Below are 114,523 nucleotides of genomic sequence, written 5' to 3'. Positions count from 1 at the left end.
CTGCGTGGCGGCGTGCAGCACCCACTCCACGCCGGAGAGCTCGGCGCCGAGGCCGGACAGGTCGGGGCAGGCCACGGGGTCGATCAGCGCGGTCCCCGCGCCTTCGCGGCGCAGCTGGACCAGATAGGCGCGCTGGCCGTAGCGGTAGCCGGAGGCGCGCTCCGCGTCGACGGCGACGGGGCCGGAGCCGGCCGCGAAGGCGGCGATCACTTCGGCGAGGGCGGCCTCGTCGGCGATCACCGGTGGAATGCCGTCACGCGGCTCCAGCAAAGGGATCGGCGCCTCCGTAGCAGAAGATCCGTTGTCGTCCGGAGGGGCGCCTCCGGTGGTTCGCGGTGAGTTGTCTGCTGCGGTCTCGTGGGCGTCGGTCACATGTCAAGGGTATCCGTGGATGGACAGCGCCCGCCGATGGAACGTTCCGTCGGCGGGCGCTCGGGGGTCGTAAACCAGTCAGGTCGGCGAAAGGTCCGGTTCACGGTGCGGGGGAGGACGTGGTCGGGGGGCGGCGGCCGGTCCCGTTCACGCCGGCGAACAGTCGAGAGCGAACACAGGGGGCGGTGGGAGGGAACGTACGGGTCAGTGGATGATGCCGGTCCGCAGGGCCACGGCGACCATGCCGGCGCGGTCGCCCGTGCCGAGCTTGCGGGCGATGCGGGCGAGGTGGCTCTTGACGGTCAGCGCGGACAGGCCCATCGACACGCCGATCGCCTTGTTCGACTGGCCCTCCGCGACCAGCCGCAGCACCTCGACCTCGCGGCCGGACAGCTCGCGATAGCCGCCCGGGTGGCTCGGGGCACCCGGGGGGCGTCGGTGCAGGCGGGCGGCGGCCGCGCCGATGGGGGCGGCACCGGGCCGGGTGGGGAGCCCGACGTTGGTGCGGGTGCCGGTGACGACGTAGCCCTTGACGCCGCCCGCGAGGGCGTTGCGCACGGCACCGATGTCGTCGGCGGCGGACAGGGCGAGCCCGTTGGGCCAGCCGGCGGCACGGGTCTCCGACAGGAGGGTGAGGCCGGAGCCGTCGGGCAGGTGGACGTCGGCGACACAGATGTCGCGGGGGTTGCCGATGCGGGGACGAGCCTCCGCGATGGTCGAGGCCTCGATGACATCGCGCACACCGAGCGCCCAGAGGTGGCGGGTGACGGTGGAGCGGACGCGCGGGTCGGCCACGACCACCATGGCGGTCGGCTTGTTCGGGCGGTAGGCGACCAGGCTTGCGGGCTGCTCAAGGAGAACGGACACCAGGCCTCCTGGGTGGGGGACGGGGCCGGCTTGCGGGGGAGAAGCCGGGACGAAACGTGCTTTCAAGGTCACATTCGTCTTCGGCACCGAACCTGTCCGCCTTTAGAGAATGATCACGATTCGGTGATAACAATCCGCGCAATTCGGACATGCGATCGATCATTCGAAGATCGAACGGTTTCGATCTACGTCGCTGAGTGGCCGAACATTTCCGTATCGACAAAGTGACTCGACCAAGTGGGGGACGAGGAGGGGGACACGGGGATGATCGAGTCCGAGAGGGCCTGCCCAGGAGTGATCAGCGCGGCTGCGGCCCGCGCCGCTGCGGCAGCGTGACCACCGAGGCCTCGCCCGGCCCGGCCGGCGGCAGGCCCGCGACCTGGGCGAGCAGATCGCACCAGGAGGCCAGGTGGGCGGCGGTGTCCGGGACGCCGCCCAGGCCCTCACGCGGTGTCCAGGAGGCGCGGATCTCGATCTGCGAGGCCGCCGGACGCGTGGCGAGCCCCCCGAAGTAGTGGGAACTGGCGCGTGTGACGGTGCCGCTCGGCTCGCCGTACGTCAGTCCGCGTGCCTGCAGCGCTCCGGTCAGCCAGGACCAGCAGACCTCGGGCAGCAGCGGATCCGCGGCCATCTCCGCCTCCAGCTCCGCGCGCACCAGCGTCACCAGCCGGAAGGTGCCCTGCCAGGCGTCGTGCCCGGCCGGATCGTGCAGCAGCACCAGCCGGCCGTCGGCCAGGTCCTGATCGCCGTCGACGACCGTGGCCTCCACCGCGTACGCGTGCGGCGCCAGCCGCTGGGGCGCCCGGGTCGGCTCCACCTCGATCTGCGGGCGCAGACGTGCCGCTCGCAGCGCCTCGACGGCGGCCCGGAAGGGCGGCGGTGCCGTCGTGCCCCCGTCCTCGGTGTCCTTCGGTTCGTCCATTCCGCCAGCGCCGTCCGACAGTCGTCCCTGAGCCGCAGCCATGCGGGGAAGATTAAGGGGAACGGGGGCCCGGCGCAGGGCAAGACACCCTCTTGCCCGGCGATGGGGTTGCCGCAGGGGCGGGCGCGGCCGCCTCGGTTCCGGGCCCGTGCGAGACTTGCCGACGTGAGTGCGAACGAGAGCCCCGCGAGCCGGCAGCCGACAGCGACGTCCGAGGCGGTCAAGGATTCAGCCTTCCTGAAGGCGTGCAGGCGCGAGCCCGTGCCGCACACACCGGTGTGGTTCATGCGGCAGGCCGGGCGCTCGCTGCCGGAGTACCGCAAGGTGCGCGAGGGCATTCCGATGCTGGAGTCCTGCATGCGGCCGGAGCTGGTCACCGAGATCACGCTGCAGCCGGTGCGCCGGCACCACGTGGACGCGGCGATCTACTTCAGCGACATCGTCGTCCCACTCAAGGCCATCGGCGTCGACCTCGACATCAAGCCCGGCGTCGGCCCGGTCGTCGAGCGCCCGGTCCGCACCCGCGCGGACCTCGCGCAGCTGCGCGACCTGACCCCCGAGGACGTCTCCTACGTCACCGAGGCCATCGGCCTGCTCACGCGTGAGCTCGGCAGTACCCCGCTCATCGGCTTCGCGGGCGCCCCCTTCACCCTCGCGAGCTACCTGGTGGAGGGCGGCCCGTCCCGCACGTACGAGAACGCCAAGGCGATGATGTACGGCGACCCCGAGCTGTGGGCCGACCTCCTCGACCGCCTCGCCGACATCACGGCCGCGTTCCTCAAGGTGCAGATCGAGGCGGGCGCGAGCGCCGTCCAGCTGTTCGACTCATGGGCCGGCGCGCTCTCCCCGGTCGACTACCGGCGCTCCGTCATGCCGGCCTCGGCGAAGGTGTTCCGGGCCGTGGCGGGGTACGGCGTCCCGCGCATCCACTTCGGCGTCGGCACCGGCGAACTCCTTGGCCTCATGGGCGAGGCGGGCGCGGACGTCGTCGGTGTCGACTGGCGCGTCCCGCTCGACGAGGCGACTCGCCGCGTCGGCCCCGGCAAGGCGCTCCAGGGCAACCTCGACCCGGCGATCCTCTTCGCCCCGCAGCAGGCGGTCGAGGCCAAGACCCGCGAGGTCCTGGACGCGGCCGCCGGACTGGAGGGCCATGTCTTCAACCTCGGCCACGGCGTCATGCCGTCCACCGACCCGGACGCCCTGACCCGGCTCGTGGAGTACGTCCACACGCAGACCGCCCGCTGAGTCTCCACGAGGGTGCCGGCCACCCCATGACGGGCGGGTCGTCGTGCTTGCCGCCCGGCCCCTCGTGTCACCGCATACGGAGGTTCCAGCGTCCGGCCCGGCCGGTGAACTGAACGCAGGTCAGCGGAGGAACGTCGACCCGCCAGAAGGCGAGCGCCGGTGCTGTCAGGGCGTGCAGGACGGCGGCGCGGGCCACCGACGGGTCCGTGACGGCGAGGAGGCGGCCGGTGTCGTCCGGAAGGCCGTCCAGCCACTCGGCGACGCGCCGGCACAGGTCGATGACGGACTCGCCGCTGTGCGGCGCTGCCGCGGGGTCGGTGGTCCAGGCGGCCAACGCCTCCGGCTCGGTGGCGGCCAACTCGTCGAGACTGCGGCCCTGCCACGAACCGAGGTCCAGCTCGCGCAGCGCCATCTCCGTCGTAGCCTGCACGCCGAGGGCGTCGGCGGTCTGTGTGCACCGCCGGGACGGGGCACTGAGACAGAGGTCGGCCGGCGGCAGATGCGCAGCCATGGCCCGGGCCTGCCGCAGTCCGTTCTCGTCCAGCGAACCGCCGCCGTCGATGCGTCCCCGGCGGGCGGCCGGTCCCAGTGCAGGGGTGAGCAGGGTCAGCCGGATCGTCATGCACGCGAGGCTAGCCCTGGTGCGGCGGGTGGTGGGCGCGGGTGCGTGAGGCAGGCCATCTTGGCCGGTTGTCCACGGGCCGGTACCGTCTGCACGGTAAGGACGACGGTGCGTCTGGAAGCCCGGTGAAACTCCGGCACGGTCGCGCCACTGTGTGCCGAACAAGCCGCCCTCCCGGGGGGCGTTGTCGGTGAGTCAGACCCTCGCGCCGTCGTCGCGTGCTCCACCTATCACGGGACGCGTGTTCCCGAAGGAGGCCCGCCATGGCGCAGTCCGCCATCACCCCTGCCCCGCTTGCCCCGCCCACCGTGGCCAAGCTGCCCGTACGCGCGATTCTGCCGTGGGCGGCGTTCTTCGGCCTTCTGATGCTGGTTCTGCTGTACTTCGTCGGTGCCGAGGAAGGCGCCACCTCGCTCCTGTCGGGCGCGGGCGTCCATGAATGGGTGCACGACGGCCGGCACCTGCTCGGCTTCCCCTGCCACTGAGCGGGCGGGGACAGCCCACATGAACTCCGCGATCGTCCGCATGCTGCTCGTCCGCGGCATGCTCGCGGGCCTGGCCGCGGGCCTGCTGGCCTTCGGACTGGCCCGCCTGATCGGCGAGCCGGGCGTCAACGCCGGCATCGCCTACGAGGACGCCCACACGCACGAGCACGAGGCCGAGATCGTCAGCCGGGCCATGCAGTCGACCGCCGGCCTGGCGACCGCGGTACTGGTGTTCGGGACCGCGGTGGGCGGCATCGCCGCGCTGGCCTTCTGCTTCGCCCTGGGGCGGGTCGGCCGTTTCGGCGCACGGGCGACCGCCGCCCTGGTGGCCGGGAGCGCGTTCGTCACGGTCTATCTCGTGCCGTTCCTGAAGTACCCGGCCAACCCGCCCGGCGCCAACGACCCGGACACCATCGGCAAGCGCACCACGCTGTACTTCGGCATGATCGCGCTGGCCGTACTCCTCGGCATCGCAGCGGTGATCCTCGGCCGCCGCCTCGCCGCGCGGTACGGCAACTGGAATGCCACCGTCGCCGCGGGGACCGCCTTCATCGTGGTCGTCTCGGTTGTCATGGCAGTGCTGCCGGCGGTCGACGAAGTGCCCAAGGACTTCCCGGCCGGCACGTTGTGGCAGTTCCGCATGGCCTCCATCGGCATCCAGGCCCTGCTCTGGGCGTCGTTCGGGGTGATCTTCGGGTTCCTGGCCCGGCGTGTGCTGCACCCGCAGGCTGACCGGACAGCCCGAGGCGCCGCTTCAAAGACGCCCACCGTCGTCTGACCGACGTGCGGTTCGGGGGCCCGTGCCGGGGGCGCGACCGGCACGGGCACCTCCATGACGGCTCAGCAGGGCAAGCGCCACCAGCAGAACGCACCCCGCGGCTTCGACGGCGAGGGTCGGCTCGACCAGGTTCGCGTCGAGGGTCTCCTGGAACCCGAAGAGACCGGAGGTGAGGCTCACGATCAGGGCCACCAGTGTGCCGGCCGTGAAGAGCGTGCCCAGCGTCGCGAGGACGGACAGGAGGCGGGTGGGTGTGATCAGCAGCGACATGGCGAGCAGCCCGGCCCCGATCGCGTTGAGCAGGAACAACGGGCCGATCGTGTCCAGGTACCGGTAGCCGTCGTACCAGAGGTGGAGGTGGATCGCGCCCATGGCCACGGCCGTTCCGGCCGCGGCCAGCCGCAGCACGATGAGCGCGACCGTGCGCTCAGTAGCCATTGCCGTCGGTCGTGCGGGTGCCGCCGCCCGGTGAGGCGCTGCCACCGACGGTGAGCTCGGTCTTCATGCCCAGGTCCTTGTGTCCGTCGACAGGACAGTAGACCTCGTACGTGCCGTCCTTCAGCGTGATGGTGAGGCTCGCCGACTCTCCGGGTTCCAGCGTCCGCGTCTTCTCCTCCGTCCCGGCGCCCTCGATCTCCAGGGCGTGGTCGTGGTCTCCGTCGTTCCTGGCGACGAAGGTGTGCTCACCCGCCTTCAGCGTCGCTCGGGACAGCTGCATCTTGAAATCGGTCATCTTGACGTCCACTTGGGTGGTTCCCGGCTTGCCGCTCCGTTCCGGGGTCGACGATGTCGAGCCGGCACCGTCGTCGTTTCCGCCTCCGCACGCCACGAGGATGCCCGCCAGTGCTCCGGCGGCCAGCCCGGGCCCGACGTTCCTGCGCACGAACGTCATGAGCGTCGTCGCCATGTCTCGGCCCTCCGCGAGAAATCGTTCCTGACCAGAGGTACGGGCGGAGCGTGCCCGGGGATTTCCGGAAAGCGGGAGAATGGGGCTGTGATCCCGCGCAGGAACGGGGGAATCCGTTCGGCGAGGTCCGCCGTATCCACTGGTATGCGGAGATTGGCCCTCCCCATCGGGCGGCTCTCGGACGAGGCGCTGCTGGCGGGAATGGCGAGCGGTGCCCCGGAGATCGCCCTCGCGTTCGTCCGCCGGTTCCAGCGCATGGTCTTCGGTATCGCCATCGCTGTCGTCGACGACCCCCAGCTCGCCGAGGACATCGCCCAGCAGACCTTCGAACGGGCTTGGCGTCATGCGCAGGTCTACGACTCCCGGCGCGGATCGGTGAAGACCTGGCTGGGGACCATCACGCACAATCTGGCGGTCGACGCCGTCCGCGCGCGCAACGCCACGCCGGTCTCCCCCGAGGACCTCGACGCTCTGCTCGGCGTCGTGACCCGGACGCCCGAACAGGTGGCCCTGGCCGACGAGACGGCATCCCGGATACGGGCCGCGGTGGCCGGCCTGCCGCGCGAGCAGGCGCGTGCCGTGGTCATGGCCGGGATCTACGGAATGACCGCACGGCAGATCTCCGAGTCCGAGGGGATCCCCCTGGGCACGGCGAAGACACGGATCAGGGCGGCGATGGGGAAGCTGCGGACGGTTCTGGGACCCGAGCGAGCCGATCATGACTGACAGGGACTGCGCGTGGCTGAGGGGCGTCGCCGACGAGCTGGCGCTGGGTATCCTCCCCGGCCAGCAGCGCGCCGAGGCCATCGCCCATCTGGACCGCTGCCCCGCCTGCCGGGAGCACGTCGGGCAACTGACGGTCGTCGCGGACGGACTGCTCTCTCTCCTGCCGGACAGCGAGCCGCCCGTCGGCTTCGAGACACGGGTGACGCACGGCCTGCGTCTGAGCCGGCCGGCGCGACGGCGGCGACCACGGGCCCGTGTGGCGGTCGCGGCCGCCACCGCGATCGCCCTCGGGTTCGGCTTCGGCGGCTGGGCCGTCGGTACGGCCATCGAGGGAGCGTCGGCTCCCTCCTCGCGGAGTTCGCAGCCCCCCGGCTCGAAGCACGGCCTGCTCGCAGCGTCTCTGCTGGCCCTCGACCACCGCCCGGTAGGCCGGATCTTCGCCTATACCGGATCTCCGGGCTGGGTCTACATGTCGGTCGACCTCGGCCGGGATTGGTCCGGATCCGACTCCTTGGCCGCAGGCTCGCGCGATGGATACCCGGAGGCCGGAAAGGTCAGCTGCCGGCTGGAGCGTACGGACGGCACGTCGGTGCACATCGGGGAGTTCGCCCTCGACGACGCCGGGCGGGGGTACTGGGGAGCCCCCACGCGAGTCGACCCGGACACGGTGTCCGGTGCCCGGCTGCTGGACGCGGACGGCTCCGTCCTGGCCACGGCCCACTTCGACGCACGGCTGAACCGGTGACCGCGGCCCCGGCCCTGTCACCAGCCCGTCCGTGCACGCCTCCCGAACAGCACACCGCGTGGTTCGGGTGGTGGCGGGGTGCCGGGGCGCAGCGGCCAGGCGATCAGCATCCCGGCGAGGAAGCCGACGATGTGTGCCGCGTACGCCACGGTGCCCGCGGCGGAGACGCCCTCGCCGGACGAGTACACCGCCTGCAGCACGAACCAGAGTCCCAGCACGATCCAGGCCGGCAGCCTCAGCGGCAGGAAGATCAGGAACGGTACGAGGACCCACACGCGGGCCTTGGGGTACAGCACCAGGTAGGCGCCCAGCACACCGGCGATCGCCCCCGAGGCGCCGATCAGCGGTTCGCCGGAGTCGGCGTTGAGCAGCGCGAAACCGTAGGACGCCGCGTATCCGCAGACGGCGTAGAAGAGCAGGAAGCGGATGTGCCCCATCCGGTCCTCGATGTTGTTGCCGAAGATCCACAGGAAGAGCATGTTGCCCAGCAGGTGCAGCCAGCTGCCGTGCAGGAACATCGCCGTGAGGACACTCAGTTCCGGCGACTTGTCGTAGTCCGGCGGGCCGACCACGCAGCCCGGCCCCTGCGGGCCCATGCCGATGTCGCCCGTGGGCACCACCTGCGGCATCTGATGGTGGATCAACTCCCGGGGCACCACGGCGTACTGGTCCAGGAACGCCTGCAGATGGCAGAGCTGGGCCAGGCTGCTGTCCCCCGCCACGGAGCCGGCCAGGCCGGGCATGAACAGGAACACGAGGACGTTGGCGGCGAGCAGCGCGTACGTCACCCAAGGGGTGCGGCGCACGGGGTTCACGTCATGGACCGGGATGACCACGAGGGACTAGTGCCCCCGATACGGCCGGCGAATCGGTGAACGCGGCCGACCGGACGCGCGTATGTCTCGGCAACCGTCCGCGGCACGGGGAAGGCGGGTCGCGGGGACGACGTGAGGAACAGGCGATGAACGACCGAGTTACTCCTCCGATGCACGCCACGCCGGACGGCGAGGCGGAGCTCTCCCTGGTGGTGAGGCTGCCGTGGGAGGACGTGGCCAGGCTCGGCCAGGAGGCCGGACGGCTGGCCTCGCAGATGCAGCGTCCCGTGACTCTCGATGAGGCGGTGAGCCACCGGTTGCGGTCCACGCGGAGTGCCGCGCACGCGCGGCCGGCGGGGGAGCAGCCGCCGGCCGTTGCCGCCGCGTCGGTGTCGTCGTTGCCGTCCCGGCCGCCGGCTGAGCAGGCTCGGCAGGCGATCGACCGGATCAACGGGACTGCGTAGGGACGCGCCGACGGGAGGCGGGTGGCCTGCCGGGGGCGGGCTGTGGGCGGTTGCTCGCGCCCACGCGGCGGGGCCGCACATCGATGCGGCCCCGCGCCCCCTCAGCCCTGCTGCTGTACCGCCTTCGATGCCTTGCGGGCCGCTACCAGTACCGGATCCCAGACCGGCGAGAAAGGTGGCGCGTACCCCAGGTCCAGGGACGTCATCTGCTCCACCGTCATGCCGGCCGTGAGGGCAACCGCCGCGATGTCGACTCGCTTTCCCGCGCCCTCCCTGCCCACGATCTGCACGCCGAGCAGCCGGCCCGTGCGGCGTTCGGCGAGCATCTTCACGGTCATGGGGGAGGCGCCGGGGTAGTAGCCCGCGCGACTGGTGGACTCGATGGTGACCGTGACGTACTGCAGGCCCACACGGCGGGCGTCCTTCTCGCGCAGGCCGGTGCGGGCGATCTCCAGGTCGCAGACCTTGCTGACCGCCGTGCCGACCACCCCAGGGAAGGTGGCGTAGCCGCCGCCGACGTTGGTGCCGATGACCTGGCCGTGCTTGTTGGCGTGCGTGCCGAGCGGGATGTGGCGTTCCTGGCCGGAGACCAGGTCCAGCACCTCCACGCAGTCACCGCCGGCCCAGATGTTCTCGTGGCCGCGCACCCGCATCGCCCGGTCCGTCAGCAGGCCGGAGTGAGCACCCAGCGGGAGGCCGGCGGCCGCGGCGAGCGTCGTCTCCGGGCGTACGCCGATGCCGAGGACGACCACGTCCGCCGGGTACTCGGCGTCCTCCGTGGCCACCGCCCGCACCCGCCCGTCGTCCCCCGTGAGCAGCTTGGTCACCTCGGTGTCGTCGACCATGGCGATGCCCAGGCCCTCCATGGCCTCGTGCACCAGGCGGCCCATGTCCGGGTCGAGTGTGGACATCGGCTCCCGGCCGCGGTTGACGACCGTCACCTCGTAGCCCCGGTTGATGAGCGCCTCGGCCATCTCGACGCCGATGTAGCCCGCGCCGACGACCACCGCACGGCGGCCACGCGTGCGTGCCAGGGAGTCGAGGAGCTCCTGGCCGTCGTCGAGGGTCTGCACGCCGTGGACGCCGGGCGCGTCCACGCCCGGCATGGCGGGGCGGACGGGAACGGCGCCGGTCGCGATCACCAGTTTGTCGTACGACGTCCAGGACTCGGCGCCGGCATCGACGTCACGCGCGCGTACCCGCCCCCGACCGACGTCGATCTCGACGACCTCGGTGCGCATGCGCAGGTCGATGTCCCGCGCGCGGTGCTCCTCGGGCGTGCGGGCGATCAGCCGGTCCCGCTCGGGGACGTCACCGCCCACCCAGTAGGGGATGCCGCAGGCCGAGAAGGAGGTGAAGTGGCCTCGTTCGAACGCCACGATCTCCAGCTCGTCGGGGCCCTTCAGACGGCGGGCCTGCGACGCCGCGGACATCCCCGCCGCGTCGCCGCCGATCACGACCAGTCGCTCTCTCGTACCCCGCGCACGGCTCATGCTCATGTGAACACGCTAACGGGACGGGGCACTTCGTTCCTGCTCGCCCTTCCCGCTCGTCACTCACGCCCGCCGGGCTGCTCCCCGCGCGTGGGCTCGGGCGCCGGCCGGGCCGTCGGCAGCGGGCCCAGCGCGGTCGTCGCGGGCGCCGGGGCCGGGCGGCGCGGCAGCCGGGGGCGTACGACCCGCAGCCACAGCAGCACGAGCAGCGCCGTCACCGCCGCGAACGGCAGGACCGCGCCGAACGCCACCGCCAGCCAGCGCAGCATCGTCACGAACGCGTCCCAGCCGCCCGCCAGCGCGTCCACGAAGCCGGGCTCGTCGTCCTCGGCGGCCTTCGGTACCGGCGTCTCGGACAGAGAGAGGGTGATGGTGGCCAGGCCGGTGCGGTCCTTCAGGGACGCCTGCTGAGCCAGCAGGGCCTCCAAGTCGGCCTGGCGGGAGCTCAGTTCGCCCTCCAGGGTCACCACATCGCTGAGCTTGGTGGCCTGGTCCATCAGCTCCCGGATCCGGGCGACGCTGGCACGCTGCGACTTGATGCGGCTCTCCACGTCCACGACCTGGTCGGTGACGTCCTGCGCCTTGGCGTTGCGGTCCAGGAGTTTGCCCGTGCCCTCCAGGTCGGCGAGGACCTGTTCGTACTTCTCGACGGGCACCCGCAGCACCACCCGGGTGTCCTCGTGGCCCTCCTCGTCCCGGGTGGTGGTCTCGTTGCCGATGTAGCCGCCCGCGTTCTCGGTGCTGGCGCGGGCCGCGTCGAGGGCCTTCGGGACGTCCTTGACCTGCACGGTCAGCGATGCCGTGCGGATGATGTGGCTCGCGGTGACCTTCGGCGCCGCCGACGCCTTGGTGCCGCCCGCCCCACTGCCGGGGGCGCCCTCCTTCGCGTCCGCCTGCGAGGCGGCGGCGTTGCTGTCGCCCGCGCCGCTGCCACCGGAGTCGTCGGCCGCGCTGCAGCCGGTGAGTGCGAGGGCGGCGGCCAGCAGGAGGCCGGCCAGGGCGTGAGCGGGTCGAACGGGTCGAACGGGTCGTACGGAACGACGTGCGCGCATGTGGGAGTCCCCCCGGGTCGTGACGACTGACGTTCCTTCGACGCCGGCGCGGCCGCGGACGTTGGGGCGGAACGGTTCCGATGCGGTCACGGTCAGGACTCGTGACGGACACCGGGGCCGGGGCGGGACTGTCAGTGGGATCTGAGAGGCTGTGGACATGTGGGCAAGGGAGATCCGTGCGGGCACGGGGCATGTCGTCGTCATCGGGGCCGGCATCGCGGGACTGGCCGCCGCTCACCGGCTGCTGCAGCGCGGTGCGCGGGTGACCGTGCTGGAGGCCTCCGACCGCGTCGGCGGCAAGCTGCTGCCCGGCCGGATCGCGGGTGCGCGTGTCGACCTGGGCGCCGAGTCGATGCTGGCCCGGCGCCCCGAGGCCGTCGCCCTCGCCCGTGAGGTGGGCCTCACCGACCGCCTCCAGCCGCCGGCCACCGCTACCGCCTCGCTGTGGACCCGCGGCGCCCTGCGCCCCATGCCCAAGGGCCACGTCATGGGCGTCCCCGGCACCGCATCGGCCCTCTCCGGCGTCCTGTCCGAGGAGGGCCTGAAGCGCATCGAGCGCGACGCCGACCTGCCCCGCACCGAGGTCGGCGACGACGTGGCGGTGGGGGAGTACGTGGCGGCGCGCCTCGGCCGCGAGGTCGTCGACCGCCTGGTGGAGCCGCTGCTCGGCGGGGTGTACGCGGGCGACGCGTACCGCATCTCGATGCGCCTGGCGGTCCCGCAGCTGTTCCAGGCGGCGCGGACGCACGACTCCCTGCTGGAGGCGGTCCGGGAGATCCAGGCGAAGGCCGTGGCGGGCCGGCAGACCGGGCCGGTGTTCATGGGCATCCAGGGCGGCGTGGGCACCCTGCCGCTCGCGGTCGCGGAGTCGGTGCGCGAGCGGGGCGGCGAGATCCTGACGGGGACGCCGGTGACGGAGCTGCGCAGGACGACCGGCGCGGGCAGCCACGTGGACGCCGGGGCCGAGCGGTCGCACGCGAGGTGGGGCGTCGTCGCCGGAGACCGGGTGCTGTACGCCGACGCCGTCGTCGTCGCCGTCCCCGCACCGGCCGCCGCCGGTCTCCTGCGCACCGAGGCCCCCGAGGCCGCGACCGCGCTCGGCGGCGTCGAGTACGCCTCCATGGCCCTGGTCACCCTCGCCTACCGCCGCGCCGAAACCGCCCTCCCCGAAGGCAGCGGCTTCCTCGTGCCGCCGGTGGACGGCCGCACCATCAAGGCGTCCACGTTCGCCTCCCAGAAGTGGGGCTGGATCGCCGAGGAGAACCCGGATCTCCTCGTCCTGCGCACCTCCGTCGGGCGGTACGGCGAGACGGAGATCCTCCAGCGCGAGGACGCCGGCCTGGTGGACGTCTCCCGGCACGACCTGAAGGAGGCGACCGGCCTCACCGCCACCCCGGTCGAGACCCGCGTCACCCGCTGGACCGACGGCCTGCCCCAGTACCCCGTCGGCCACCACGCGCGCGTGGCCCGCATCCGCGAGCACGTCGGCAGGCTCCCGGGTCTCGCCGTGTGCGGTGCGGCGTACGACGGCGTGGGCATCCCGGCGTGCATCGCGAGCGCCTACGCGGCGGTGGACCAGATCCACGGGGACCTGCGCGGTGTGCAGCAGCTCACCGCCAACCCGGTGCAGAGCCTGCACGGCGGAGCAGGAGAATAAGGACCATGAGTGACGACGCCCCCACCACGGCCTCCAGCACCGCGCCCGAGCGGATCCCCAACAAGGGCAAGCTGGCCAAGGACCTCAACGAGGTCATCCGCTACACGCTCTGGTCCGTCTTCAAGCTGAAGGACGTCCTGCCCGAGGACCGCGCCGGGTACGCCGACGAGGTCCAGGAGCTGTTCGACCAGCTCGCCGCCAAGGACGTGACCGTCCGCGGCACGTACGACGTGTCGGGCCTGCGCGCCGACGCCGACCTCATGATCTGGTGGCACGCCGAGACCAGCGACCAGCTGCAGGAGGCGTACAACCTCTTCCGCCGCACCAAGCTGGGCCGGGCGCTCACGCCGGTCTGGTCGAACATGGCGCTGCACCGCCCCGCCGAGTTCAACCGCTCGCACATCCCGGCGTTCCTCGCCGACGAGACGCCCCGCGACTACGTCAGCGTCTACCCCTTCGTGCGCTCCTACGACTGGTACCTGCTGCCGGACGAGGACCGCCGCCGCATGCTCGCCGACCACGGCAAGATGGCCCGCGGCTACCCGGACGTGCGCGCCAACACGGTCGCCTCGTTCTCCCTCGGCGACTACGAGTGGATCCTCGCCTTCGAGGCCGACGAGCTGTACCGCATCGTCGACCTCATGCGCCACCTGCGCGCCTCGGAGGCCCGGATGCACGTCCGCGAAGAGGTGCCGTTCTTCACCGGGCGCCGGAAGTCGGTCGCCGAGCTGGTCGCCGGGCTGGCCTGACGGGAGGCGGTGGTCTCGGGTCGGCCGGGGGTTCGGGGGTTGTCCCCCGGCAGGTGCGGTACCGGGCGCCGGAAGTCGGTCGCCGAGCTGGTCGCCGGGCTGGCCTGATCAGTGCGCCGGCCGGGCGGGGTCCGCGGACCGGTCGCCCGTTCCCGCCGGCTTGGGCTCCGGGTGCGGTGCGCAGTCCGCGCGCCGCGTCGGGAGGCGTCCTGCCAGCAGATACGCCTCCAGGTGGCCGTTGACGCAGCGGTTCGGGCCGCCCGCGAGGCCGTGGGTGCCGGCGTCCCGTTCGGTCACCATGACCGAGCCCGACAGCCGGCGGCGCAGTTCCAGGGCGCCGTCGTACGGCGTGGCGGCGTCCCGCTCGGCGGCCAGGATCAGCGTCGGCGGTAGCTCGCCCGGCCCGGTCCGCACGTCGAGGGGCCGCTGCCGGGGCGCCCGCCAGTAGGCGCACGGCAGGTTCATCCACACGTTGTCCCAGGTCTCGAACGGCGCCACGCGCGCCAGACGCGTGTTGTCCCGGTCCCACACCGCCCAGTCCGTCGGCCAGGGCGCGTCGTTGCACTCGACGGCCGTGTAGACCGCGCTCGTGTTCTCCTTCTCGGCCGCCGCCTCCAGAAGCGGGCCCGCCTGCTCGATCAGCGGTTTCGGGTTCCCCTTCAGATACGCCGACAGGGCGGCCGCGCGCCCCGGCCAGTAGTCGTCGTAGTACCCGGCCTGCAGGAACGCCTCCTGCAACTGTCCCGGCCCCACCTTTCCGCCCGCCGGCTCGGCCGCCAGCCGCGCGCTCGCCCGCTCGTAACTGCGCTGCACCTGAGCCGCCGTGTCGCCCAGCCCGTACACGCGGTCGTGCCGGGCGACCCACTCCCGGAAGTCCCGCCAGCGGACCTCGAACGCGGCCGACTGGTCGAGGTTGTTGCGGTACCAGATCTCCCCCGGGGCCGGATCGACCGCCGAGTCGAACACCATCCGGCGCACGTGCCTGGGGAACAGCGTCGCGTACAGCGCCCCGAAGTAGGTGCCGTACGAGGCGCCCATGAACGTCAGCCGTTTCTCGCCGAGCGCGGCGCGCAGCACGTCCAGGTCGCGGGCGTTGTTCAGGGAGGTGTAGTGCCGCAGCGCGGAGCCGCCCCGCTCGGCGCAGCCGCGCGCGTACGCCTTGGCCTGCGCGATGCGCTTCTTCTTGTACGACTCCGAGGGGTGCCTCGGCGCCTGGGTGGGCCCCTTGAAGAAGTGCTTCGGGTCCTGGCACGACAGGGGCGCGGAGCGGCCGACCCCGCGCGGGGCGTAGCCGACGAGGTCGTACGCCGCAGCGATCCGCTTCCACTCGGGCAGCAGGCCGACCATGGGGAAGGCCATGCCGGAGGCGCCCGGACCGCCCGGGTTGTAGACCAGGGCGCCCTGGCGGGGCACCCGGTGCTTGCTGTTCTGCGGGTCCTTGTGCGTGGCCCGTGCCCGGCTGACGGTGAGCTGGATCTGCCGGCCGTCGGGATGCGCGTAGTCGAGCGGGACACTCACCGTGCCGCACCGCACATGGCCCGGCATCTCCTGCCCCTTGGGGCACTTCCCGAATCTGATGCCGGCGGCGGCGGCGCGTTCGGCGGCCACCGCGGTGCCGCGCAGCTCCGCCGCACCGGGGAACTCCGGGGCGCCGCCGGCCGGGGTGGCGGCCAGGGTGGTCAGGAGCAAGGACCCGGCAGCCGAGTAGAGGGCGGCAGCTCGCATCGAGTTTCCCTTCGGTGCACGATGGCGACAAAAGGGATATTTCGTCCGGCTGTGGGGGAAGGCAAGCACCAACCGCCGGTGTCGGCGCCAATGCCCCTGTACGCCCGCGCCCGTCAGCCCTGCCGCTCGTCGTTCTGCTCGCGGTGCGCGAAGGCGGCGCGCAGATCCGGTTCGCCGACGGCGTGGACACCGCGTACGGCGACGGAGGTGAGATACGTACGGTCGTCGCCGGCGCCGGTGGAGCGCCGGACCAGTGCGCCCAGCAGCCGCTGCCCGGCCGGGGAGGCCCAGCGCGAGTACGGGTGGCCCTCGACGCGTGCGATGGCGAGGCAGCTCAGGGTGAGGGCGAGCGGCAGCGCGAACCACAGGGCGACCAGGTGTCGTGGCAGGTCCGGCGGGGCGGGCATCAGCAGCGCGGCCGTCCCCAGCGCGCACACGGCCACCGCGGCGAGCCGCACCTGCCGGACTCCGGCCGCGACACCGCCGCGGTCGCCGTCGGGCACGGCGAGGCCCGCGCTGACGAGCCGGTCGGCGAGGCCGCGCACCGCGTCCGCCGCGGCCGCGGCGGCCCGCACCGGCGCTATCCGGGACTGTCCTCCGGGCCCGATGGCCCCGATGACGGACCGCTCCATGTCGTCCCGTGCGAGCGGGTCGACGACGGTCGCCCAGCCCGTGTGCGCCAGGAGCAGCCGACGCTGACGTGCCATGGACACGAGCGTGAGATCGGCGACCCGCCGTGGCCCGCCGGACAGGAACGCGGCCTCGTACAGCGTCAGTTCACGTCCCCGGCCCGCGGTCACGCCGTGGGAGTCCACGGCCGCCGCGCGTACGGCGGCCAGACACAGCCGGGTACACGCCGTGCCGGCGACGGCCCAGGCCGGCAGCAGAAGAAGGACCCAGAACATGCCGCGTTTCTATGCCAAGGTCCTGACGATTGCCATGCCTTGTTCATCATGCGGACGGAGCGTTGTGGGTATGTGACGTTCCGTTTGTGACGGCAGGTCAGGAGTCACGGAGCTCAGGAGTCACCGGGCTCGGACGGCGGTGGGGCGGTGGCGGCCGGCGGAAGCGGGTAGGTGGGGGACGGCGACGGGCTCACGGGGACGACCACGCCGGGATCGGCCGTGGGGCCGGGCGCGGAGTCCGGCGCCGAGGGAACGTCGGCGGCCATGTCCCGGGCGAGGGCGTCGAAGTCGACGTATCCGGTGGCCTCCAGGACCTTGATGTGGTCCAGCACGGTCGTGTTCGCGTCGTCGGCGAGGTCGCGCACCAGGGAGTTCTGGGTGCTCGCGCGGACCTGGGCGACCACCGAGAACACCCGGCCGTGCGCCAGCCGCAGGATGTTGGCGAACTTGCGGTCGTAGTCGGCGCCCTGTGCCGCGTCCAGGGTCCCGAGCCACTCCTTCTGCTGCTCGCCGGCCTCGTTGGGCAGGGCGACCCCCAGCCGGGACGCCACGTTGCGGACCCGTTGGTCGAGATACGTGTGCCCCTCGACGAGGTGCTGCCCCGCCGTCCGTACGGCCTCGGTGGTGCCCTTCTGCTGCGCCTGCTGACCGGCGGGCAGCTCCCACAGCCCCGCCAGCCGGACCTTTGTGAGGAAGTCCTGGTCGAGTGCGGACAGCGGCCCGTACTCGGTCGACACGGTCTCGGAGCGCAGTACGTCCACTTCCGTGGCCGGCTGGTCGGTGTACGACCAGATCGGGAAGATCAGCGCGGCGAGAGTGGCCGCCAGGCCCGTGATGATGAGCCCGGTGCCGCTGAAGACGCCTCGGCCTTCGATGGGCGGTCGCGGTCGCATGGTGCCTCCTGCTCACGGCACCGCTGGTGCGTTGTCGGGTACGGAGTTGGCATATTACTGCGGAGTTCACGCCAACCCTCTGCTCCGTGTGCGGGCCCCGGCACGCTCGGCTGGTCCGTCAGCGCCGCGACAGCACCCGCCGCGTGGCCCGCGCCAGGCGAACCGCCGGCCGTGCGGACCGCGGCACCGGCCCCGACCGCTCCAGCCACCACTCCCGCAGCTCCCGCCGGGCGCGCGCCTCCTCCGGCCGCCCGGCGAGCAGCAGGTGCTCCGCGAAGTCCAGGGCGTCGCGCCGGTAGCCGCCGGTCATCGGGTGGCCCTGGGCGTAGGCGAGGAAGGCCGGCCGGTATCCCTCCCCGAGAAGCACCGGGAGTTCGGGCGCGACCTTCGCCACGACGCCGGCCCGCTTCCCGGCGAGGGCCCGCGCCTGCACCCCGAGCCGCACCCGGTCGAACCCCTCCGGCGCGGGCGTCCCGGCGACGAGCGCGGACAGCAGCGCCGCCTGGGCGAGGCCCAGCCGCTGACGGGCGGGGTCGGTGGAGGCGGGGTTCTCCCGCACGTCCCGGGAGCCCGCCGCCGGCTCGCCGGACCGGAGCGCCGCACGCGGCGCCCCGCCCTTCGCCACCGCCTCCCGGATCGCCTCCAACTCCCCTTCCAGCTCAGCCGGTTCCGGGAAGTTCTCGTCGCGTTCCAGCAGCACTCCGGGCGGAGAGACCCGGGACGCGAGGTCGGTCAGGATGTCCAGGACCGGCCGCGGGACGGGATGGGCGTGGCTGTCGTGCCAGACGCCGTCGCGTTCGAAGCCGCCCGCGACATGGACGTACGCGATGGCCTCCACGGGGAGTTCGGCGAGCGCCTTGGCCGGGTCCTCGCCACGGTTGACGTGGTTGGTGTGCAGGTTCGCCACGTCGATCAGCAGCCGCACCCCGGTGCGGTCGGCCAGCTCGTACAGGAACTGCCCCTCGGTCATCTCCTCGCCCGGCCACGAGATCAGCGCGGCGATGTTCTCCACGGCGAGCGGCACGGGCAGCGCGTCCTGCGCGATGCGCACGTTCTCGCACAGCACGTCCAGGGCGTCCCGGGTGCGCGGCACCGGCAGCAGGTGGCCCGCCTCCAGGCGCGGGGAGGCGGTCAGCGGCCCACCCGCCCGGACGAACGCGATGTGCTCGGTGACCAGCGGCGAGCCCAGCGCCTGAGCCCGCTCGGCCAGCACGGCCAGCCGGTTGCCGTCCGGCCGTTCCGCGCCGCCCAGGCCCAGCGAGACGCCGTGCGGCACCACGGTCACTCCGCGCTCGCGCAGCCGCCGCAGCGACTCGGGCAGGTGACCGGGGCAGACGTTCTCGGCCACGACCTCGACCCAGTCGATGCCCGGCATGCGCTCCACGGCGTCCGCGATCTCCGGCCGCCACCCGATTCCCGTCCCCAGTCGCTCCATCGTCCCCCTCCTTCACCCGGCCACGCGGCTCACCCGGCCCCGCCGGGGCGTCCCCTCGGACATGACGGGGGTATGGCCCCGGCGCCCGGGACCGAACCCCTTCACGGACACGTTCAGAGCAACATTTGAGGTTCCGGCGCCTGCCGCCGCCCGGCCGGTGCCGAGGGGTACGTGCCGAGCGGCCGACGCGTTCACGGGGCGCTGGCGCGGGCCGTCCTACCGCAGCGCGGGATGGTCCGCGACCACCGTGCAGGATCCCGGCGCGATCTCCGTGAAGCCCGCGTCACGCACCAACGGCAGCCCACTGCCCACGAGTTCACTCCAGTGTCCGGGCTCCGGGGTACGCACGGCCAGCGCAAAGCCCGCGTCCCGCCAGGCGGCGCGCTCCTCGTCGCCGAGTTCCCACCAGGCGAGCTGGGCGGCGTGGCCCGCCTGCGCCATCGCCTTGCCGGCCGACATGCCGAGGTCCGGGTTCATCCAGAGCACCGGCGCGGACAGGTCCGGGTCCACCGGCGGCTCGGGGTCGTCGAGGTCGGTGCCGGAGACCTGGAGCCGGGCCAGGTCCTTCGGCCAGCCGTCCAGCGGAACGGGCGGGTAGACCCGCACCTCCGCGGTCTTGCCGGTGACCGTGATGCCGGGCAGCGCCTGCGCCCGCCGCCACTCGGCGCCGCGGGCCCGCCGCACCACCTTGCGGATCCGCGCGTCCTGCCAGTCCCGCATCGCCCGGGCCCACTCGCCGTCGCCCACGGACCGCTCGTCGCCGAGCATCACGAGCACCGCCCGGGCCGCGGTCTCCAGGGCGTCCGTACGGGCCGGCGGCGCCGCCCGCTCGATCCGCACGACCAGCGGCAGTACGAACTGCGGCGCGAGATCGCGGTCGCCGGGCTCGGCGCGGAAGGGGCTGTCGTTCACAGGCGTGGGATCATTCGTCACGCCCACCAGTGTGCCAACCCCGGGATCGGGGGGATCATCCCGAGCAGGCCGTGCGCTGGGCCTCCTGCCACTCGCAGACCGGGCACAGGGTGATGCCCTTGTACGACTCCGGATACTCCGTCGGCTCCCGGCACAGCACGCACTCCGCGTACGGCGGCCCGTCGGCCCTGGGCGGCCTGGCCGCGTCGATCAGGCAGTAGTCGTCCTCGCTCATGCCTCCAGCGTAGGACGCTCAGCGCCGGGCGCCCGCGGCCCCGATCAGCCCGGACACCTTCACGAACCGGAAGCCCTTGCGGCGCAGCTCGGGCACGATCGTCCGCACGGCCCGCTCGGTCGCCGGGGCGGCGCTGCGGGTGCAGTGCAGAACGACGACCGATCCGGGCCGCACCCCCCGCAGCACCTGCCGGGCCACCGCGTCCGCGTCCGTCGCGAACGCGTCCCCGCTCACCACGTCCCACTGCACGGCGGTGACGCCGGTGGGGGCCAGCGCCTTCAGGGCCCGCCGGTCGTGACAGCCACCGGGGAAGCGGAAGTACGGCATCGGATGCCGCAGACCCACCTTCCGGAACGCGGCGTACGCCCGCTCCACGTCCGCCCGCATCCGGTTCCGGGGCAGGGTCGGCAGGCCGTAGCAGTCGCGGGTGAACGCGTAGTGGCTGTAGGAGTGGTTGGCGACCTCGAAGAGCGGGTCCCGCCCGATGGACCGGGCCTGGGCCGGGTACTCCTCGGCCCACCGCCCCGTTATGAACACCGTGGCCGGCACCTTCAGCTTGCGCAGCGTCGCGATCAGCCCCGGGTTGTCGAATCGCTCGCCCGCGGCCGCCCGCGCCCCCTGGCCGGCGGTCATGTCGGCGTCGAAGGTGAGGGCGACGGCCCTGCCCCGCGTGCGCGGGCCGTGGGTGAAGACGGGGGTGAGGCCCGCCGGGCCGGGGGCGAGGCTGGGAGGTCGGGACGGGATCGACGCGGGGCGGGACGGGGCCGCCGAGGGCGACGCGCGGGGAGCACGCGGTGCCTGGGCCGGGGTGCCGCAGGCGGCGAGGGCGGCGCTCACGACCCAGACGGCGGTGATCCGACGTACCAGAGTGATCACCGTACGACCGTATGACGATCTGTCCGGCCTCAGAGTCAACCCGGCCGTCGAGTCACCCGCCCGGCCGCCGCTCCCGGCCCGTCAGATGTCCCGCCGCTCCAGCGGACGCGTCGCCGGCCCCTGGATCACCTTGCCGTCCGTGTCGAAGCGGGAGCCGTGGCAGGGGCACTCCCAGGCCCGCTCGGCCGCGTTGAAGGAGACCAGGCAGCCGAGGTGGGTGCAGCGCGCGGAGACGGCGTGCAGGGCGCCGTCGTCGTCCCGGTAGACCGCGAGCCGGTGACCGCCCACGCGGACCACGGACCCCTCGCCGGGCGGCAGGGCGTCCACCGGAGGCGCGGGCTTGAGCCGGTCGCCGACGAAGTGGCGGGCGACCTCGGCCTGCGTCCTGAGGAACGACGGGGCCTCGCGCACCGCCGTGCGCAGCCGGCGCGGGTCGTACAGTTCGCTCCACGCGCACTCCTCGCCGGTGATCTGCGCGGTGAGCAGCCGGCCCGCCATGATGCCGCCGGTCATGCCCCAGCCGGCGAAGCCGGTGGCGACGTAGGTGTGGCGGGCACCCGGGTGCAACGGGCCCACCATGGGGACGGTGTCGGTGGGATCGTTGTCCTGCGTGGCCCAGGCGTGGGTGAGGTCGATGCCGGGGAAGTGCTCGGTGGCCCAGCTGGTCAGGTGCTCGAAGCGGTCCCGGGTGTCGCCCGTGCCGGGCGTGAAGTGCTCCCCGGTGATGACGATCAGCCGCCGACCGCCGTCCGTGCCGTGCGGTGCCGTGCGGACCGAGCGGGTGTTCTCGTCCGGTGTGATGTACATGCCGTCCGGGTCCCGCTCGGCTTCGATGGTCCCGGCGACGACCAGCTCGCGTCGCGGGGAGAGCCGGGTGAAGAGCAGCGCCCGGTCGAAGATCGGGTAGTGCGTGGCGACGACGACGTCCCGGGCGGTCACCGTCGGCCCGGCCCCGGTGGACAGCCGGCAGGGCGTGCCCTCGTCCAGGCCGTGGACGGTGGTGTGCTCGAAGATGCGCCCACCGCGGGCGACCAGGTCGTCGGCGAGGGCCAGCAGGTACTTGCGGGGATGGAACTGCGCCTGCCCGGTGACCCGCACCGCGCCCGCCACCGGGAACGGCAGCCCGGTCTCCGTCACGAACGCCGCCGGCAGCCCCGCCTCCTCGGCGGCCGCCGCCTCGGCCCGCAGCTCGTCCACGCGGCCCGCGTCACAGGCGTACGTGTAGGCGCTCCGGCGTTCCCAGTCGCAGTCGATGCCCAGCTCGTCCACGATCGCTGCGGCGTGCTCGATCGCCTCGGACTGCGAGCGGGCGTACAGCCGGGCGCCCTCGGGACCCCGGGTGCGCCGCAGCTTGTCGTAGATCAGGCTGTGCAGGGCGGTGACCTTGGCGGTGGTGTGGCCGGTCACGCCGGCGGCGATCCGCCCGGCCTCCAGCACCGCCACGCTCCGCCCGGCCCGCACCAGCCCCCACGCCGTGCTCAGCCCGGCGATACCGGCGCCGATCACGGCCACGTCGACGTCGAGGTCCTCCTGCAGCGCGGGATGAGGGCCGCCGGGAGCCGTCTGTAGCCAGTACGAGCCGCTGACGTGCGGGTTCTCTGTCATGGGGCCCGAGTACCCCGTCGCACCCGGGCCTCACCGGGCACGGCTATCCGCGCCAGGGACCCGTCACGGCGAACGTCGTCCCGGGCGTGTAGCAGTTCACGTACATCGTCCGGCCGTCGGGGGAGAAGGCGACCCCGGCGAACTCGCCCCACTCCGGTTCCTCGGGGGTGCCGATGTTCTGACGGCCACGGGCCATCGCGTAGACCTCGCCTTTCCGGGTGACGCCGAAGACGTGCTGGGCGCCGTTGCCATCCTCGCAGACCATGAGGCCGCCGCTGGGCGCGAGGCAGATGTTGTCCGGGGACTCGCCCGGCAGCTGGACGTCGGTGTCCGGGCCGAAGACGATCACCAGGGTCAGGCGGCGCGCCGACGGGTCGTACCGCCAGATCTGCCCGTAGTGGTCGGCCGCGGACCCGTCCGCGCTGCGGGCGAAGGACGACACGAAGTACACGCTCCGCCCGCCCCAGTAGCAGCCCTCCAGCTTCTGCGCGTGGGTGATGCCCTTCGGCCCGAAGTCCTGCAGCCGGACGGGGGTCTGGGCGGCCTGCGGGTCCGGTACGTCCACCCACTCGATGCCGTCGAAGCAGGCGCCCGTCTCCTGGATGGTGGAGAGGTCGGGCACGCCGGGAACGCGCATCGCCTGCAGCCGGCCGCCCGCGCGCAGCGAACCGAGGCCGCCCAGCGGCTTCTCGGGCAGGAACCGGTAGAAGAGGCCGAAGGGCTTGAGGAACGCGTCCTCCGTCTCGTAGACCACGCCCCGCCGTGGATCGACGGCGATCGCCTCGTGCTGGAAGCGGCCCATCGCCGTCAGCGGCACGGCCCCGCTGCGGCGCGGGTCGGCCGGGTCGACCTCGAAGATGAAGCCGTGGTCCTTGCTGTACCCGGCGGTGCCGGCCCTGTCCTCGGTCTCCTCGCAGGTCAGCCAGGTCCCCCAAGGGGTGGGGCCGCCCGCGCAGTTGACGGCCGTACCGGCGATGCCGACCCGTTCGGACAGTACGTTGTTGCGTGAGTCCAGCGTCAGGACCGTACAGCCGCCCTTGCCGGCCGGGTCGTACGTGAGGCCCTCGACGGTGGGGACGGGGAGCTTCGCCGTGTTGCGGTTCTCGTGGTTGCGGACCAGGTGGACGCGGCCGTGTCCGCCCGCGAAGGCCGACATTCCGTCGTGGTTGGACGGGACCCTGCCCTCGCCGGAGCGCAACGGGTCGCCCTCCCGGGAGAGCACGGTGTAGCGGAAGCCCTTCGGCAGGTCGAGCAGGCCGTTCGGGTCGGGGACGAGGGGGCCGTATCCGGTGCGCCCCAGGGTCTGCGCGGCGGCGGTGCCCGCGAAGAGTTCGGAGAGGTTTCCGGCGAACGCGATGCCGACGCCCAACGCGCCGGTGCGGGCGAGCATCTGGCGTCGTGTCGTACGGCCGCTGTCGGACACGGTCTCGGTCGTGTTTTCGGGCATGGGCAACCTTCCTGCTGGCGGACAGGAACTGTGACCCCGCCGTGTCTATCACCTGGTGCGGGCCACGGGAACCACGCGCGTAGCGCGCGTCACGGTCAGGCGGTCTGCTCCGGCGGCGCCTGCGGCGCCTTCTCCAGGAAGCGCAGCAGCTCCACCGGGAACGGGAGCACGAGCGTGGAGTTCTTCTCCGCGGCCACCGCGACCACCGTCTGCAGCAGCCGCAGTTGCAGCGCGGCCGGCGTGTCGGACATCTGCTGCGCGGCCTCGGCCAGCTTCTTCGACGCCTGGAGCTCGGCGTCGGCGTTGATGACCCGGGCCCGGCGCTCACGGTCGGCCTCGGCCTGGCGGGCCATGGACCGCTTCATCGTGTCCGGCAGGGACACGTCCTTGATCTCGACCCTGTCCACCTGCACGCCCCAGCCGACGGCCGGGCTGTCGATCATCAGCTCCAGGCCCTGGTTGAGCTTCTCGCGGTTGGACAGCAGGTCGTCCAGGTCGCTCTTGCCGATGATCGACCGCAGGGACGTCTGCGCCATCTGCGAGACCGCGAACTTGTAGTCCTCGACCTTCACGAGCGCGTTGGCCGCGTCGACCACCTTGAAGTACACGACCGCGTCCACCCGCACGGTCACGTTGTCCCGGGTGATGCCCTCCTGGGCCGGCACCGGCATCGTCACGATCTGCATGTTGACCTTGTGCAGCCGGTCCACGAACGGAACGATCACGGTGAACCCGGGCGGCCGCACGTCACCCGCCAGCCGTCCGAGGCGGAAGACCACCCCACGCTCGTACTGCTTGACGACCCGGGCCGCCGCGGCGACGTAGACGACGCCAACGGTTCCGGCGGCGACAACAGCGGTCAGCACTGCCTCAAGCACGATGACGACTCCTTGCCGGCCGTCTTGCACGCTTGTGCGAGTTTTCGCACCTCCTGTAACGATATGCCCGGCCGGACGCTCTGGCGAGCTCCGGCCGGGCAGGGGTGCTTCACACCGGGATCGCTAGGACGCCACGGCCTTCTCCGGTTCCGGAGTGGTGACCTTCACCGGCTCGGTGTCGGGCGCGCTGTGCCGCTCGGCCCAGTTCTCCAGCGCCGTACGGCAGGCGTGGTCCAGGTGGTGCAGCCCGGACAGGTCCAGCTCGACGGGCCGGTCCTGGGGCAGCGCCTCCAGGCTGTCGAGGATCTTCGGCAGCCGCAGGAAGGTCGCGTTGCCCGACAGGTACACCTGGATCGGGCCGGCTCCCTTGTCGATGACATCCAGCTTCAGGTGCGAGGCCTCCCAGGCGGTCTTGATCACGGACAGGGCCAGACCGATGAGCACGCCCTCGAACATGTTCACCGCGACGATCGACACGGCCGTGACCACCAGGATCAGCGCCTCGCCCTTGTGGCTCCGCCACAGTGTCGCGATCTGGCGGAACGGGATCAGCTTCCAGCCCGCGTGCACGAGGATGCCGGCGAGGGCGGGAATCGGGATCAGTGCCAGGGCCCACGGCATCGCGGCGGCGAACAGCAGCAGCCACACGCCGTGCAGCACACGCGACGCCTTGGTCTTCGCGCCCGCGTTGACGTTGGCGGAGCTGCGCACGATCACCGCGGTCATCGGCAGCGCGCCGAGCAGACCGCACACCGTGTTGCCCGCGCCCTGGGCGATCATCTCCTTGTTGTACTCGGTGCGGGGACCGTTGTGCAGACGGTCCACGGCCGCGGCGCTGAACAGGCTCTCCGCCGAGGCGATGAGCGTGAACGCGATGATGGTGCCCCAGATGGCCGGAGTGGCCAGCTCACCGAAGGCCTCGGCGCCGGGCGGCTGGATGACGCCGAGCAGGCCCTCCACCTCGACCGTGGCGACCGGGAGGCCGAAGGCGAGCGTGGCGACCGTGGCCAGCGTCACCGCCGCGAGAGCGCCGGGCACGGCCTGTACCGCCTTCGGCATCTTCTTCCACAGCACGATGACGGCGATGGTGGCCGCGCCGATGGCGAGCGAGGTCAGAGCCTCGGTGCTCTTCAGCGCGTCGGCGAACGCCCCCGGGAGTCCCGCGATCTTGCCGAGTCCGGTCTCCGGGGCCTTCAGGCCCGCCGCCGCGTAGATCTGGCCGGCGATGATCACCAGGCCGATGCCGCAGAGCATGCCCTCGACGACGGCGACGGATATCGCCCGGAACCAGCGGCCCACCTTGAGGAAGCCCATGGCGAGCTGGAGCAGTCCGGCGATCAGCACGATCACGCCCAGCGCGGCCACGCCGAACTCGCTGACGGCCTCGAAGACCAGCACCGTCAGGCCCGCGGCGGGCCCGGACACCTGGAGGCTGCTGCCGGGCATGAGCCCGGTGACGAGGCCACCCACGATGCCGGTGACAAGACCCAGCTCGGCGGGGACGCCGGAGGCGACGGCCACACCGACACAGAGCGGCACGGCGACCAGGAAGACGACGATGGAGGCGGCGAAGTCCTGCCGGAGATAAGGAAACTTGGTCATGGCAGTCATGGCGCGCCTCACAGAGCCTCGAACGTGTCGGTCTCCGCGCGGTGTTCGCGCACGGCCCCGGTGTGCACCTCGTAGTACCAGCCGTGCAGCCGGAGTTGGTCGTTCGCCAGCAGCTTTTCGATGCAGGGGTAGGACCGCAGCCGCAGCAGTTGCGTCAGCACGTGGTGCTGGACGGCCTCGGCGACCGTCGGGTCGGCCTTGTCGGAGCACTTGGGCTCCTCCGCGGCGTGCGCCAGCCAGTCACGCACGGCCGGTACGGCGTCCAGGTCGTCACCGCGCACCACGGCGCCCACGGCACCGCAGTGCGAGTGGCCGCAGACCACGATGTCCTTGACGCCGAGCACCTCCACGGCGTACTCGATGGTGGCCGCCTCGCCGGTGGGGGTGCCGGAGCCGTACGGCGGGACGATGTTGCCCGCGGTGCGCAGCTCGAAGAGCTGGCCGGGGCGGGCGCCGGTGATCAGGGCCGGTACGACCCTGGAGTCGGCGCAGGTGATGAACAGGACCTCGGGGGACTGGCCCTCGGCCAGCTTGGCGAACTCCTCAGGGCGCTGTCCGAACGTGCGGGCGTTGTCGATGAGGGGTTGCATGTGGTGACTCCTCCTGGCGCGCCGGTCGGGGGGCGCGTCGGGCTAATGGGACAGAGGTGGGGGGACTGCTCTGTAGCTCAGCAGCGGAACACCTGTAGAGCGGCCGGTGTGTGATCGGTCGGCCATCTCGATGTGCGCAGATGCGTGGCACCGGGTGCGGCCGGCTCGGGTGCGGTCCAGGCGCACGGCCTCAGGAGCGGGCGTTCGGGCGCCTCGGGCGCGGAGTCGGCGGTGCGGTGCCGGTCGCGGGTGCGCAGGGGGCCGGTCGGGTCCCCTGCGCTTCCGGCATCCCGGCAGTGGACGTGCTCGTCGCGCAGGGACTGGCCGGAGGGCTTGATTCCGGGCTGACCCTTGGCCACGGCATGACGGGCCGTGTGCGCGGATGCGAAGGATGCCGTAGGGGCGAAGAACTGCAGGGCCAGCAGAACGGCGGCGAGGAGCGAAACCACGGTCCGGGCCGTCGTACCTCGGAACATGCGCCCCCCTTCAGGCAGTTCACGCCTCTAGTGCAGACCAACGGTTGGTCAACGGCTGGTCAAGAAACACATTAACCCTGCAAAGTCGTTTGCAGGGTTAACTTAACGTTTCGAGCTGAAGAGAGCCTGAAAACCGTGGATCGGCTGGCGTGAACCGGGCCTTGTGGCGCGGCCGTTGCTGAGGTAATGGGGCCCGTCGGGCGGGCCCGGTGTCAGCGGGACTCGACGAGTCGCTGGGCGTCGCGGGCCAGCGCGGTGAGCCGGGAGATCGCCCGGAAGTACTTCTTGCGGTAGCCGCCCTTCAGCATCTCCTCGCTGAACAGCCGGTCGAAGGGCAGGCCGGAGGCCAGGACCGGCACCTCACGGTCGTAGAGCCGGTCCGCGAGGACGACGAGCCTCAGCGCCGTCGACTGGTCCGGCACGGGGCGCACGTCGGTGAGGCACACCGCCTTCACGCCGTCGGTCAGCGCGCCGTAGCGGCTGGGGTGAACGCGGGCGAGGTGGTCCAGCAGTTGCGGGAAGGCGTCCAGCGTGGCGCCCGGGGTGGCGTGCGCCGCCTTGGTCACCTGCTCGTCGGAGTACGGCGCCGGCGCCTCGGGCAGGCCGCGGTGGCGGTAGTCCTCGCCGTCGATGCGCAGGGTGCGGAAGTGGGCGGACAGGCCCTGGATCTCGCGCAGGAAGTCTGCTGCCGCGAACCGGCCCTCGCCGAGTTTGCCGGGCAGCGTGTTGGAGGTGGCGGCGAGCGCCACGCCCGCGTCCACCAGCTTGCCGAGCAGGGTGGAGACGAGGACGGTGTCGCCGGGGTCGTCGAGCTCGAACTCGTCGATGCACAGCAGGCGGTGGCCGGAGAGGGTCTGGACGGTCTGCTGGAAGCCGAGGGCGCCGACCAGGTTGGTCAGCTCCACGAACGTGCCGAACGCCTTGCGGGCGGGCTCGGCGTCGGTGGCGTGCCAGAGGGAGGCCAGCAGGTGGGTCTTGCCGACGCCGTAGCCGCCGTCGAGGTAGACGCCGCGGGGGCCCGCCGGGGCCTTCGGCGCCCTGCTCCTGCCGAAGCCGAAGAAGCCGCGCCTGCCGGTGCCGGCCTGTGCCCCGCCGAGCCCGGCCGCGAAGCCCTCCAGGACGCGTACCGCCTCCGTCTGGCTGGGCTGGTTCGGGTCCGGGATGTACGTGCTGAAGCGCACCGAGTCGAAGCGCGGCGGCGGCACCATCTCGGCGACCAGCCGCTCGGCGGGGACGTGCGGCTCACGGGCGCACAGGGACAGCGGAGCGGCGTCGGCTATCGAGGTCGGACCGGGGGCGGCGGAGGAGGACGACACGGTTCACCATGCTAGGGCCTGCTCGGTGGGGGTGTGCGGGGCCGCTCGTGGGGGTTCCCTCACATTCCGGGCGCCCGGGGCCCTGTGGTATTCGCCGGGCGGGCCCCGAGCCGTGCCAGACTTCACGGTATGCGACGCCTGTTCCCTGTGACCGACGAGACAGCAGTCAGGACCTTCGACGGGATATCCGGTGAGGAGAGGCGGGGGGGTGCCGGGGCCGGCCTTCGGGCCGCTGCCGCCGGTGCGGCTCCTGGAGCCGGCGGCCCGGGCGGAGCGCACGTTTCCAGCCATGTCGACCGGGAGTGGAGCCTCACCGAGCTGGCCGACGCCTACGCCTATCCCGAGGCCGGTACCGGGCGGCGGGAGCCCTGGCTGCGGGCCAACATGGTGTCCACGCTCGACGGGGCCGCGCAGCACGACAATCGTTCGCAGCCCATCTCCAGCGCGGCCGACATGCGGATCTTCGGCACGCTGCGGGCGCTGGCGGACGTCGTGGTCGTCGGTGCGGAAACGGTACGTCAGGAGGGGTACCGCCCCGCTCGCGCGCGTGCCGAGTTCACGGCGATGCGGGAGGCGGCCGGGCAGGGGCCCGCCCCGGCGATCGCGGTGGTCACCGCCGGCCTGGAGCTGGACTTCTCGCTGCCGCTGTTCACCTCGCCCCTGGTGCCCACGCTCATCCTGACGGGCGCCGCGGCCGCCCCCGACCGCGTCGCCGCCGCCGAGAAGGCGGGTGCCCGGGTGGTGATCGCCGGCGACGGCACCGGCGTGGACCCCGCCCGCGCCGTCCAGGCCCTCGCCGGCCTCGGTCACACCCGGCTGCTGACCGAAGGCGGCCCGCGGCTGCTCGGGCAGATGGTGGCGGCCGGCGTGCTCGACGAGCTCTGTCTGACCGTCTCCCCGATGCTCACCGCGGGTGACGCGCAGCGCATCGCCGGAGGGCCCTCGATCGCGGTTCCGCAGCGGTTCGCGATGGTGTCCCTCCTGGAGGAGGAAGGCTTCCTCTTCAGCAGGTACCGGCGGGCCTGAACGCCGGTACAAAGGCAGGGCAGGTCCCGAATCGGCAGGAATGTACCGTTCCGTTCAGCTTCGGGCGGGCACACTGGATCAGGCAGTACCCGTGCGGTTACGGGGCAGGATGGTTTCCGCAGGGCCTGCACGGCCCTCGAAGGAGAAGGGGCGCGCCTGATGTTCACCAGCGTGTTGATGATCGAGAAGGCCCTGACGTCCGCCGACGTCGAGTTCGTCACCACCCTGCACGGAGACGAGCCGGTCGCCTTCAACGTGCTGCTCCAGCCGCGCGGCGACCAGGCCGATCGCCTGCTGCGGGCCATCGACGACATCGCCCTGGGCGAGATCGACGAGGCGGCCCGGGAGGGCGAGACACCCGAGGGTGAGGAGGCCAAGAGCGAGGGGCAGCGGGCGCTGGAGGTGTCCCTGCGGGCCCTGCACGCCTCCGGCAGCGAGGCCGACGGCCGCCTCGTCGAGGACCATCCGCTGGACGCCCTGAAGTCCCTGGTCGAGGAGGTCGCCGCCGACGAGGTGATCGTGCTGACCGACCCGCACTACGTCGAGGAGTTCTTCCACCGGGACTGGGCGTCGCGGGCTCGGCACAAGGTGGGTGTGCCGGTGCTGAAGCTGTTCTCCCACAGCAAGGCCTGACGGGCGGCGGTTGCGTCGATGATCTTGAACGGTTCGGCATAGGCTGGGCCGCTGAACGTCCGCCGTATCAGTACGCACAGCGTCAGTACGCACTAGGGAGAAACGCATGGCACCCGGCCTTCCCACCGCCATGGACCGACCGCACTTCATCGGCATCGGCGGCGCCGGAATGTCGGGTATCGCGAAGATCCTCGCCCAGCGCGGGGCGAAGGTCGCCGGCAGTGACGCGAAGGAGTCCGCGACCGCCGAGGCCCTGCGCGCGCTGGGGGCGACGGTGCACATCGGGCACGCGGCGGACCACCTCGCCGACGACGCGAGCTGCGTGGTCGTGTCGTCGGCGATCCGCCAGGACAACCCCGAGCTGGCCCGCGCCGCCGAACTGGGCATCCCGGTGGTCCACCGCTCCGACGCGCTGGCCGCCCTGATGGAGGGCCTGCGCCCGATCGCGGTCGCCGGCACCCACGGCAAGACCACCACGACCTCGATGCTGGCGGTGTCCCTGACGGAGCTGGGCCTGCAGCCGTCGTACGCGATCGGCGGTGACCTGGACGCCCCCGGCTCCAACGCGCTGCACGGCGACGGCGAGATCTTCGTCGCCGAGGCGGACGAGTCGGACCGCAGCTTCCACAAGTACACGCCCGAGGTCGCGATCGTCCTCAACGTCGAGCTCGACCACCACGCCAACTACGCCTCGATGGACGAGATCTTCGAGTCCTTCGAGACGTTCGCCGGGAAGATCGTCCCCGGCGGCACACTGGTGATCTCCGCCGACCACGAGGGCGCGCGGGAGCTGACGCGGCGGCTGGCGGGCTCGGTGCGGACGGTGACGTACGGAGAGGCGGAGGACGCCGACGTACGGATCCTGTCCGTGGTCGCGCAGGGCCTGAAGAGCGAGGTGACGGTCCTCCTGGACGGCACGGAGCTCACCTTCACGGTCTCCGTCCCCGGCCGCCACTACGCGAGCAACGCCGTCGCCGCCCTCACGGCGGCCGTGGCGCTGGGCGTCCCGGCCGCGGAGCTGGCCCCCGCGCTGGCCGCGTACACCGGTGTCAAGCGGCGCCTGCAGCTGACGGGCGAGGCGGCCGGAGTCCAGGTCATCGACTCCTACGCCCACCACCCGACGGAGATGACGGCCGACCTCGAGGCGATGCGCGCGGCCGCCGGTGACGCCCGGATCCTGGTCGTCTTCCAGCCGCACCTGTTCTCCCGCACCCAGGAGCTGGGCAAGGAGATGGGGGAGGCCCTCGCCCTGGCGGACGCGTCGGTCGTCCTGGACATCTACCCGGCCCGGGAGGACCCGATCCCCGGCGTGACCAGCGACCTGATCATCGAGGCGGCCCGCGCGGCGGGCGCGGACGTCACGCCGGTCCACGACAAGGCCGAGGTGCCGTCCGTGGTGGCGGGAATGGTGAGGCCGGGCGATCTCGTTCTCACGATGGGCGCGGGCGACGTCACCGACCTCGGCCCGCGCATCCTGGACCGTCTGTCGAAGTGAAGTGAGGGGCTGAAGGCTCATGCCGTACGACGTCGAGAAGCCGGACGAGCAGTGGCGCGCGGAGCTGACCCCGTCGGAGTACGCCGTCCTGCGCGAGGCCGCCACGGAACCCGCCTTCACCGGTGAGTACACCAGCACCAAGACCAAGGGCGTCTACTCCTGCCGCGCCTGCGGCGCCGACCTGTTCACCTCGGACACGAAGTTCGAGTCCCACTGCGGCTGGCCGTCCTTCTACGACCCGAAGGACAGCGACGCGGTGGAGCTCGTGGAGGACCGCTCGTACGGGATGGTGCGCACCGAGGTGCGGTGCGCCCGGTGCGGCTCGCACCTCGGGCACGTCTTCGAGGGCGAGGGATATCCGACGCCGACCGACCAGCGGTACTGCATCAACAGCATCTCCCTGCGGCTGACGGCCGACGAGGGCTGACGCGGGCTCCCGCCCTTTCGGGGCGGCCCGCCCTCGCGGGTACTGTCGTCCCAGTGCGGACGGCACGACGAGGGGGGCGCCGAGCGATGCGGTTTCTGTTCGTCCACGGCACGGGGGTGCGGCGCGAAGGCCACGACCGGCTGTGGGAGCGCGTCCGGTGCCGGCTCCTTGAGCGGTTTCCCGAGGCCTCGGTCGCTTCCTGCTTCTGGGGGGAGGCGTTCGGGGTGCCTCGTGGCGCGGGAGGGCGTGCGGTCCCCGGGGAGCGCCGGACCCGTGCCGCGGGCGACGGGGCGGTGGTTCCGCCGGACCAGGAGGCGGCCGAGTGGGCGCTGCTGCTGGCCGACCCGCTGTGCGAACTGCGGGTGCTCGCCGACACGGGCGGCACCGACGACGGCTTCGGCCCGCCGGGGGTGCGGGCGGCGGGCTCCGAGGTGATGGAGCTGCTGGCCGAGCTCCCCACGGACCCGGGCGAGGGGGACGAACTCGGCGGGCTGCTGCGCGGCACCGGCCTGGCCCGCCACTACCCTCCCGCGCTGGAGACCGTCCGCGCCTCGGACGAGGCGACCCGTGCCGCCGCGAACGCCTTCGAGGAGCCGGCCGCCCGGGAGTTCGCCGTCGCCGCCGCCAGAGCCCTCGTGGCCGAGGCCCTGGCCCGGGCCGGCGCCGACGCGGAGTGCACGGGCGCCGAGCGGGACCGGATGGTCGAGGTGATCACGGCCCGGCTCGGAGGCGACGCGCGGTGGCCCGGCGGCCGGGCGGCGGCGCTGCTCGGGAAGCTCGCCCTGCGCGTCACCACCCAGCCCGCCCTCAATCTGTGGCGGGGGCCGATCACCCAGCAGGCCACCCCTTTCCTCGGGGACATCCTCCGCTACCAGGCCAGAGGGCAGGCCCTGCGCGACCACCTGCACCGCACGATCACCGCCGATGACGGGCCGACCGTGCTGGTCGGACACAGCCTGGGCGGTGTCGCGCTGGTCGATCTGCTCGCCCAGCGCGCCGCGCGCGGAGAGCCCCTTCGGGGCCCGCGGCTCCTCGTCACCGTTGGATCCCAGGCGCCCTTCCTGCACGAACTGGGCGCCCTGGCCGGCCTGGAGCCGGGCGACCCCCTGCCGGACGGCTTCCCCCGCTGGCTCAACATCTTCGACCGTCAGGACATGCTGGCCTTCCTCGCGGAACCGGTCTTCCCCGGCGACCCCAGGGTCACCGACCACGAGGTGAGTAGCCGGCAGCCGTTCCCTCCGTGCCACAGCGCGTACTGGAAGATCGGCGGCGTCTACGACGGGATCGCCCGAGCCGTGGCGGAGGCCGGGTGACCGACCGGAACAGCCTCCTCCCCGCGACCCTGTGCCCGCAGCGGACGTACGCGCTGGTCGTCGGCGTCGAGCAGTACGCGCTCACCGCGCGCTGGAACCTGCGCGGCGCGGCGCGTGACGCGCTGCGGTTCGCCCGGTGGCTCACCGGCCCCGCACAGGTGCCGCCGGACAACGTCCGGCTGTTGCTGTCCCCCCTGGACCCGGAGGGCCTCGACTGGTCGGCAGCCGCGCAGCTCGCCGCCCTGAAGGACCGGTGCCGGCCCGCGACCGAGGAGAACGTGCGCAACGCGCTGTTCCGTGAACTCCCCGAGTGCGACGGCGACATGCTGTGGATCTACTGGGCCGGGCACGGCTTCCTCTCCCCGAAACGCGAGATGATGCTGCCGTGCGCGGACGCCCACCGGGGCGAGATCCGGCACCTCAATCTGGACTCGGCGCTGCACTGGTGGCGCACCGACCTGGTGCGGTGCCGCTTCCCGCTGCAGGCGGCCCTGGTCGACGCATGCCGTGTCGAGGTCCCGCGGGGCAGCGCGTTGAACTTCCCCAGCTTCGACTACGGGGGCGGCAGTCTCCGCACCGGGCGGCGGCAGTTCGAGCTGTACGCCTCCCGCGAGGGCGAGGCGTCGCGGAACGACCCGGAAACGGCGTCGGGCCAGTTCACCGAGGTCCTGCTCGGCGAACTGGCGGACCGGAACCTGCTCGACTGCACAGCCGGCCTCGCGGAGATCGCCCGCCGCGTGCACCTGCGCTTCGAGGATCTGCGGCGGAACAACGGGACCCGGCAGCTCCCGCAGTTCATCAGGGACCGCGACTGGACCGAGAGCTCGTTCCTCGACGACGGCCCGGGGGCCCTCCCGCCGGCCGCCGCCCGGCTCGACCAGCCCGCCTGGGACGGCCTCGGACCGCTGTTCGCGGACCGTTCCCTGCCCCGGCACACCTACGACGCCTACACCTGGGCGTTCAAGGTCACCGGATGCGCGGCTCCCGTGCACACGGGGCTGCCCGGAGAGAGCCTGACCGACATCGCCCTCGACCTCGACGAGCGGCAGGGACACCGGCCGGACACCCCGCTGACCCTGCCGTTCGTACGTTTCCTGGCCGACCGCGCCCGGGCGACCGACCCCGACTGGGCGGCCCGGCTGAGCGACTGGGTGGAGCGCACCCGGCAGCGACTGGGCGCACCGGCCCTGCCACCGCCCCCGTCCCGGGCCCGCAGCACCGTGCTGCACCTGCGGCTGGAGCCCGCCGCCGACGGCGAGGACCTCTATCTGGCCCGCATGTGGCTGCGCCGGGACACGACCACGGCGATCTGGGAGTCGGAGGACCGTCCGCTCACCCTCGACCAGGTGCGCGAGGAGCTGGCCGGCCAACTGAAGCGCACGGCCCACGCGTTCGGCGCCCCCTCCGACCCGGACGCGTACGCCGGCGTCGAACGCGTCGAGTTCCATGTGCCGTTCGAGCTGCTGGACGTCCCCTTCGACCAGTGGCCGATGCCGGTCCGGCGGGGCCGGACCCGCCCCCTCGGTGTGCTGCACCAGGTCGTCGTCCGCTGCCCCGAGGAACGGGACGACTCGCGCGCGGCCTGGCTGCGCAAGTGGAGCTGGGCGCACGCACAGGGCGGCGCCTACCCCGACGCCGTACGCGTGGTGACGGATCATCAGGTGACCGGCGGCCTCGGCGTGGAACTCGGCATCGGACCGGCACCCGCCTGCGTGGTGGCCTCGGGCAGCCGGACGCAGGACGTGCTCGACGCGGCACTGGAGGGCGGGGTGCCGGCGACCGTGTGGTGGCGCGACGGCGGACCGTCGGCGGGAGGCGCCGAGGAGGCGGAACTGGCCGCGCTGCTCGCCCCCGCCGACGACGGCACACCGACGACGAACGTGCTGACCCTGCCCCGTGACCTCCACACCCTGCGCCGCAACCGGGCCTCGGCCCCGGCGGCAGGCGGTACCGGCAGCCGGATGGCACTGCTGTGGGACGATCCCGACCACACGATGGACGTCCGGTCCCTGCACGGCCCGGCGGCAGCGGACCCGTCGCGACCATGAAGGAACCAGGGGGTGCCCCGATGACGGGGACGCAGCAGGACTGGTGGCTCTACCAGGGAGCCGGCGGCACCGAGGAGCGCCGCGAGCGGCTGAAGGCCACGCCCGCGCCGCCGTGGCGCGAGTTCACCGACACGCCCGATCCCTCCTGCCCACCGCCGGCCTGCCAGGGCGAGGCGTGGGAGCGGACCCTGAAGCGCGGCGAGGGTTACGTCCCCGGCAGGGACGAGGTCGATGTCGTCAACACCGCCCTGTACCTGCGCAGGCCCCTCCTCGTCACGGGCAGGCCGGGCGTCGGCAAGTCGACCCTGGCCCACAGCATCGCGGCGGACCTGGGGCTCGGGCCCGTGCTGCACTGGCCGATCACCAGCCGCACGGTCCGGCGCGACGGCCTCTACCTCTACGACGCCATCGGCCGCCTCCAGGAAGCCAACCTGCACCGGGCGCTCACGACCCCGGCCGGCCCGGCGGAACCGCCCGCGGCGGACGCGGAAGCCGCGGACCAGGACGGGGGCGAGCCCTCGTCGATCGCCCGGTTCCTGCGGCTGGGCCCCCTCGGCACCGCCCTGCTGCCCCAGGACCAGCCCAGGGTGCTGCTGATCGACGAGATCGACAAGAGCGACATCGACCTGCCCGGAGACCTGCTCACCCTGTTCGAGGACGGCGGATTCGAGATCCCGGAACTGGCGCGCCTGGCCGCCGACCAGCCGGAGGTGGTCGTCGCCACCGACGACGAGCAGGACCGGTACGTGACGATCCGGCGCGGCCGCGTGCAGTGCCGCTACTTCCCCGTCGTGGTGCTGACGAGCAACGGCGAGCGGGACTTCCCCCCGGCCTTCCTGCGCCGCTGCGTACGCCTCCACCTCCAGGCCCCGGACGCCAAGAAGCTGGCCCGCATCGTCCGCCGTCGGCTCGGCGTCGACGTGGAGCAGTCGACCGAGTACCAGCAGCTGCTGCAGGACTTCATCGACCGCAGGGCCGACGGGGACCTGGCGACGGACCAGCTGCTCAACGCCATCCAGCTCCGGCTCAGCCGGGCCTGGACGAACCCCGGCGACCGTGCGCGGTTCCTCGACACCGTGATGCAGCACCTGACGGGGCCCCCGGCATGAGCGACGAACGGCGTCGAGGCCGCCGGAATCGAGCCGCCGGGTGATCGAGGAGCTGCTGAGCGCGTTCGCCGAGGGAGGCCCGGACGTCGGGGTGGACGAGGTCGCGGACATCCTGTGGCTGGCGGCCCGGGTGGACGCCGCCACCCGCACCCGGCGCACCGAGCCGCCCGCCCCCGAGCCGCTCCCGGCCCCCGGCCCGCGACAGCCCGCAGCGCCCGCCCGCGAACCGGAGGCGCAGCTCTTCACGGCACGGTCCGCGACGACGGCTACGGAACCCGAACAGGACGGCACGCGCTGGGGCGCACCCCTGCGCGTGGCGCGCGCGGCCTCGCTGCACGACCCGCTGGGCCTCATGCGCTCACTGCGGCCCCTGGGCCGGCGGGCCATCGGCGGCCCGGGCGACCGGCTGGACGAGCAGGCGACCGTGGAGCGCAGCGTCGAGCAGCAGCTGCCGTGCCCGGTACTGCTTCCGGCCGAGAGCAGATGGCTGGACCTCGCCCTGGTCGTCGACACCCACCACTCGATGCTGCTGTGGACCGACCTGGTCGACGAACTGCGCCGGGTCCTGACCCGCAGCGGCGTCTTCCGCGACGTACGCACCTGGTACCTGTCCGGCACCACGGACTCAGGGACACCCGGGGTGGCGCACCGGCGCGGCGCGCCACCGCGCAGACCGGCGGAGATCGCCGACCCGTCGGGGCACCGGCTGATCCTCGTGGTCACGGACACCGTGGCCGACGGCTGGCGACAGGGCGCACTGCACGACGTGCTGCGCCACTGGAGCGGACACAACTCGGTGGCCGTCCTCAACGTCCTCCCCGAACGGCTGTGGTCCCGCGCCGCCGTCCGGCCGGTGTCGCTGTCCCTGCGCGCCGACCGTCCGGCCCGGCCCAGCCGGTCCTGGCAGCGTGCCGCCACCCCCCGCACCCGTGCGCGGCGCCGGCGCGGACCCACGCCGACGCCGGGGACGCCGCCCGTGGTGCCGGTGGTCTCCGCGTCCCCCGAGAGCCTGGCGCGACTGGCCCGTCTCGTGGCCGGAGACGGCGGATGGCACCGCCTGGCCTGCCTGCGGCTCGACGCACGGCAGGACGGTGGCACCGGTACGGAGCCGCCCGCCACGGGCGGCGCGCCCGACCCGCTGGCGGCTGTGGAGCGCTTCCGGGCGAACGCTTCTCCCACCGCCCAGCAACTCGCCGCGTACCTGGCGGCGGTGCCGCTGACCCTGCCGGTCATGTCGCTGGTACGGCACTCCCTCCTGCCGGGCTCGGAGCACGGCCACCTCGCCGAGGTGGCCCTCGGCGGGCTGTTCGAGCCGTGGGGTACGACCGTTGCCGACGTCCCGCCCGACGACCTGACGTTCGACTTCCTGCCCGGTGTGCGCGACGCGCTGCTCGGCTCTCAGCTGCGCGGAGACGTGGCCGCCGTGCGGGAGCTGGTCCGGCAGAGCGTCTGGGACCACCTGGACCGTGGCCGGGGTTCCGGCAGGGAGTTCAGTGCGACGCGGGTCGGCCGGGGGGCGTCCGGTCGGCGGCGGGTGGAGGCGGGCGAGGAGTCCTTCGCCGAGCGGCGCGCGCGTGGGACGGCATCCCCGGCCGATACCGCGCCGAGCGGCCTGGCCGGCCGGCTGGTGCGTGTCTCGCCCGTGGTCTCCACGGGCGGCGACGACAACGTCGGCCTCCTGGTGGCACCGCATCTGGTGCTCACTTGCCTGCTGGGCCCGGCCGGTGGCGACCCGGGGTACGTCGTGAGTGTCGGTGGCCGGAACATCTACGCCCGGGCCGTGTGGAGCGAGGGCCGTACGCCGGGTGCCGCCCTGCTCCTCACCCAGGAGACGATCCTCGACGCGGAAGCGCCGGAGCCGCTCCGCTGGGCGTCACCGGATCCCTCCGCACCCGTGCCGGTGGACATCGACGCCTTCTCCGAGGTCGGCGATCCCGTCCGGTTGGGCGGAGAGGCACACCCGGCGGGGAACGTGCTGAAGGTCGGCATCACCGAGCCCCACCCCACGACGGGGTGGCCGCAGCTCGCGGGGGCGCCCCTGTCCAGGGGCGGGGAGTTCAGCGGTGTGATCGTGGGGCGGGAGCGGGCAGGGGCGAGGTTCGTCGCTTTGTCCGCGAGCCGGTTGCTCTGGGACGAGGGATTCCGGCAGGTACTCGAACGGGCCCGCCAGGACACGGCGAGCTCGTTGCGCCTGGCCGTCGAGATCAAGTGGTACGACCGGCAGTCCGGTCCCATCGTCGACCCGGGACGGACGAGTGGCGAAGTGGCGGATCTCTTCGCCGAGTTGATGCAAGACACAGAGGTGGACGGCACCGTCACGCGGGAGGGCGGTCCAGGCAGACCCGATCTGTCCGTGGAACTGGACGCCCCGTCCGCCCTGCCCGGCCTGGGCCGGCTCCTCGCCGCACTGCCCGACAGGCTGGCCGACTACAGCGGCCGGCTGGGTGCGCCGCTGACTCTCGGAATGGCGGTGGACGAGGGGCCGGAGGGGCGGGAGACCGTCGAGGTGCTCCACCACGCGGAGTTCCGCAGACGGCATTACCGGATGCTGGTGGCGGAAGAAGGCCCGCTGCTGCTGGCCCTGTCCCGGCGCGTGCACCTGCGCATGATCGACTCCATGGTCCAGGAGGAGGCCGGATGGGGTCCCCTCTTGGGCAGACCGCTGTCCGACCCCTCCGGCTGGTGGTGCACCGACCGAGCCGCAGACCTCGGACGGGCGCTCACGGAGGCCGCGGACGCGGCACTCCCCTGGAGGCGCTGCGGTGTCGGGACGGGCAGCCGTCGCATCGGCGACGGTTGCGCCGGGCGGGCGCTGCCGGGCGCCGGGCTGTGCCTGGAACATGTTCCGGAGCAGGAGCGGACGCGCTATCTGGCCGCTCTGTCGCCCGGGGCGTGGGTCGACTTCTCCGGTACGACGTTCTCGGCGGCGCTGCTGGCCGAGTTGATGGAGGCGCTCCAGGACCCGGAATCCGGGCTCCACCCGGTCCTCGGGCGGGCGATCTTCGACCGGGCCGTCTTCGGCGAAGGCTGCGACTTCCAGGGTGTCGAATTCGAGGAGGCGCGGTTCGACAGAGCCGTGTTCGAGGGCGACGCCCGTTTCTCGCGGGCCATCTTCTGGGAATCCGCCTCGTTCGATCGTGCGGTCTTCCGAGGCTCGGCCCAGTTCTACAAGACCCGGTTCGCCGCCGAGGCCTCCCTGTGCCACGTGGTGTTCGCAGGGAACGCGCGCTTCACCGAGGCCCGGTTCGAGGACACGGCCTCCTTCGACCACAGCCACTTCCGGGCTACGGCGGCGTGGACGCGCACGCGCTTCCAAGGGGCGGTCTCCCTCGCCCACACGGTGTTCGAGGATCTGGCCGACTTCGAGACAGCGGAGTTCGAAGGGTCGGTCGACACCACGGGAAGACGTCTCGCACGCCGCTCCGAGACCGGTCTCCTCGCCGTCGAACGTCCTGACCAGCCGTCGGACCGCCCGGCCGACCTGCGCACGCTGATCGCCTCGGCTCAGGCCGTGCTCTTCGGCTTCGACGGGACTGTGTGCCGACTGTTCTCCGGTCACAGCCGCGAGTACCTCGCCCGCGAATACGCGGCCTGGCTCCGCGCGCGCGGCCTGGGCGCGCTGCTCCCGGCCGGGGACGTCATCGACCCCTACGCCCTGCCGGACTACGTCTCCCGCAGGCATCCGGGCAGTGATCTGGTGAGGGAACTGCAGGAGCGTCTGACGGCGGAGGAACTGCGCGCCGTGAGCAGCGCCTTTCCCAACGCGTACGCGGACCCTGTGCTCCGGTCCCTGCGGGCGATGGGGATGCGCGTCGCCGTCGCCACGCCCTGCTCGGCGCGGACCGTGCGGGCCTACCTCGAAAGCCGGGGTCTGGCTTCCGTGGTCGAGCACGTCTCCGGTCGCGGCACGACCCCGGAGGCCTCCCTCCTTCCGGATGTGGTCCGGGCCTTGGCCGCCTTGGGGACCTCCCCGGCCCGGGCCCTCATGATCGGCGCCACGCCCGCCGACTTCCGGGCGAGCCGGGAGGCGGGCGTCCCGTTCCTCGGGCTCGCGCACAACGACCGGGCAGAGGCTCAGCTGCGCTCGGAGGGAGCGGACCTGGTCGTCCCCTCCTTGGAGCCCGTCCTGTCCGTGATCCGGGACATCTCGGCCGGCCCGCCCCCGGCCGGCTGAACAGGGTCACGATCGGAGGTCGGTGAATCAACCATCCATGCCTTCTGTTGACTTTAGGCTTGGCCAGCCAGAGGATGTCCGGGGTGACCCACTCCGATCACCCGCCCGCCTCGTCCGCCCTCCCCGTCGACCTGGACGAAGCCGTCCACCGCTGTCTCGTCGCCGGGTTCGACGGCACGACGGGCGTGCCGCACACCCTCAAGCGACTCGTCGACCGCGGCCTGGGCGGGGTCATCCTGTTCACCCGCAACATCCGCGACGCCGAGCAGGTGCGGCGGCTCACCGACGAACTGCGGGCCATCCGGCCGGACCTGCTCGTCGCCATCGACAACGAGGGCGGCGGCATCGGCCACCTGGTGGGCGCGGGCGCCCCGGAGGTGCCCGGCTCCTACGCCCTCGGCGTCGCCGACGACCCCCATCTGACCGCCCGCTGCGCCGACGCGCTCGCCGGGCACCTGGCCACGCTCGGCATCACCGCTTCCTACGCCCCGGTCGCCGACCTCCAGCACACGCCGCGCAACCCCATCGTGCGCACCCGCGCCTTCGGCGCCGACCCCGCGCTCGCCGCCCGCCACCTGCGCGCCTGGATCACCGCCACCGAGGCGCGCGGCATCGCCTCCTGCGCCAAGCACTTCCCCGGCCACGGCGGCACCGAGACCGACAGCCACCACGGCCTCGCGGTCGACCCGCGGCCGCAGGAGGAACTCCGCGCCGACCTGGAACCGTTCCGCGCGGCCGTCGCCGCGGGCGTGCCGATGCTCATGAGCGCCCACGTCGTCTACCCGGCGTACGACCCGAACCGCCCGGCGACGCTGAGCCGCCGCATCCTCGGCGACCTGCTCCGGTACGAGCTCGGCTTCGAGGGCGTCCTGGTCAGCGACGCGCTGGAGATGAAGGCGATCGCCGACGAGTACGGCGAGGCGGCCGGCGCACGTATCGCGCTCGCCGCCGGGGCCGACCAGGTCATCGTCGCCGTACCGGACCTGGAGGTCACGCTGGCCTGCCGGGACGCCGTGTCCGGGGCGCTGCGTTCCGGCGTCCTGACGGTGGACCGCGTGGGAGAGGCGGCGGGGCGGGTGCGGCGGCTCGCCGAGCGGTACGCGACCCCCGCGTCCCACGTCGCCGCGTGGGACGCCGGGGCCGGGCTGGAGGCGGCACGCCGGGCCGTCCGCGGTCGCGCGGTGCCGCCGGCCGTGCGGGGCGCCCATGTCGTGGACCTGTTCCCGCCGCCCCACCCCGCGCTCAACTGGGGCGGTGAGGACCTGCTGACCGAGGTGCGCGCCGTCGACGCCACGGCCACCGGGACCGCGGTCACCGGGGAGCCGGCGGACCCGGCCGCCGTCGTGGCGGCCATCCTGCGTGCGACCGGTGACGCGCCGCTGGTCGTCGCCACCTGTGATGCCGGGCTGCACCCCTGGCAGGAACGGCTGCGCGCAGCCCTGCTCGCCCGGCGGCCGGACGCGGTGCGGGTGGACACCGGGCTGCCGGAGGGCGGCGCCCTGTGCTCCTACGGGCGTGGACGGGCGAACCTGCGGGCGGTTGCGGAGGTGCTCACCGGGCAGGTGCGCGCGGAGAGGTGACGCAGGTCAGGACGGCCGTACGAGTTCCTTGATCCCGCGCGAGGCCAGGTACCCGGCGTCGTCCGCCCGTGCCGCCAGGACCACCGCCGGGCGGGCGCCTTCCGTGCGCAACCGCATCCACGCCTCGAAGAACGCGCCTTGCGGACCCGAGACCGACCGGGTGGCGGGCGTGCAGTCCAGCACCAGGGCGGTGTCACGGGCGTGCGGGGTGGGCGGGTCGGCGCGCAGTTCGGCGACGGTCTCGGCCAGGGCCGTGGCGATCGGCTTGGCGCGGCCCGCCGAGTCGAACAGGCCCAGGGTGTACTCCAGCTCCGGGTAGTCGGCGAGGGCGCGGTCCACATCGTGGGAGCACCACCAGGTCACGCCCCACAACCCCGTGCACCCGGCCGCGTTGAGGACGGTCGCGCGGGCGAACTTGGGGGCGTCGGCCGCCGGGATGTGCGGCTCCGGCGCCCCCGTCTCCTGGACCCAGACGAGCCGGTCCGGGTCCTCGGCGTAGGCCTTGGCGAGCTCCGTGCCGTACTCGGCCAGGTGCAGGACCTGCGGGGAGCGGGGGCCGTAGCGGCGGGCGCAGTCGCCGGAGAACACCCACGGGTGGACGGTGGTCACATCGCCCTTGCGGGCCGAGGCCTCAGGGGTGAAGGGGTGGTCGTCGCCGTACCAGGCGGCGTCGTACGCGGAGTGCGTGGCCAGCTGCCCGTCGCGCAGTCCCTCCCGTGCGGCGGACAGCAGCGTGTCGAGGTAGTGGTCGACCTGCGCCGCCGTCACCGGGTTGTGCTCGACCAGGTTGTTGAGCTCGTTGCCGAGCTGCAGGCCGAGGAGGTTCGGGCGGTCCGCGAGGGCGTGGCCCAGGGTCCGCAGGAGCGCGGCCTGGGCCTCGATGGCCTCCGGGTCCGTGAACACGTTGCGGTGGTGCCAGCTGCGGGTCCACTCCGGGTAGAAGTCGAAGCTCGACAGATGGCCCTGCACGCCGTCCACGAGGACGTCGAGGCCGGCCTCGGCCGCCAGATCGACCAGGTGCGCCAGCTGGTCGACGGCGGCGGTGCGGATCAGGGTGCGGTTGGGCTGGAGCAGCGGCCACAGGTGGAAGACCCGGACGTGGTCGAGGCCGAGCCCGGCGATCTGCGCCAGATCATCGCGGGCGTGCGCCGGGTCGAAGTCGTGCCAGGAGTGGAACCAGCCGCGGCAGGGCGTGTAGTTGACGCCGAAGCGGAGCGTGTGGATGGGGTCCTCCTCGGGGCACGGCAAAGATCGGGGCTTGTCGTGGCCGAATGTATCAACCACCATGGTCCGCGATGAATAGTTCTTTCAACCAGGACTGCGGCCAGGACTGGGGGGACGGCCCCGAGGGCGGCCTCGTGGTCGGGCTCGACGCCGGCGGCACCCGTACCCGCGCCGTCCTCGCCGCCGCCCGGGACGGGCGCTCCCTCGGTGAGGGCGCCGCCGGGCCGGGCAACGCCCTGACCGTCCCGGTGCCGCGGCTCACCGAGCACCTGGCGGAAGCCGTCGCCCAGGCGGTGCCGGAGCCGGCGCGCGGCCGGGTCGTGGCCGTGGCGGGCGGCTTCGCGGGCGCCTCGGGGACCTCGCCGGACGAGCCCGGCAGGCACAACGCCCGGACCGCGCTCACCGCGGCCCTGCGCGGCCTGGGCATCACCACCGAGGCGATCGGGATCAGCAGCGACATCGAGGCGGCCTTCGCCTCCGCCCCCGGCGCCCCGGCCGACGGTCTGGCCCTGGTGGCGGGGACCGGAGCGGTCGCGATGCGCATCTCCGGCCGCCGCTGCGCCCTCACCGTGGACGGCGACGGCTGGCTGCTCGGCGACGACGGCAGCGGGTTCTGGATCGGACGGTCCGCGGTGCGGGCGGCGTTGCGGATGGCGGACGGGCGCGGCGGCCCCACGGTGCTGGCCGGGTCGGTGGCCCGCGCCTTCGAACTGCCGGCCGACGTGCTGCCGCACGCCTCCGGCGACGCGTGGGCCCCGGACCGACGCGAGGAGTACCGCAGGCGGCTGCTGCCCGCCGTCATGGCGCAGCCGCCGATCCGGCTGGCCCGTCTCGCGCCCGTGGTCGCGCAGGCCGCGCGGGACGAGGACCCCGTGGCGGAGGCGATCCTCGACCGGGCCGCGGACCACCTGGCCGAGTCCGTCCGCGCGCTCGCCCCCCGCCCGGGCGAACCGCTGGTCGCCACCGGCGGACTGCTCGGCCCCGACGGACCCCTGACCGCACCCCTGGCCGACCGGCTGCGCCCGCTCGGCCTCAGCGCCGACTGGGTGGCCGACGGCTGCCGGGGGGCCGTGGCGCTCGCCCGGCTCCTGATCGGCCTTTAGGGGTCCTTTCACAGGCAGACACTCACGAAAGGGACCGGCCGCATGCCGACTCCGGAACACGCGGCCGCCCAGGCCGAGCAGACGCCCCCGTGCCGCGGCGGTCACGAGGACGCCCGCCCTCTCTACCGCGACCCCGCCGCCCCCGTCGACGCCCGCGTGAGCGACCTGCTCTCCCGCATGACCCTGCGCGAGAAGGCGGGCCAGCTCAACCAGCGGATGTACGGCTGGGACGCCTACCGCCGCACCCCCGACGGCGGTTTCGAACCGACCGAGGCCCTGTACGCCGAGACCGAGCGCTTCGCCGGGCTCGGCGCCCTCTACGGGCTGCTGCGCGCCGACGCCTGGTCCGGCGTCGACCACACGGGCGGCCCCGGCGCCGAGGACAGCGCGGCCCTCACCGACCTGGTGCAGCGGCATGTGACCGAGCGCAGCAGGCTCGGCATCCCCGTGCTGTTCGTCGAGGAGGTGCCGCACGGCCACATGGCGCTCGACGGCACGGTCCTGCCCGTCAACCTGGCCGTCGGTGCCACCTTCGACCCCGGGCTGTACGAGCGCGCCGCCGCCCACGCCGCCGCCGAACTGCGTGCCCGCGGCGGCCATGTCGCCCTGGTCTCGGCCCTCGACATCGCCCGCGACCCCCGGTGGGGCCGGACCGAGGAGTGCTTCGGGGAGGACCCGTACCTGGCGGCACGGCTCACCGAAGCCCTGGTACGCGGCATGCAGGGCGAGCCCGCGGAACTCTTCGCCGCCGACAAGGCCCCCGTCGTCCTCAAGCACTTCGCCGGACAGGGCGCCACCGTCGGCGGCCGCAACTCCGCCGAGTCCGAGCTCGGCTGGAGGGAACTGCACGAGATCCACCTTCCCGCCGCCCGCGCCGGAATCCGCGCCGGAGCCGCCGCCGTCATGGCCGCCTACAACGAGGTCGACGGCATGCCCTGCTCCGGCAACCGCGCCCTGCTCACCGAACTGCTCAGAGAGCGCTGGGGGTTCGAGGGCCTCGTCATGGCGGACGGCCTGGCGGTGGACCGGCTGGCCCGCATCACCGGCGACAAGGTCTCCGCGGGCGCCCTCGCCCTCAACGCCGGTGTGGACCTGAGCCTGTGGGACGAGGGCTTCACGCATCTGGCGGAGGCGGTCGAGCGGGGCCTGGTGAGCGAGCAGGCCCTCGACGCCGCCGTCGCCCGCGTCCTGCGCCTGAAGTTCCGCCTGGGGCTGTTCGACCGGCCGGGCACCACACCGCCCGCACCGGCCGGAGGCAGGGAGCTCAGCACCGCCCTCGCCCGGGCCGCCGTCACGCTGCTGCGCAACGACGGCGGGACGCTGCCCGTCCGGTCCGGCGTCTCCCGTATCGCCGTACTGGGCCCTCAGTCGGCCACCACCGCCCACCAGTCGGGCGACTACACGGCCCCGCAGCGCCCCGGCACGGGCAGCAGCGTGCTCGACGCGCTGCGCCGGCTCGCCCGGCCCGGTGTCGACATCCGGCACGCCCCTGGCTGCGTCCTCACCGGCGACGACCTCTCCGGCATCCCGGAGGCGGTTGCCGAGGCCGCCGCGTCCGACCTGGCCGTGGTCGTCCTGGGCGGCAGCAGCGCCCGCACACCGGACACCGGCTTCGCCGCCAACGGGGCGGCCCTGACCGCCGTTTCGGAGATGACCTGCGGCGAGGGCGTCGACCTGGCGGGACTGCGGCTCGGCGCCGCGCAGTACGCGTTGCTCGACGCCGTCGTCGCGACCGGTACGCCGACGGCGGTCGTGCTGATCCAGGGCCGCCCGCACGTCGTGCCCGACACGGCGGCCGCGGTGCTCACCGCCTGGTACCCCGGCCCGTGGGGCGGCGAGGCGATCGCCGAGGTGCTGCTCGGGCTCGCCGAACCGGCCGGGCGGCTGCCCGTCTCCGTGCCCCGCTCGGCGGCCCAACTCCCCGTCTACTACAACCACAAGGACACGGAGTACGGCGGATACGTGGACGAGAGCGCCGAGCCGCTGTACTCCTTCGGACACGGGCTGTCGTACACGCGTTTCGAGTTCGGCCCGCCACGTGTGTCGGGGCACGGGATCGAGGTCGACGTCACCAACTCGGGGGACCGGCACGGGCGTACGGTCGTGCAGGTCTATCTGCGACGCCTGGTCACACCGGTCTGGCCGCGCACCCTCGAACTGTGTGCGTTCGAGGGTGTCGCCCTCGCGCCGGGTGAGCGCCGTACGGTCACCCTGACCGTCGGGGCCGAGCTCACCGGCGCCGTCGAGATCCGGGTCGCCGAGTCGGCGCGGGCCGCGCTGAGCGTCGTACCGGTGGTGGTCCACCCGGACGGCGCTCAGAACTTCACGGCCCCCGCCGACACGCCCTTGTAGAACCACCGCTGGGTGATCACGAACAGCACCAGCACCGGGATGACGGAGATCACCGACCCGGCCATGACCATCCGCTGGTCGTAGCCGAACGACGAACTCTGCAGCCGTGACAGGCCCAGCGTCAGCGTCATGTGGTTCTCCGAGCGCAGCACGATCAGCGGCCAGAGGAAGTCGTCCCAGGCGCTGATGAAGGTGTTGATGACGACCACCATGATCGCGCCCCACGCGGACGGCAGGTACAGGTGCCGGAAGCGCTGCCACTCGCCGGCGCCGTCGAGCATCGCCGAGTCCTCGATCTCCCGCGGCACCGCCAGGAACGCCCCGCGCATCAGCAGCACGTTGATGGCACCGACGAACCCGGGCAGCCACACGCCCACCAGGTTGTCGACCAGCCCCAAATCACGGATGCTCAGGAAGAGCGACACCATGATCGACTCGAACGGGAACATCATGGAGGCGGCCAGCACGACCCAGACCGCCTTGCGGCCCTTCCAGCCGGGCTTGGAGAGCATGTAGCCGGCCGTGGTGGAGAACACCAGCTGGCTGGTGATGGACAGGACCACCACGATCAGGCTGTTCCTGATGTACGTGGCCACCGGCACCTGCTCGAAGATCGCCTTGTACGCCCGCAGGGTCGGGTGGTGCGGCAGCAGGGTGGCGTTCGCCCCGAAGACGTCCTCGCTGGTGCTCTTCAGCGACGCCAGGAGCTGCCAGAGCAGCGGTCCGACGGTGATGGCGAGCACGAAGAGCAGCAGCAGATAGCGGACGACGAGTTCGCGGGGGCGGCCGTAGTCCCGCCAGCGGGGCATCAGGCGCCCGCGCTTGTGCACAGCGGTCGTCATGACTCGTCCTCCCTCGTCAGGCGCTGCGCCAGCAGGGTCAGCCCCAGCGTCAGCAGGAACAGCGCCACACTGACCGCCGACCCGTAACCGGCGTTGCCGGTCATCGGGTCCAGGCCGACGTCGCGGATGTAGAAGGGCAGGGTGCGGTCGGCGCCGCCGGGGCCTCCGGTGTAGCTGCCGAGCATGAAGATCTCGGTGAACACCCGCAGCGAGCCGATGCCGGTGAGCGTGCCGACCAGCATCATGGCCTGCCGCACGCCCGGCACGGTGATGTGCCAGAAGCGCCGGATCGCCCCGGCGCCGTCCATGGCCGCCGCCTCGTGCAGCTCGCCCGGCACGTTCCCCAGGGCCGCCAGGTAGAAGACCATGTACCAGCCGAGCCCCTTCCACAGCGTCAGGCCCATCGCGCAGAACAGGATCAGCCACGAGTCGGACAGGAAGGGGATGGCGTGCCGGATCAGATGGGCCTTCTGCAGCCAGGTGTTGACCAGTCCGTCGTCGGCGAGCAGCCACTGCCAGCTCAGACCCACCACCACGCTGGAGGCGAGCACCGGTGTGTAGAAGGCCGACCGGAAGAACCCTATGCCGGGCAGTTTCTTCTCCACCAGGACGGCCAGCATCAGCGGCAGCAGCACCATCAGCGGCACCACGATCAGCGCGTACAGCACGCTGTTGCGGGTCGCCAGCCAGAAGTCGGAGTCGTCCAGCATCCGGGTGTAGTTGGACAGTCCGACGAAGTTCGCGGCGCCGCCGAGCGGCTTGGCGTCGGTGAACGACAGCAGGACGGTGTTGAGGAACGGGAACACGCCGAAGACCGCCGCGCAGATCAGGGCGGGGGCGGTCCACAGCCAGGGCAGCCACCAGCGGCGGTACAGCGCCGCGCCGTTGGCGCCGGGGGCGGGACCGGGCAGTACGGCCCGGGCCAGCCGGCGGATGCGGGACGGGGCCGTGCCCGGCGCGGAGGTGTGCTCCGCACCGGGCACGGACACCGGCTTCACGGTCTGCGTCGCCACGGTCAGCTGCCCTGCTTCAGCAGCTCGTTGGCCTTCTCCTGGGCGTCCTTCACGGCCTGCTCGGGGCTCTTCTTGCCCTGCATGGCCAGCTGCACCTGGCTCACGATGGCGTTCTGCACGGCCGGGGAGAGGTTGGTCTGGTTGGTGTCGGCCGTCTTGAGCTGGTCGGCGACGAGCTTGCGGGCCTGCGAGAAGGGATCGTCACCTTTCACGTTCTGGAAGAACGGGTCTTCCAGCGAGGCCGAGGTGGTCGGGAAGATCACCACGTTGGGGTCCTTGCACCAGGCCGTCTGGTTCTCGGCGTTGGTGAGGAACTCGGCGAACGCCAGCGCCGTGGGGGCGTTCTTGCTGGTCGCGGCGACCGAGATGTACTGCGGGGCACCGGCGGAGGCGCGGCCGAGCGCGTCGTAGGGCTGCTGGCCGACGGCCGTCTTGGCGTAGATCGACGGGCTGTTCTGCTTCACGAACCGCACGAAGCTCGGGTTCGTCGAGCCGTAGGCGACCTTGCCCTGGCTGTAGAGCGTGGAGGGGTCGTTGCTGGAGGACAGCGAGTCCTTCGGCATCGCGCCTTCCTTGTACAGCTTCGCCATCCAGGCGACCCACTGGGTGGTGCGCGGATCGTCGGCGAACACGGCCGACTTGCCGTCCGCCGAGAGGATCTTGATGTTCATCTGGTCGAAGTCGGACGGGATGCGCCAGATCGGGTTGGCCATCGTCGCGTAGAACTTGCCCTTGCCCGCCTTGGCGATCTTCTGGTAGTCGGCGAACAGTCCGAACAACGTCGTCGGCGGCTTCGCCGGGTCGATGCCGGCCTTCTTCAGCAGGTCCTTGTTGTACGTCAGCAGGACGCCGCCGGTGTACCAGGGGAGCGTGGTGTGGATCGCCTTCCCGGAGGCGTCCTTGAAGGTGGCGGACTTCCAGAACGACGGGACGAACGGCTTCGCGACGTCCGGGTCCTTCACGCTCAGGTCGAGCAGGTAGCCGGCCTTGGTGAGGGCGCTCGCTGTCGGGGCGTTGACGTTGATGACGTCCGGCAACGTACAGGCCTGTGCGTCCGCGACGGTGCGCTGGGTGAAGGTGTTGTCGCCGGGGTCGTCGATCCACTTGACCTGGGCGCCGGGGTGGGCCTTCTCGAAGGCCTTGATGACTCCGTTGAAGAACCCGCCGAAGTCCTTCTTCAGGTTGGTGGTCTGGAAGGTGATCTTGCCCTTCACGTCGCCGGAGAGCTTGCCGGACCCGACGTTGGCCTTGTCGACCTTGCAAGCGCCGGCGGTGGCCTCCCCGCCGCCCGAGTCGCCGCCGGAGAGGCCGCAGCCGGCGGCCGTCAGCGACAGGGCGACGAGGCCCACTATGGATCCGGTCAGTCTTCTAGCGCGCATCGCTGCCCTCCTGGTGACCAGCCAGCCGCTGGTTCAATGAACCAAGTTCGACTTGGATTGATGAAAAGGTGGACCAGAATTCATCGGAGGTCAATGGGTTGCCGTGTTGCGTTTCGGTTCCGGCCGTGATCAAAACGCTGATCACGGCGCCGATCAGTGCCGGTGTTCGTGGTCCGGATGGGCGGGGTCGCCGGGATGCTCGTGCCCGGGAGCGTAGACGACACCGGCACGGGCCTGGTCCAGCCAGTCGACGAAGGCCCGCCGCCCCGCTGCCCGCCGCAGCTCCCGCGCGATGGGTTCGCGGACCCGCTCGTACGGCAGGAAGTCCTCCTCCGCCGCGGCGCCGAACGGATCGGCACCGCGCCGCAGCGCGGCAGGTGTGAGAAAGCGGTCCCGGTTGCGGACGTAGTAGTCCCGTGCCGCGTCCTCGGAGACGTCCTGCTCGCCCTCCAGGGCGGCCAGCAGGGCGCGCGCGGCCGGGGAGTGGGCCAGCGTCACCGCGACGATGCTGCCGAGGCCGGCGACGTCCGTCTCGGCCACCGCGAGCACACGGGCCGCCGCCACCTCGTCCCCCGGCTCCAGCCCCCGGTCCGCGCAGGCCCGCCGGGCGAGCTCGTCGGCGACCACCACCTGGGTCGCCCAGCGCCGCCGCTGCCGCTCGGCACGGGCGAGGGCGTCCGGACGGGTCTCCCGGTCACGGGGCGGCACCACCCGAAGCAGGGCGTCCACGCGCTCCCGCGGGACCGCCTCCCCGTGCACCAGGGCCGCGTGATCGGTCCGGGTGGGCCCGGGGGCACTCTGATGTACCGCGGCCGTGTGCTCCGTCAAGGCGTCACCTCCAGGGTGACGGCCTCCGTGTAGGCGACGCACCCGTGCCAGGCGACCTTCGCCATCAGCCAGTACGAGCCCGGTGGCACCGCCGAGCCGTCCACCTCGATCACGCACTCCAGCCGCTCACCAGCGGGCACCGTGAACCCCTGGCAGCCCGGCTGGACGCCCGGCCAGGTGCCCCAGGACGACACGGCCCACAGGGTGCCGCCGACCGGGCCCCCGGTGGTGTTGCACAGGCTCACCGGGACCCGGACCCGCTCGCCCCTGCCCACGGTGACGTGCTCCGTCTCCAGGTGGGTCAGGAGGCTCGGCCCGGCGGTCCCGCCCGGCACGTCGAGGGCGACGACGTCCTCGTAGGTCTGCCCGCCGTACGTCAGCCGGGCCGCGAGCCAGTGCCGGCCGGGCGACGCGTCGGGCGGCGGTGTCACCGTGATCTCGGTGAGGGTGAATCCGCCCGGGCCCAGCGCGTACGGCAGCTCGGCGGGCTCGGCGGACCAGCCCGGCGGCACGTGCAGGCGCACGGTGCCCGACACGGGCGCGTCGGTGAGCTCCGAGCCGACCCGGACGGTGGCGGTGACGGGGCCCGAGGCGGTGAGCGTGGTGGGGGAGAGGTACACGGCCACGGGCATGTTGCCGCGCGGGGCGGGGCCGGAGTTGTGCAGCCAGTAGCGGGTGGGGACGGGTTGTGCCGGCTCGTGGGCGGCCACGCCGGGGGCCGGGCGGGCCTGGGGGCCGGCGGCGGGAGTGGCCAGGACCGTGCCGACCTCGAATCCGGTCAGGCCGATCTCCAGCACGCCCGCGCCGTCCGGTGTCAACGGCTCCCCGGCTCTCTCCAGGACGTCCGCGCGGGCGCCCTCGGTCCACTCCCGTGGCCCGTGCACCCGCGCCCGTACCGGCCGGCCGTTCACCTCGTGCATCCGTACGACGACCCCGCGCCCCGGGTCCGCGGGGGCCACGCTGCCCCGGGCGAGCGGGGAGCCGAGCGGCTTGAGGGCGTCGAGCAGGACCTCGCCGGCGGGCTCCAGCTCCAGCAGGGCCGCCTTGCGGGGCAGCAGCGCGGCCTCGCCGGAGGCGCGCAGCCGGGCGGTGAGCGGGTGGTTGTACTCGTGGCCGCGCGCGGGCAGCCGCAGCCGGCGCCAGTCGCCCTCGCCCGCGACCACGGCGTAGTCGAAGGTGTGGGACCAGCGCTGGAGCTGGAACGCCGAGCCGTCGGGCGCGGTGCGGCGGGGCGGGTCGACCCAGACGCCGGACGGCCAGCCGGTGCAGGAGCGCATCAGGGACATGTAGAGGTCGCCGGAGGCGGTGACCACACAGCCGGGCGTGCCCCGGTTGAGGAGGGCGAAGCTGTGACCGTCCCAGGCGTCGCCGGGCGGCAGGGCCTCGCCGCCGCCGGCCGCCGTGGCCGTGACGGTCGCGTCGTCCAGGTCGGCGATCAGCGCGTCGACCGCCTTCGCGTCGTCCTCGGCGTGGGCGCCCGCCACCACCAGCAGCGGCAGCCGTTCGAGGTCCCGCAGGTCGGCCCCCGGCACCCACTCCTCGCGCAGTGAGGCGCGCGGCGCGACCCACACGGCCGCCACGCCCCGCCCGTCCAGCTGGCGCCGGAACTCCCGCCCCGCGGCCGGGTCCCAGCTCAGCGCCTCGGCGACCACGGCGTTGCGGTCGGGGCCGCCGACGGCGATACGGATGTCGGGGAGGTTGGAGTCGACCTCCAGATCGCCGTAGCGGGGGCCGTCGGCGAGGGTCGAGGTGGCGGTGACGCCGACGCGGACGAGGGCCGCCGCGAGCGCGGTGCCCAGCTCACCGGCGTCGTCCCAGGAGGCGTACACCAGCTCGGCGACGCCGATCGACCGGTGGCCGAGGAACCGGCCCGTGTCGTCGTGGACCGCTACCCGCGCGGTGGAGCCCAGCCCGAACCACGTGTTCGCCGGGTTGTCCAGCGTCCACGGGAACTGCTCGCTGTCCACCTCCACGAACCCGAACCCGCGGCCGATCACGGCGTCGGCCACCTCGTGCACCGGCAGCCCGCCCTGCACCGAGGACGGCCAGCGGACCCGGATGAGCCGGTCGGCGCCGTCGTAGCCGTCGATGGTGGTGGAGACGTCGAGCCGGTCGACGCCCTGGAGGAGGGTGAGCCGCTGGGTGTAGCGGAAGACCCCGAGGTCGGCGGTGACGGTGATGCGGGAGCCGGCCCCGGACCGCTCGACACGTACCTCGGCGGTCACGTCCCGGCCGCGGGCGACGGTGGTGCCGGTCGGGGTGAGGTGCCAGGGGCCCTCGCCGAAGCGCGGGTGCCTCGGGTACTCCTCCTGGACGACGAGTTCGTTGCCGATGTCACCGGGGCGCAGCAGCTCGCGGCCGTCCTCGGTGAGCGCGCGCAGACTGCTGACGCCGCCGCCGCGCGCGGGGTCGACCGTCACCTCGTAGAACTCGTTGCGGATGGTGGTGCCCTCGGCCGGCGTCCACCCGGAGGCGGTCCCTTCGGCGAGCGGCAGGGCCCTGAGCCCCATGCCGGGCACCTGGGGCACGACCACGCGCAGCGTGCCGTCCTCGCGCACGGCGGGCAGCGGCAGTCCCGTGTCGTCGAGGGGGAGGAGGCCCGGGTCCTCGACGGTGAGCACGTCCTGCCGCTGCCAGGTCGTGGAGTTGAGGACGACGAGGTCGGGGGAGTCGCCGGGGAAGGGGGTGACGTGGTCGGCGAGGGCCTGGGTGGCGTCGGCGTGCACGGTCTCGGCGAGGTCGTACAGCTCCCGCCAGCCCGTCATCAGGTCGATGTAGACCTGGTCGGACTCGGAGCCGGTGATGGCGTCGTGGTGGGCGCCGTAGATCAGCTGCCGCCAGGCCTTGTCGAGCGCCGCGTCCGGATAGGGGTGCCCGGTGACGAGGGAGGCGAGCGTCGCCCAGGCCTCGGCGTCGGCGAGCAGCGCCTCGCCGTACCGCTGGGCCTGCTTGGTGTCGATGTAGGAGACGTCCTTGCCGGTGTAGACCGGGTTCATGTCCCGCGTCTGCGGCGAGGCCTTGCGGCCTTCCGCGTCGAGCTGTGCGCGTACGGCGGCGAAGAAGTCGCGCGGGACCGCGCTGATGAAGCGGGGCCAGACGTACCGGGCGTTCCAGTCCCGGTGGATGTCCATCACCCAGCGGCACGGCGGCGCGTAGTCCCCGCCGACCGGGAGCAGCACGTTGCGGGTGAGCGCGACCTGCTTCAGCCCCTTGAACAGCTTGAACGCCGCCGCCTCGGCCTCCGGCAGGGTCGGCGCGTTGTCGATCGCCCAGCCCGCGCCGTAGTGGTTGACCATGTACGCGGTCAGCAGCCCGCGTCCGGAGGGGGCGATCCAGCTGAACTCGGCCGGGAACTGCATCCGGTTGGGGTCCCTCGGCTCCTCGCCGAACACGGACAGGGTCGGCCCCCACTGGTGGAACGGCCCGCGCGCCCACGAACTGGACGTGACCCCCGCGTCCGCCATCAGCCCCGGGAACTGCGGATCGTGCCCGAAGGCGTCCAGCTGCCACGCCGTCTCGGGCGACGCCCCGATGATCCCGCGCTGGAAGCCGTCGCCGTACAGCGCGTTGCGTACGGTCGCCTCGGCGCCGGTGAGGTTGGTGTTGGGCTCGTTGTAGGTGCCGCCCATGATCTCGACACGGCCGGTGCGGATCAGCTGGCGCAGGAAGGCGCGCTCTTCCGGGAAGGCGTCCCAGTACGGCTTGAGGTAGTCGACCTCCGCCAGCACGAAGGTGTACGCCGGGTCGCGGCGGGCCAGGTCGCAGTGGGCGCGGACGAGGCTCATGCCGGACTGGCCGCGCGAGTCGAAGGTGCGGGCCGGCAGACCCGTCGTGGCGGGGTCGTCGGCGACGTCCCAGGTCTCGGTGTAGGCGGCCTGGGTGTTCCACCAGACGGGGTCGTAGTGGAAGTGGCTGACCATGAACATGGTCCAGCCGGGCTCGGCCACCGTGAACTCGGCGGTGTGACGGGCCGTGTGCTCCCCGTCGACGGCGGTGACCGTGATCTCGCGCCGGTCACCCGGGGCGAGGCCGTCGGTCGTCACGGGTATCTCGGCACGCACGGTGCCGTCGTCGCCCACGGTGGCGAACGTCTCCCCGGCGCCGCGGATGCCCGGGCCCTCGGCGGAGAGGTGGACCGTCCGGCCGGGGAGATGGCTGATCTCGGCGGCCACCACCTGGTGCGGATGCTCGGCGGTACCGACGAAGAGCTCGGTCGACTCGACAGAGGTGACGCGCATGGGGCTCCTACCGGAGTGCTCGGGGGGAGCCCCATCCTGGCACCGGCGGTTGGTTCAAACAACCATCTTCATGTATCGCTGGTGGTTCATCCATGCAATCCCGGCCGTGCTCACCGGCTGCGGCGGGACTTCACCGCGTGCTGCCTGGCGATGTGGTCGGTCAGCGCCAGCGAGGCGCTCGCACGCTGGTAGGACAGCTGGGCGACCCGGACGTAGAGGCAGTCGATGAGGACCAGGACGGAGTGCCGGGCGCCGATGATGCCGGTGGGGAAGCTGGTCTCGGAGGTGGAGGAGATCAGCCGGATGTCCGCGGCCTTGGCGAGCGGGGAGCGCGGGTCGGCGGTGAGCGCGATGGTGGTGGCTCCGCGCTGCTTGGCCAGCTCGAAGGGTTCGATGGTCTCGCGGGTGGCCCCGGAGTGCGAGATGCCGATGGCGACGTCCGCCGGGGTGAGCAGGGCGGCCGAGGTGGCCGCGGCGTGCACCTCGGTCCAGCCGCGCACCGCGCAGCCGATCCGGAACAGCCTGGTCTCGGTCTCCTGCGCCACGGCTCCGCTGCCGCCGACGCCGTAGACGTCGATACGGCGGGCCCGGGCCATGGCCTGGGCGGCGCGCTCGATCGCGTCGAGGTCTATCCGGTCGATGGTCTGCTGCACCGCGCGCAGATCGGCGGTGCCGACGACCTGTACGACCCGCTCCAGGCTGTCGTCGGGGGAGATGTCCGGGCCGATCTCGGCGGTGCCCCAGTCGGAGACCTCGCCGCGGCCGCGTTCCTGGGCCAGCTCGATCAGCAGGTGCTGGTAGGAGTCGAGCCCTATGGCCCGGCAGAATCGGGTCACCGTCGCCTGCGAGGTCCCGGTGCGGCGGCCCAGTTCGGCGGCCGAGCAGTGGGTGACGGCGGCCGGATCCTCCAGGATCAGCTCGCCGACCTTGCGCAGGGAACCGGCCAGCCGGGGCAGCTCGGTGCGGATCAGAGCGGTGACGTCTGTCGGGGGCATGCAAAGAAGGTACCAGCCACCGTTACGTCCACAGATTGAATACCAGGACCGTCATGTGATTGAGTGATTCACAGAATAGACGTGTGAGGTGGTTCAATCCACCAGTGGGGAGTGCCGCGTGTCCGTCGAGTCTGTGAGCGCCCAGGAGTTCGCGCACGAGAGCCTGTCCGTCCTGCGTCACGTCACCGAGTCCGGCCGCGACGAGGTGGCGCGTGCCGCCGAGCTGATCGCCGACTGTGTGCGGTCGGACGGTGTCGTCCAGGCCTTCGGCACCGGGCACTCCCAGGCGATCGTCCTCGAACTCGCGGGCCGAGCCGGGGGTTTGGTGCCCACCAACCGCCTCAGCATCGCCGATCTCGTCCTGTACGGCGGTGATTCCCCCGCCGTCCTCGACGACCCGCTGCTGGAGCGCAAGCCCGGTGTCGCCGAGCGGATCTACGAACTCGCCGCACCGCGCCCCCAGGACCTCTTCGTCGTCATCTCCAACTCCGGCGTCAACAACGTGATCGTGGAGATGGCCCTGCACGCCAAGGCGCACGGCCACCGCATCCTGGCCATCACCTCGCTCACCCACACCCGTGCCGTGCCGGCCGGTCATCCCAGCGGCAAGAAGCTCGCCGACCTGGCCGACGTCGTCCTCGACAACGCGGCGCCGCGCGGTGACGCCCTGCTCCAACTCCCCGGCGGCGGCTCCGTGTGCGCCCTGTCCACGCTCACCGGTGTGATGCTGGCGCAGATGACGGTCGCCGAAGCCGCCGCGCAGCTCCTCGCCTCCGGCGAACGGCCGCCCGTGTACGTCTCGGCCAATGTGCCCGGCGGGTTCGAGAGCAACCTGGAGCTGGAGAAGCGGTATGCCGGACGGATCCGGCGGACCGCCTCCTGACTGTCATGTGACCGGGGCGGCGATCCTGTCCATTTTGTGATGTGCGTCACAAGGATTAGGGTGGGTCGCTTGGAGGCCCCCCTCGATCGGCGAGTCGAACGGCGGCTCGCGACCGGGCCGCCTCCGGGTGAGGGAAGTGATCCCGTTGTCCGTCTCCTGGGACGGCATCGGCGGTCTCGTCGATGCCCACGAACGTTTTCTGGCCGGGGCTCCTGTCGGCCCGGAGCTCCGAGGGCCGGTGCTCGACTCCTGGAAGCGGTGCCGGTACGCAGGGCTCGAACCGCACCGCGTCGAGGTGCCGTACACCTCCGACCTGGCGCTGGACGACCGGTTCCTGCGCGCGGCCGACCCCGTTCTGGAGGACCTCACCGCCTCGCTCGCCGAGCTGAGCATGACGGTCGTGCTCTGCGATGCCCAAGGCCGCATGGTCCGGCGGCTGGGCGGTGACCGACAGCTGCGCGCACGCCTCGACGAGGTACGGTTCGCCCCCGGATTCGACGCTTCCGAGCAGGCCGTGGGCACCAACGGCGTCGGCACCGCGCTGGCCGAGCGCGGCCCCGTCTACGTCGCCGGCCGTGAGCACTTCGCCGACTGCCTGCAGCCGTTCGCCTGCGCGGGCGCGCCCGTCCGCGATCCGCTGAGCGGGCGCATCGAGGCCGTCCTGGACCTCACCTGCCTGCGCGGCGATGGCGACCCCGCGATGCTGCGGCTGGTCCGCCGGGCCGCCCGCGACATCGAGGCACGGATGCTGGAGCAGGCGACCGCACGGGAACGGGCGCTGCTCGTCGCGTACCGGCGCTCCGGCGGTGACGCGGCCGGCTCGCCTCCGCAGCCCGGGCGCCCGGGCCACGGGACCGGCCCGAACGGCGGCGACCTCGGGCGGATCGAGCTGGCGGTACTGCGGGAGAAGGCCGAGGAACTCATCGCCTCCCCGCACCTGACCCTCGACGAGGTCGCCCTGCCCGGGGGCCGGACGGCGCTTCTGCTGCGCCGCCCGGTCACGGGAGCGGCGGGTGAGACAGGCGTGGCCGTCGAGGCCCGGGTCCTCGGCGGCCCGCGCCTGCAACAGGCCGGACCGGCCGTGCCGGTCACGCAGACCGGGCCGACGACGGCGACCGGGCCGACGGCCGGCCGGTCGGTGACGGTTCCGTCCGCACCGCTGACCCGACGGCCGGTGACAATTCGGCCCGTGACGGGGGCAGTTGAGCCGACGTCCGCTTCGCCCGTGCCGGGGGCTGCCGAGTCCGAGACGGCCCCGTCCGCTCCGGAAGCCGCCAGGACGATGTCCGCTCCGTCCGAGCCGGGGACCGCCCCGCCCGCGACCGCCCCGCACCCCGCCGCCATGCGCACCGTCGTTCCGGTGCCGTCGGCCGCGGAGCCCGAGCCCATCGGTCCGGAACCCTGGGCAGCCGGCGGCGCCGAGAGCAGGCTGCTGCTCGTCGGCGAGCCCGGCGTCGGCAGGCTCGCCGTCATGGCCCGCAGGCGGCTGGAGCTGTTGCACGACGCCGGCGTGCGGATCGGTACCACCCTGGACGTCACCCGTACCGCGGAGGAACTGGCGGAGGTGACCGTCCCCCGGTTCGCCGACTTCGCCGCCGTGGACCTGCCCCATGCCGTGCTGCACGGTGAGGAGCCCGAGCCGCAGGCCGCCGACACCCCGCTGCGCCGGGTCGCGCTGGGCGCCGTACACGAGGAGTCCCATCTGCAGCGGGCCGGCGAGACGGTCCGGTACACCCCGTCCGCCCCGCAGGGCCGCAGCCTGGAGAGCAAGCAGTGCGTGCTCGAACCCGTGCTGGCCGAGGCGCGCGGCTGGATCGCCCAGGATCCCGACCAGTGCGGGCGGGTGCTCGCGGCCGGCGTCCACTCCTTGATCACGGTGCCGCTGCGGGCCCGCGGCACGACCCTCGGCGTGGTGAGCTTCTACCGCTCCGAGAAGCCCGCCCCCTTCGAGGACGACGACCTGGCCCTGGCCCAGGAACTGGTCGGCCGCGCCGCGATCTGCATCGACAACGCCCGCCGCTACACGCGCGAGCACAACACCGCCCTCGCCCTGCAGCGCAGTCTGCTGCCCCGGGGCCGCCCCGAGCAGAGCGCCGTCGAGGTCGCCTACCGCTACCTGCCCGCGCAGGCCGGGGTGGGCGGCGACTGGTTCGACGTGATCCCGCTGTCCGGCGCCCGGGTGGCGCTGGTCGTCGGCGATGTCGTCGGCCACGGTCTGCACGCCGCCGCCACCATGGGCCGGCTGCGCACCGCCGTCCACAACTTCTGCTCCCTCGACCTCCCCCCGGAGGACCTGCTCACCCACCTCGACGACCTGGTCGGACGGCTCGACCGGGGCGAGGGCTGGGCGGCGGAGAACAGCCCGGACTCCGGCATCGTCGGAGCCACCTGCCTCTACGCCGTCTACGACCCGGTGTCCCGGCGCTGCACCCTCACCCGCGCCGGGCACCCCTTCCCCGCGGTCGTCGCACCCGACGGAACGGTGGAGTTCGTCGACCTGCCCTCCGGGCCGCCGCTCGGACTCGGCGGGATGCCCTTCGAAACGGTGGAGCTGGAGCTGGCCGAGGGCAGCCAGCTGGTGCTGTACACCGACGGTCTGATCGAGGACCGGCACCGGGACATGGACTCCGGCCTGGACCGGTTGCGCGCCGTCCTGGCCTGCCCCGGCCGGTCGCCGGAGGAGAGCTGCGAGGCACTCCTCGACGCGCTGCTGCCGAACCGGCCGAGCGACGACGTGGCCCTGCTCGTCGCCCGTACCCACGCGCTGGGGTCCGACCGGGTCGCCCAGTGGGACCTGCCCAGCGATCCGGCGGTCGTCTCCCGCGCGCGTGCGGCGGTCACCGAGCAGCTGGCCGACTGGGGCCTGGACGAGCTGGCCTTCACCACCGAACTGGTCGTCAGCGAACTGGTCACCAACGCCATCCGGCACGCCACCGGACCGGTCGAGCTACGACTGCTCCGCGACCGCGCCCTGATCTGCGAAGTGTGCGACGGCAGCAGCACCTCCCCGCGCCTGCGCCGCGCCCGCACCCTGGACGAGGGCGGCCGTGGCCTGTTCCTCGTCGCCCAGCTCACCGATCGCTGGGGGACCCGGTACACACCCGACGGCAAGGTGATCTGGACCCAGCAGCCGCTGCCGTGAGGTCTGGCCCCCGCCCTCGCCCCTCTTGTCACCTCGGCCGACTTCCTGGAGTCCCTGCCGGACCGCTGCTGAAGCGTCAGGCGACCGCCGGCTGTCCGGCCGGGACGGGGACCAGTCGGGCCGGCCGCGCGGCTCCCGGCCGTGACCCAACCCGGCGGGGCAGGGGGCGTGGGTCGTGCGTGATCTCAGCCGGTGCGGGAGAGCAGGTGCGGTGCGTGGGTGGCGACCGCTTCCATCAGCTGCTTCTTCGACGGGTTCACCATCGCCCGGCCGGCCACGGTCACGGTCGGCACGGTCTCGTTCCCGTCCGCGACCGAGCGGACGAACGCCGCCTCCGGGTCCCGCCAGATGTTCACCTTGGTGTACCGCAGCCGAGTGAAGAGCAGCCGGAACCGCAGCTTCATGCAGAACGCGCACAGGGGCCGCCAGTACACGACCACGCCGTCCCGGTCCTCGGCCATCGTTCTCCCCCTAGGTCTCCCGCCGTGCCGCCGTGCAAGCGTAGACGAGCCACCTCGCGGGAAGGGCGCTACGTCGCCACCGCCCCCGCCACCGGAAGGCCCGGGGTGCGGAAGACCCGTCGCCCGGCGTCCACGGCGAACACCTCGCACCCCTCGCGCGCGGCGGCCCACTCGATGCCCTCGGCGCCCAGTGCGAACGCGGCGGTGGCGACCGCGTCCGCCACGGTCAGGGACGCGGCCACGACCGTCATGCTGAGCAGCCCGGTCGAGGGGCGCCCGGTGCGTCCGTCGATGATGTGGTCGCCGCGCTCGTAGCGCGCGGAGGTGGCGACCGCCCCGTCGGTGACCTCCAGCACGGTGCACAGCCGGTCGGCGTGGTCGGGGTGCCGTACGCCCACGCGCCAGGGCCCGCCGACGGCGACCACGTCACCACCGGCGTTCAGGCAGAACCGCCGGGCCCCGGCCGCCGTCAGCAGCTCCGCCGCCCGCTGCACCGACCAGCCCTTCACGACCGCGCACGGGTCCAGCCCCCGCCCCGGCAGCCGCACGTCGAACGCGCCGCCCGTCGCTACCCGGTACTCCTCGCACAGGCCGAGGACCTCCCGCAGCTCGGCGCTGGGGTCGGTCACCTCCCCGCGGTCGAACCGGGACACCTCACTGCCGGGCTTGAAGGGGCTGAACCGCGCGTCGACCTTGCGCAGCCAGGCGAACACCGCGTCCGCGGCCTCCTCGGGCACGTCCTCGTCGTCCACCCGCAGCGAGACCGGGAACCCCATCACGTGCTCGACGCGCCGCACCTCAGGAGCCCTTCGCGTCGAGCGCGGCCTGCAGCGATTCCCGGTAGCCGTCGCTGGTGATCGTCGCGCCGGACACGGTGTCGATGTCGGCGCTCTGCGCCCGCAGCGTCTCCTGGATCAGCTTCGGCACGGCGGCCTCGGTCTGCGGGTGGTTCGGCTGCTGGAGCATCCGTACGGCGGTGATCTTGTCGCCGTCGAAGGTCACCTCGACCTGGACGGGGCCCTTCTCGGTGTCGACGGTGGTGCCGGCGACGACCCGGCCCGATGTGCCCGACGAGGACGACGAGGACGACGAGGACGACGAGGACGACGCGGACGGCGTCGAGGCGGACTCGGCGGCCCCGGTCGTCGACGTCGTCGTGTCCGTCGACGGTGTGTAGCGCCAGACCGGGATCAGGCCCGCGATCGACAGGACCAGGACAGGCAGTGCTCGTTTCACGGTGCTCACCTCATCCCGCCAGGCTGAAACGCTCGAAGTGGATCTGCGGCCTGGGCACGTTCAGCTCCCGCAGACTGCCCAGCACCGCGTTCATCATCGGCGGCGGACCGCACAGGAAGACGTCCCGGTCGGCGATGTCGGGCACCCATCGTGCCAGCTCGCTGGGCGCCAGCTTGTCGGGGACGGGCGGCCCGCTCACCAGGTGCAGTTCCGCGCCCTTGGCGATCGCCAGCTCCCGCAGCTCGTCGTAGAGGACGGCGTCGCGGTCGGTGGCCACACGGTAGAGGACCACGGCGTGGCCGTGCAGCTCCTCCAGCAGTGCCCGGATCGGGGTGACCCCGACGCCGCCCGCGATGAGCAGGGCGTCCGGGCGGGTGCGGTGCAGGGCGGTGAAGGCGCCGTAGGGACCCTCGGCGAACACGCGCGTGCCGGCCTTGAGGTGCCGCAGGGCGGCGGTGCCGTCACCGGCGGTCTTGGCGGTGAGCCGGAGCTGGGTGCCGTCGGGCGCCATCGACAGGGAGAACGGGTTGGCCTGCCACCAGCGGTCGCGGGTCAGGAACCGCCACAGGAAGAACTGGCCGGCCCGTGCGGGCAACCGGTCGAGGTCGCGGCCCGTGACGTAGATCGAGACGACGTTGTCGTTCTCCGGGACGACCGCCGAGACACGGAGCCGGTGCCGCAGGTTCCGCCACAGCGGAAGGACGAGCCGGCCCACGAAGACGGAGGCGAGGGACACGCCCCACAGCGCGTTCCAGTACGCCTTGGCCGCGGACGACGAGGCGAAGGTCGTCCCGACCGCGACCTGGTGGGTGAAGGCCAGAATCACGGCGACGTAGGCGTACAGATGGATGAAGTGCCACGTCTCGTACGCCAGGCGGCGCCGGGCGTAGCGGGCGGATACGGCACCGACCACGAGGATGATCGCCAGCGCGACGACCGCGCGCAGGACGCCCTCGGTGGTCTCGGCGAGGTCGACCAGCTGGTTCACCGGGTCCATGGAGGAGGCCTGGGCGTAACCGAAGGTGATGAACACGGCGTGCGCGAGCAGGGCCCACAGCACACCGAAGCCGACCCAGCGGTGCCAGGACGTCAGCCGGTCCATGCCGATGCGGCGGTCGAACCACGGCAGCCGGGCCACCAGCAGCAGCTGGAAGGCCATGAGCAGAGCGCCGTAGAGTCCGGCGAGCCGGCCCAGCACGATCAGGGCGTTCGAGGCGAACCCCGCCCGCGCGAAGAAGTAGGTCACCACGGCCGCGTTCGCGGCCAGTACGGCGTACAGGCCCGTGCGGGCCACCACCCGGGGCCGTATCGCCGTGGCGGGCGCGGGGGGTGATTGGACGGTCGTCACGGACAGCAGCTCCTTGATCGGGTCAGGGTCGGTCGAAGCTTCGCTGGCGGCGGCTGTCGTTATCCTGTCGGCCAACTTTCAAGTACTTATCGATCCGGCCGCGGGGGGCGGCCCCGGGTGGAGTGGGGAGCCGCGTGCCGCACTATGAGCGGGTGGAAAAAGTACGACTCCTCGTGGTGGACGACGACCCGCCGATCGCCGACCTGGTCGCCACGGTCGCCCGCTACGAGGGCTGGGAGGCGGTCACCGCGAACTCCGGCGAGGAGGCGCTGCGGCTGGCCGGCGAGTTCGACCCGGACATCGTGGTGCTGGACCTGATGCTCCCGGACATCGACGGCTTCGGCGTGCTCGACCGGCTGCGGCGCTCCGGAACCATGGTGCCCGTGGTCTTCCTCACCGCGCGCGACGGGGTCGCCGATCGGGTGGCGGGACTGACCCGGGGCGGTGACGACTACCTGGTCAAGCCCTTCGCGGTGGAGGAGCTCATGGCCCGGCTGCGCACGGTGCTGCGGCGCAGCGCCGGCCCCGGCTTCCAGCGGTCGGTGCTGCGGGTGGCGGACCTGACGATGGACGAGGACACGCGTGAGGTGCGGCGCGGCGAGCGGCTGCTGAACCTCACCCCGACCGAGTACGAGGTGCTGCGCTACCTGATGCGCAAGTCGCCGACCGTGCTCACCAAGGCGCAGATCCTGGACCACGTGTGGGAGTACGGCTTCGGCGGCCGCTCCAACGTCGTCGAGCTGGTCGTCAGCCGGCTGCGCCGCAAGCTCGACGAGCCCGAGCTGATCCAGACCGTGCGCGGCTTCGGGTATGTGATCCGGCAGGCGGCTCAGTGATCGGCCGGCTCAGGCGGAGCTACCGCGGCATGCGCCTGGGCACCCGGCTGGCACTGGGCCTGGGCGCCCTCGCGCTGGTCGTGTTCGCCGTCGTCGGCACGGCCCTGACGACGTACATGCGGGACTACCTGTCGGCCCAGCTCGACACGCAGCTGGCCCAGGCCCAGATCGCACAGTCCAAGAGCATCGCGGACTACGGCACGCTCTCCGGGAAGAAGTACTACAGCTGGTTCTACGCCGTGTACGACGTCTCGGACGGCACGCCCCGGCTGCGCAGACCCGAGGACCCCGCCGACCTGCCGAAGGACGTCGACGACTTCACCGCCCTGGCCCGGGCGCAGACCGCCGCGCACTCGGAGCTGCTGCGCACCGAGCACCTCAGGGGCGCGGGCCTGTACAGGCTGCGGGCCTGCGAGGTCGAGCCCGGGGTGGTCCTGGTGAGCGCCGCCCCCATGGAGGACATCGGGGACACCGTCAGCCAGCTGATCACGATCCAGGTCGTGACCTTCGTCCTCGCGCTGCTGGCCCTGGTGATCTTCGGCCGCAGGATGCTGCAGCGCGGACTGAAACCGCTGAACGACATGGCGCACACCGCGCACGGCATCGCCTCGCACGACCTGACCGAGTCGGAGGCGCGGCTGCCGCTGCGGGCCGACGGCCGGGACGGCGGCCCGGAGGTGGAGGAACTCCGCACGGCGTTCAACAGGATGCTGGAGCACATCGACGACTCGCTCGCGGTGCGCGCGGAGGCCGAGCAGCGGCTCCGCAGGTTCGTCGCGGACGCCTCCCATGAACTGCGCACCCCGCTGATGTCGGTGCGGGGCTACGCCGACCTGTTCCAGTACGCGGCCGCCAACGCCCCCGAGGAACGGGACAGGCACCTGGCGCGGCTGCGTGCCGAGGCCGCCCGGATGGGGGCCCTCCTGGACGACCTGCTGCTGCTCGCCCGCCTCGACGCCGCCGAGGTGGAGGCACCGCTGCGCCCGGAGGACGCGGACCTGGTGGGCCTCGTGCAGCAGGCCGCCGACGCCTTCCGGGCCGCCCGCCCGGACCACCCGCTGACGGTGACGGCCGGTCCCGAGGCCGTGAAGCTGCGCCTGGACCCGCAACGCATCCGGCAGGTGCTGGACAACCTCCTGACCAACGCGGCCGTGCACACCCCGCCCGGCACCCACGTCGCGATGACGGTCCATGTCACGTCCGGCACGGCCCAGGTCCGGGTCGCCGACGCGGGCCCCGGTGTCCCGCCCGCCGACCGGGAGCGGGTCTTCGACCGCTTCTACCGCGTCGACAAGGCCCGCAGCCGCGACCGCGGCGGCAGCGGGCTCGGCCTGTCGGTGGCGAACGACCTCGTGCGCGCGCACGGCGGCCGGATCGACCTGGCCAGCGAGCCGGGGGCGACGGTCTTCACGGTGACGCTGCCCCTCGGGGGGCGGGAGAGCTGACCGGCCCCTGCGGGGCGCACGCGCAGCCGCCGGTCAATGCGTCCGTCGCCGCGTGACAGTCGACGGGCCGGCTGAGGACGTCGGTGTTGTCCGCCCACTGGTCCACGCCTCCCACCAGCGGCAGCCGGCGCAGTTCCGGTTCCACGACGGTCCGGGCCAGCGCGTGGGCGAAGCGCTCGGCGCGCAGGACCAGGAAGGGGCGTGAGTGGTAGGGCCGGCGCTTCGGGTCCACCGGGTCGATGAGCCCCGAGGCGTTCTGCAGCCGGGCGACGGCCTCGTAGGCGTCGCCGAGATGCCGTTCCCGGGCCGCGTGGTCCGTCGCGGCCAGGGCCCCGCGCAGCGAAGGAGCGAGCGCCCCGGCCGCCGGCAGCCGGGCGAAGGCACTGCCGAGCCACTTGCTGTACGGGGCGTACCGGCGCTCCAGCAGCAGGCACAGCCGCATCAGGTCCCGCACCAGACGGGCGGCCACCACCGCCGAGCCGATGTCGTCACCGACTTCCGCGCACCGGCCGACGAACGCCTCCTCCTGCGAGATCCGCTGCCACTGGCAGGCCAGCAGATACCGCCACACCTGCTCCGGATACCACTCCAGCCCGCGCCGCACCTCGGTCAGCGTGCCGAGCCCGTCGTGGAAGACGGCACCACCCGTGGTCTCGGCGAGCCGTTGCTGCGGCATGGCCAGCCACTCCCGCACCGTGGGCCGGGCGGTGGCCGCACGCAGGCCCAGCTGCCGGTGCAGCCATCCGGCCGGCTCCAGCACGTCGACGCGGTGGTCGACCGGGCCGTCCGTCCGCTCCATCACACCGGACGCGTCCAGCGGATCGTCGCTCTCCCGGAAGTGGGTGGGCCAGCCACGGACCTGCTTCGGCAGCCGCTGCGCCAGGCTCCGGCGGATGTCCTCGCCGTGCCGGGCATGGTCATCGGGCGTGAGGAAGAGCTGCAGCCTCGGCCCCCACTCGTGATCGGCGGACCGTGCCGTGTCGAAGCCGAGCACCTCGGAGCCGCTTCCCACCCGGGCGGCCGTGTACCGCAACCCCGCGAAGTGCTCACGAAGGATCGGCCGGACCGCCTCCTCGTACAGGACCCTGGACAACTCGATACCGGGCAGGAACCCGTCGCCGGAGACGCTCATACCGCCACTGTGGCCGACCGTGCCGATCCGGGGCCAAGCGTTTTTCGCACCAGGCCGTCAGAAGAACAGGCTCACCACCTGGCCGACGGTCATGACCAGCCCGAGCAGCAGGATCGGCACCCCGAAGACGACGATGCCGGCCGTCCTCCAGACCAGCGTCCGCGCCGCCAGTGTGCAGACGGCCTGGTCCGGGTCTTCCGGGTCGTAGACGACCTCGATGCGCTGTGGGTCACCGCCGATCCCCGGCGCCGCGTAGTCGGCCAGGATCTTGTGCGTGCCGCCCTCCAGGTCGGAGTACTGGAAGTACTTCTTCTGACCACCGCCGTGGGCGAACCGTGCCACGACCGCGATCCCCCGCTTCCTCAGCACCCACCGCCGGCGAGCCGCCACAGCCCCCATACCGACCAGAAGCAGGCCGAGGGCGAGCGGCCCCACCCCGGCCGCCCACATGATCGCCCGGCCCATATGACCTGTCAGGGCCAGCCCGGCCATACCCGCGACGTAGACCGCCAGCACGCCGAGAACCTCGATGCGTGTGCGCCGCTTCCTGCGCCGGCCGGCCTCCGAGCCGCCCGTCGGCAGCACGTCGACCAGGGGCGCGCCGCCCTGCGGTGGTCCCGTCTCCGGTCGTGCCCGGTTGATCACCTCGACGAGCCGGGACGCCGCTGCGGCATCCCGGCCCTCCACCACGAACACCGGACCCGGCACACCGTCAGCTCCCCACAGCGCCACCTCGACCGATCGGCCGCCGCGACCCGCCACCCGGGCCTCTTCGACGGCCGCGATCGCTATCCGCCGACGCACTCCCCGCCGGTGCAGCCATACGGCCCCGGCGTCGAGCCACAGGCTCTCGCCCCGCCCGCGGAGCGTGAGCGACGGCATCAAAGGCGGCGGCGACGGCTCGGAGCGACGGGCCATGACGACCTCTTTCCTGCAGATTCCTGCAAAGATTCCTGCAGATTCCTGCAGACGGGTGAGCGGTGGGGCGCCGTCATTCTCTCCGCCGCCCTGGGCTTCTGATCCGGTGAACGAGCCCTTCGGCCGTCAAAATCCCCGCAACACAAGAGGTCTAGACTCTCCCCGCAACGGCCCGCGCGGCCCTGGCCGAAAGCTTCCGCCAACCCGAAGGGTGTTCGGCGTCTTGATACGGATCGAATCAGTCACCAAGCGGTACCCGGACGGCACGGTCGCCGTCGACCGGCTCTCGCTGGAGATACCCGACCGCTCGATCACCGTCCTCGTCGGGCCGTCGGGCTGCGGAAAGACGACGACCCTGCGCATGATCAACAGGATGGTCGAGCCGAGCGAGGGCACCATCCTCCTCGACGGCGAGGACATACAGCGCCGACCGGTCCACACGCTGCGCCGGTCCATGGGGTACGTCATCCAGAACGCCGGCCTCTTCCAGCACCGCACGATCGTCGACAACATCGCCACCGTGCCCCGCATGCTCGGCTGGGGCAAGCAGCGGGCCCGGGACCGGGCGGCGGAGCTCATGGAGCGGGTGGGGCTCGACGCCTCGCTCGCCAAGCGCTACCCCTACCAGCTGTCCGGTGGCCAGCAGCAGCGCGTCGGCGTGGCGCGGGCGCTCGCCGCGGATCCGCCGGTGCTGCTCATGGACGAGCCCTTCTCCGCCGTCGACCCCGTGGTGCGCAAGGGCCTGCAGGACGAACTCCTCCGCATCCAGGACGAGTTGGGCAAGACCATCGTGTTCGTCACGCACGACATCGACGAGGCCATCAAGCTCGGCACGATGGTCGCCGTGATGCGCACCGGCGGTCGGCTCGCCCAGTTCGCGCCGCCCGCCGAGCTGCTGTCCGACCCGGCGGACGCCTTCGTCGAGGACTTCCTCGGCGCCGACCGCGGCATCCGGCGGCTGTCCTTCTTCCCCTCCGCCGGCCTGGACCTGACGACGGATCCGGTCGTCACCGTCGACGCCACCGCCGAGCAACTCGCCGTGCCCGACGTCCCCTACCTCCTGGTCACCGACGCGGACGGCAGACCCCTCGGCTGGAGCGAACCGCGGGACCTGACCGCCGGAGACATCAGGACCGAGCGACTGCTCTCCTACGGGCGCCCGTTCGTGCCCGGCACCGACTCGCTGCGGGCCGCACTCGACGGCGCCGTGCTGTCTCCCACCGGCTGGGCCGTCGCCGTGGACACCGACGGCCGGGTGACCGGTGTCGTCTCGCAGCAGGTCATCGGCGAGGCGATCCGCAGCGCCCACGCCGCGGGACGCACGGAGGCCGAGGTCGCCGGATGAACGGTTTCTTCCACGACTTCTTCGACATCCCGAGCGACCTCCAGCACAGCTACACCGGCCTGATCGGGCTGCATCTGCGCGAGGCCCTGCTGCCGGTCCTGGCCGGCCTGCTGCTCGCGCTGCCGCTCGCCCAGCTGTGCGTGCGCTTCCGCTGGCTGTACCCGCCCGTGCTCGGTGCGACGACCGTGCTGTACGCCATCCCGTCGCTGGCCTTCTTCGTCGTCCTCATCGACTACACCGGCCAGACCGAGCTCACCGTTATGATCCCCCTGGCCGTGTACAGCCTGGTGGTGCTGGTTCCGGCGATCGTCGACGGCGTCCGCTCGGTGCCGCAGGAGACGCTGGCCGCGGCCCAGGCCATGGGCTTCGGGCCGGTACGGCGGTACGCGCAGGTGCAGTTGCCGATCGCCGTGCCCGCGATCGTCGCCGGGCTCCGGGTGGCCACCGCGTCGAGCATCTCACTGGTCAGCGTCGGCGCCCTCATCGGCAACCAGGGCGCCCTCGGCAACCTGCTGGCGGCCGCCCAGAAGTACGACCGGCCCGAGCTGGCCGTCAACTCCGTGATCACGACGGCCGTCCTGGCCATCCTGTGCGACGCCGCACTGGTCCTGGTCCGCGTCCTGCTGACGCCGTGGATGCCACGCGGTACGCGCACCCGCCCGAAGCCCGCCGCGCGGCAGGACATGCCCGAACCGGAGGAGGTGATCGGGTGAACGTACTGAACTTCGTGAACGCCTTCTTCAGCGACGGCGCCCACTGGCACGGCTACGACGGCATCCCCCAGCGCCTGCTGGAACACGTCCAGTACTCAACTCTGGCGCTGGCCCTCGCCGCCGCGATCGGCCTGCCCGTCGGCCTGATCACCGGGCACACCGGGCGGGGCGGCAACGCGCTCGCCTTCATCGCCACCGCGGCCCGCGCACTGCCCAGCTTCGGTCTGCTGGTGCTGATCGTGATCCTGATGGGCTTCACCCTGCTGCCGGTGATGATCCCGCTGGTCGTCCTCGCCGTCCCGCCGATCCTGGTGACCACCTATGAGGCGGTGCGCTCCGTCGACCCCTCCCCGGTGGACGCCGCCCGGGGCATGGGCATGCGCGAGACGCGGATCCTGTTCCAGGTCGAACTGCCGGTCGCCCTGCCGCTGATCCTCAGCGGTCTGCGCTCGGCGGCCATCCAGATCGTCTCGACGGCCACCATCGCGGCGTACGTCAGCCTCGGCGGCCTCGGCCGGTACATCGTGGACGGGCTCTACCAGCGTGACTACGAGAAGGTGGTCGGCGGCGCCACCCTGGTGGCCGTGCTGGCGCTGGTCACGCTCGCGGTGTTCTGGGCCGCGGGACGGCTGGCGGTGTCCCCCGGGGTGCGCAGGCGCTGACGACCACGCGCACTCCTGCAAGAAACCGTAACCAGGCCGTGGTTGACGGACCGAGAAGCGGCTGGATTGGATCGGTGGATGACTTCTACCGCGAAGAGCAGCTGGTCCAGGACGAGGCACACCGGCGCGGCGGCTGTCGCGCTCACCGCCGCGGCGGCCCTGCTCGCGGGCTGCTCCTCCTCCGACGACACCTCCGACAACCCGCTGGCCGGAGAGAAGGCGAAGGCCGGCACCGTGGTCGTCGGCTCCAACAACTTCGCCGAGAGCACCCTGCTGGCCGACATCTACGGCGAGGCGCTCAGAGCCAAGGGCGTCAAGGTCACCTACAAGCACAACATCGGCAGCCGGGAGACGACCTACGGCCTGATGAAGAACGGCACCGTCACCGTGCTGCCGGAGTACAACGGGGCGCTGCTGGCCTACCTCGACGCCAAGGCCACGCCGAAGACGGTCGAGGAGACCACGTCCGCCCTCAAGGGCAAGCTGGACCCGAAGCTGACGCTGCTTCAGCCGTCGTCCGCGGAGGACAAGGACTCGGTCACCGTCAACGCGGCCACCGCGAAGAAGTACAAGCTCACCTCCGAGTCGAGCATCGGCGACCTCAAGGACATCGCCAAGGACCTGGTCATCGGCGGCGGGCCGGAGTTCCAGACCCGGCACCAGGGTCTGGTGGGTCTGAAGTCGGTGTACGGCGTGGAGTTCAAGTCCTTCAAGGCGCTGGACGCGGGCGGACCGCTCACCCAGGAGGCGCTGAAGAAGAACACCGTGCAGGCCGCGGACATCTTCACCACCGACCCGACCATCACCAAGGAGAAGTTCGTCGTCCTCAAGGACCCGAAGAACCTCTTCGGCTTCCAGAACGTGCAGCCCCTGGTCTACAAGAGCGGCCTGGACCAGAAGGGCGTCGACGCCCTGAACGCCGTCTCCGCCAAGCTCGACACGGCCACGCTGCTGGACCTGGACGCCCAGGTGCAGCTGGAGAAGAAGGACCCGCTGGACGTCGCGAAGGCCTGGCTGAAGTCGGCCGGCCTGGACTGAGACCGCGACCGGCCGCGGCACCTCGTGGCCGCCGGACGTACCGGCCCGTCCCCCGTGCGGGCCCGTACATCCGGCGCGACCCGGACGGCACAGTGAAAGGACCCCTTACCGTGGTGTCGGGCCCGCAGCAGCATGACGACGCATGGGGAACATGGGGGAGCTGTCGCCGTACGACGCCACAGACGCTGCCGGGTTCGTCGCGTCGATGCGGCAGCTGAAGGAGCGGGCGCGGCTGACCTATCGCGAACTGGAGGAGCGGGCCGCCGCCAACGGTGACGTGCTGGCGCGCAGCACCCTGGCCGACATCCTGCGGCGGACGAACCTGCCGCGGCCCGAGGTGCTGGCCGCGTTCGTCCGCGCCTGTGGGGACGGGCAGCGGCTCGGCGCCTGGCTGGACGCCAGGGACCGGATCGCCGCGGGGGCCGCCGCCGTGCCCGGCCTGGTGCTCGGCCCCGACCCCGAGATCGGCTCACCGGCCGGCGAACCCGCGGACGCGCGGCCCCGCCGGACCAGGGGCCGCGCGTACGCGATGGGCGCAGCCGTCACGGTCCCGCTGCTCGCCCTGACCGCCTGGGTACTCCTCCCCGGCGGTCCCGGCGCACCGCCCGCCGCCTCTCCCGCCGACGGCTGGGTCACCATCCGCCCGGCCCGCACCCCGGAGCTCTGCCTGACCGACGGACGCGACCGCGACGGCGCCTACGGCAGTGCCGTGGCCGTGCAGCTGAGCTGCGCCCGGGCCACCGTGCCGCGCACCTATCTCGAACCGGCCGGCGAGGGCCTGTACCGCATCCAGTGGCACCACCCCGAGGAGGGCAAGGGGTGCCTGACGGTCATGACCGGCGGCCCGGTCAAGGGCATGCTCGAGGAACGCTGCACCGGAGCCGCCGACCAGCGGTTCCTCGTCCGGGCGGGCTGACCGGGCGTCAGTAACCGACGTGGAAGGTCGCGTCCTGGCGGTCGGTGGCCGTGGAGACGGGGTCGATGCGCAGGGCGAAGTCGAAGTGGCGTATGTAGCGGGTCGGGTTGTTGTACGAGCGGAACGACGACCAGGAGGAGTCGGCGAGCCCCGCGGTCCGGTAGAAGGTCGCGTCCGCGGCGAACGTCGACGTGCCGTCGTTGACGTCCAGCCGCAGCGCGTAGTTGTAGTGCCGCAGGTACCGGGTCGGGAAGTTGACCGACTGGAAGGAGACGCCGGAGGAGTCCGCGAGCCCCGGCACCAGCTTCCACTGGGAGTCGGTGTACGGGTCGAAGGGGTACGCGTCGATCCGGCCGGCGTAGTTGCTGTGCCGGACGTAACGGGCCGGATGGTTGTAGGACTTGAGCCGGTTCCAGGCGGGGGCACCCCACTTGGCGACGAGGTTGTCGTACTGGGCGGCGGTGATCGGCTGGATGCCGCAGTGCTTGGAGTTGAGCGGCTGGGTGTAGCGGCGCTGGTCGAGCGCCGTCCAGGTGCCGGACGACAGGTCGGTGCTCTGCCAGGCGTAGAAGACGCCGTTGGGGGTGTAGGTGTCGCCCCACAGGTACCAGGTGCCGGACGTCAGGGACTTCACCACGGTCGGGGCCTCCGTGCCGCCGTGCGCGGCAGGCTGGCTGAAGGGTGTGAAGCTGCCGGGGTTCAGGGAGGTGGATCTGGCGCCGACCAGGGTCTGGTCCTTCTTGAAGTAGAGGTAGTTGACGCCGTTCACCCCGACGGTGAGGTTGCCGTCGATGACGTCGTAGCCGGGGTCGAAGAACACCTGGGGGCTCTCGGTCGTCCGGAAGTCGGTGGTGTAGCTCACCATGATCACGTTGTGGCCGCTGCTGTTGACCGACGAGTAGAGGATGCCGTACTTGCCGCGCCCGGCGTCCCAGAAGGCCTCCGGCGCCCAGCTGTGGGTGCCGATCATGTCGTGCAGCTTCAGCAGCCGGTAGCCGGTGAAGGAACGCAGGTCGGCCGAGTCCCAGACGTGGATGTAGACGCTGTTCCGGGTCCAGTCGGTGCCCTTCAGATCCGTCGCCAGCACGACGAAGCTGCCGTCCTGCTTGCGCAGGACGAACGGGTCGCGCAGCCCCCCGGCGCCCCCGGTCGGGGTGACCACCGGGTTGTTCTGGTTCAGGGGCATCCACTCCAGGCCGTCGGTGCTGACCGCGAGATGCAGGCCGTAGTCGGTGCCCAGCCCGTTCGGCGACTCGGTGAAGTAGCACATGACGTACGCCGAGTCGGCGGCGTGGGCGGATCCGGCGCCGAGGGCCAGAGCGCCGGTCGCGGCCAGCGGAACGGTCGCGGCCATGCCGAGGAAGAGACGGCGGGAGGGGAGGGGACTGGCGTTCATATGCTCTCCAGTGGGTGGGCGTTTGCGGGATGCCCTGCGATCGACATTTCGAACATGGTCCGGTAAGTCGATCAGAAGGTAGGGATGTGACGCATGCGCGTCAATCACACGGTCGGGCTTGGCTGAATCGTGACCATCCGGGCTCCGCGGCGGAGGTGACGGTCAGCCCCGGATCGCGGAGGCGATCAACTGGTCGATCAGGGCGATGAGTACGTCCCGGGACGACTTCCGCTCCCGCGCGTCACACAGCAGCACCTGCACGTCCTCCGGAAGCGCCAGCGCCTCCCGGATGTCCTCCGGTGGGTACGGATGCTCCCCGAAGAAGCCGTTGACGCCGACGACGAACGGAATACCGCGCCGCTCGAAGAAGTCGATGGCGGCGAAGCTCGACTCAGGTCTGCGGACGTCCACGAGGACCACCGCGCCCAGGGCGCCGACGGCCAGGTCGTTCCACATGAACCAGAACCGCTGCTGCCCGGGCGTCCCGAACAAATACAGCACCAGGCTCCGGCTGATGGTGATCCGGCCGAAGTCCAGGGCCACGGTCGTGGCCCGCTTCTCCTCGATGCCGGCCAGGTCGTCGACGTCCAGGCCCGCCGCGGTCAGCGGTTCCTCGGTGCGCAGCGGGACGATCTCGCTGACCGACCCGACCATGGTCGTCTTGCCCACGCCGAAGCCTCCGGCGATCAGGATCTTGACCGTGTCGGGTGCCGTCGGCGCCTGGGGCGTGGGGTCAGAGCCGGCCAAGGCCGTCCCTCACTTTCTGCAGCAGGTCCAGGTCCGGGGTGGTGCGGGTGACGGGACGCGGCGGATGCGCGGTGATCCGGCCCGCCTCCAGCAGATCGCAGAGCATGATCACGACCACGCTGACCGGAAGGTCGAGCCGGGCGGCCACCTCCGCCACGGCGACCGGCTCGGCGCACAACCGCAGGATCCGCAGATGCTCCGGCTGCGGCCGCGCCGCCCGTTCCGGCGGCGGATCCACCGCGGTCACCGTCGTGATGAGGGTGAAGCAGGCGCGGCTGGGCCGGGTGCGTCCGCCGATCAGGGTGAACGGCCGCACGAGCCGGCCCCCCGCGTCGCCTCCGCTCACTTCAGTCGCCGGGGCCGAGCGTGGGACCGACCGTCCCCCGCGGTGCCGCGCTGAGGTGCTCGCCGATCTTCTTCACCAGCATGTTCATCTGGTACGCCACCACACCGACGTCCGCGTTCGGGCCGGTGAGCACGACGAGGTGCGCGCCGGGGCCCGCGGAGGTCAGGATCAGGTAGCTGTTGGCCATCTCGATCAGCGCCTGGCGCACCGGGCCGCCGCGGAAGTCCATGCTGACGCCCTTGCTGAGGCTCATCAGACCGGACGCGGTCGCCGCCAGCCGCTCGGCGTCGTCGCGCAGGAAGCCCGTGGACTTGCTGACGACCAGTCCGTCCTCGGAGAGCACGACGGCCTGGTTGACGTCGGCGACCCGGTCCACGAGTCCGGTGAGCAGCTGGTCCAGCTGGGTGTGCGTGGCGGGGATGGGGCGTGTCATGGGTGTGTCCTTCGTCAGCGGTCGGCGTGGGGAGCGGAGGAGAGGGGGGTGTCTGCCGCGGGAACCTCCTCCGGTGCGGCCGGGTCCTCGGGGTCGGTGTCGCGCGCCCGGAGCGTGCCGCGCTGGAAGCCGGCGAGGGAGGAGGCGGCGCGTTCCGCGGTGAACTCCTCGTGGGAGCCGTCCTCCTCGGCGGACGGGGACTCCTCGCGCAGCTCGGCGGCCAGGCTGGTCTGCGGCACCCGGCGCGGCAGCGGGGCGAGCCCGTCCCGCCGGGCCTCCAGCGCGGGGGCGGGCGTACTGCGCGCCGCGACGAGGGCGGGCCGAGCCTCGCGGACGGCGGCCTCGGTACCCTCGACGGCCGTCTCCTCGGGCGTGGCGGCGTCCGGGATCTCCCGCACCACGACGTCGTGCGGGATCAGCACGATCGCCGTCGTCCCGCCGTACGGCGAGGCGCGCAGCGTCACGGTGATGCCGTGCCGGTGGGCCAGCTGGGCGATCACGAACATGCCGAGCCGGAGGTCGTCGGCCAGCGCCACCACGTCGAACTTCGGGGGCACCGCCAACTGCGCGTTGAACGAGGCGTAATCCTCCTCCGACATGCCGAGACCGCGGTCCTCGACCTCGATGGCCAGCCCCTTGGCGACCATCGTGGCCCGCACGTCGACCGGGCTCGGGGCGGGGGAGTACGCGGTGGCGTTGTCGATGAGCTCGGCCAGCAGGTGGATCACGTCCGCCACCGCGGGCGGCGCCAGGTACACCTCCTCGTCGGTGTGCACCTCCACCCGCTGGTACTCGGCGACCTCGCCGACGGCGCTGCGCAGGATGTCGATCAGCGCGACCGGCTCCCGCCAGCTGCGCCGGGGCTGCTCCCCGCTGATGATGACGAGGTTCTCCTCGTACCGGCGCAACTGACTTGCGGTGGAGTCCAGTTCGTACAGGCCCTTGAGGACGTCGGGGTCGCTGTGCTCGCGTTCCAGTGCGTCGAGCCTGGTCAGCTGCATGTTGACAAGGTTCTGGCTCTGCCGGGCGATGCCCAGGATCACCTTCTGGAAGCCGCGCCGGGTGTCGGCGAGCTCCACCGCGGTGTGCACGGCGGTGCGCTGGGCCGTGTTGAACGCCCGGGCGACCTGACCGAGTTCGTCCCGGCCGTAGTCCAGCGGCGGGGTCGCGGACTCCACGTCCACCGTCTCGCCCCGCTCCAGCTTGGCGACCACGTCGGGCAGCCGCTCCTGCGCCAGGCTGAGGGTGGCCATCCTCAGGCCGCGCAGCCGCCGGGACAGCGAGCGGGTGATCCGCCAGGACATCCCGACGCACACCAGCAGGGCGATCAGGCCGCCGGCGCTCAGGGAGGCGGCCGTGACCAGCAGCCGGTGGGCCTTGTCGGCGCTGCGGGTGAGCAGTTCCGTCGTCTGCTGCCGGATCAGGCCCTGATACTGCCGGGAGAGCGTGTCGATGGCCGCGGTCCACCGCTTCTGCGCGTCGGGCAGGGACACCTTCCCGTCGCCCGCCTTCAGCCGGGCCGAGAGCACCTGGTCCTCGATGGACTGGAGGGTCTGCCACTCGGGGCTCTGCAGGATCCGCTCCGTCTGCGTCTTCGCGTTGCCGGTCAGCTGGGGGACGATCTGGTCCTCGACCAGCCAGCGGCGCGAGTCGACCAGCTGCGCGAACCGGACCCAGGTTTTGTCGTCCAGGTGCCCGGACGGCCAGGCCAGGGTGAGCTGCGCGTCCTCCTGGGAGACCAGCTCCGCCGCGTGCTCCAGCGCGACCAGCGGACCGGCCTGCGAGGTGAGGTCACCGTCGTCGACCTGCGAGAGCTCCTGGAAGGCGTGGATCTGGTCGTCGATGATCGACGTGTACTGGTCCAGGGCCTGCTCGGGAGTGATGTCCGTGGGGTTGTCCACCTGGTCCCGGTAGTACTCCAGGCTGCCCAGCGACCCGAGGACCGAGTACAGCCGGTCGGAGATACGGTCGGGCGCCTTCTGGATCGCCTCGGACTGGCCGACCAGTTTGGCGACCGCCACATCCGTTTTCTTCCGCTGCGCGTCCAGCGCGGCCCGGGAGCCGCGCGGCGAGGCCAGCCACGCGGCCGACAGGCTGCGCTCGGCCTGCAGGGCGAGCGTCGCGTCCGTGCCCATCGCGCCGGTCGACCTGCTCAGCTCCGTCTGCGCGCGCAGCCGCAGGCCCTCCGAGAACATCTGGATCGTCGTCACACCCCACATGGCGGTGAGGGTGACGCTGGGGACCAGCGCCAGGAGGATCAGCGAGAGACGTATGGAGCCGAGACGGCGGCGCCGGGCACCTGTCCGAGGAGACATCGTGGTCCTAGGCGATCAACGGGGCGGCGGGGGAGCGGGAAACGGGAGCGGTGAGCGGGGGACGGGCGCGGCGGGGGTGGGAGCCTGTCCGGTACGGCACAAGGGGTGAGCAGGATGTTATCCGTACAAGTGGCTGCACGCGCCACCGGTGGCCCCATCCTTGGCGACTCCCTCACACGAAGTTTCCGGTCAGCGCGTTCCGTTGGCGGCGAGCGCCGCGACCTTGTCGACGTTCGTCCTGGTGACGAAGGCGGGGCCGGTGAGCACCGGAGCCACGCCACCACCGCTGATGTTGCCGTTGGTCCGGTACAGCCAGAGCGCGTCGACCGCGAGATAGCCCTGCAGGTACGGCTGCTGGTCCACCGCGAACTGCACGTTGCCGCTCTTGACGGCGGCGGCCACGTCCTTGTTGAGGTCGAAGGTGGCGACGTGTGCCTTGCTGCCCGCCTCCTTCACCGCCTTGACCGCGCTGAGCGAGAACTGCGCGCCCAGGGTGACGACTTCGTCGATGGTCGGGTCCTGCCGCAGTTCCGTGACGATCGAGGCGTTCACCTTGTCCAGGTCGGTGCCCTCCACATAGAGGTTCTCGGTGTCGCCGCCGAAGGTCTTCTTCACCCCGGCGCAGCGCGCCTCCAGGGCGACGTTGCCGCGCTCGTGGATCACGCACAGGGCGTGCTTGGCCTTGAGGCCGTTCAGCTTCTCGCCGACGGCCCGGCCCGCGACGCTCTCGTCCTGCCCGAAGTACTCCAGGAGCCCCGTCGACCGCCAGGCGCCGATACCGGAGTTGAGACCGACCACGGGAATGCCCGCCGCTCTGGCCTCGGCGACCGGACCCCTCATCGCCTGCGGCTTGGCCAGGGTCACCGCGATGCCGTCGACCTTCTCACGGACGGCGTCCCGCACCAGCTCGGCCTGCCCCGCCGGGTCGGAGTCGTTCGCGTAGGACAGGTCGATGCCGTCCTTGGCGGCCGCCGCCTCGGCGCCCTTCCTCACCAGGTCCCAGAAGGCGTCGCCCTTGCCGCCGTGGGTGACCAGAGCGACCGTCGTCCGGCCGTCGCCTGCCTTGCCCGCCGCGGACGCGTCGTCGCCGGAGCCGGAGCAGCCGGCCGCGAGCAGGCAGACGGCGGCCGTCAGGGCCGCGACGCGGGCGAATCCGGGGGAACGGAGAGGCGGGGGAGGAGTCTTCATCGCGGTGCGGCACCTCGCTGTGCGGCCGAGCAAGCGGAACGGGGCGAGGCAGGCCGGAGCCGCGGAAGCAGGTGCTCCGACCGGGTAACTCTCGCTGGCCCGGAGCAAACCCTGTGTGACCGCCGGTAGTCAAGTGAACAACCACCTTGCGTGAGTTGTTGCTGCCACATCGTGATCCTCTTGGGCCCGAGGCGCCGCCTAGACTGGTCGGACCGTACGACAGGGCCCTGACCAGGACCGGGAGGACGACGACGGTGACGGCAGCCGGCAGGGGCATCGAGGACCCGTCCGCCGACGTGCTCGGCCAGGCGGCCGCTGCCTTCGGCCTGCTGGGCTCCCCCGCCAGGCTGCACATCATGTGGGCGCTGGCCCAGGGCGAGAGCGACGTGACCGGACTCGCCCAGCGGGTCGGTGGCGCGCTGCCCGCGGTCAGTCAGCACCTGACCAAGCTGAAGCTCGCCGGGCTGGTCCGCGCCCGCCGTGAGGGCCGCCGCCAGGTGTACTTCGTCGACGACCCGGACATCGTGGACGTGGTACGGCTGATGATGGGCCGGCTCACCGAACGCGCCGGACCGGCCCGCCGCCTCCACGGCCTCTGACGCCACCGACGGCACGGCACCGCGGGCGCCGCACCGGCTGGAGGCCAGCCTGCGCGGCCTCCTCGGTCCCTCACCGCCGTGCTGCCCTGCCTCGGCTCCGGGCCCGCGGCAGGCACGGGAGATCCCTGTCGCCGAACTGGTGCCCGGGGGCGTGGTCCGGCTCCGGCCCGGTGACATGACATCGCCGCACGCCGCGTACGACGTCCTGCCGGCCGTCGTCCTCAGCCTGTACGTGCTCGTCCTGGTGGCCATCGGGGTTCCGTCAGCCGTACGTCAGGTTCGAGCAGGGGTTCTCGTCGGCGGAGCGGGCGCCGTTCGCGATCTCGCTGGGCACGGCGGTGGGCGTCGGTGACGCAGCGGCCGCGGGCGTGTTCGCGTACGCCTGCCCCAGCACGACGTTGACGGCGGTCCCCGTCACCCGCTCCAGCCGGGCGCCGGGGAAGACCTCCGCGACGGTCCTGGCCTGCGTCTCCAGGCCGGGGCCGTACTCGACGAGGGTGGTGGTGTGGTCCTGCGCGGCTGCCGTCGCCGTGCCGGTGACCGTGAAGCCGTCCGAGGTGAGCGTGGCGGCGGCGCGGGCGGCCAGGCCGGTGACGGTGGTGCCGTTGTAGACGGTCACGTCGATGCCCGCGCCGGAGACGTGTGTGGGGGAGGCGCCGGCCGTAGGCCCCTTCTTCTTGCCGCCGGCGTTCTTGCCGTCGATCGTGCGGTCGGCCCTGAGCGCGGCCCACAGGGCGTCGGCGTCCGGCTGCACGATCGCGACGCGCGATCCCTCGTACCGCCAGGGGAGCGTGACGAACTTCGTGTCGTGCAGGTCGATGTCCTTCAGCGACATCGCGAAGGAGATGAGCTTGCCGGCGGAGCCGAGCCCGGGGTCGACGGTCATCGACTTCGTGGCGGCCTCGGCGAGCGGCAGCAGCCTGGCCGGGGTCAGACCGTTGCTCTTGACCTTCTTCAACAGGTCGGCCACGAAGGCCTGCTGGCGCTTGATGCGGCCGATGTCGGAGCCGTCGCCGATGCCGTGCCGGATGCGCACGTAGTCCAGCGCCCGCTGCCCGGAGACGGTCTGCACACCCTTCCTGAACAGCAGCTTGCCGGGGGTGGTGAGGTGCGGGTTCAGATCGTTCTCGTACACGTCCTGCGGCAGGCACACCTTGACCCCGCCGACCACCTCGGTGAGGCGGGCGAAGCCCTTGAAGTCGACGACCACGGTGTGGTCGACGCGCAGCCCGGTGAGCTTCTCGACCGTGTTCTGGGTGCAGGCGGGGTTGCCCTTGGCGGTCTGGCCCACGGAGTAGGCCGCGTTGAACATCGTGTCGGTCTGCGTCTTCGTCCAGCTGCCGTCGGGGAGCCTGCAGGGCGGGATGGTGACCAGGGTGTCGCGGGGGATGGAGACCGCGAGGGCATGTCTGTGGTCGGCGTATATGTGCAGCAGGAACGTGGTGTCGGAGCGGCCTATGTCGTCCTTGTCGCCGCCGCCGAGGGCAGCGTTGCCGCCGGTGCGGGCGTCGGAGCCGATGACCAGGACGTTCTCGCCCTGGGAGACGCCGGCCGCCGGGCGGTCGCCGGATATGCCGCCCGAGTCGAACGTGTTGATGTTGCCGTTCAGCTTCAGGTAGATCCAGCCGGCTCCGGCGGCCGCCGTCACCAGCAGCGTCAGGCAGACCACGAGCGTGACGCGCAGACCGCGACGGCGGCGGCGCCTGCGGTCCCGGCCGGCGGTCCGGTGACCGCGGTGTCCACCGCCGCCGCGATGGCTCCGGTGTCTCGGGGGAGCTGCGCTCCGGCTGCTGGTGACGGTCATCGGCGCCTTCTTGTGTCTTCCCCAGGGTTGTACAGTTGCGCAAGCTGGCAACTGTCGTGTTGCGGACGAGTGACGGCAGTGTCCTCGGCCTACGTAAGAGAGACGCAAGGAAAGAGAGGGTGCGGCCATGCTGCGCAACGGACTGGAGCCCTAGGCCGTGTCCGCAAAGTCCCGCCTGCCCCGCGACGCCTGGCACGCCCTCTCGCCGCACCGGGCGAAGTCCCAAGTACGTCCAGTACGAGGGCCTCCGCCCGGCACGCCGAGAGCACGCACCAGACGCCGCGGGGCCCGCCCTCCGGGCGGACGACGGGACTTTGCGGACACGACCTAGCACCTGCTGATCGTGGCGCTCGTCGTCATCGTGCTCTTCGGCTCGAAGAAGCTCCCCGACACCGCGCGGGCGCTCGGCAGGTCGATGCGCATCCTCAAGAGCGAGGCGCGGGCGATGAAGACCGAGAACGAGGGTCAGCCGCCTGCGGCGTGAGCCGGGACCGACCGCATCGGACACCGAGTTCGGCAGCGAGCCCAGCGCCGGCGGTGAGCCGCCGGCCGGCCCGCTCGGTGAGGCGCGCCCCCGTCGCCGAGGAGGGCCCCGCCCGTGGCGTCAGCCGACCCGCTGGGCCAGCACCTGTCCCGGCCAGGAACCGGACAGGAAGCGGTGGGTCGGTGTAAAACCGTTGCGCTCGTAGTACGCGACCAGGGCACCTCCGCCGCCCGCCCAGCAGTCGACCCGCAGGAGTTCCACGCCGGCCCGCCGGGTCTCCTCGGCGGCATGGGCCAGCAGCGCCGCGCCGATGCCCAGACCGGCGTACCGTCGGTCGGAGACCAGCAGCCGCACATACCGCTCGGGTTCCCCGGCCGGCGCGATCGGCAGCTGCGGGCTGGGCCCGGAGTCCAGCACCAGGGCCCCGACCGGCATCCCGTCCGACTCCGCGATGTACGGGGCGTTCTCGGTCGTGTACCGCTCGACCCGCTCCACCCCGCCCGGCCTCTGCGAATACGGTGTCGTGCCCCACTGCTCGGTGTTGCCGCGCTCGTTCATCCAGGCCACCGCGGAGTCGAGCATCTCCAGGATGACCGGCGCGTCGGCCGGGCTGCCCGGTCTGATCCGTATGTCCGGCGCGGTGTCGTTCACGGCGGAAGCCTAGTGCCGTTTCCCTGCGGCCCCCACCCGAAAGAAGCGGCTCGTCAGCAGATCTGACGAGCCGTCATGGTGCAGTGCCGCTCTTTTCAGGCGGTTCCGCCGAGCTGGTGCCCCACGGGCCCTTTGGCGGCCTCCGCGTCCCGGGCCTCCTTCCTGCGCTGCCGGCGGCTGCGGCGGGGCTCCTGGTCCGGCAGCCAGCCGAAGGCGAGGCAGCTGCCGATGGCCCCGAGGAGGAGGCCTACGAGGAAGCCGCCGAGGTTGGAGGTGAGCCAGGTGCCCAGGGAGAGGAGGATGCCGAGGATGGAGTAGAAGAGGCGCTGGGCGGGGTTGAACAGGATCAGCAGGCCGCAGATCAGCATCAGGGTGGGCAGGAGGTAGCCCGCCAGACCCTGCATGCCGATGTGCAGGATGACCGGAAGCGGCGCCTTCATGGTCAGCAGGATCTCCGCGCCGCCCAGGAAGAGCAGCACCCCGCCCGCGAAGGGCCGCCGTCCCCTCCACTCCCGGAACCCGCTCACTGCGGGCAGCCCTTGTCCCCGAACCTCATGTGCAGGTCGGGAAGCTTGAAGATGGCAGCGGTGGCGGCGTAGTTGTGCTGGTACAGGTCGGTGATGACGACCCTGTCCGCCTGCTGGCCGTAGACGCCCTTGGGACCCTTCTGCTCGACCTTGTCGAAGGTGCTGGAGTCGCGGCCGATCTCGATGTTGTTGAACGTGGCGTTGCCGCCCTTGATCTCGTCGGAGTCGATGGCCAGGTTCTTCACGGTCACCGGCGTGTCCCCGCCGCCGGCGGTGAGGACGAGCTGGATGCCGCCGAGGTCGACGCTCTGGCAGAGGTTGGTCAGCTTTCCGTTCTTCACGACCGAGGTGACGACGAGGACCTGGCCGCCGGTGTCGCCCTGGTTGGGGCTGTCCGGGATCATCTCGTCCAGCGAGCCGTACTGCGCGAAGCCCTTCCCGTCGAGCTTGTCGGCGGTGACCACGAACGGCATGCCGGAGATCGCGAACTGCACGCCCAGCGCCCCCTGCGCGGTGAGGATCGCGAGGGCGGCGGTGACCGCGGCGGCCGGCACCGCCATCACCGCGGCCCGGCGGGCCCGTACCCGCCCGCGTCTTGCGGGACCCTCGGAGGTTTCGGGTACGGAGGCGCTCTCCGGGCTGTCAGGGGTGTTGCCGGAGGACGGAGTGACGTCCGAGGACGAGGCCATGTCTGCTCCCAGGGCATAGTCAATGCAAGTCGGGCTTCAACGGCGCGTTGTCCTGGCGCGGACAGCGGCTGGTGCGCACCGCTCCTCGCAACTCCCGGCGATTGCAAGGGCTTTCTCGTTACGCACCAGTAGCCGTTCCAGGAAGTTACCGTGGGTTACACTCGGCGGTCAAGCAAGTTGTGCGTAAAGAGTGCCGATTATGTGTCCGCTGTGAGTACTGGCGGCCCGGAACGGTCGGCGAAGGTGCAGCCGACGCACAACTTTCCGGCAACAGCCCTGCGACTCCTTGACGTTGACGGATCCTCAGGTCTACAACTCTCCCAGTTTCAATCACCCGGATCCGTGGCGCCGGATCCGTTTCCGCGGCACTGCCCGCGTTCCCGGACCGCCCGTCCCGTATGGGCATGTCACCGCCCGTCCCCGTACGGGCGCATCATCACCCGAGTCCGACCTTCACAGCACCGGCACGGTCACTTCCCGCTCGGCCGGTGCCGCGCCACCCCCACCCGGTTCGGCCGGAGATCCCGCACGGGACCTTCGGCCGGTCACCGGCCTGCCGCTGCCGGCCCGTCACGTACGGAGAAGGCGTCACGGGCCGGCAACGGCGGACGCCGACTCGCGTCCCCCACCCTCACCCCTTCGAAAGAGGTACCCCCCATGCGTACTCGCACCCTCGTCACCCTCGCCGCCGCCGTCGCCGGGCTGTCGCTCCCGGCCGCCGTCCCCGCCTCCGCGGCCGACACCCCCGTCCTCACCACCGGGTCCGCCGGTGGCACGCCCGTCGCGGCCGGCGACACCCTCACCGCCTCGCTGGCCGCCGGCACCACCGCCACCCTCTACTCCAGCGCCACCGGCACCAGCGGCGTCTCCTGCGCGGCCTCTCAGTTCACCGCCGGCGTCACCGCCAACCCCACCGCGCCCGGCACGGCCACCGAGTCGCTCACCGCCCACTCCTTCGGCAGCTGTTCCGCGAACGTCGTCGGCGTGCTCGGCGTCACCGGCATCACGGTCAACAACCTGCCGTACACCACGACCGTGACCTCCGAAGGCACCGTCACGGTGACCCCGGCGAGCGGCGCGCCCATCCAGACGACGGTCGTCCTGCGCACCCTGCTGGGCAGCATCACCTGCGTCTACCAGGCACCCGGCCTGACCGGTAAGGCGAGCAACGACGACAACAGCATCACCTTCACCAACCAGGAGTTCTCGAAGGTCTCCGGCTCGTCCCTCTGCTTCGCCAAGGGCTACTTCACCGCCAAGTACGCCCCGGTGACCGACGGGACCGCTCCGGTCTTCGTCAACTGAGCCGCTCAGGCATCGCGTTCAGCGCCGGCGCAGGCGCAGGACCAGGGCGGCGCCGCCGGTGAGAACCAGCGCCGCGACCGCGCCGCCCGCCAGCAGCGGGGCCGACGGACCGTGACCGGCGCCGGTGGTGGAGGCCACCGGCGTGCTGTCGGGTGCGGTGCTCCGGTCCTGCCCCGCGGTGGTCGCCGGGGCCGGCGCAGAGGGCGCCGTCGTCGGCGCCGTCGTCCTTGCGGAGGCGGACGGCCTGCTCTTGGCCGGGCTCTTCGTCGCGGGAGGCGGAGCCGACGCCTTCGCCTCCGGGAACACCACGTCCGAGCACGAGTAGTACGTGTCCGGCGTACTGCTGTTCTGCCAGACGGTGAACAGCACATGGCGCCCCGTCCGGTCGGACGGCAGCGTCGCCCTGACGCGGTACGCCCCGTCCGTCAGGGCCGGGTCCTTGACCTCGGCGAAGGGTTGCTCCGGCAGGTCGGACCAGGTCAGCGGTTTCGCCGGGTCGTAGCCGGGCTTGGTGAGGTACATCCGGAACGTGCCGGTGTGCGGGATCGTCGAGACGTACCTCATCGTCAGCGCCGCGCCCGGGGCCAGCCGGGTCGACGGCCAGTCGGAGCGGGCCACGTCGAGGCCCTTGTAGGCGGGCAGGCCCCCGCTGCACAACTTGCCGTCCGGGATCGTCTGCCGGTCCCTGCCGTTGACGTTCGCGACCCTCAGGTTGTCCCAGGCCGTGAAGGGCGCGCCGTTCGCGGCGACGGCGGCGCGGCAGGCGGCGGAGCGGGCCGCCGCACCCCCGTCGGGGGAGCAGCCGTACACCCGGCTGACCGGATCCGTCGGTGCGCCGTGCGCCTGGGCCGGTGCCGCCGCCCACAGGATCGGCAGCAGAGGGCTGAGGGCGGTGGCCGCGAGGGCGGCGCGGCGGTGTGCGGTCATCCGGGGCATCCGGAACGTCTCCTCGGCCGGTGCGGGATTCGGTCTGCTCCCGTGCAGTACGGGAAGACGGCCCGGCGCGTTCAGCGCCCCGCGCCCCGGACCAAACCGGGCCAACCTCGGTCAACTCCCGTCCCTCAAGGGTGCGTTTCCGGTCCGATCGAGGGTTTCCCCTGTATCCGTATGACCTTCCCTTTGCCTATCGTTCGACCACAGCCGACCCACAGGTAACCCCGAACGGGTCCGCACCCCACGCCTGGCCGGCCATCGCCTCGCTCCTCGATTCACCCCCCGCCGCTTCGACGACGAAGCGAATCGACCGCCGCTCCGCGCTGCCCGGAGTACGGCACGAAAGGCAAGCCTGTGCGAACCTCCCCTTCTTCCGGCTCTTCCGGCTCTTCCGGCTCTTCCAGACGGAAGCTGATATCCGCCGCCGCGGTCTCCGCGGCGCTGCTGACGGCCGCCACCACCACGGCCGCCGTCGCCCAGGACATCCCCTCCCAGGAAGCCGCCGCCGTCCCCACGGCGCAGACCGAGGCCGCCCCCGGCGCCCCCGCCGAGCGCCTGATCGTCGGCTACAAGTCCGGTGCCGCCGAGGCCAAGTCCAACCGGGCCGCCTCCGCCGACGCCGAGGCCAAGGGCAAGGAGGCCGGCGAGAACCTCGACTTCCAGCGCCGCCTCGGCACCGGTGCCGCCCTCGTCGACCTCGGCGAGGACCTCACCAAGGCGGACGTCGCCGACGTGGTCGCCGAGTACCAGGCCGACCCGCAGGTCGCCTACGTCGTACCGGACCGTCTGAACCGGCCGATGGCCACCCCGAACGACACCGAGTACAGCAAGCAGTGGGACCTGTTCGAGACCACCGCGGGCATGCGGGTGCCGGGCGCCTGGGACCTCGCCACCGGCAGCGGCGTCACCGTCGCCGTCATCGACACCGGTTACGTCACCCACTCCGACCTCGGTGCGAACATCGTCGCCGGGTACGACTTCATCTCCGACGCGACCGTCGCCAACGACGGCAACGGACGCGACAGCAACCCGGCCGACCCGGGCGACTGGACCGCCGCCAACGAGTGCGCCCAGGGCGACCCGGCCTCCAGCTCCTCCTGGCACGGCACCCACGTCGCGGGCACCATCGCCGCCGTCACCAACAACAGCAAGGGCGTCGCGGGCATCGCGTACGGCGCGAAGGTCTCCCCGCTGCGCGTCCTCGGCAAGTGCGGGGGCTACGACTCCGACATCATCGACGCCATCACCTGGGCCTCCGGCGGCACCGTCTCCGGTGTCCCCGCCAACACCAACGTCGCCAAGGTCATCAACATGAGCCTCGGCGGCGGCGGCACCTGCTCCACCGCCACCCAGAACGCCATCAACGCCGCCGTGGGCCGCGGCACCACGGTGGTCGTCGCGGCGGGCAACAGCAACGCCAACGCGGCCAACTACTCCCCGGCGAGCTGCAACAACGTCATCAGCGTCGCCGCCACCGACCGGGCCGGCAACCGCTCCTACTACTCCAACTACGGCACGGTCGTGGACATCGCGGCCCCCGGCGGCGAGACCAACAGCACCACCGCCGACGGCATCTACTCCACGCTGAACTCCGGTGCCCAGGGCCCGTCCGGCGAGACGTACAAGTACTACCAGGGCACCAGCATGGCCGCCCCGCACATCGCGGGCCTGGCCGCGCTGATGAAGTCGGCGAACTCCTCGCTCACCCCGGCCCAGATCGAGTCGGCCATCAAGAGCAACTCCCGTGCCCTGCCGGGCACCTGCTCGGGCGGCTGCGGCTCCGGCCTCGCGGACGCCGCCAAGACCGTCCAGGCGGTGAAGGGCGGTACGAGCACGGGGACGACGTACTCCAGCACCACCGCCGTCGCCATCCCGGACAACGGCTCGGCGATCGAGTCCCCCATCGCCGTCAGCGGCCGCAGCGGCAACGCGCCGGCCAGCCTCCAGGTCGGCGTGGACATCACCCACACCTACCGCGGTGACCTGGTCATCGACCTCGTCGCCCCGGACGGTTCGGCGTACCGCCTGAAGTCGGCCTCCTCGGACTCCGCGGACAACGTGAACACGACGTACACGGTGGACGCCTCGTCCGAGACCGCGAACGGCACCTGGAAGCTGCGCGTCCAGGACACGGCCGCCCAGGACACCGGGACGCTCAACAGCTGGAAGCTGACCTTCTGAGCGACCGCGATATTTGACAGGCGGCGGGCCGGACGGTGCGAATGAGCACCGGCCGGCCCGCCGTCATTTTTTGTGTGCGGGCGTAAGATACCGAACAGCCCGTTTCGTTTTGGGTCGGCACGGGCAGCACGATTGACAAGGGCGGCCTGCGGTTCCGTCGGACGGTGAGTTATCGTGTACAGGGGGTTAGAAACAAACAGCACGTCCCGTACATTTTTTGGAGTGGTTCAACCGATGGCGAGGCAGTTACGCGCCGAGCAGACCCGCGCGACGATCATCACGGCCGCCGCTGACCTGTTCGACCGTCACGGCTATGAGTCGACCAGTCTGAGTGACATCGTGGAGCACGCCCAGGTCACCAAGGGTGCGCTGTACTTCCACTTCGCCGCGAAGGAAGACCTCGCGCACGCCATCATGGAACTCCAGTCCAGAGCCGCGCGCCAGTTGGCGAAAGAGGTGGACAGCCGGGGGCACTCCTCACTGGAAGCGCTGATGCGCATCACGTTCGGACTCGCGCGGCTGTCCCTCGAAGGTCCGATCCTGCGAGCCGGCCTCCGGCTCGCCACCGGGGGGATACCCGTGAAGCCGCCGCTGCGGCACCCCTTCACGGAGTGGCTGGAGATCGCCTCAAGCCGACTCCTCGGCGCGGTCAAGGAGTCCGACGTCCACCCGGACATCGATGTCGACGCCATCGCCCACTTCCTCGTCTCCTCCTTCGTCGGCACCCGCGTCGTGGGCCGCACCGTCGAACCCCTCGCCCGGCAGCCCCGCAGACTGGCCGAGATGTGGCACATCCTCGTCCGGGGCCTGGTGCCGGTCACCCGGCGGGCCCGTTATGTGAGCCTGGCGGCACGTCTGGAGAGGGAGACCGGGGGCGCCTGACCCGGTGGGTGCCCGGCGCCGCGTGTGCGCGCCTGCGCCGTGGTGGTGGCGCCGTCATGCGGTGAGGCGCTCGGCGATACGGTGAGGTGCATGTCCGACATCCCGTCCGCGTCCGTGATTCTCGGTGACGAGCCCGGTTCCTTCCCCCACAGCGTGCTGGCCGAGCGGCATCCCGCGATCGTCCGGCAGGTGCGGGAGGCCTTCCCCTACGGACCCGATCAGCACCGCGCGCTCGACGTGCTGCTGGAGAACTGCACCAAGGGCGAGATCGAACCTCTCCCCGCCGACGCGCACGACCGGGACCGCTGGGTGGCCTGGGGGATGGACGAGTACGCCGGCCGCTCCTGGTTCGACGTCCCCTGGCTCTGGTCCGAGAGCTACTTCTACCGCCGGCTCCTCGACGCCGTCGGCTACTTCGGCCCCGGCCCCTGGCAGGGCATCGACCCGTTCCGCCCCTCCAAGCTCGCCGAACTCGACGCCCCGGAGACGGACGAGGAACTCGCCGCACTCGACGGCCTGACCGGCCTGCCCGCCGAGGAACAGGCCACGGCCCTGCTGCACGGCTCCCTCTGGGGCAACCGCGCGGACCTCGGCTTCCGCCTCTCCGCGACCGGCGCCGACACCCCGGCCGACACCCCGCCCCTGGTCGCCGACGACAGCGAGCACCTCTGGTCGCTGCTGCCGCCCACCGGGACCTCCACCCTGTGCCTCATCGCCGACAACGCCGGCCGGGAACTCGTCCCCGACCTCCTCCTCATCGCCCACCTCCTGGCCCACGGCCATGTCCAGCGGGCCGTCCTGCACATCAAGCCCTACCCGTACTACGTCTCCGACGCCACCACCGCCGACGTGGTCGACGCGCTGCGCCGGCTGACCGGCGCCGGGGGAGCGGCCGCCGAGTACGGCCGCCTGCTGTGGTCCGCCCTGGCCGACGGCCGCCTCGCGGTCCGCGCGCACGCCTTCTCCTGCGCCCCGCTGCCGTTCGCGGAGATGCCCGGCGACCTCCGCCAGGAGTTCGCCGCGGCCACGGTCACCCTCGTCAAGGGCGACCTCAACTACCGCCGCCTGGTGGGCGATCGGCGGTGGCCCCCGACGACCCCGTTCCAGGACGTCACCGCCCACTTCCCCGGCCCGGTCGCCGCCCTGCGCACCCTCAAGTCCGACGTGATCACCGGCCTCGACGCCGGCACGGAGGCCGCTCTCGTCGCGGCGGAGGACCAGCGGTGGCGGACCAGCGGCACGCACGCGCTGATCCAGGTGCGGAGCTGACCGAGCGCCGCAAGGCTCACCCCACCCGCACCGGCAGTGACTTGAGCCCGTTGATGAAGTTCGACACCAGCCGCCGGGGCGGCCCGGCGGTGCGCAGGACCGGCAGCGCCCGCAGCGCCTCCCGGTACAGCAGCCGCAGTTGCAGCCGGGCGAAGTGGGCGCCCAGACAGACGTGCGGGCCGTCCCCGAAGGACACGTGCGGGTTCGGTGCACGGGACAGCTCCAGCCGGTCCGGGTCGGCGAAGGACCGTTCGTCGCGGTTGGCGGCGGCGTGGAAGACGACCACCTTCTCGCCGGCCCGGATCCGGCGCCCCGCCAGCTCGGTGTCCTGCGCGGCGGTGCGGCGGAAGGTGAGCACCGGCGGATGCCAGCGCAGCAACTCGTCCACCGCCGCGCCGAGTCCGTGCTGCCCTGCGCGCAGCCGGTCGTACGCCGCCGGATGCTGGGCCAGCGCCAGCAGTCCGCCGGGGGCGGCGCTGCGCACGGTGTCGTTGCCGGCCACCGTGAGCAGGAAGAAGAACATCTCCAGCTCGGCGTCGGCGAGTTCCGGTTCGTGGGCGAGCGTGGTCAGTACGTCGTCGCCGGGGTGCCGTCGCTTGTGCGCGGCCAGCTGCTGTGCGTACGCGAACATGTCCCGCAGCATCGCCGGTGACCGCGGATCGACCGGCCTGCCGGCCGCGTCCCGGACCAGAGGGTCGGCCTCGTCCGGGTCCTGGTAGCCGATGACCCGCCGCGTCCAGCCGAGCAACAGCCCGCGGTCGCTCACGGGTACTCCGAGCAGGTCCGTGAGGTTGAGCAGGGCGTAGTCGTCGGTCACCGCGGTGACCAGATCGACGGTGCCGTCCGCCGCGCGGGCCGCACTCACGGCCCGTGCGAACAGCGTACGGGCGCGCTCCTCGGCGACCGCCGCGAAACGGTCGACGCGCCCCGGCGTGAACGCCCGGCTGACCAGCCGCCGCAACCTGCCGTGTCCCGGCGGATCCTGGTTGAGCATCATGCGCCGGATGAACGGCAGGTCCTCCGGATCCGGGTCTCGGATCTGGGTGGCTCCGACGTACGACGAATACGTCGCCGCGTCCTTCAGTACGCGCACCACGTCCGCGTGCCGGGTCACCGCCCAGAATCCGGGCCCGGCCGGCCAGCCCAGCACCTCGGGCTCGTCCTGCCAGGCCACGGGGTGGTGGTCGCGCAGGACCCGGTAGGCGTCGTACGGCACCCCGGTGGCGTACCGGCGCGGATCGAACACGTCGGGAACCGGCACAGCCTCCTCCCGCAGCGTCACACCCGCTCGCCCTCGTCGGTCTTCCCGGCCTCGTCCGCGCGTAGGAAGTCCTCCACCGCCCTGATGAGCTCCAGTGGCGTCTCGTCCATCGCGTAGTGGCCGGCGCAGGGCAGCTCGTGCAGGGCGGCGCGCGGGTACCAGGTCATCCATGTGCCGCGCAGCAGGTCCGCGGAGAGGGCCGGGTCGAGCGCCCCGGCCACGGCGAGCGCGGGCACGGTCGCCCCCTCGACCCGGTCGTGGAAGTCCTCTCCGGCCCAGGAGTCCAGCCAGGCACGGAAGGCCTTGTGGTCACTGCACTCCAGCGAGCGCGCCACCATCCGGTCCAGCCACGCGTCCGGACGGCACCCGCCGGTGGTGATGTCGATGATGGCGCGCCGGTTCTCCGGCCGGTGCGCCGCGTCCGCGAACAACTGCCACTGCTCCGGCGGCAGCGCGAGGCCCGAGGCGGGCACGGGGGACACCCCGACGATCCGCCGCAACCGGTGCGGGGCCCGGGCCAGCAGCTGCTGCGCGACCGCCCCGCCCATCGAATGCCCCACCACCGAGAACCGGTCCCAGCCGAGCCGGTCCGCCAGCTCCACCAGATCCAGCGCCGCCTCCGCGGTGGTGTACGTGCCGACGGCATCCTTGGCCTGCCCGTAACCGCGCAGGTCCACCAGCGCGTAGGTGAAGGCCGCGCGGTCGAGGTCCGGCAGCACGGCCGCGTACGCGGTCCGGTCGGCGAACCAGCCGTGCACGGCGAACACCTTGTGGGCACCGTCGCCGTGCAGCTCATGGGGGAGCGTGAAGGAGGTCATGGGCACCACCGTGACGGGGGAGCGGGGCTCCGGCAAGAGCACGTGAGAGTGATCGTGCGCGGGGCGAGCCGCGGAGGCGGGCCGCCGCTGCCCCGGCCGCTCACACCACCCGCACGTCCTGCCACACCGGCCGATGGCCCGCCGCCGGTACCGTCGTCCCGTCCCCGACCGGCGAGGGGAGCGGATAGCCGGACCCGGGCCGGACAGATCCCGCATTCACCCTTGGTTCACGCGATGGTGTGATCATGTCCCGCGCCGCGGATGCCGCCGGAGGGCCACGGGTAGGGCCCGGCCATGACGCAGCAGCCCTTCGAACTCCCGCACTTCTACATGCCGCATCCCGCGCGGCTGAACCCGCACGTGGACGAGGCCCGCGCCCATTCGACGGCGTGGGCGCGCGAGATGGGCATGCTGGAGGGCTCCGGGATCTGGGAGCAGGCCGACCTCGACGCGCACGACTACGGCCTGCTGTGCGCCTACACCCACCCCGACTGCGACGGACCCGCCCTCTCCCTCATCACCGACTGGTACGTGTGGGTCTTCTTCTTCGACGACCATTTCCTGGACATGTACAAGCGCACCCAGGACCGGGCCGCCGGCAAGGCCCACCTGGACCGGCTCCCGCTGTTCATGCCGCTCGACCTGGGCACCCCCGTGCCGGAGCCGGAGAACCCGGTCGAGGCCGGTCTCGCCGACCTGTGGGCGCGGACGGTGCCGTCGATGTCGGCCGACTGGCGCCGCCGCTTCGCCGTCGCCACCGAGCATCTGCTCAACGAGTCCCTGTGGGAGTTGTCCAACATCAACGAGGGGCGGATCGCCAACCCCGTCGAGTACATCGAGATGCGCCGCAAGGTGGGCGGCGCCCCCTGGTCGGCCGGGCTCGTGGAGTACGCGACCGCCGAAGTGCCCGCCACCGTCGCCGGGTCGAGGCCGCTGAGGGTGCTGATGGAGACGTTCTCCGACGCGGTGCACCTGCGCAACGACCTGTTCTCCTACCAGCGGGAGGTCGAGGACGAGGGCGAGCTCAGCAACGGCGTGCTCGTCCTGGAGACCTTCTTCGGCTGCACCACCCAGGAGGCCGCCGACACCGTCAACGACGTCCTCACCTCCCGGCTCCACCAGTTCGAGCACACCGCGTTCACCGAAGTGCCCGCGCTCGCCCTGGAGAAGGGCCTCACCCCGGCCGACGTCGCGGCGGTCGCGGCGTACGCGAAGGGCCTGCAGGACTGGCAGTCCGGCGGCCACGAGTGGCACCTGCGCTCCAGCCGGTACATGAACGAGGGCGCCCTCGACGGACGCCGACCGGGCCTCGGCATGTCCGCCGTCGATGTGCGTGCCCTGCTCGCAGACGCCGGCGCCGAGCGGCTGCGCGCCTACACGCACGTGCCGTTCCAGAAGGTCGGCCCCTCGCGACTCCCCGACTTCCCCATGCCGTTCGAGCTCAGCCTCAACCCGGACCTCGACGGGGCACGCCGGCGCCTCGTCCCCTGGGCGCACCGCATGGGGATCCTCAGCGAGGGCGTCTGGGACGAGGACAAGCTCGCCGCCTTCGACCTGCCCCTGTGCTCGGCGGGCCTGGACCCCGACGCGACGCCCGACACCCTCGACCTCAGCGCCCACTGGCTCACCTGGGGCACCTACGCCGACGACTACTACCCCTTGGTGTTCGGTCACCGCCGCGACCTGGCAGCGGCGAAGCTGTGCACCGAACGCCTCTCGGCCTGCATGCCGCTCGACGGCGAGGCGCTGCCCGCACCGGTCAACGCCATGGAACGCGGCCTGATCGACCTGTGGACGCGTACGACCCCGGAGATGACCCCCGAGGCGCGGCGCGGCCTGAAGGATGCCGTGAACACGATGACGGAGAGCTGGCTGTGGGAGCTGTCCAACCAGCTCCAGAACCGCGTCCCCGACCCGGTCGACTATCTGGAGATGCGCCGCGAGACCTTCGGCGCCGCGCTCACCGTCAACCTGTGCCGGATGGGACACGGCCCGGCCGTCCCGCCCGAGGTCTACCGCAGCGGCCCCGTCCGCTCCCTGGAGAACGCCGCGATCGACTACGCGTGCCTGCTCAACGACGTCTTCTCGTACCAGAAGGAGATCGAGTACGAGGGCGAGATCCACAACGCCATCCTGGTCGTCCAGAACTTCTTCGGCTGCGACTACCCGGCCGCGCTCGGCGTCGTCCACGATCTGATGACCCAGCGCATGCAGCAGTTCGAACATGTGGCCGCACACGAACTCCCCGTGCTCTACGACGACTTCCAGTTGTCCGAGGAGGCGCGTGCGGCCATGCGCGGCTATGTGACGGACCTGCAGCACTATGTGGCCGGCATCCTCAACTGGCACCGGAACGTGCTCCGGTACAAGCCCGAGTACCTGGCGCGGCGCTCCCACGGTTTCCTCCCGGACCGACCGCCCGCCGTGCCCCTGCCCGGGCGCGCGGCCCTGTCCGTGTTCGGCTGACGCCCCGGGCCCGCCCCGAAGGGCTACCCGCCCTTGACCGCAGGTCAGTCTCACCCGTTCGTGGCTCGTCGGGCGGTGGCGCGGGGGGTAGGCACCAGGCGGAGGCGATCATGGAACACACTGCGTTGCGTCCCAAGCCGATGCCCGGCCGGGAGCCCGGATCCGGCACCCCCTCGGACCCCGCCCGGCGTCCGCACGCCGCGCACCGGCGCGGACGACGGCTCACGACCCTGCTGTTCGGCCTGTTCGTCGGGACGGTCCTGGTCCTCGCGGGGGCAGGCCTCGGCGCGGTGGGCGTCACGGCGGTTGGTATGAGCCGGCTCGCCGAACTGCACCGGCAGGAGGGGCGGGACCCGGCTCCGGGCGGCCCCTCCGCCGGCGCCGCCCCGTCCCGGCCGACCCCGTCACCGGCTCCCGCGGGTGCGACCCTCGGCGTGGAGGTCGTGGACGCGGAGAAGGCGGGCGCGCTGGTCGTGGGTGTCCACGTTCCCGGCCCCGGGTACGCGGCGGGTCTGGTCCGGGGCGACGTACTCCTCACTTTCGGCTCGACCCGTATCGACACGGCCGCCGACCTCGCACGGGCTGTCTCCCGGGCCCGCCCGGGAGCCGCCGTCAAACTGACGGTGCTGCACCGAAGCGGTGGCTACCAGCGGTTGTCGGCCGTTCCGGGCGTCGTCACGTGACCGTCCGGAAGTGGCTCGTGAGCCGGCCCCCGTCGTCCAGCACATGGAAGGCCAGTCCCACCGGAGCCTCCCGGTCCGCGACCTGCTCGCCCTCCCAGGGCAGCCGCAGCGTCCACGTCACACCGGGGCCGACCACCAGCGGCCGTCCGGCGAACGCGGTGGCGGCGGGCGTGTGCGCGTGCCCCGTGACGAGCCCCGCGATCTCGGGCCGGCGCTCCAGCAGGGCGGCCAGGCGGTCCGGGCGGCGCAGCCGGTACGCGTCAGGCAGCGGGTGGTGCAGTGCCGCCGGCGGGTGGTGGAAGGCGAGCAGGGCGGGGAGGTCGCCGTCGAGTTCGTCGAGGGTCGTCTCGATCCAGTCGTACGTCTCCTCGTCCAGCTCCCCTTCGTCGCTGCCCGGAACGCTGGAGTCGCACATCAGCACGGCACCGTCGTCGAAGACGTGCGCACTGTTGACGGGCCCCTCGGCCGTGGGCCGCCCCAGCAGGCCCTTGCGGTACGGGGCGCGGCTGTCGTGGTTGCCCGGGCAGGTCAGCACCGGGAACGGGGCGTCGCCGTCGCGCAGTCCGAGGATGCGCGCGGCCTCCTCGTACTCCGTCTCCGTGCCGTGGTCCGCGATGTCCCCGGTCACCAGCAGCGCGTCCACGGGCCCCGGCAGCTCCCACAGCCGGTCGCGCACCCGCTCGGCGCGCTCCGTCGCCCGGGCGCTTCCGTCCAGATGCAGATCGCTGATGTGTGCGAGTACGAGCACGGCGTACGCCTCCCGGAAGACCGCGTCCCCTGGCTGATCGTCTAATGGCCGATCGGCATCCAATCATTAGTTCTAATGGTTGGGCAACCGAATGCCGTTAGATGTGCCGCGAGTCGCCGCACAGGGGTGCTCGATCCACCCGGCCACCCTCGAAATGCCCTCGCCAATCGGCTCGCGCCGCCCCCTCCGGCCGGGCAGGATGCTGCCCGTAGTCCACTTCAGCCGCACTGGGAGGCCCGGATGACCGGCACCGCGCCCGCGCCCTTCACCGCCGACGACTACCGGGCCCGTATGGAGCGCGCCGCGCGGGCGGCCGCCGACGCGGGACTGGCGGGACTGCTGGTGGCGCCGGGGCCCGACCTCGTGTGGCTCACCGGCTACACGCCCACGGCGGTCACCGAACGCCTCACGCTGCTGGTCCTCGCCCCGGGCCAGGACCCCGTCCTTGTCGTGCCCACGCTGGAGGCCCCGGACGCCGGGAAGGCGGCCGGCGCACCCGCCCTGACCCTGCGCGACTGGACCGACGGCAAGGACCCCTACGCCGCCACCGCCGCCCTCCTCGACGCCTCGGGACGCTTCGGCGTCAGCGACAACGCCTGGGCGATGCACCTGCTGGGCCTGCAGAAGGCGCTGCCCGGCACCTCCTACGCCTCCCTCACCGAGGCGCTGCCGATGCTGCGCGCCGTCAAGGACGCGGCGGAGCTGGAGCTGCTGGCGGCCGCGGGAGCCGCCGCGGACGAGGTGTTCCAGGAGATCCGGAAGGTGCCCTTCGGCGGGCGCCGCGAGTCCGACGTCGCCGCCGACCTCGCCGGACTGCTGCGGCGGTTCGGGCACTCCCAGGTCGACTTCACCATCGTCGCCTCCGGCCCGAACGGCGCCAATCCGCACCACGAGGTCGGCGACCGCGTCATCCAGCGCGGCGACATGGTCGTCCTCGACTTCGGCGGCCTCAAGGACGGCTACGGCTCCGACACGTCCCGCACCGTCCACGTCGGCGAACCCACCGACGAGGAACGGCGGGTGCACGACATCGTGCGCGAGGCCCAGGAGGCCGGCTTCCGGGCGGTGCGGCCCGGCGCCGCCTGCCAGGACGTCGACCGGGCCGCCCGCGCGGTCATCGCCGACGCCGGATACGGCGAGTACTTCATCCACCGCACCGGGCACGGCATCGGCGTCACCACCCACGAGCCGCCGTACATGATCGAGGGCGAGGAGCAGCCCCTGGTGCCCGGCATGTGCTTCTCCGTCGAACCCGGCATCTATCTGCCCGGCCGATTCGGGGTACGCATCGAGGACATCGTCACGGTCACCGAGGACGGTGGCCGCCGCCTCAACAACACGGCACGCGAGATGGTCATAGTGGACTGAGCGACACCAGGAGCCCCTCAGCACTCACCACCCCCTTCCGGACTGGCGCGACCATGACCCAGGCACCGACACCCACCGCGGACACCGTCCGCCGACTGGTCCGTTCCCTGCTCAAGGAAGGCCCGGGCGGTACGGGCGACAGCTCCGGACCCGACGTCCGGCCCGTCGCCGAGGGCGCCGAGCCCGCCACGTGGTGGGTCGGCACCCGCCACGTGCTGCGCCTCACCCCCGACCGTGACGCCGCCGTGCGCCAGCGCCGCGAGCTGCGCCTGCGCGACCTGGTCCGCCCGCACGTCCCCGTCACGGTGCCGGCGAGCGTGGCCCACGGCGAGTGGGCGCCGGGGCTGGCCTACACGCTGGACACGAAGGTGCCCGGCGGCTCGGGCGAGGAGCACGACGTGTCCGCCGTCGGCGAGGCCGACCTGGCCGGGCTGCTCACCGGGCTGCGTGAGGTGCCGGTCCGCCAGGCCGAGGCCCTCGGCGTGCCGCGCGTCGCACCGCGCTCCCTGGAGGCGCTGCGCCGGGCCGCCGAACGCGCCGCGCGACGGCTCGCCCAGGCCGACGAGTTCGACCCGGCCAGGCTGACCCAGCTCACGCCGCCGGCGACGGTCCAACTCGCCGCGCAGCCCGGATCGGCGGTCCTCGTGCATCACGGCCTCACGGGCGAGCACCTCGTCGTCAGCGCCGACGGCCGGGTGCGCGGCGTCCTCGGCTGGGCCGACGCGGTCGTGGGCGACCCCGCCGAGGACATCGCCGGACTCGCACGCGCCGTCGGTTCCCCCGCCGCCGTTCGCGCCGCCACCCTCGCCGGCTACGGCGCCCGCCCCTGCCTGCGCGGCCTCTGGCTCGCCCGCTGCGACACCGTCATCCACCTCGCCGACGCCCTCACCGGCCGCACCACCGCCCCGCTGCCCCTCCTGCAGACCCGGCTCCGCCGCGCCTGGGAGGCGATCCTCCTCGAACGGGTCACGGAGCTACGGGACGACGAGGAGGACGACGCCCTCTAGCGTGCTCACGCCTGCAGGAGCACCACGCTCGACTCGCCGGGTACGTGCAGGACCCCGTCCGTGCCCGGTGCCTCGACGGGGTCCCAGGCGGCCAGTACGCGCGTGGCGCGGGTGCCCAGCGGGATCGCCGCCGGATGCTCGCCGAGGTTCACGGCCACGCGGACGTCGCCACGCCGGAAGGCGAGCCAGCGTTCCTCCTCGTCGTACGCCACCTTGGTGTCGGCGAGGTCGGGATCGGTGAGGTCCGGCTGCTCGTGCCGCAGGGCGATGAGGTGGCGGTACCAGGCCAGCACGCGCGCGTGGGGCTCCCTCTCGCGCTCCGACCAGTCGAGGCAGGAGCGGTCGCGGGTCGCCGGGTCCTGTGGGTCGGGCACGTCCTCCTCCTTCCAGCCGTGCGCGGCGAACTCCCGCCGCCTGCCGCGCCGTACCGCCTCGGCGAGTTCCGGATCGGTGTGGTCGGTGAAGAACTGCCACGGTGTGCCCGCCGCCCACTCCTCGCCCATGAACAACATCGGCGTGAAGGGCGCCGTCAGGGTCAGGGTCGCCGCGCAGGCCAGCAGACCCGGTGAGACCAGGGCCGACAGACGGTCCCCCTGGGCGCGGTTGCCGACCTGGTCGTGGGTCTGGCTGTACCCCAGGAGCCGGTGCCCGGCCACCCGGTTGCGGTCCAGGGGGCGGCCGTGGCGGCGGCCCCGGAAGCTGGAGTACGTGCCGTCGTGGAAGTAGCCGCCCGTGAGCGTCTTGGCGAGCGCGGCGAGGGGAGCGCGCGCGAAGTCGGCGTAGTAGCCCTGGGACTCGCCGGTGAGCGCGGTGTGCAGGGCGTGGTGGAAGTCGTCGTTCCACTGCGCGTGCACGCCCAGGCCGCCCTCCGCGCGCGGGGTGATGATCCGCGGGTCGTTCAGATCGGACTCGGCGACCAGGAACAGCGGGCGGCCCACCTCGGCGGCCAGGGTGTCCACAGCCGTCGACAGCTCCTCCAGGAAGTGGCACGCGCGCGTGTCGGCCAGCGCGTGCACCGCGTCCAGGCGCAGCCCGTCGATCCGGTAGTCCCGCAGCCACGCCAGCGCGCTGCCCACGAAGTACGCGCGCACCTCGTCGGAGCCGGGCGCGTCCAGGTTCACGGCGGCGCCCCACGGAGTGTGGTGCGTGTCGGTGAAGTACGGGCCGAACACGGGCAGGTAGTTGCCGGACGGACCCAGGTGGTTGTGCACGACGTCGAGGACGACGCCCAGGCCCAGTTCATGGGCCCGGTCGACGAACCGCTTCAGTGCCTCGGGCCCGCCGTACGGCTCGTGCACCGCCCACAGCGAGACCCCCTCGTACCCCCAGCCGTGCGTCCCGGGGAAGGGGCACAGGGGCATCAACTCGACGTGTGTGACGCCCAGTTCCGCAAGGTGCCCGAGCCGCTCGGCGGCCGCGTCGAGGGTGCCCTCAGGCGTGTACGTGCCCACGTGCAGCTCGTACAGGACCGCGCCGGGCAGCGGACGTCCCGTCCACTCGCTGCGCCACTCGTACCGTGCGTGGTCGACGACCGCGCTCAGCCCGTCCGGGCCGTCCGGCTGCCGGCGCGAGCGCGGGTCGGGCCGCACGGGACCGTCGTCCACGGCGAATCCGTACCGCGATCCGTCGTGCGCCTCCGCCTCCCCCCGCCACCATCCCACCCGCTCGGGATCACGCTCCAACGCGCGCGTGACGCCGTCGCACCGGAGCGTCACACGGTCGGCCTGCGGTGCCCACACCTCGAACTGCACGGACGGTTCCCCTTCGTCTGTCACCGTGATGTCGCCCCGTCCATGGTGCTTCAAACGAGATCGATCCGCCGGTGAATCACGCTGTGCGGCGGGGCGTGCTCTTCCTTTTCGCGGCAGGTGTCTTGAGGTACGCGCGCGTGGCGGCTGTTTTCCCGCTTTCTGGACACCCCGGCGCTCCTGACCGACAATCACCTCCGTGACGTCGTCCTTCGAGTTCAACACGTACCCCGCGCGGCTCTCCGACGCGGAGCGCGACCAGGCGCTGAAGGTGCTCCGTGACGGCGTCGCCATGGGCCGGCTGTCACACGACACCTTCATCCGCCGGATGGAGCTGGCGCTCGCCGCCCGCCGCTCCGACGAGCTCGCCGCGCTCACCGCCGACCTGCCCACGGAGAACCGTCTGTCGCGGCTGGTGTTCGGCACCGTCGAGGCGGTCTCCGGCTTCACCGTACGGCTGCGCAGGGCCTGGCAGGCCGAGCGGCTCCCCAAGCTGCTGCTGCCGCACCCCGGTGCCGGGCACCCGCTGCGCATAGGCCGGGACCCCGCCAACGGGCTGCGTCTGAGCCACGAGACGGTCTCCCGCGTACACGCCGAACTCAGCCGCCAGGGCGGCATGTGGGTCCTCAGGGACCTCGGCTCGACCAACGGCACGACGGTCAACGGCCGGCGGGTCATCGGCGCCGCCGTCGTCCGCGAGGGCGACCAGGTCGGCTTCGGCCGGATGACGTTCCGGCTGGCGGCGAACTGAGCCGGACCTTAGCTCTGGCCTGGGTATTACGCCGTGTTGGTTCCGTGGAATGGCTGAAATGCCTATCCGTCTCACGGTGTTGACGTACCCCCGAAGTCGTGACTGACTGTGCGTACACCACGCACTCCGGGTGAACCGACGGCACCGCATTGTGGAGGTGTGCCCTGCCACCACTCCTCCGCTACCCGACCGTCGACGAGCTGGGCGCCCGGGCCGCCGCGCTCGCCGCCCGCCACCCCCGGGACACCCGGCTGCGCCGCGTCGGCACCTCCCGCGCGGGTGCCCCCCTGTGGCTGCTCTCCATCGGTCACGGCAGCCGCCAGGCCCTCGTCGTCGCCGGACCGCACGCCAACGAACCGGTCGGCGGCGCCACCGCCCTGCGGCTGGCCGAACGCGCCCTGGCCGACCCCCGGCTCACCGAGGGCGCCGACGCCACCTGGAACCTGCTGCTGTGCCTCGACCCGGACGGCCTGCGCCGCAACGAGGGCTGGCTCGCGGGCCCGTACACCCTCGGTCACTACGTCCGGAACTTCTTCCGGCCCGGCTTCCTGGAGCAGCCCGAATGGCTGCCCGAGGGCGCGGCAGGCGCCGCCCTGCCGGAGACCCGCGCCCTGCTCGGCCTCCAGGACGAACTGCGGCCCTTCCTCCAGTGCTCGCTGCACGGCGTCGACGTCGGCGGCGGCTTCGTCGAGCTGACCCACGACCTGCCCGGCCTTCCGCAGCGCGTCGCGCACGCAGCGGCCCGCCTCGGCATCCCCCGCGAGCTCGGTGCGTACGACGCCCTGTACTGGCCCGTCCTGGGGCCCGCCGTCTACCGGATCCCGCCGCCGCGCCCGGGCGACCTGGCCGCGGCCATCACCGAGGCCGCCGTCGAGTCGACGTGGTGCCACCCCCGCCGGCACGGCACCGTCACGGCGGTCGTCGAGGCGCCCATGTGGGCGGTGACAGCCGTGGAGGACGGCTCGGCGCCCACGGACCGGGACGCGGTGCTGCGCACCGTGAGCCGCACGCTGCGTCACGACACGGCGGTCCTGCGGCGCATCCTCGCGCGGATCCGGCCGCACCTCGCCGCCGCGCCGGACGCGGCCCACCTTCTCCAGCCGGTCGACGACTACCTGATGGTCTGCCCGGGACTCGCCGACGCGTGGGACCCGGACACCGGCGGTGACGCCGGGCACCCCCTGCCGCCGCTGACCACCGCCCACCTGGTCGCCCTGCGCATCGCCGGGCGGCGGCTGGCGCTGCGGACGGCCGGGCTGCTGCACCAGCTGGTGGCGGGCGCCGGCGACCCGGCCGGCGCGCTGCCGGAGCTGGACCGGCTCGTCGACGAGTGGTGCGCCGACTACCGCGACGGCTGCGCGGCCCGCTGGATACCGGTCGCGCGCCAGGCGGAGTACCAGGCGCGGGTCGTCCTCGCCGTGTTCGATCTGGCCGGGCGGCACGCGTCCGCGTGCTCCCGTTCGGGTGAGCCGGGCTGGGGAAGCCAGGCCGCCGTGCCGATGCATCGGGAATGACGCACACCACCACAGCGAGAGCGGTACGGAGCGGTCTGCTGGCGGCGGCCGCCCTCCTCCTCACCTGCGCCACCCCGGCGCCGGCGACCGCCGATGACGCCCTCGGGGACAACTGGTTCTACCTGACGGTCACCCAGGGCGACGCCAAGTCCGCCGGCGCGCGCAGCGCCCTGCTGCAGTGCGACCCGCCCAAGGGGCACTCCCGCGCGGAGACGGCGTGCGCGGAGCTCGGCGCGGCGGCCGGCGACATCGCCGCCATCCCGCGGAAGGACGGCTACTGCCCGACGATCTACGCCCCGGTCACCGCCCACGCCCGCGGGAAGTGGCGGGGACAGCCGGTGGAGTACCGGCAGACCTTCTCCAACGCGTGCATGATGGCGGCCCGGACGGGATCGGTGTTCGCGCTGGACAGCTGAAGCCGACCGTCGGCACGGCCACGCGCGCGTGCTCCGGTGTGCCTTTCACCCGTCCCTCTCGCGCGCGTGCCGGGCCGCCGCGACGACCGTGCGGGACTGGTGCTCGATCTGGTGCTCCAAAGGCACCCAGCGGGCACGGAAACGCTCCGCGAAAGCATCGCTCCAGGCCGCGACGAGCCGCTCCAGACGCGGCGCCGCGCGGTCGCCGCTCTCCTGCAGGACCCGCAGCAGCATGGCGGCGGCCCGCAGCGGCACCCGGCGGGCGAACGCGTCCACACTGCCGACGTACGCCATCGTGCCGTCGGCGGGCGGCGTGCTCATCAGGTCCGCGGCCAGTCCCGGCACGAGCTCCAGTCCCCAGCGGGCGGCCCGCAACAGCGGACCGTCGACACCCCGCAGCCGCGGCAGCGCGTCCTCCAGCACCCGCTCCACCTGCACCGTGTCGCGCAGCAGCCGGTGCCCCAGCCGGCGTATGGCCGCGGCCGGTGCCGGGTGCGGCGCGGGGTCGTCCACCAGGTCGCTCGCCCACATCGGCACCTCCACGACCGCGGTCACACCGCCGTACCGGTGGGCGTGGTACCAGGTGCTGTGCCGCGCGTCGTCCGGCAGGCTCGGGTAGGCCGGGCCCGCGCCCGGCGCCGGCATCACCCGTACGCCGGGCCCGGACTCGGGCCAGCCCGCGGCGTCCGAGGCGCCCGTCTCCACCGGGATGTGCAACTGCGCCGCGGACTTGGCGAACGGCTCGGCGAGGCCCGGCACGTCCCTGGTCAGCTGCACCCAGCTGCCGCCCACGTCGGTGCCGTGCAGGGACACCTGAAGGTAGGGACGCAGCTCGTCGATGACCTCGGTCAGCGCGCGCGTCTCGGGCGGCAGCCGGTCGGCCGGCAGCATCGCCGGCGCCCACTCCGGCTGCTCCGGCCCGGCGGGCCGGAAGAAACCGAGGTGGAAGTCGAACAGGCTGCGCGGCGCCGGCGTCCTATGCAGACTGGCCCCGTCGGGGTCCGCGCACAGCAGGAAATGCCAGGACGTGTCGGCCCGTAACTCCCGCTCGTGTGCGACCCGTTCGGCCAGTGTCAGGAGGGTCGAGCCGCCGGCCGGCTCATTGGAGTGGGCGCCGGCGACCACCAGCACGGCGCGCCGGGAGCGGCCCACGGTCAGCAGGTGCAGAGGCCTGCCCGCGCGGGAGGCGCCCACCTGCCGCAGGGTGCACACGCCGGGGCGGCGCCCGGCCAGCGCCCGTGCGGACGCCACCAGTTCGGCCCACGTGAGGTAGCGCAGCTCCGGCAGGACACTCACCCCCGTCATATCCACCCGGCCTCGCCCTCCGCAGTACCCCATGGCCGCGGTGAGGTGTCAAGGACATGGCGGAGGCTCCCGGGGGGCGCCCGGAGGCATTTCACCGCCCGGTCCGCTCGCGGGGCGCCGGCGGGCGTTTCGCTCTGTGGTCGCCGTACCGACTACCTGTGGGCTCCCGCGCCCCGGTCGCTCACTGCTGGTGCAGCCCGCGTCCGGCCAGCGTCAGGAACGTCTCGCCGACCGCCTCCGACAGCGTGGGATGCGCATGGATGTGCCGGGCGACGTCCAAGGGCTGCGCGTCCCAGCCGACGATCAGCTGGCTCTCGGCGATCATCTCCGACACGTGCGGGCCCACCAGGTGCACCCCCAGCACCTGACCACCGCCTGCCTCGGCCACGACCTTCACCATGCCGCCCTGCCCGTGCACCAGGCCCTTCGCGACGGCGGTCAGCGGCATGGTGTTGACGTCCACCTCATGCCCACGCGCGCGTGCCTCGGCCTCACTCAGGCCCACGGAGGCGGTCTGCGGCGAGGAGTACGTCACCCGGGGCACGGTCGCGTAGTCGACGGGCGCGGACGGCAGGCCCGCCAGCGTTTCGGCCACCAGCAGTCCCTCCGCGAACGACGCGTGGGCCAGCCCGAGCGACGGCGGCGGCAGCAGGTCGCCCACGACGTGGACGCCGGGCACCGCCGTCCGCAGCCGGTCCCAGTCCGCCGGTGCGACGAAGCCGCGTGGGTCCGTCCGCAGGCCCGCGGCGGCCAGGTCCAGGCCCTCGGTGACCGGGGCGCGGCCGACGGCCACCAGGAGCCGCTCCGCCTCGACCGTACGGGTCTCGCCCCGGGCCGTGCGCACGCGTGCGCGCACGCCGTCGTCGAGCACCTCGGCGTCCAGCAGCCGGGCGCCCGCCTGGACGTCGATGCCGCGCTTCTTCAGACCGCGCGTCAAGTGGCGGCTCACGTCCCCGTCCTCCAGCGGCACGATCCGGTCGGCGGCCTCCACCAGGGTGACCTCCGCGCCCAGGGAGCGGTGGAACGAGGCGTACTCCACGCCGATCGCGCCGCCGCCCAGGACCAGGACGGACGCCGGCAGCCCGGGCGCGAAGAGAGCGTCGTCGCTGGTCACCACCCGCCGCCCGTCCGGCACGAGCCCCGGGAGCGTGCGCGGACGTGAGCCGGTGGCCAGCACGATCCCGCGCCGCGCGGTGTAGTCCTGCACGCCGGAGGCGGACGCGCCGTCGACCCGTACGGAGCGCGCCCCCGTGAGCCGCCCGCTGCCCCGCACGACTCGCACCCCGGCGTGGGCCAGATGCGCCTCCACGCCCCTGTGGTTGCGCGCCACGATGTCGTCCCGGGTGGCGACCAGCGCGGACCAGTCGACGGAGTCCAGCGTGGCCTTGACGCCCCAGCGCTCGCGGGCTTCGGCGATGCCGTCCACGAGTTCGGCGGCGTGCAGCATCGCCTTGCTCGGGATGCAGCCGCGGTGCAGGCAGGTCCCGCCGACCTTGTCGCGTTCGACGAGCACCACGTCGAGCCCCAGGGAGGCGGCGCGCAGGGCGGTGCTGTACCCGCCCGTGCCGCCGCCGATGACGATGACGTCCGGTGTGTTCATGCCCTCCACCCTCCGCCCGCCCCCGCCATGAGTCCAAGGCAACGTTTTTGTGGAACTCATGCACAGTGTTTATGCACCATGCTTGGGGCATGACTCTGCGGCAGATGGAGTACTTCCTGACGGTCGTCGAAGAGGCGTCCTTCACCCGCGCGGCCGACCTCCTGCACGTCTCCCAACCCGCCTTGTCCCACCAGATCAAGGCCCTGGAGCGATCGGTCGGCGGCGCCCTCCTGGAACGCATGGCGCGGGGCGTGCGCCTCACGCCGATGGGGCGCGCGTTCCTGCCGCACGCCGAACTCGCCGTCCGCAGCGCCGCCCAGGCCCGCCGCGCGGCACGTGCCGCCGCCGGGGCCGAGGGCGGCGAACTGCATGTCGCGGCCGTCCACTCCATCGCGGTGGGTGTCCTCCCGGACGTCTTCGCCCGCTGGCGCACCGCCCACCCGGGAGTCGTACTGCACCTCCACGAGTACGCCACGACCGAGGCCCTGGAGGAGGAGGTCGAGCGCGGCGTCGCGGACCTCGCCGTCGGCCCTCCGCCCACCGACTGGCCCGGCACGGTCGTCCCGGTCGGCGAGGAGGAACTCGTCCTCGTCGTGCCCTTCGACGACCGCTTCGCGGGCCGTACGACCGTGACCCTGCCCGAACTCGCCGACCGGCCCTGGATCCGCTGCGCCATGGAACCCGTCGTCCACGGCGAACGCTTCCTCGACTGGGCGTGCGGACGCGCCGGCTTCCGGCCGCGCACCGCCGTGTTCACCGAGCACACCTCGACGGCCGTGCGGATGGCCGCCGCCGGTGTCGGCGTCTGCACCGCGCCCTCGCACATCGTGCGCGGCGCGGTCGGCGAGGACTGCGTGGTCCTCTCGCCCGACCCGCCCTGGAAGCGCGCCCTGACCGTCTTCACCCGGGTACCGCCGACCGGCGCCGCCCAGGCCTTCGTCGACCTCCTGCGCGCGACCTGGCCGCATCCGGTGGCGCCCGACGTCCCCCCGCAGGCGTACGAGGACTGCGGCGCCGCCGGTCCGCCGAGAGCGCCCGACGGGCTCGTCCGCCCCTCTCCGGCTACCCGGCCCGCTCCAGCAGCGCCACCGGCAACCGCTCGAAAAGCTCCGCCACGCGCGCGTGCCCTGTGAACTCGCGCTCCGGCGCCAGTACGTCGGCCCACCGGCCCGGTGGCAGCGGCAGCCGCGTCTCCCGCCAGCCGCCCGCCTCCGCCAGCCGCAGCGACAGCCGTGTCACGGCCGTGAGCACCTCCCCGGAGCGCAGATACGCCAGGCAGTGCGCCGCCGCCGGGCCCTGAGCCGTCAGCGGCGCGTACGTCGCCGAGTCGCCGAAGACCTCGGGCCGCCGCGCGCGCAGCCGCAGCGCCGCCCGGGTCACCGCGCCCTTGTCCCCGGGATCCTCGGACGGGAACGGCACGGGACGCCGGTTGTCGGGGTCCACCAGGGCCAGGTACTCGCCCTCGGTGCCCTGGTAGAGGTCCGGCACGCCCGGCATCGTCAGGTGCACCAGGGCCGTGCCGAGGACGTTCGCCCGGATGTGAGGCGCCAGGGTGCCGCGGAAGGCGGCCACCTGCTCGCCCGGCGCCCCACAGGGCCCCGCCGCGACGAACCGCGCCACCGCCTCCTCGTACGGGGGCTCCTGCTCCGTCCAGCTGGTGTACATCCCCGCCTCGCGCACATGCTTCAGCAAGGCCTGCTGCACGCGCTCCCGCGGCGCCGAGCCGAGCCCGAACACCGTCTGCCAGGCCGCCCACGCCAGCTGCGCGTCCGGCACGCCCTCTCCGGTCCGTGTCACCTCCGCCAGCACGTCCGCCCAGCGCTGCGGACACTCGGTGAGCACCTCCAGCGCCGCCCGCACGTCGGCGCTGCGTTTGGTGTCGTGCGTCGACACCACCGTTCCGGTCGCGGGCCAGTCGCGCTGCACGCGCGTGCAGTAGGCGTGGAACTCCTCCGGCGACACGGCGGGACTGCCCGGGTTCCCGCCCACCTCGGTCGCCGACAGCAGCGGGACATAGCGGTAGAACGCCGTGTCCTCCACCGACTTGGCGCGCAGCGCGGACGCGGTCTGCGCGAACCGGGTACGGAACTCCACGTGCTCGGGCCCGTCACCGGCCCGGCCGAGCACCAGGTCGCGCACGACGTCGACCGCACCGGCCTCCTCCGGCACGACGAACGCCTGCCGGGCCTCGGCCGCCGCCTCCTCGGTGACGACGGAGGCCACGTCGACCGACGGGTAGGGCCGGTAGACCTCCAGCCGGACCAGGAGTTCCTGCAGCGCGGTGCGCAGCGCCCAGGGCGCCCGGTCGCGCAGCGCGGGATCGGGCGAGGTGGCGCACACGCGGTGCGCGACCCGGGTGAGCCGGTCGGTCTCGGTGGCCAGCTCGTGCGTGAGCACCTTGTACGCCGCCCGCCGCACGGTCGCCGCCCAGTCGCCGCCCCGGTCCGTCTGCGGGGCGGCGAAGCGCCGGTACTGCCCGAGGAGTTCCCCGAGCCCCGCCGGGTCCGTGAACAGGCCGTCGACGTGCCGCAGGGCGTCGTAGCCGGTGGTGCCCGCGACGGGCCAGGAGGCCGGCAGGTGCTCGCCGTCCGACAGGATCTTCTCCACGACCGTCCAGCGACCGCCGGAGGCCTCGTGCAGCCGCAGAAGGTAGGCGTCGGGGTCGGCGAGCCCGTCGGGGTGGTCGATGCGCAGCCCGTCGATCACGCCCTCGTGCAGCAGCTGCAGGATCTTGGCGTGCGTGGCCTCGAACACCTCGGGGTCCTCGACGCGCACCCCGATCAGCTCCGAGATGCTGAAGAAGCGCCGGTAGTTCAGCTCGGTCCGGGCCAGCCGCCACCACACCGGGCGGTACCACTGCGCGTCCAGGAGCTGCGGCAGCGGCAGGTCCTCGGTGCCCTCGCGCAACGGGAACGCGTGGTCGTAGTAGCGCAGGACGTCGCCGTCGACCCGCAGCTCGCCGATCACCTCGCCCAGCGGACCGCCGAGCACCGGCAGCAGCACCTGGCCGCCCTGCGCCTCCCAGTCGATGTCGAACCACCGCGCGTACGGCGACTTCGGGCCCTCCCGCAGCACCTCCCACAGGGCGCGGTTGTGGCGCGGGGACATCGCCATGTGGTTCGGCACGATGTCGGCCACCAGGCCGAGCCCGTGCTCCCGCGCGGTGCGCGCCAGCGCCCGCAGCCCCTCCTCGCCGCCCAGCTCCTCCCGCACGCGCGCGTGGTCCACGACGTCGTATCCGTGCAGCGAGCCCGGCACGGCCTCCAGGACGGGGGACAGGTGGAGGTGCGAGACACCGAGCGAGGCCAGGTACGGCACGGCCGCCGTGGCGGCCCCGAACGGGAAGCCGGGCTGCAACTGCAGCCGGTACGTGGCCGTGGGCACCACCGGGTCAGATCGCTCAGCTGTCATGGATGGGTACGTACCCGCCCCGCCGTCTTTCGTGTCATCGGCCCCTGAACGGGCGTACGCGCGCGTGCCCGGCTTCGTACGATGCGGCGCCCCCGGCCCCCGCCCTCACACGGGCCGCTGCAGCACCGTAAGGCTCCGGTCCACCAGCGTCAGCCTGTCCCCGGCCTGCACCTTCGGGCCCGTGCCCGGGGGCACTCCGTCCGGGCGGGCGGTGTCGACCACCACCTGCCACTGCCGGCCGTGGTTGACCGGCACCACGAAGTCCAACGGCTTGGGCGAGGCGTTGAACATCAGCAGGAACGAGTCGTCGGTGATGCGTTCCCCGCGCGAGCCCGGCTCCGAGATCGCGTTGCCGTTGAGGAACACCGTCAGCGCCGACGCCTGTGCCGAGTTCCAGTCCCGCTGGGTCATCTCCCGGCCCTCAGGAGTGAACCAGGCGATGTCCGACAGGTCGTCGTGCGTGCCCTCCACGGGCCGCCCGTGGAAGAAGCGCCGCCTGCGGAAGACGGGGTGGTCCCTGCGCAGCCACACCATCGCCCGCGTGAAGTCCAGCAGCGCGCCGCCGCCCTCCGCGTCCGGGTCGGGCCACCGCACCCATGACAGCTCGCTGTCCTGGCAGTAGGCGTTGTTGTTGCCCCGCTGGGTGCGGGCGAACTCGTCGCCGTGGCTGATCATCGGCACGCCCTGGGACAGCAGCAGCGTCGCGATGAAGTTCCGCATCTGCCGCGCCCGCAGCTCCAGCACGGCTGGGTCGTCCGTCTCGCCCTCGACCCCGCAGTTCCACGACCGGTTGTGGCTCTCGCCGTCCCGGTTGTCCTCGCCGTTGGCCTCGTTGTGCTTGTGGTTGTAGGACACGAGGTCGTGCAGGGTGAAGCCGTCGTGGCAGGTCACGAAGTTGATCGAGGCCAGCGGGCGCCGCCCGTCGTCCTGATACAGGTCGGACGACCCGGTCAGCCGGGACGCGAACTCCGCCAGCGCCCGCGGCTCGCCCCGCCACAGGTCCCGCACCGTGTCCCGGTACTTGCCGTTCCACTCGGTCCACAGCGGCGGGAAATTGCCCACCTGGTAGCCGCCCTCGCCCACGTCCCACGGCTCGGCGATCAGCTTCACCTGGGAGACCACCGGGTCCTGCTGCACCAGGTCGAAGAACGACGACAGCCGGTCCACCTCGTGGAACTGCCGGGCCAGGGTCGCCGCCAGATCGAAGCGGAAGCCGTCCACGTGCATCTCGGTGACCCAGTACCGCAGCGAGTCCATGATCAGCTGCAGTACGTGCGGGGACCGCATGAGCAGGGAGTTCCCGGTCCCCGTGGTGTCCGTGTAGTAGCGGGGGTCGTCCGAGAGGCGGTAGTACCGCGGGTTGTCGATGCCCTTGAAGGAGAGCGTCGGGCCCAGGTGGTTGCCCTCGGCGGTGTGGTTGTAGACCACGTCGAGGATGACCTCGATCCCGGCCTCGTGCAGCGCCTTCACCGCCGACTTGAACTCCAGGACCTGCTGACCGCGGTCGCCCCAGGAGGCGTAGGCGTTGTGCGGGGCGAAGAAGCCGATCGTGTTGTAGCCCCAGTAATTGCTCAGACCCATGTCGGCCAGGCGGTGGTCGTTCACGAACTGGTGCACCGGCATCAGTTCCAGCGCCGTGACCCCCAGCTCGGTCAGGTGCTCGATGATGGCCGGGTGGGCGAGCGCGGCGTAGGTGCCGCGCAGCTCCTCGGGCAGCCCGGGGTGCCGCATGGTGAGGCCCTTCACATGGGCCTCGTAGATCACCGTGTGGTGGTATCCGGTGCGCGGCAGGCGGTCGTCGCCCCAGTCGAAGTACGGGTTGACCACGACCGAGGTCATGGTGTGCGGCGCCGAGTCGAGATCGTTGCGCCGGCCGGGTTCGTCGAAGTGGTAGCCGTACACCTCCTCGCCCCACCGGATGGAGCCGCTGATCGCGCGCGCGTACGGGTCGAGCAGCAGCTTCGCGGAGTTGCAGCGCAGCCCGCGTTCGGGGGCGTACGGGCCGTGCACGCGGTAGCCGTACCGCTGCCCCGGCATGACGCCCGGCACGTACGCGTGCCGGACGAACGCGTCGCTCTCCCTGAGCTCGATCGCCGTTTCCGAGCCGTCGTCGTGCAGCAGACACAGCTCTACTCGGTCCGCGGCCTCCGTGAAGACCGCGAAGTTGGTGCCGGCGCCGTCGTACGTGGCACCGAGTGGATACGCCTCTCCAGGCCAGACCTGCATGGATACGACTCTTTCAGGTGTGCCGCGCGGGTGGGAGCGCCTTGGCCCCCGAGTCTCCCCGAAAGTGAGGGAACCACCCATGACTTACATCCCTCTTACCGGGCGACCGGTGCATACACGCTATGCCGAACAGTGGGGCAGAAACATACTCCCGGGTCCGTTGGGGGAGTAGGGGGAAGACGTGCGCAAGACAGTGCACCGCCACCTGGGCAAGGTGGTGGCCGGCGCGGCCATTGCGGTGGCCGGGACCGCTGTGATGATCGGGGTCACCCTGCCGGGCACGGCAGGGGCCGACGACACAGGAACCAGGGGGGCGAACCAGGCCGCCCGGCAGACCGCTGAGGGGCAGGACCAGAACACCGTCGCCCCGGGCGTCGTCGAGCAGGCGCCCGCCGAGGGTGACAAGGGCGCGGGACGCGACCCGCTGACCGACGACGAGATCGAGCGCGTGGAACGGCTCGCGGTGGACCGGCAGCAGTTCAACGCCGGCGAGAACGTCGAGGGCGACCGAGGTCCGCAGCAGCTCTCCGTCGACCTCGCCGAGCCCGAGGCCGACGAGGTCGACGACCCGAACGCGCCGCGCCGCGCGGAGGTCACCTTCTACGACTACAAGAGCGATGCTCTCGTCACCAAGACGATCAATCTGGACACCGGGAAGGTCGAGGACACGACCACCCGGCACGGCGTCCAGCCGCCGGCGAGCCGTGCCGAGAACATCGAGGCGGCCAGGCTCCTGATCGCGGACCCGCTGGGCGCGGACCTGAAGGCGGACTACAAGGACGCCACGGGCAAGGAGCTCACCTCCCCGGACCAGCTGCTGCTCACCAGCGGGGTGTACCGGGCCGCCCCCGGCGCCCAGCCCGCCGCACTCGACCGGTGCGGTGAACACCGCTGCCTACGGCTGTTCCCGAAGGTCAGGAACGGGCCGTGGATCGACGCCCGGCACCTGGTGATCGACCTCAGCGCCCGCAAGGTCGCCGAACTCGACCGCGGCTGAGCCGCCCTCCGTCCATTTTTCCAACCCTGCTCCTCCTTCAAGGGAGTCACGTCTTCATGCGCGTCAACAAGATCAGCCGTGCCCGCAGGCGGACAGCGGTGGGCCTGTCCCTGGCCGCGCTGGCCGCCGGGGTGACGACCGGCTCCGGGCCGGCCGTCGCCCAGCCCAAGGCGGCGCCCGCACCGCCGGCGGAGTGCAGCCCGGCGTACCGCATCGAGCAGAAGCTCTCCACCGGCACGACCTGGCGGATGTGCTGGCGCTACGACACCAAGGCCGGGCTCGTCCTGGAGAACGTCTCCTACCAGCCCAAGGGCGAGCCGAAGCCGATCAAGGTCCTCGCCAGCGCCCGCCTCGGCCAGATCCACGTCCCCTACGACGACGGCAACATCGAGTACGACGACCTGACGGGCCAGCGCTTCGCGCAGGGGCTGCAGAACCTGGCGCCGACCGAGTGCCCCGGCGGCACCATCAAGACGATCAAGGTCCGGGACCCTGACTACTCCGACACGCAGGACATCAAGGCCCTGTGCACCACCACGCGCGCGCGTGGGCACGCCTACCGCATGCAGGCCGACGAGGACTTCGGCAAGATCTACCAGGCCCAGGGCAAGGACCTGCTCGTCTACACCGTCAACAAGGTCGGGTGGTACGAGTACATGACCGAGTGGCGCTTCCAGGACGACGGCATGATCAACATGAACGTCGGCGCGACCGGCAGCCTCTCACCCGTGGACTACGACGCCGGCGACGGCCGCGGCTGGCCGATCGGCAAGGGGGCCAGGTCGAAGGCCACCAGCCACAGCCACAACGTCTTCTGGCGCCTCGACTTCGCCCTCGACGGCTCGTCCAAGGACCGGATCGAGCAGTACGACTCGGTGGTCAGCCCGCCCGCCCGCGGCCAGTACGCACCGACCAACAAGACCACCCGCACCAAGGTCACCAAGGAGCTCGCCGGCGACGCCAAGAACATGCGCTGGTGGCGCGTGGTCAGCGCCACGGGGAAGAACAAGGACGGGCACGCCCGGTCGTACGAGATCGTCCCCGGCGCCACCGCCAAGTACCCGGGCCGCAGCTACACCAAGCACGACGTCTACTTCACCCAGTACAACAAGTGCGAGCTGTTCGCCAGCCACAACCCCGGCTGTGAGCGCGGCCACCCCCAGTCCGTCGACAAGTGGGTGAACGGACAGAGCCTCACCCACCCGGTGGCCTGGGTGAACATCGGTTTCCACCACATCGCGCGCGACGAGGACCAGCAGCCCATGCCGGTCCACTGGCAGGGCTTCTCGATCGCTCCCCGGGACGTCACCGCCATGAGCCCGCTCACTCCGGCCGCCCTGGCGGGCCAGAACGGCGAGCCGCGGTAACAAGGTTGGGAAACTACCCGGCCCATCAGGCTGCACCGTGGACCCCACCCGGAGTACCCTTCCTTGATCGTTGGGACGGGGAGTGCTCGGGGGAGCGGAAGGCGGTGCGCGGGTGGGCTCGGGAGGGCTGGAGTTGCCCCCTGGTGACGACGGTCATGAGGGGAACTCCACAGACGTCCCGCCCGGTGCCGTGTCCCTGGCACGGCCGATGGACGCGGGCGCGATCGGACCGGAGCTGGACTGGGACGCCGACGCCTGGCGCGAGGTGCGCACCCGCGCCCAGCGGGCCGGCCGGGCCTACATCTGGCTGAATCTCGTCGAACAGCGGCTGCGCGCGGTCGTGGCCGCTGTTCTGCGACCCGTCTACGAACCCGTCCACGGCGACGACTGGGTGGTCGCGGCGGCCGGACCGGCCGGTCAGGAGTGGGTGC

At 72.4% G+C, this 114,523-nt stretch carries 100 protein-coding genes and 1 riboswitch (2 of these 101 only partly in view); of the genes, 45 read left to right on the top strand and 55 right to left on the bottom strand.

Features of this window, described 5'->3' with window-relative positions; genetic code table 11:
* From NW895_RS20410 to NW895_RS20400, 3 genes are all read right to left on the bottom strand, one after another.
* A protein-coding gene (locus tag NW895_RS20410; RefSeq protein WP_289937180.1) for a ribonuclease D crosses the window boundary here: on the bottom strand, positions 1-372 show its 5' portion. Its footprint begins 909 nt before the window's first position; only the first 372 of its 1,281 coding nucleotides appear in the window; it begins with the start codon at positions 370-372; its stop codon lies off the left edge, out of view.
* Positions 373-576: 204 nt separating this feature from the next.
* The gene (locus NW895_RS20405) at positions 577-1,239 is read right to left on the bottom strand and encodes a response regulator transcription factor (RefSeq protein ID WP_289937179.1); all 663 of its coding nucleotides are present in this window, start codon (positions 1,237-1,239) and stop codon (positions 577-579) included.
* A gap of 298 nt (positions 1,240-1,537) precedes the next feature.
* On the bottom strand, positions 1,538-2,203 hold the full coding sequence (locus NW895_RS20400) for a DUF3000 domain-containing protein (RefSeq protein ID WP_289937178.1): 666 nt from the start codon (positions 2,201-2,203) through the stop codon (positions 1,538-1,540).
* Positions 2,204-2,326: 123 nt separating this feature from the next.
* On the opposite strand from NW895_RS20400, the gene hemE reads away from it, so the two are divergent.
* Positions 2,327-3,406 (top strand): uroporphyrinogen decarboxylase, encoded by a 1,080-nt coding sequence (gene hemE, locus NW895_RS20395; RefSeq protein WP_289937177.1) that lies wholly within the window; start codon positions 2,327-2,329, stop codon positions 3,404-3,406.
* A gap of 67 nt (positions 3,407-3,473) precedes the next feature.
* Here hemE and NW895_RS20390 read toward each other — a convergent pair whose 3' ends face one another.
* Positions 3,474-4,028, bottom strand: a complete 555-nt coding sequence (locus NW895_RS20390; RefSeq protein ID WP_289937176.1) for a histidine phosphatase family protein — start codon at positions 4,026-4,028, stop codon at positions 3,474-3,476.
* Between the two features lie 116 nt (positions 4,029-4,144).
* Positions 4,145-4,229: riboswitch (cobalamin riboswitch) on the top strand.
* Between the two features lie 62 nt (positions 4,230-4,291).
* On the opposite strand from NW895_RS20390, the gene NW895_RS20385 reads away from it, so the two are divergent.
* Positions 4,292-4,513 (top strand): CbtB-domain containing protein, encoded by a 222-nt coding sequence (locus NW895_RS20385; RefSeq protein ID WP_289937175.1) that lies wholly within the window; start codon positions 4,292-4,294, stop codon positions 4,511-4,513.
* A 19-nt stretch (positions 4,514-4,532) separates the two neighbouring features.
* The gene (locus tag NW895_RS20380) at positions 4,533-5,291 is read left to right on the top strand and encodes a CbtA family protein (RefSeq protein ID WP_289937174.1); all 759 of its coding nucleotides are present in this window, start codon (positions 4,533-4,535) and stop codon (positions 5,289-5,291) included.
* Here the strand turns inward: NW895_RS20380 and NW895_RS20375 are convergent.
* Both NW895_RS20375 and NW895_RS20370 read right to left on the bottom strand, forming a co-directional pair.
* Positions 5,268-5,729: a hypothetical protein gene (locus NW895_RS20375; protein WP_289937173.1), complete on the bottom strand. Its 462-nt coding sequence runs from the start codon at positions 5,727-5,729 to the stop codon at positions 5,268-5,270. The two genes, NW895_RS20380 and NW895_RS20375, sit on opposite strands and share 24 nt — an antisense overlap.
* The gene (locus NW895_RS20370; RefSeq protein ID WP_289937172.1) at positions 5,719-6,198 is read right to left on the bottom strand and encodes a cupredoxin domain-containing protein; all 480 of its coding nucleotides are present in this window, start codon (positions 6,196-6,198) and stop codon (positions 5,719-5,721) included. Before NW895_RS20370 ends, NW895_RS20375 begins: the two co-directional genes overlap by 11 nt.
* Before the next feature lie 144 nt (positions 6,199-6,342).
* Between NW895_RS20370 and NW895_RS20365 the strand changes: the two genes are divergently transcribed.
* Positions 6,343-6,924: a sigma-70 family RNA polymerase sigma factor gene (locus NW895_RS20365; RefSeq protein ID WP_289937171.1), complete on the top strand. Its 582-nt coding sequence runs from the start codon at positions 6,343-6,345 to the stop codon at positions 6,922-6,924.
* Positions 6,917-7,669 carry a hypothetical protein gene (locus NW895_RS20360; protein WP_289937170.1) on the top strand — a complete coding sequence of 251 codons (753 nt, stop codon included), beginning with the start codon at positions 6,917-6,919 and terminating at the stop codon, positions 7,667-7,669. Before NW895_RS20365 ends, NW895_RS20360 begins: the two co-directional genes overlap by 8 nt.
* Positions 7,670-7,686: 17 nt before the next feature.
* Here the strand turns inward: NW895_RS20360 and NW895_RS20355 are convergent, their stop codons facing one another.
* Positions 7,687-8,505 (bottom strand): rhomboid family intramembrane serine protease, encoded by an 819-nt coding sequence (locus tag NW895_RS20355; protein ID WP_289937169.1) that lies wholly within the window; start codon positions 8,503-8,505, stop codon positions 7,687-7,689.
* A gap of 125 nt (positions 8,506-8,630) precedes the next feature.
* Between NW895_RS20355 and NW895_RS20350 the strand changes: the two genes are divergently transcribed.
* Positions 8,631-8,948 (top strand): hypothetical protein, encoded by a 318-nt coding sequence (locus NW895_RS20350; protein WP_289937168.1) that lies wholly within the window; start codon positions 8,631-8,633, stop codon positions 8,946-8,948.
* A gap of 101 nt (positions 8,949-9,049) precedes the next feature.
* Here NW895_RS20350 and NW895_RS20345 read toward each other — a convergent pair whose 3' ends face one another.
* Positions 9,050-10,447, bottom strand: coding sequence for an FAD-dependent oxidoreductase (locus tag NW895_RS20345; protein ID WP_289937167.1), 1,398 nt, complete (start codon positions 10,445-10,447; stop codon positions 9,050-9,052).
* Between the two features lie 53 nt (positions 10,448-10,500).
* Positions 10,501-11,493, bottom strand: coding sequence for a DUF4349 domain-containing protein (locus NW895_RS20340; RefSeq protein WP_289937166.1), 993 nt, complete (start codon positions 11,491-11,493; stop codon positions 10,501-10,503).
* Between the two features lie 157 nt (positions 11,494-11,650).
* Between NW895_RS20340 and hemG the strand changes: the two genes are divergently transcribed.
* Together hemG and hemQ are read left to right on the top strand one after the other, a co-directional pair.
* Entirely contained in the window at positions 11,651-13,150 is a 1,500-nt protein-coding gene (hemG, locus tag NW895_RS20335) for a protoporphyrinogen oxidase (protein ID WP_289937165.1), read from the top strand.
* Positions 13,151-13,155: 5 nt separating this feature from the next.
* Entirely contained in the window at positions 13,156-13,899 is a 744-nt protein-coding gene (hemQ, locus tag NW895_RS20330; RefSeq protein ID WP_289937164.1) for a hydrogen peroxide-dependent heme synthase, read from the top strand.
* A gap of 108 nt (positions 13,900-14,007) precedes the next feature.
* Here hemQ and NW895_RS20325 read toward each other — a convergent pair whose 3' ends face one another.
* The 14 genes from NW895_RS20325 to zapE form a co-directional block, all read right to left on the bottom strand.
* Positions 14,008-15,624 (bottom strand): alpha/beta hydrolase, encoded by a 1,617-nt coding sequence (locus NW895_RS20325; RefSeq protein ID WP_289937163.1) that lies wholly within the window; start codon positions 15,622-15,624, stop codon positions 14,008-14,010.
* 113 nt (positions 15,625-15,737) lie between these two features.
* Complete coding sequence (locus tag NW895_RS20320; RefSeq protein WP_289937162.1) at positions 15,738-16,529, bottom strand: TIGR04222 domain-containing membrane protein; 792 nt, start codon at positions 16,527-16,529, stop codon at positions 15,738-15,740.
* Positions 16,530-16,642: 113 nt separating this feature from the next.
* Positions 16,643-17,422: a DUF4142 domain-containing protein gene (locus tag NW895_RS20315; RefSeq protein WP_289937161.1), complete on the bottom strand. Its 780-nt coding sequence runs from the start codon at positions 17,420-17,422 to the stop codon at positions 16,643-16,645.
* Positions 17,423-17,540: 118 nt separating this feature from the next.
* Positions 17,541-18,857, bottom strand: coding sequence for a DUF692 domain-containing protein (locus NW895_RS20310; RefSeq protein WP_289937160.1), 1,317 nt, complete (start codon positions 18,855-18,857; stop codon positions 17,541-17,543).
* 216 nt (positions 18,858-19,073) lie between these two features.
* On the bottom strand, positions 19,074-19,790 hold the full coding sequence (locus NW895_RS20305) for an aminoacyl-tRNA hydrolase (RefSeq protein ID WP_289937159.1): 717 nt from the start codon (positions 19,788-19,790) through the stop codon (positions 19,074-19,076).
* A gap of 34 nt (positions 19,791-19,824) precedes the next feature.
* The gene (locus NW895_RS20300) at positions 19,825-20,004 is read right to left on the bottom strand and encodes a hypothetical protein (protein ID WP_094052755.1); all 180 of its coding nucleotides are present in this window, start codon (positions 20,002-20,004) and stop codon (positions 19,825-19,827) included.
* An 18-nt stretch (positions 20,005-20,022) separates the two neighbouring features.
* Complete coding sequence (locus NW895_RS20295) at positions 20,023-20,880, bottom strand: polysaccharide deacetylase family protein (RefSeq protein ID WP_289937158.1); 858 nt, start codon at positions 20,878-20,880, stop codon at positions 20,023-20,025.
* An 81-nt stretch (positions 20,881-20,961) separates the two neighbouring features.
* Entirely contained in the window at positions 20,962-22,485 is a 1,524-nt protein-coding gene (locus tag NW895_RS20290; RefSeq protein WP_289937157.1) for an FAD-dependent oxidoreductase, read from the bottom strand.
* Positions 22,486-22,528: 43 nt separating this feature from the next.
* Entirely contained in the window at positions 22,529-23,932 is a 1,404-nt protein-coding gene (locus tag NW895_RS20285; RefSeq protein WP_289937156.1) for a PhoX family protein, read from the bottom strand.
* A 95-nt stretch (positions 23,933-24,027) separates the two neighbouring features.
* A complete protein-coding gene (locus NW895_RS20280) occupies positions 24,028-24,810 on the bottom strand; it encodes a slipin family protein (RefSeq protein WP_289937155.1) in 783 nt (260 codons plus the stop codon).
* A 123-nt stretch (positions 24,811-24,933) separates the two neighbouring features.
* Positions 24,934-26,412, bottom strand: coding sequence for a SulP family inorganic anion transporter (locus tag NW895_RS20275; protein WP_289937154.1), 1,479 nt, complete (start codon positions 26,410-26,412; stop codon positions 24,934-24,936).
* Positions 26,413-26,429: 17 nt separating this feature from the next.
* Positions 26,430-27,011 (bottom strand): carbonic anhydrase, encoded by a 582-nt coding sequence (locus NW895_RS20270; RefSeq protein WP_289937153.1) that lies wholly within the window; start codon positions 27,009-27,011, stop codon positions 26,430-26,432.
* Positions 27,012-27,088: 77 nt separating this feature from the next.
* Positions 27,089-27,487 carry a hypothetical protein gene (locus NW895_RS20265; RefSeq protein ID WP_289937152.1) on the bottom strand — a complete coding sequence of 133 codons (399 nt, stop codon included), beginning with the start codon at positions 27,485-27,487 and terminating at the stop codon, positions 27,089-27,091.
* Positions 27,488-27,699: 212 nt separating this feature from the next.
* A complete protein-coding gene (gene zapE, locus NW895_RS20260) occupies positions 27,700-28,803 on the bottom strand; it encodes a cell division protein ZapE (RefSeq protein WP_289937151.1) in 1,104 nt (367 codons plus the stop codon).
* Between the two features lie 129 nt (positions 28,804-28,932).
* Here zapE and NW895_RS20255 point away from each other — a divergent pair, with 129 nt between their 5' ends.
* The 9 genes from NW895_RS20255 (at position 28,933) to NW895_RS20210 (ending at position 42,608) form a co-directional block, all read left to right on the top strand.
* Positions 28,933-29,829 (top strand): pyrimidine reductase family protein, encoded by an 897-nt coding sequence (locus NW895_RS20255; protein WP_289937150.1) that lies wholly within the window; start codon positions 28,933-28,935, stop codon positions 29,827-29,829.
* A 159-nt stretch (positions 29,830-29,988) separates the two neighbouring features.
* Positions 29,989-30,462, top strand: a complete 474-nt coding sequence (locus NW895_RS20250) for an indole-3-glycerol phosphate synthase (protein ID WP_289937149.1) — start codon at positions 29,989-29,991, stop codon at positions 30,460-30,462.
* Between the two features lie 106 nt (positions 30,463-30,568).
* Positions 30,569-31,957: a UDP-N-acetylmuramate--L-alanine ligase gene (murC, locus tag NW895_RS20245; protein WP_289937148.1), complete on the top strand. Its 1,389-nt coding sequence runs from the start codon at positions 30,569-30,571 to the stop codon at positions 31,955-31,957.
* A 19-nt stretch (positions 31,958-31,976) separates the two neighbouring features.
* Complete coding sequence (gene msrB / locus NW895_RS20240) at positions 31,977-32,384, top strand: peptide-methionine (R)-S-oxide reductase MsrB (RefSeq protein WP_289937147.1); 408 nt, start codon at positions 31,977-31,979, stop codon at positions 32,382-32,384.
* An 86-nt stretch (positions 32,385-32,470) separates the two neighbouring features.
* Positions 32,471-33,697, top strand: coding sequence for a hypothetical protein (locus NW895_RS20235; RefSeq protein ID WP_289937146.1), 1,227 nt, complete (start codon positions 32,471-32,473; stop codon positions 33,695-33,697).
* A complete protein-coding gene (locus tag NW895_RS20230; RefSeq protein ID WP_289937145.1) occupies positions 33,694-35,745 on the top strand; it encodes a caspase family protein in 2,052 nt (683 codons plus the stop codon). The genes NW895_RS20235 and NW895_RS20230 overlap by 4 nt, the downstream gene beginning before the upstream one ends.
* Positions 35,746-35,765: 20 nt before the next feature.
* Positions 35,766-36,854: a MoxR family ATPase gene (locus NW895_RS20225; RefSeq protein ID WP_289937144.1), complete on the top strand. Its 1,089-nt coding sequence runs from the start codon at positions 35,766-35,768 to the stop codon at positions 36,852-36,854.
* A gap of 40 nt (positions 36,855-36,894) precedes the next feature.
* Positions 36,895-41,028: an SAV_2336 N-terminal domain-related protein gene (locus NW895_RS20220; protein ID WP_354670098.1), complete on the top strand. Its 4,134-nt coding sequence runs from the start codon at positions 36,895-36,897 to the stop codon at positions 41,026-41,028.
* Between the two features lie 83 nt (positions 41,029-41,111).
* Entirely contained in the window at positions 41,112-42,608 is a 1,497-nt protein-coding gene (locus tag NW895_RS20210) for a glycoside hydrolase family 3 N-terminal domain-containing protein (protein ID WP_289937143.1), read from the top strand.
* 6 nt (positions 42,609-42,614) lie between these two features.
* On the opposite strand, the gene NW895_RS20205 is transcribed toward NW895_RS20210, so the two are convergent.
* A complete protein-coding gene (locus tag NW895_RS20205; protein WP_289937142.1) occupies positions 42,615-43,895 on the bottom strand; it encodes a cellulase family glycosylhydrolase in 1,281 nt (426 codons plus the stop codon).
* Positions 43,896-43,903: 8 nt separating this feature from the next.
* Between NW895_RS20205 and NW895_RS20200 the strand changes: the two genes are divergently transcribed.
* The gene (locus NW895_RS20200; protein WP_289937141.1) at positions 43,904-44,935 is read left to right on the top strand and encodes a BadF/BadG/BcrA/BcrD ATPase family protein; all 1,032 of its coding nucleotides are present in this window, start codon (positions 43,904-43,906) and stop codon (positions 44,933-44,935) included.
* 177 nt (positions 44,936-45,112) lie between these two features.
* A complete protein-coding gene (locus NW895_RS20195) occupies positions 45,113-47,287 on the top strand; it encodes a glycoside hydrolase family 3 N-terminal domain-containing protein (RefSeq protein ID WP_289937392.1) in 2,175 nt (724 codons plus the stop codon).
* Here NW895_RS20195 and NW895_RS20190 read toward each other — a convergent pair.
* The 6 genes from NW895_RS20190 to NW895_RS20165 all read right to left on the bottom strand — a co-directional run bounded on the left by NW895_RS20190 (position 47,251) and on the right by NW895_RS20165 (position 56,582).
* Positions 47,251-48,129 carry a carbohydrate ABC transporter permease gene (locus tag NW895_RS20190; RefSeq protein ID WP_289937140.1) on the bottom strand — a complete coding sequence of 293 codons (879 nt, stop codon included), beginning with the start codon at positions 48,127-48,129 and terminating at the stop codon, positions 47,251-47,253. The two genes, NW895_RS20195 and NW895_RS20190, sit on opposite strands and share 37 nt — an antisense overlap.
* A complete protein-coding gene (locus NW895_RS20185) occupies positions 48,126-49,142 on the bottom strand; it encodes a sugar ABC transporter permease (protein WP_289937139.1) in 1,017 nt (338 codons plus the stop codon). The genes NW895_RS20190 and NW895_RS20185 overlap by 4 nt, the downstream gene beginning before the upstream one ends.
* 2 nt (positions 49,143-49,144) lie before the next feature.
* On the bottom strand, positions 49,145-50,521 hold the full coding sequence (locus NW895_RS20180) for a sugar ABC transporter substrate-binding protein (RefSeq protein WP_289937138.1): 1,377 nt from the start codon (positions 50,519-50,521) through the stop codon (positions 49,145-49,147).
* Between the two features lie 153 nt (positions 50,522-50,674).
* Positions 50,675-51,349, bottom strand: coding sequence for a peptidyl-prolyl cis-trans isomerase (locus NW895_RS20175; RefSeq protein WP_289937137.1), 675 nt, complete (start codon positions 51,347-51,349; stop codon positions 50,675-50,677).
* Positions 51,346-55,587, bottom strand: coding sequence for an NEW3 domain-containing protein (locus NW895_RS20170; protein WP_289937136.1), 4,242 nt, complete (start codon positions 55,585-55,587; stop codon positions 51,346-51,348). Before NW895_RS20170 ends, NW895_RS20175 begins: the two co-directional genes overlap by 4 nt.
* 110 nt (positions 55,588-55,697) lie before the next feature.
* Positions 55,698-56,582, bottom strand: coding sequence for a MurR/RpiR family transcriptional regulator (locus tag NW895_RS20165; protein WP_289937135.1), 885 nt, complete (start codon positions 56,580-56,582; stop codon positions 55,698-55,700).
* A 118-nt stretch (positions 56,583-56,700) separates the two neighbouring features.
* Here NW895_RS20165 and NW895_RS20160 point away from each other — a divergent pair, with 118 nt between their 5' ends.
* On the top strand, positions 56,701-57,465 hold the full coding sequence (locus NW895_RS20160; protein WP_289937134.1) for an SIS domain-containing protein: 765 nt from the start codon (positions 56,701-56,703) through the stop codon (positions 57,463-57,465).
* Positions 57,466-57,601: 136 nt separating this feature from the next.
* A complete protein-coding gene (locus NW895_RS20155; RefSeq protein WP_289937133.1) occupies positions 57,602-60,607 on the top strand; it encodes a SpoIIE family protein phosphatase in 3,006 nt (1,001 codons plus the stop codon).
* A gap of 185 nt (positions 60,608-60,792) precedes the next feature.
* Here NW895_RS20155 and NW895_RS20150 read toward each other — a convergent pair whose 3' ends face one another.
* The 4 genes from NW895_RS20150 to NW895_RS20135 all read right to left on the bottom strand — a co-directional run bounded on the left by NW895_RS20150 (position 60,793) and on the right by NW895_RS20135 (position 63,652).
* Positions 60,793-61,068: a glutaredoxin domain-containing protein gene (locus tag NW895_RS20150; RefSeq protein WP_289937132.1), complete on the bottom strand. Its 276-nt coding sequence runs from the start codon at positions 61,066-61,068 to the stop codon at positions 60,793-60,795.
* Between the two features lie 68 nt (positions 61,069-61,136).
* Positions 61,137-61,865 (bottom strand): FAD:protein FMN transferase, encoded by a 729-nt coding sequence (locus NW895_RS20145; protein WP_289937131.1) that lies wholly within the window; start codon positions 61,863-61,865, stop codon positions 61,137-61,139.
* Between the two features lies 1 nt (position 61,866).
* The gene (locus NW895_RS20140; RefSeq protein ID WP_289937130.1) at positions 61,867-62,304 is read right to left on the bottom strand and encodes an FMN-binding protein; all 438 of its coding nucleotides are present in this window, start codon (positions 62,302-62,304) and stop codon (positions 61,867-61,869) included.
* 10 nt (positions 62,305-62,314) lie between these two features.
* The gene (locus NW895_RS20135) at positions 62,315-63,652 is read right to left on the bottom strand and encodes a ferredoxin reductase family protein (protein ID WP_289937129.1); all 1,338 of its coding nucleotides are present in this window, start codon (positions 63,650-63,652) and stop codon (positions 62,315-62,317) included.
* Positions 63,653-63,804: 152 nt separating this feature from the next.
* Here NW895_RS20135 and NW895_RS20130 point away from each other — a divergent pair, with 152 nt between their 5' ends.
* Complete coding sequence (locus NW895_RS20130; protein ID WP_289937128.1) at positions 63,805-64,488, top strand: response regulator transcription factor; 684 nt, start codon at positions 63,805-63,807, stop codon at positions 64,486-64,488.
* Entirely contained in the window at positions 64,485-65,933 is a 1,449-nt protein-coding gene (locus NW895_RS20125; protein ID WP_289937127.1) for a HAMP domain-containing sensor histidine kinase, read from the top strand. The genes NW895_RS20130 and NW895_RS20125 overlap by 4 nt, the downstream gene beginning before the upstream one ends.
* Here the strand turns inward: NW895_RS20125 and NW895_RS20120 are convergent.
* On the bottom strand, positions 65,896-67,065 hold the full coding sequence (locus tag NW895_RS20120; RefSeq protein ID WP_289937126.1) for a DUF4037 domain-containing protein: 1,170 nt from the start codon (positions 67,063-67,065) through the stop codon (positions 65,896-65,898). The genes NW895_RS20125 and NW895_RS20120 overlap by 38 nt on opposite strands.
* 57 nt (positions 67,066-67,122) lie before the next feature.
* Positions 67,123-67,983 carry a hypothetical protein gene (locus NW895_RS20115; protein ID WP_289937125.1) on the bottom strand — a complete coding sequence of 287 codons (861 nt, stop codon included), beginning with the start codon at positions 67,981-67,983 and terminating at the stop codon, positions 67,123-67,125.
* A 223-nt stretch (positions 67,984-68,206) separates the two neighbouring features.
* Here NW895_RS20115 and NW895_RS20110 point away from each other — a divergent pair, with 223 nt between their 5' ends.
* From NW895_RS20110 to NW895_RS20090, 5 genes are all read left to right on the top strand, one after another.
* Positions 68,207-69,328, top strand: coding sequence for an ABC transporter ATP-binding protein (locus tag NW895_RS20110; RefSeq protein ID WP_289937124.1), 1,122 nt, complete (start codon positions 68,207-68,209; stop codon positions 69,326-69,328).
* The gene (locus NW895_RS20105; RefSeq protein WP_289937123.1) at positions 69,325-70,041 is read left to right on the top strand and encodes an ABC transporter permease subunit; all 717 of its coding nucleotides are present in this window, start codon (positions 69,325-69,327) and stop codon (positions 70,039-70,041) included. Before NW895_RS20110 ends, NW895_RS20105 begins: the two co-directional genes overlap by 4 nt.
* Positions 70,038-70,703, top strand: a complete 666-nt coding sequence (locus tag NW895_RS20100) for an ABC transporter permease (RefSeq protein ID WP_289937122.1) — start codon at positions 70,038-70,040, stop codon at positions 70,701-70,703. The genes NW895_RS20105 and NW895_RS20100 overlap by 4 nt, the downstream gene beginning before the upstream one ends.
* Before the next feature lie 78 nt (positions 70,704-70,781).
* On the top strand, positions 70,782-71,741 hold the full coding sequence (locus NW895_RS20095) for an ABC transporter substrate-binding protein (protein WP_289937121.1): 960 nt from the start codon (positions 70,782-70,784) through the stop codon (positions 71,739-71,741).
* A 142-nt stretch (positions 71,742-71,883) separates the two neighbouring features.
* Positions 71,884-72,657: a helix-turn-helix domain-containing protein gene (locus NW895_RS20090; protein ID WP_289937120.1), complete on the top strand. Its 774-nt coding sequence runs from the start codon at positions 71,884-71,886 to the stop codon at positions 72,655-72,657.
* 7 nt (positions 72,658-72,664) lie between these two features.
* Here the strand turns inward: NW895_RS20090 and NW895_RS20085 are convergent, their stop codons facing one another.
* The 6 genes from NW895_RS20085 to NW895_RS20060 form a co-directional block, all read right to left on the bottom strand.
* Positions 72,665-74,053 carry a glycoside hydrolase family 43 protein gene (locus NW895_RS20085; RefSeq protein ID WP_289937119.1) on the bottom strand — a complete coding sequence of 463 codons (1,389 nt, stop codon included), beginning with the start codon at positions 74,051-74,053 and terminating at the stop codon, positions 72,665-72,667.
* A gap of 162 nt (positions 74,054-74,215) precedes the next feature.
* Entirely contained in the window at positions 74,216-74,800 is a 585-nt protein-coding gene (locus NW895_RS20080) for an ATP/GTP-binding protein (protein WP_289937118.1), read from the bottom strand.
* Positions 74,787-75,146, bottom strand: coding sequence for a DUF742 domain-containing protein (locus NW895_RS20075; protein ID WP_289937117.1), 360 nt, complete (start codon positions 75,144-75,146; stop codon positions 74,787-74,789). The genes NW895_RS20080 and NW895_RS20075 overlap by 14 nt, the downstream gene beginning before the upstream one ends.
* Position 75,147: 1 nt before the next feature.
* The gene (locus NW895_RS20070) at positions 75,148-75,579 is read right to left on the bottom strand and encodes a roadblock/LC7 domain-containing protein (protein ID WP_289937116.1); all 432 of its coding nucleotides are present in this window, start codon (positions 75,577-75,579) and stop codon (positions 75,148-75,150) included.
* Between the two features lie 14 nt (positions 75,580-75,593).
* A complete protein-coding gene (locus tag NW895_RS20065) occupies positions 75,594-77,894 on the bottom strand; it encodes a nitrate- and nitrite sensing domain-containing protein (RefSeq protein ID WP_289937115.1) in 2,301 nt (766 codons plus the stop codon).
* A 189-nt stretch (positions 77,895-78,083) separates the two neighbouring features.
* Positions 78,084-79,082 (bottom strand): substrate-binding domain-containing protein, encoded by a 999-nt coding sequence (locus tag NW895_RS20060; RefSeq protein ID WP_289937114.1) that lies wholly within the window; start codon positions 79,080-79,082, stop codon positions 78,084-78,086.
* A gap of 254 nt (positions 79,083-79,336) precedes the next feature.
* Here NW895_RS20060 and NW895_RS20055 point away from each other — a divergent pair, with 254 nt between their 5' ends.
* Positions 79,337-79,681: a metalloregulator ArsR/SmtB family transcription factor gene (locus NW895_RS20055; protein WP_289937113.1), complete on the top strand. Its 345-nt coding sequence runs from the start codon at positions 79,337-79,339 to the stop codon at positions 79,679-79,681.
* Positions 79,682-79,943: 262 nt separating this feature from the next.
* Here the strand turns inward: NW895_RS20055 and NW895_RS20050 are convergent, their stop codons facing one another.
* Entirely contained in the window at positions 79,944-81,485 is a 1,542-nt protein-coding gene (locus NW895_RS20050) for an LCP family protein (protein WP_289937112.1), read from the bottom strand.
* A gap of 343 nt (positions 81,486-81,828) precedes the next feature.
* Here NW895_RS20050 and tatA point away from each other — a divergent pair, with 343 nt between their 5' ends.
* Positions 81,829-81,969, top strand: a complete 141-nt coding sequence (gene tatA / locus NW895_RS20045) for a Sec-independent protein translocase subunit TatA (protein ID WP_289937111.1) — start codon at positions 81,829-81,831, stop codon at positions 81,967-81,969.
* A gap of 120 nt (positions 81,970-82,089) precedes the next feature.
* On the opposite strand, the gene NW895_RS20040 is transcribed toward tatA, so the two are convergent.
* From NW895_RS20040 to NW895_RS20030, 3 genes are all read right to left on the bottom strand, one after another.
* The gene (locus NW895_RS20040) at positions 82,090-82,620 is read right to left on the bottom strand and encodes a GNAT family N-acetyltransferase (protein ID WP_289937110.1); all 531 of its coding nucleotides are present in this window, start codon (positions 82,618-82,620) and stop codon (positions 82,090-82,092) included.
* 95 nt (positions 82,621-82,715) lie between these two features.
* Positions 82,716-83,147: a DUF6114 domain-containing protein gene (locus NW895_RS20035; RefSeq protein ID WP_289937109.1), complete on the bottom strand. Its 432-nt coding sequence runs from the start codon at positions 83,145-83,147 to the stop codon at positions 82,716-82,718.
* Entirely contained in the window at positions 83,144-83,836 is a 693-nt protein-coding gene (locus NW895_RS20030) for a DUF6230 family protein (RefSeq protein ID WP_289937108.1), read from the bottom strand. Before NW895_RS20030 ends, NW895_RS20035 begins: the two co-directional genes overlap by 4 nt.
* Before the next feature lie 657 nt (positions 83,837-84,493).
* Here NW895_RS20030 and NW895_RS20025 point away from each other — a divergent pair.
* Complete coding sequence (locus NW895_RS20025; RefSeq protein ID WP_289937107.1) at positions 84,494-85,141, top strand: Tat pathway signal sequence domain protein; 648 nt, start codon at positions 84,494-84,496, stop codon at positions 85,139-85,141.
* Between the two features lie 18 nt (positions 85,142-85,159).
* Here NW895_RS20025 and NW895_RS20020 read toward each other — a convergent pair whose 3' ends face one another.
* Entirely contained in the window at positions 85,160-86,077 is a 918-nt protein-coding gene (locus NW895_RS20020) for a lytic polysaccharide monooxygenase (protein WP_289937106.1), read from the bottom strand.
* 351 nt (positions 86,078-86,428) lie between these two features.
* Between NW895_RS20020 and NW895_RS20015 the strand changes: the two genes are divergently transcribed.
* From NW895_RS20015 to NW895_RS20005, 3 genes are all read left to right on the top strand, one after another.
* Entirely contained in the window at positions 86,429-88,255 is a 1,827-nt protein-coding gene (locus NW895_RS20015; RefSeq protein ID WP_289937105.1) for a S8 family serine peptidase, read from the top strand.
* A 234-nt stretch (positions 88,256-88,489) separates the two neighbouring features.
* The gene (locus tag NW895_RS20010; RefSeq protein WP_289937104.1) at positions 88,490-89,137 is read left to right on the top strand and encodes a ScbR family autoregulator-binding transcription factor; all 648 of its coding nucleotides are present in this window, start codon (positions 88,490-88,492) and stop codon (positions 89,135-89,137) included.
* 90 nt (positions 89,138-89,227) lie between these two features.
* Positions 89,228-90,406 carry a damage-control phosphatase ARMT1 family protein gene (locus NW895_RS20005; protein WP_289937103.1) on the top strand — a complete coding sequence of 393 codons (1,179 nt, stop codon included), beginning with the start codon at positions 89,228-89,230 and terminating at the stop codon, positions 90,404-90,406.
* 16 nt (positions 90,407-90,422) lie between these two features.
* Here NW895_RS20005 and NW895_RS20000 read toward each other — a convergent pair whose 3' ends face one another.
* On the bottom strand, positions 90,423-91,688 hold the full coding sequence (locus NW895_RS20000; protein WP_289937102.1) for a cytochrome P450: 1,266 nt from the start codon (positions 91,686-91,688) through the stop codon (positions 90,423-90,425).
* Complete coding sequence (locus NW895_RS19995) at positions 91,685-92,485, bottom strand: alpha/beta hydrolase (RefSeq protein WP_289937101.1); 801 nt, start codon at positions 92,483-92,485, stop codon at positions 91,685-91,687. The genes NW895_RS20000 and NW895_RS19995 overlap by 4 nt, the downstream gene beginning before the upstream one ends.
* 294 nt (positions 92,486-92,779) lie before the next feature.
* Between NW895_RS19995 and cyc2 the strand changes: the two genes are divergently transcribed.
* On the top strand, positions 92,780-94,951 hold the full coding sequence (gene cyc2, locus NW895_RS19990) for a germacradienol/geosmin synthase Cyc2 (protein ID WP_289937100.1): 2,172 nt from the start codon (positions 92,780-92,782) through the stop codon (positions 94,949-94,951).
* Between the two features lie 110 nt (positions 94,952-95,061).
* Positions 95,062-95,634, top strand: coding sequence for a PDZ domain-containing protein (locus NW895_RS19985; protein ID WP_289937099.1), 573 nt, complete (start codon positions 95,062-95,064; stop codon positions 95,632-95,634).
* Here the strand turns inward: NW895_RS19985 and NW895_RS19980 are convergent.
* The gene (locus NW895_RS19980; protein ID WP_289937098.1) at positions 95,627-96,382 is read right to left on the bottom strand and encodes a phosphodiesterase; all 756 of its coding nucleotides are present in this window, start codon (positions 96,380-96,382) and stop codon (positions 95,627-95,629) included. The genes NW895_RS19985 and NW895_RS19980 overlap by 8 nt on opposite strands.
* A 240-nt stretch (positions 96,383-96,622) precedes the next feature.
* Here NW895_RS19980 and NW895_RS19975 point away from each other — a divergent pair, with 240 nt between their 5' ends.
* Both NW895_RS19975 and NW895_RS19970 read left to right on the top strand, forming a co-directional pair.
* Positions 96,623-97,750, top strand: coding sequence for an aminopeptidase P family protein (locus NW895_RS19975; RefSeq protein WP_289937097.1), 1,128 nt, complete (start codon positions 96,623-96,625; stop codon positions 97,748-97,750).
* A gap of 53 nt (positions 97,751-97,803) precedes the next feature.
* Positions 97,804-98,757 (top strand): aminoglycoside phosphotransferase family protein, encoded by a 954-nt coding sequence (locus NW895_RS19970; RefSeq protein WP_289937096.1) that lies wholly within the window; start codon positions 97,804-97,806, stop codon positions 98,755-98,757.
* Positions 98,758-98,762: 5 nt separating this feature from the next.
* Here the strand turns inward: NW895_RS19970 and treZ are convergent, their stop codons facing one another.
* Positions 98,763-100,508 carry a malto-oligosyltrehalose trehalohydrolase gene (treZ, locus tag NW895_RS19965; RefSeq protein WP_289937095.1) on the bottom strand — a complete coding sequence of 582 codons (1,746 nt, stop codon included), beginning with the start codon at positions 100,506-100,508 and terminating at the stop codon, positions 98,763-98,765.
* Between the two features lie 196 nt (positions 100,509-100,704).
* On the opposite strand from treZ, the gene NW895_RS19960 reads away from it, so the two are divergent.
* From NW895_RS19960 to NW895_RS19950, 3 genes are all read left to right on the top strand, one after another.
* Entirely contained in the window at positions 100,705-101,256 is a 552-nt protein-coding gene (locus tag NW895_RS19960; RefSeq protein WP_289937094.1) for a DUF1707 and FHA domain-containing protein, read from the top strand.
* A 149-nt stretch (positions 101,257-101,405) separates the two neighbouring features.
* Positions 101,406-102,770: a M14 family zinc carboxypeptidase gene (locus NW895_RS19955; RefSeq protein WP_289937093.1), complete on the top strand. Its 1,365-nt coding sequence runs from the start codon at positions 101,406-101,408 to the stop codon at positions 102,768-102,770.
* Entirely contained in the window at positions 102,767-103,186 is a 420-nt protein-coding gene (locus NW895_RS19950; protein ID WP_289937092.1) for an SSI family serine proteinase inhibitor, read from the top strand. Before NW895_RS19955 ends, NW895_RS19950 begins: the two co-directional genes overlap by 4 nt.
* 45 nt (positions 103,187-103,231) lie before the next feature.
* On the opposite strand, the gene NW895_RS19945 is transcribed toward NW895_RS19950, so the two are convergent.
* Together NW895_RS19945 and lpdA are read right to left on the bottom strand one after the other, a co-directional pair.
* On the bottom strand, positions 103,232-104,482 hold the full coding sequence (locus tag NW895_RS19945; protein WP_289937091.1) for a M14 family zinc carboxypeptidase: 1,251 nt from the start codon (positions 104,480-104,482) through the stop codon (positions 103,232-103,234).
* Between the two features lie 190 nt (positions 104,483-104,672).
* The gene (gene lpdA / locus NW895_RS19940; RefSeq protein ID WP_289937090.1) at positions 104,673-106,091 is read right to left on the bottom strand and encodes a dihydrolipoyl dehydrogenase; all 1,419 of its coding nucleotides are present in this window, start codon (positions 106,089-106,091) and stop codon (positions 104,673-104,675) included.
* Positions 106,092-106,180: 89 nt separating this feature from the next.
* Between lpdA and NW895_RS19935 the strand changes: the two genes are divergently transcribed.
* Positions 106,181-107,224, top strand: coding sequence for a LysR family transcriptional regulator (locus NW895_RS19935; protein ID WP_289937089.1), 1,044 nt, complete (start codon positions 106,181-106,183; stop codon positions 107,222-107,224).
* Here NW895_RS19935 and treY read toward each other — a convergent pair.
* Positions 107,154-109,502 carry a malto-oligosyltrehalose synthase gene (gene treY, locus NW895_RS19930; protein ID WP_289937088.1) on the bottom strand — a complete coding sequence of 783 codons (2,349 nt, stop codon included), beginning with the start codon at positions 109,500-109,502 and terminating at the stop codon, positions 107,154-107,156. The genes NW895_RS19935 and treY overlap by 71 nt on opposite strands.
* A gap of 105 nt (positions 109,503-109,607) precedes the next feature.
* The gene (gene glgX, locus NW895_RS19925) at positions 109,608-111,728 is read right to left on the bottom strand and encodes a glycogen debranching protein GlgX (RefSeq protein ID WP_289937087.1); all 2,121 of its coding nucleotides are present in this window, start codon (positions 111,726-111,728) and stop codon (positions 109,608-109,610) included.
* A 181-nt stretch (positions 111,729-111,909) separates the two neighbouring features.
* On the opposite strand from glgX, the gene NW895_RS19920 reads away from it, so the two are divergent.
* The 3 genes from NW895_RS19920 to NW895_RS19910 all read left to right on the top strand — a co-directional run.
* On the top strand, positions 111,910-112,725 hold the full coding sequence (locus NW895_RS19920; protein ID WP_289937086.1) for a Tat pathway signal sequence domain protein: 816 nt from the start codon (positions 111,910-111,912) through the stop codon (positions 112,723-112,725).
* A gap of 56 nt (positions 112,726-112,781) precedes the next feature.
* A complete protein-coding gene (locus tag NW895_RS19915) occupies positions 112,782-114,092 on the top strand; it encodes a copper amine oxidase (protein WP_289937085.1) in 1,311 nt (436 codons plus the stop codon).
* Between the two features lie 82 nt (positions 114,093-114,174).
* Positions 114,175-114,523: the beginning of an SAV2148 family HEPN domain-containing protein gene (locus NW895_RS19910; RefSeq protein ID WP_289937391.1), read on the top strand. 920 nt of this gene lie beyond the right edge of the window; only the first 349 of its 1,269 coding nucleotides appear in the window; its start codon is at positions 114,175-114,177; its stop codon lies beyond the right edge, outside the window.

Origin of the sequence: Streptomyces sp. S.PNR 29 (assembly GCF_030386795.1) — a bacterium.
GTDB lineage: Bacteria > Actinomycetota > Actinomycetes > Streptomycetales > Streptomycetaceae > Streptomyces.
This window is presented reverse-complemented; position numbering and strand designations above follow the sequence as displayed.

Excerpts from the sequence above, each read along its gene's own strand:
- NW895_RS20190 (WP_289937140.1), bottom strand. The coding sequence starts at position 48,129 with ATGACGACCGCTGTGCACAAGCGCGGGCGCCTGATGCCCCGCTGGCGG.
- NW895_RS20010 (WP_289937104.1), top strand. The coding sequence starts at position 88,490 with ATGGCGAGGCAGTTACGCGCCGAGCAGACCCGCGCGACGATCATCACG.
- NW895_RS19950 (WP_289937092.1), top strand. The coding sequence starts at position 102,767 with ATGACGCACACCACCACAGCGAGAGCGGTACGGAGCGGTCTGCTGGCG.
- NW895_RS19985 (WP_289937099.1), top strand. The coding sequence starts at position 95,062 with ATGGAACACACTGCGTTGCGTCCCAAGCCGATGCCCGGCCGGGAGCCC.
- NW895_RS20270 (WP_289937153.1), bottom strand. The coding sequence starts at position 27,011 with ATGCAACCCCTCATCGACAACGCCCGCACGTTCGGACAGCGCCCTGAG.
- NW895_RS20385 (WP_289937175.1), top strand. The coding sequence starts at position 4,292 with ATGGCGCAGTCCGCCATCACCCCTGCCCCGCTTGCCCCGCCCACCGTG.
- NW895_RS20375 (WP_289937173.1), bottom strand. The coding sequence starts at position 5,729 with ATGGCTACTGAGCGCACGGTCGCGCTCATCGTGCTGCGGCTGGCCGCG.
- NW895_RS20225 (WP_289937144.1), top strand. The coding sequence starts at position 35,766 with ATGACGGGGACGCAGCAGGACTGGTGGCTCTACCAGGGAGCCGGCGGC.
- NW895_RS20310 (WP_289937160.1), bottom strand. The coding sequence starts at position 18,857 with ATGGAGCGACTGGGGACGGGAATCGGGTGGCGGCCGGAGATCGCGGAC.
- NW895_RS20255 (WP_289937150.1), top strand. The coding sequence starts at position 28,933 with ATGCGACGCCTGTTCCCTGTGACCGACGAGACAGCAGTCAGGACCTTC.
- NW895_RS20350 (WP_289937168.1), top strand. The coding sequence starts at position 8,631 with ATGAACGACCGAGTTACTCCTCCGATGCACGCCACGCCGGACGGCGAG.
- NW895_RS20060 (WP_289937114.1), bottom strand. The coding sequence starts at position 79,082 with ATGAAGACTCCTCCCCCGCCTCTCCGTTCCCCCGGATTCGCCCGCGTC.
- NW895_RS19995 (WP_289937101.1), bottom strand. The coding sequence starts at position 92,485 with ATGACCTCCTTCACGCTCCCCCATGAGCTGCACGGCGACGGTGCCCAC.
- NW895_RS20250 (WP_289937149.1), top strand. The coding sequence starts at position 29,989 with ATGTTCACCAGCGTGTTGATGATCGAGAAGGCCCTGACGTCCGCCGAC.
- hemG (WP_289937165.1), top strand. The coding sequence starts at position 11,651 with ATGTGGGCAAGGGAGATCCGTGCGGGCACGGGGCATGTCGTCGTCATC.
- cyc2 (WP_289937100.1), top strand. The coding sequence starts at position 92,780 with ATGACGCAGCAGCCCTTCGAACTCCCGCACTTCTACATGCCGCATCCC.
- treY (WP_289937088.1), bottom strand. The coding sequence starts at position 109,502 with ATGACAGCTGAGCGATCTGACCCGGTGGTGCCCACGGCCACGTACCGG.
- NW895_RS20205 (WP_289937142.1), bottom strand. The coding sequence starts at position 43,895 with ATGGTGGTTGATACATTCGGCCACGACAAGCCCCGATCTTTGCCGTGC.
- NW895_RS20050 (WP_289937112.1), bottom strand. The coding sequence starts at position 81,485 with ATGACCGTCACCAGCAGCCGGAGCGCAGCTCCCCCGAGACACCGGAGC.
- NW895_RS20315 (WP_289937161.1), bottom strand. The coding sequence starts at position 17,422 with ATGCGACCGCGACCGCCCATCGAAGGCCGAGGCGTCTTCAGCGGCACC.
- NW895_RS20025 (WP_289937107.1), top strand. The coding sequence starts at position 84,494 with ATGCGTACTCGCACCCTCGTCACCCTCGCCGCCGCCGTCGCCGGGCTG.
- NW895_RS20180 (WP_289937138.1), bottom strand. The coding sequence starts at position 50,521 with ATGCGCGCTAGAAGACTGACCGGATCCATAGTGGGCCTCGTCGCCCTG.
- NW895_RS20090 (WP_289937120.1), top strand. The coding sequence starts at position 71,884 with ATGGGGAACATGGGGGAGCTGTCGCCGTACGACGCCACAGACGCTGCC.
- NW895_RS20285 (WP_289937156.1), bottom strand. The coding sequence starts at position 23,932 with ATGCCCGAAAACACGACCGAGACCGTGTCCGACAGCGGCCGTACGACA.
- hemQ (WP_289937164.1), top strand. The coding sequence starts at position 13,156 with ATGAGTGACGACGCCCCCACCACGGCCTCCAGCACCGCGCCCGAGCGG.
- NW895_RS20095 (WP_289937121.1), top strand. The coding sequence starts at position 70,782 with ATGACTTCTACCGCGAAGAGCAGCTGGTCCAGGACGAGGCACACCGGC.
- NW895_RS20005 (WP_289937103.1), top strand. The coding sequence starts at position 89,228 with ATGTCCGACATCCCGTCCGCGTCCGTGATTCTCGGTGACGAGCCCGGT.
- NW895_RS20360 (WP_289937170.1), top strand. The coding sequence starts at position 6,917 with ATGACTGACAGGGACTGCGCGTGGCTGAGGGGCGTCGCCGACGAGCTG.
- NW895_RS20120 (WP_289937126.1), bottom strand. The coding sequence starts at position 67,065 with ATGAGCGTCTCCGGCGACGGGTTCCTGCCCGGTATCGAGTTGTCCAGG.
- NW895_RS19970 (WP_289937096.1), top strand. The coding sequence starts at position 97,804 with ATGACCCAGGCACCGACACCCACCGCGGACACCGTCCGCCGACTGGTC.
- NW895_RS20340 (WP_289937166.1), bottom strand. The coding sequence starts at position 11,493 with ATGCGCGCACGTCGTTCCGTACGACCCGTTCGACCCGTTCGACCCGCT.
- msrB (WP_289937147.1), top strand. The coding sequence starts at position 31,977 with ATGCCGTACGACGTCGAGAAGCCGGACGAGCAGTGGCGCGCGGAGCTG.
- NW895_RS20105 (WP_289937123.1), top strand. The coding sequence starts at position 69,325 with ATGAACGGTTTCTTCCACGACTTCTTCGACATCCCGAGCGACCTCCAG.
- NW895_RS20380 (WP_289937174.1), top strand. The coding sequence starts at position 4,533 with ATGAACTCCGCGATCGTCCGCATGCTGCTCGTCCGCGGCATGCTCGCG.
- NW895_RS20200 (WP_289937141.1), top strand. The coding sequence starts at position 43,904 with ATGAATAGTTCTTTCAACCAGGACTGCGGCCAGGACTGGGGGGACGGC.
- NW895_RS20320 (WP_289937162.1), bottom strand. The coding sequence starts at position 16,529 with ATGTTCTGGGTCCTTCTTCTGCTGCCGGCCTGGGCCGTCGCCGGCACG.
- NW895_RS20290 (WP_289937157.1), bottom strand. The coding sequence starts at position 22,485 with ATGACAGAGAACCCGCACGTCAGCGGCTCGTACTGGCTACAGACGGCT.
- NW895_RS20370 (WP_289937172.1), bottom strand. The coding sequence starts at position 6,198 with ATGGCGACGACGCTCATGACGTTCGTGCGCAGGAACGTCGGGCCCGGG.
- NW895_RS20195 (WP_289937392.1), top strand. The coding sequence starts at position 45,113 with ATGACCCTGCGCGAGAAGGCGGGCCAGCTCAACCAGCGGATGTACGGC.
- NW895_RS20165 (WP_289937135.1), bottom strand. The coding sequence starts at position 56,582 with ATGCCCCCGACAGACGTCACCGCTCTGATCCGCACCGAGCTGCCCCGG.
- NW895_RS20150 (WP_289937132.1), bottom strand. The coding sequence starts at position 61,068 with ATGGCCGAGGACCGGGACGGCGTGGTCGTGTACTGGCGGCCCCTGTGC.
- NW895_RS20065 (WP_289937115.1), bottom strand. The coding sequence starts at position 77,894 with ATGTCTCCTCGGACAGGTGCCCGGCGCCGCCGTCTCGGCTCCATACGT.
- NW895_RS20300 (WP_094052755.1), bottom strand. The coding sequence starts at position 20,004 with ATGAGCGAGGACGACTACTGCCTGATCGACGCGGCCAGGCCGCCCAGG.
- NW895_RS20235 (WP_289937146.1), top strand. The coding sequence starts at position 32,471 with ATGCGGTTTCTGTTCGTCCACGGCACGGGGGTGCGGCGCGAAGGCCAC.
- NW895_RS20030 (WP_289937108.1), bottom strand. The coding sequence starts at position 83,836 with ATGGCCTCGTCCTCGGACGTCACTCCGTCCTCCGGCAACACCCCTGAC.
- NW895_RS20400 (WP_289937178.1), bottom strand. The coding sequence starts at position 2,203 with ATGGCTGCGGCTCAGGGACGACTGTCGGACGGCGCTGGCGGAATGGAC.
- NW895_RS20020 (WP_289937106.1), bottom strand. The coding sequence starts at position 86,077 with ATGCCCCGGATGACCGCACACCGCCGCGCCGCCCTCGCGGCCACCGCC.
- glgX (WP_289937087.1), bottom strand. The coding sequence starts at position 111,728 with ATGCAGGTCTGGCCTGGAGAGGCGTATCCACTCGGTGCCACGTACGAC.
- NW895_RS20265 (WP_289937152.1), bottom strand. The coding sequence starts at position 27,487 with ATGTTCCGAGGTACGACGGCCCGGACCGTGGTTTCGCTCCTCGCCGCC.
- NW895_RS20170 (WP_289937136.1), bottom strand. The coding sequence starts at position 55,587 with ATGCGCGTCACCTCTGTCGAGTCGACCGAGCTCTTCGTCGGTACCGCC.
- NW895_RS20115 (WP_289937125.1), bottom strand. The coding sequence starts at position 67,983 with ATGGCCCGTCGCTCCGAGCCGTCGCCGCCGCCTTTGATGCCGTCGCTC.
- NW895_RS20390 (WP_289937176.1), bottom strand. The coding sequence starts at position 4,028 with ATGACGATCCGGCTGACCCTGCTCACCCCTGCACTGGGACCGGCCGCC.
- NW895_RS20085 (WP_289937119.1), bottom strand. The coding sequence starts at position 74,053 with ATGAACGCCAGTCCCCTCCCCTCCCGCCGTCTCTTCCTCGGCATGGCC.
- NW895_RS19935 (WP_289937089.1), top strand. The coding sequence starts at position 106,181 with ATGACTCTGCGGCAGATGGAGTACTTCCTGACGGTCGTCGAAGAGGCG.
- NW895_RS20325 (WP_289937163.1), bottom strand. The coding sequence starts at position 15,624 with ATGCGAGCTGCCGCCCTCTACTCGGCTGCCGGGTCCTTGCTCCTGACC.
- NW895_RS19975 (WP_289937097.1), top strand. The coding sequence starts at position 96,623 with ATGACCGGCACCGCGCCCGCGCCCTTCACCGCCGACGACTACCGGGCC.
- NW895_RS20070 (WP_289937116.1), bottom strand. The coding sequence starts at position 75,579 with ATGACACGCCCCATCCCCGCCACGCACACCCAGCTGGACCAGCTGCTC.
- lpdA (WP_289937090.1), bottom strand. The coding sequence starts at position 106,091 with ATGAACACACCGGACGTCATCGTCATCGGCGGCGGCACGGGCGGGTAC.
- NW895_RS20365 (WP_289937171.1), top strand. The coding sequence starts at position 6,343 with ATGCGGAGATTGGCCCTCCCCATCGGGCGGCTCTCGGACGAGGCGCTG.
- NW895_RS19915 (WP_289937085.1), top strand. The coding sequence starts at position 112,782 with ATGCGCGTCAACAAGATCAGCCGTGCCCGCAGGCGGACAGCGGTGGGC.
- murC (WP_289937148.1), top strand. The coding sequence starts at position 30,569 with ATGGCACCCGGCCTTCCCACCGCCATGGACCGACCGCACTTCATCGGC.
- NW895_RS20345 (WP_289937167.1), bottom strand. The coding sequence starts at position 10,447 with ATGAGCATGAGCCGTGCGCGGGGTACGAGAGAGCGACTGGTCGTGATC.
- NW895_RS20275 (WP_289937154.1), bottom strand. The coding sequence starts at position 26,412 with ATGACCAAGTTTCCTTATCTCCGGCAGGACTTCGCCGCCTCCATCGTC.